Annotated in this window: 64 protein-coding genes (1 of these 64 cut by a window edge); 23 read left to right on the top strand and 41 right to left on the bottom strand. The window is 44.1% G+C overall.

The genetic code is table 11. The annotated features are described in order from the left end of the window. Nucleotides 1-233 precede the first annotated feature (233 nt). Nucleotides 234-944 carry a YidX family protein gene (locus FQV37_RS02560; RefSeq protein ID WP_160021147.1) on the top strand — a complete coding sequence of 237 codons (711 nt, stop codon included), beginning with the start codon at nt 234-236 and terminating at the stop codon, nt 942-944. Between the two features lie 154 nt (nt 945-1,098). On the opposite strand, the gene FQV37_RS02555 is transcribed toward FQV37_RS02560, so the two are convergent. Together FQV37_RS02555 and FQV37_RS02550 are read right to left on the bottom strand one after the other, a co-directional pair. Next, a complete protein-coding gene (locus tag FQV37_RS02555; RefSeq protein ID WP_160021146.1) occupies nt 1,099-1,740 on the bottom strand; it encodes a hypothetical protein in 642 nt (213 codons plus the stop codon). A gap of 10 nt (nt 1,741-1,750) precedes the next feature. Continuing rightward, complete coding sequence (locus tag FQV37_RS02550; RefSeq protein WP_160021158.1) at nt 1,751-3,034, bottom strand: ammonium transporter; 1,284 nt, start codon at nt 3,032-3,034, stop codon at nt 1,751-1,753. 615 nt (nt 3,035-3,649) lie between these two features. On the opposite strand from FQV37_RS02550, the gene FQV37_RS02545 reads away from it, so the two are divergent. From FQV37_RS02545 to FQV37_RS02535, 3 genes are all read left to right on the top strand, one after another. Further along, complete coding sequence (locus FQV37_RS02545) at nt 3,650-6,112, top strand: YgiQ family radical SAM protein (protein ID WP_160021145.1); 2,463 nt, start codon at nt 3,650-3,652, stop codon at nt 6,110-6,112. 330 nt (nt 6,113-6,442) lie between these two features. Beyond that, nucleotides 6,443-6,853: a hypothetical protein gene (locus tag FQV37_RS02540; RefSeq protein WP_101204281.1), complete on the top strand. Its 411-nt coding sequence runs from the start codon at nt 6,443-6,445 to the stop codon at nt 6,851-6,853. A 331-nt stretch (nt 6,854-7,184) separates the two neighbouring features. Beyond that, the gene (locus FQV37_RS02535; protein ID WP_240990916.1) at nt 7,185-7,754 is read left to right on the top strand and encodes a hypothetical protein; all 570 of its coding nucleotides are present in this window, start codon (nt 7,185-7,187) and stop codon (nt 7,752-7,754) included. Between the two features lie 190 nt (nt 7,755-7,944). On the opposite strand, the gene FQV37_RS02530 is transcribed toward FQV37_RS02535, so the two are convergent. The 6 genes from FQV37_RS02530 to FQV37_RS02505 form a co-directional block, all read right to left on the bottom strand. Beyond that, nucleotides 7,945-8,700, bottom strand: a complete 756-nt coding sequence (locus tag FQV37_RS02530) for a hypothetical protein (RefSeq protein ID WP_160021144.1) — start codon at nt 8,698-8,700, stop codon at nt 7,945-7,947. A gap of 201 nt (nt 8,701-8,901) precedes the next feature. Beyond that, on the bottom strand, nt 8,902-10,893 hold the full coding sequence (ligA, locus tag FQV37_RS02525) for an NAD-dependent DNA ligase LigA (protein ID WP_420876966.1): 1,992 nt from the start codon (nt 10,891-10,893) through the stop codon (nt 8,902-8,904). Between the two features lie 384 nt (nt 10,894-11,277). Beyond that, nucleotides 11,278-12,294, bottom strand: coding sequence for a cell division protein ZipA (locus FQV37_RS02520; RefSeq protein WP_160021142.1), 1,017 nt, complete (start codon nt 12,292-12,294; stop codon nt 11,278-11,280). A gap of 215 nt (nt 12,295-12,509) precedes the next feature. Further along, a complete protein-coding gene (locus FQV37_RS02515; RefSeq protein ID WP_160021141.1) occupies nt 12,510-16,457 on the bottom strand; it encodes an AAA family ATPase in 3,948 nt (1,315 codons plus the stop codon). A 66-nt stretch (nt 16,458-16,523) separates the two neighbouring features. Beyond that, entirely contained in the window at nt 16,524-17,465 is a 942-nt protein-coding gene (locus tag FQV37_RS02510; RefSeq protein WP_160021140.1) for a hypothetical protein, read from the bottom strand. Nucleotides 17,466-17,516: 51 nt separating this feature from the next. Beyond that, nucleotides 17,517-18,320, bottom strand: coding sequence for a sulfite exporter TauE/SafE family protein (locus tag FQV37_RS02505; RefSeq protein ID WP_205962045.1), 804 nt, complete (start codon nt 18,318-18,320; stop codon nt 17,517-17,519). Nucleotides 18,321-18,495: 175 nt separating this feature from the next. Between FQV37_RS02505 and FQV37_RS02500 the strand changes: the two genes are divergently transcribed. After that, nucleotides 18,496-19,473, top strand: a complete 978-nt coding sequence (locus FQV37_RS02500; RefSeq protein WP_160021138.1) for a biotin--[acetyl-CoA-carboxylase] ligase — start codon at nt 18,496-18,498, stop codon at nt 19,471-19,473. 59 nt (nt 19,474-19,532) lie between these two features. After that, complete coding sequence (locus FQV37_RS02495; protein WP_101205592.1) at nt 19,533-20,261, top strand: pantothenate kinase; 729 nt, start codon at nt 19,533-19,535, stop codon at nt 20,259-20,261. A 126-nt stretch (nt 20,262-20,387) separates the two neighbouring features. Here FQV37_RS02495 and FQV37_RS02490 read toward each other — a convergent pair whose 3' ends face one another. The 12 genes from FQV37_RS02490 to FQV37_RS02435 all read right to left on the bottom strand — a co-directional run bounded on the left by FQV37_RS02490 (nt 20,388) and on the right by FQV37_RS02435 (nt 35,687). Beyond that, the gene (locus tag FQV37_RS02490) at nt 20,388-21,575 is read right to left on the bottom strand and encodes an isovaleryl-CoA dehydrogenase (RefSeq protein ID WP_102091661.1); all 1,188 of its coding nucleotides are present in this window, start codon (nt 21,573-21,575) and stop codon (nt 20,388-20,390) included. A 201-nt stretch (nt 21,576-21,776) separates the two neighbouring features. Further along, nucleotides 21,777-22,697: a hydroxymethylglutaryl-CoA lyase gene (locus tag FQV37_RS02485; protein ID WP_160021137.1), complete on the bottom strand. Its 921-nt coding sequence runs from the start codon at nt 22,695-22,697 to the stop codon at nt 21,777-21,779. A 59-nt stretch (nt 22,698-22,756) separates the two neighbouring features. Next, nucleotides 22,757-24,856, bottom strand: a complete 2,100-nt coding sequence (locus FQV37_RS02480; RefSeq protein WP_160021136.1) for an acetyl/propionyl/methylcrotonyl-CoA carboxylase subunit alpha — start codon at nt 24,854-24,856, stop codon at nt 22,757-22,759. Between the two features lie 77 nt (nt 24,857-24,933). Beyond that, nucleotides 24,934-25,743 carry an enoyl-CoA hydratase/isomerase family protein gene (locus FQV37_RS02475; protein ID WP_160021135.1) on the bottom strand — a complete coding sequence of 270 codons (810 nt, stop codon included), beginning with the start codon at nt 25,741-25,743 and terminating at the stop codon, nt 24,934-24,936. A gap of 165 nt (nt 25,744-25,908) precedes the next feature. Further along, nucleotides 25,909-27,519: a carboxyl transferase domain-containing protein gene (locus FQV37_RS02470; protein ID WP_160021134.1), complete on the bottom strand. Its 1,611-nt coding sequence runs from the start codon at nt 27,517-27,519 to the stop codon at nt 25,909-25,911. A gap of 240 nt (nt 27,520-27,759) precedes the next feature. After that, nucleotides 27,760-29,535 (bottom strand): AMP-binding protein, encoded by a 1,776-nt coding sequence (locus FQV37_RS02465; protein ID WP_160021133.1) that lies wholly within the window; start codon nt 29,533-29,535, stop codon nt 27,760-27,762. Nucleotides 29,536-29,905: 370 nt separating this feature from the next. Beyond that, nucleotides 29,906-31,162, bottom strand: coding sequence for an FAD-dependent oxidoreductase (locus tag FQV37_RS02460; RefSeq protein ID WP_160021132.1), 1,257 nt, complete (start codon nt 31,160-31,162; stop codon nt 29,906-29,908). A gap of 99 nt (nt 31,163-31,261) precedes the next feature. Next, nucleotides 31,262-31,870 (bottom strand): DJ-1/PfpI family protein, encoded by a 609-nt coding sequence (locus FQV37_RS02455; protein ID WP_160021131.1) that lies wholly within the window; start codon nt 31,868-31,870, stop codon nt 31,262-31,264. Nucleotides 31,871-32,273: 403 nt separating this feature from the next. Then, nucleotides 32,274-33,005 (bottom strand): amino acid ABC transporter ATP-binding protein, encoded by a 732-nt coding sequence (locus FQV37_RS02450; protein ID WP_160021156.1) that lies wholly within the window; start codon nt 33,003-33,005, stop codon nt 32,274-32,276. Between the two features lie 186 nt (nt 33,006-33,191). Beyond that, complete coding sequence (locus FQV37_RS02445) at nt 33,192-33,860, bottom strand: ABC transporter permease subunit (RefSeq protein ID WP_101205580.1); 669 nt, start codon at nt 33,858-33,860, stop codon at nt 33,192-33,194. Next, a complete protein-coding gene (locus tag FQV37_RS02440; protein ID WP_057758328.1) occupies nt 33,857-34,603 on the bottom strand; it encodes an amino acid ABC transporter permease in 747 nt (248 codons plus the stop codon). The genes FQV37_RS02445 and FQV37_RS02440 overlap by 4 nt, the downstream gene beginning before the upstream one ends. A 97-nt stretch (nt 34,604-34,700) precedes the next feature. Further along, complete coding sequence (locus tag FQV37_RS02435) at nt 34,701-35,687, bottom strand: glutamate/aspartate ABC transporter substrate-binding protein (protein WP_205962042.1); 987 nt, start codon at nt 35,685-35,687, stop codon at nt 34,701-34,703. A 376-nt stretch (nt 35,688-36,063) separates the two neighbouring features. Here FQV37_RS02435 and hslO point away from each other — a divergent pair, with 376 nt between their 5' ends. After that, nucleotides 36,064-37,044 (top strand): Hsp33 family molecular chaperone HslO, encoded by a 981-nt coding sequence (hslO, locus tag FQV37_RS02430; RefSeq protein WP_160021129.1) that lies wholly within the window; start codon nt 36,064-36,066, stop codon nt 37,042-37,044. 86 nt (nt 37,045-37,130) lie between these two features. On the opposite strand, the gene FQV37_RS02425 is transcribed toward hslO, so the two are convergent. The 10 genes from FQV37_RS02425 to FQV37_RS02380 form a co-directional block, all read right to left on the bottom strand. Continuing rightward, nucleotides 37,131-38,624 carry a PGAP1-like alpha/beta domain-containing protein gene (locus tag FQV37_RS02425; protein WP_160021128.1) on the bottom strand — a complete coding sequence of 498 codons (1,494 nt, stop codon included), beginning with the start codon at nt 38,622-38,624 and terminating at the stop codon, nt 37,131-37,133. 236 nt (nt 38,625-38,860) lie between these two features. Further along, nucleotides 38,861-41,077 (bottom strand): PhoX family protein, encoded by a 2,217-nt coding sequence (locus tag FQV37_RS02420; RefSeq protein WP_160021127.1) that lies wholly within the window; start codon nt 41,075-41,077, stop codon nt 38,861-38,863. A gap of 296 nt (nt 41,078-41,373) precedes the next feature. Continuing rightward, entirely contained in the window at nt 41,374-42,003 is a 630-nt protein-coding gene (locus tag FQV37_RS02415) for a fumarylacetoacetate hydrolase family protein (RefSeq protein WP_420876965.1), read from the bottom strand. Between the two features lie 216 nt (nt 42,004-42,219). Then, nucleotides 42,220-42,945: an ABC transporter permease gene (locus FQV37_RS02410; RefSeq protein WP_101205569.1), complete on the bottom strand. Its 726-nt coding sequence runs from the start codon at nt 42,943-42,945 to the stop codon at nt 42,220-42,222. Nucleotides 42,946-42,957: 12 nt separating this feature from the next. Then, nucleotides 42,958-43,692: an ABC transporter permease gene (locus tag FQV37_RS02405; protein ID WP_057758316.1), complete on the bottom strand. Its 735-nt coding sequence runs from the start codon at nt 43,690-43,692 to the stop codon at nt 42,958-42,960. Nucleotides 43,693-44,300: 608 nt separating this feature from the next. Beyond that, a complete protein-coding gene (locus FQV37_RS02400; RefSeq protein WP_420876964.1) occupies nt 44,301-45,182 on the bottom strand; it encodes an ABC transporter substrate-binding protein in 882 nt (293 codons plus the stop codon). A gap of 144 nt (nt 45,183-45,326) precedes the next feature. Then, the gene (locus FQV37_RS02395; RefSeq protein ID WP_160021124.1) at nt 45,327-46,223 is read right to left on the bottom strand and encodes a transporter substrate-binding domain-containing protein; all 897 of its coding nucleotides are present in this window, start codon (nt 46,221-46,223) and stop codon (nt 45,327-45,329) included. A 151-nt stretch (nt 46,224-46,374) separates the two neighbouring features. After that, the gene (locus FQV37_RS02390) at nt 46,375-47,175 is read right to left on the bottom strand and encodes a transporter substrate-binding domain-containing protein (protein WP_179799075.1); all 801 of its coding nucleotides are present in this window, start codon (nt 47,173-47,175) and stop codon (nt 46,375-46,377) included. A 337-nt stretch (nt 47,176-47,512) separates the two neighbouring features. Then, nucleotides 47,513-48,310, bottom strand: coding sequence for an ABC transporter ATP-binding protein (locus FQV37_RS02385; RefSeq protein WP_160021123.1), 798 nt, complete (start codon nt 48,308-48,310; stop codon nt 47,513-47,515). 350 nt (nt 48,311-48,660) lie between these two features. After that, nucleotides 48,661-48,966 (bottom strand): hypothetical protein, encoded by a 306-nt coding sequence (locus tag FQV37_RS02380; RefSeq protein ID WP_160021122.1) that lies wholly within the window; start codon nt 48,964-48,966, stop codon nt 48,661-48,663. Nucleotides 48,967-49,396: 430 nt separating this feature from the next. Between FQV37_RS02380 and FQV37_RS02375 the strand changes: the two genes are divergently transcribed. The 5 genes from FQV37_RS02375 (at nt 49,397) to FQV37_RS02355 (ending at nt 54,456) form a co-directional block, all read left to right on the top strand. Then, nucleotides 49,397-50,698: a glutamate-5-semialdehyde dehydrogenase gene (locus FQV37_RS02375; RefSeq protein WP_160021121.1), complete on the top strand. Its 1,302-nt coding sequence runs from the start codon at nt 49,397-49,399 to the stop codon at nt 50,696-50,698. A 121-nt stretch (nt 50,699-50,819) separates the two neighbouring features. Next, nucleotides 50,820-51,572, top strand: a complete 753-nt coding sequence (locus FQV37_RS02370) for a ribonuclease domain-containing protein (RefSeq protein ID WP_102094547.1) — start codon at nt 50,820-50,822, stop codon at nt 51,570-51,572. Between the two features lies 1 nt (nt 51,573). Further along, nucleotides 51,574-52,023 (top strand): barstar family protein, encoded by a 450-nt coding sequence (locus FQV37_RS02365; protein WP_240990915.1) that lies wholly within the window; start codon nt 51,574-51,576, stop codon nt 52,021-52,023. Between the two features lie 138 nt (nt 52,024-52,161). Continuing rightward, nucleotides 52,162-53,436 carry a sodium/glutamate symporter gene (gene gltS / locus FQV37_RS02360; RefSeq protein ID WP_102093316.1) on the top strand — a complete coding sequence of 425 codons (1,275 nt, stop codon included), beginning with the start codon at nt 52,162-52,164 and terminating at the stop codon, nt 53,434-53,436. Nucleotides 53,437-53,592: 156 nt separating this feature from the next. Beyond that, a complete protein-coding gene (locus tag FQV37_RS02355; protein ID WP_102093286.1) occupies nt 53,593-54,456 on the top strand; it encodes a TIR domain-containing protein in 864 nt (287 codons plus the stop codon). 286 nt (nt 54,457-54,742) lie between these two features. Here FQV37_RS02355 and FQV37_RS02350 read toward each other — a convergent pair whose 3' ends face one another. The 4 genes from FQV37_RS02350 to FQV37_RS02335 form a co-directional block, all read right to left on the bottom strand. Continuing rightward, nucleotides 54,743-56,251 carry an alanine/glycine:cation symporter family protein gene (locus FQV37_RS02350; protein WP_102093288.1) on the bottom strand — a complete coding sequence of 503 codons (1,509 nt, stop codon included), beginning with the start codon at nt 56,249-56,251 and terminating at the stop codon, nt 54,743-54,745. 436 nt (nt 56,252-56,687) lie between these two features. Continuing rightward, nucleotides 56,688-57,944 carry a serine hydroxymethyltransferase gene (gene glyA, locus FQV37_RS02345; protein WP_057758295.1) on the bottom strand — a complete coding sequence of 419 codons (1,257 nt, stop codon included), beginning with the start codon at nt 57,942-57,944 and terminating at the stop codon, nt 56,688-56,690. A 551-nt stretch (nt 57,945-58,495) separates the two neighbouring features. Further along, complete coding sequence (locus FQV37_RS02340; protein WP_160021120.1) at nt 58,496-58,996, bottom strand: chorismate--pyruvate lyase family protein; 501 nt, start codon at nt 58,994-58,996, stop codon at nt 58,496-58,498. 99 nt (nt 58,997-59,095) lie between these two features. Beyond that, nucleotides 59,096-60,478 (bottom strand): GNAT family N-acetyltransferase, encoded by a 1,383-nt coding sequence (locus FQV37_RS02335; protein ID WP_160021119.1) that lies wholly within the window; start codon nt 60,476-60,478, stop codon nt 59,096-59,098. A 607-nt stretch (nt 60,479-61,085) separates the two neighbouring features. Here FQV37_RS02335 and FQV37_RS02330 point away from each other — a divergent pair. Then, nucleotides 61,086-63,305 (top strand): NADP-dependent isocitrate dehydrogenase, encoded by a 2,220-nt coding sequence (locus FQV37_RS02330; RefSeq protein ID WP_160021118.1) that lies wholly within the window; start codon nt 61,086-61,088, stop codon nt 63,303-63,305. Nucleotides 63,306-63,538: 233 nt separating this feature from the next. Here FQV37_RS02330 and icd read toward each other — a convergent pair whose 3' ends face one another. Further along, entirely contained in the window at nt 63,539-64,798 is a 1,260-nt protein-coding gene (gene icd / locus FQV37_RS02325; protein ID WP_160021117.1) for an NADP-dependent isocitrate dehydrogenase, read from the bottom strand. Between the two features lie 437 nt (nt 64,799-65,235). On the opposite strand from icd, the gene FQV37_RS02320 reads away from it, so the two are divergent. After that, nucleotides 65,236-65,850 carry a pseudouridine synthase gene (locus FQV37_RS02320; RefSeq protein ID WP_160021116.1) on the top strand — a complete coding sequence of 205 codons (615 nt, stop codon included), beginning with the start codon at nt 65,236-65,238 and terminating at the stop codon, nt 65,848-65,850. A gap of 236 nt (nt 65,851-66,086) precedes the next feature. Next, entirely contained in the window at nt 66,087-66,938 is an 852-nt protein-coding gene (gene copM, locus FQV37_RS02315) for a CopM family metallochaperone (RefSeq protein ID WP_160021115.1), read from the top strand. A 167-nt stretch (nt 66,939-67,105) separates the two neighbouring features. Here the strand turns inward: copM and FQV37_RS02310 are convergent, their stop codons facing one another. Then, complete coding sequence (locus FQV37_RS02310) at nt 67,106-69,136, bottom strand: M61 family metallopeptidase (RefSeq protein WP_160021114.1); 2,031 nt, start codon at nt 69,134-69,136, stop codon at nt 67,106-67,108. Nucleotides 69,137-69,449: 313 nt separating this feature from the next. On the opposite strand from FQV37_RS02310, the gene FQV37_RS02305 reads away from it, so the two are divergent. Further along, nucleotides 69,450-69,935: an FKBP-type peptidyl-prolyl cis-trans isomerase gene (locus FQV37_RS02305; protein ID WP_057758283.1), complete on the top strand. Its 486-nt coding sequence runs from the start codon at nt 69,450-69,452 to the stop codon at nt 69,933-69,935. 505 nt (nt 69,936-70,440) lie between these two features. Here FQV37_RS02305 and FQV37_RS02300 read toward each other — a convergent pair. Further along, on the bottom strand, nt 70,441-72,651 hold the full coding sequence (locus FQV37_RS02300; RefSeq protein WP_160021113.1) for a carboxy terminal-processing peptidase: 2,211 nt from the start codon (nt 72,649-72,651) through the stop codon (nt 70,441-70,443). 461 nt (nt 72,652-73,112) lie between these two features. On the opposite strand from FQV37_RS02300, the gene nagZ reads away from it, so the two are divergent. After that, complete coding sequence (gene nagZ, locus FQV37_RS02295) at nt 73,113-74,189, top strand: beta-N-acetylhexosaminidase (RefSeq protein WP_160021112.1); 1,077 nt, start codon at nt 73,113-73,115, stop codon at nt 74,187-74,189. 112 nt (nt 74,190-74,301) lie between these two features. Here the strand turns inward: nagZ and FQV37_RS02290 are convergent, their stop codons facing one another. Together FQV37_RS02290 and FQV37_RS02285 are read right to left on the bottom strand one after the other, a co-directional pair. Next, nucleotides 74,302-75,900: an OmpA family protein gene (locus tag FQV37_RS02290; RefSeq protein WP_160021111.1), complete on the bottom strand. Its 1,599-nt coding sequence runs from the start codon at nt 75,898-75,900 to the stop codon at nt 74,302-74,304. Between the two features lie 298 nt (nt 75,901-76,198). Next, the gene (locus FQV37_RS02285; RefSeq protein WP_160021110.1) at nt 76,199-77,845 is read right to left on the bottom strand and encodes a hypothetical protein; all 1,647 of its coding nucleotides are present in this window, start codon (nt 77,843-77,845) and stop codon (nt 76,199-76,201) included. 413 nt (nt 77,846-78,258) lie between these two features. On the opposite strand from FQV37_RS02285, the gene FQV37_RS02280 reads away from it, so the two are divergent. The 6 genes from FQV37_RS02280 to FQV37_RS02255 all read left to right on the top strand — a co-directional run bounded on the left by FQV37_RS02280 (nt 78,259) and on the right by FQV37_RS02255 (nt 83,486). Further along, nucleotides 78,259-78,867 (top strand): rhomboid family intramembrane serine protease, encoded by a 609-nt coding sequence (locus tag FQV37_RS02280; RefSeq protein WP_160021109.1) that lies wholly within the window; start codon nt 78,259-78,261, stop codon nt 78,865-78,867. A 103-nt stretch (nt 78,868-78,970) separates the two neighbouring features. Then, complete coding sequence (locus tag FQV37_RS02275; protein ID WP_160021108.1) at nt 78,971-79,927, top strand: metallophosphoesterase; 957 nt, start codon at nt 78,971-78,973, stop codon at nt 79,925-79,927. A gap of 107 nt (nt 79,928-80,034) precedes the next feature. Continuing rightward, nucleotides 80,035-80,586: a 5-(carboxyamino)imidazole ribonucleotide mutase gene (purE, locus tag FQV37_RS02270; protein ID WP_082624535.1), complete on the top strand. Its 552-nt coding sequence runs from the start codon at nt 80,035-80,037 to the stop codon at nt 80,584-80,586. A gap of 197 nt (nt 80,587-80,783) precedes the next feature. Then, nucleotides 80,784-82,160 (top strand): 5-(carboxyamino)imidazole ribonucleotide synthase, encoded by a 1,377-nt coding sequence (locus FQV37_RS02265; protein WP_160021107.1) that lies wholly within the window; start codon nt 80,784-80,786, stop codon nt 82,158-82,160. Next, nucleotides 82,160-82,609, top strand: coding sequence for a YaiI/YqxD family protein (locus FQV37_RS02260; RefSeq protein WP_102090782.1), 450 nt, complete (start codon nt 82,160-82,162; stop codon nt 82,607-82,609). The genes FQV37_RS02265 and FQV37_RS02260 overlap by 1 nt, the downstream gene beginning before the upstream one ends. A 235-nt stretch (nt 82,610-82,844) precedes the next feature. Further along, on the top strand, nt 82,845-83,486 hold the full coding sequence (locus FQV37_RS02255) for an NAD(P)H-binding protein (protein WP_160021106.1): 642 nt from the start codon (nt 82,845-82,847) through the stop codon (nt 83,484-83,486). A 158-nt stretch (nt 83,487-83,644) separates the two neighbouring features. On the opposite strand, the gene epmA is transcribed toward FQV37_RS02255, so the two are convergent. Together epmA and FQV37_RS02245 are read right to left on the bottom strand one after the other, a co-directional pair. Beyond that, complete coding sequence (epmA, locus tag FQV37_RS02250) at nt 83,645-84,673, bottom strand: EF-P lysine aminoacylase EpmA (RefSeq protein WP_160021105.1); 1,029 nt, start codon at nt 84,671-84,673, stop codon at nt 83,645-83,647. A 50-nt stretch (nt 84,674-84,723) separates the two neighbouring features. Beyond that, nucleotides 84,724-84,842, bottom strand: partial view of a 4-phosphoerythronate dehydrogenase gene (locus FQV37_RS02245; protein ID WP_160021155.1) — the 3' end only. 991 nt of this gene lie beyond the right edge of the window; only the last 119 of its 1,110 coding nucleotides appear in the window; the start codon falls outside the window, past its right edge; its stop codon occupies nt 84,724-84,726.

Genomic DNA, 84,842 nt, shown 5'->3' with positions numbered 1-84,842 from the left:
GCTAATATCTATTTAGCAGCGACGATTATCCATTTACGGTAATTGTCAACACACCCTAGTGTATATTTTTCGAAGTATCGACACGCACACGAATAGCTTTCAAAAAAATTTATTTAAATATAACGACACAGCTTTATATATCGATTTTATTCTATCTTAAATTATTAAAGACCAAATGAGCATACGTTAGATGTTTACGAATAATTAATCATAGTAGAAAAGGGAACCTAATTATGGCTAAGAAAAATTTTATCTCTCACCCAAGGACGCTTATAACAGGAACCATACTAGCCTCAATGCTTGCAATGTCAGGCTGTGCGACCAGCTCATTGCTAGAAAGTAATAATCATATCATCACGACCAAGCAGACATTGTCAGAAGATCAAGTGATCGCTTTTGGCCGTCCAGCGCAGGCATTACCAAAAACGCCAAATGCGACAATGGTTATCGTTGGTGAAAAAAACAGCTACGTACTCACCCAAGGCGGGATTGAGATGATAAACCTACTCAGCAATCTCACGCAAAAAGACATCCACGTTGACAATGACATGAGTTTTTATGTCCCCAATAACGATGGATATTTCCAAGGAGAAATGAGGCTATCTTACGCCAAACTAAAAGATGAGTTTGGGCGCTCAGACTATCAGTTCTTTTTGCAAAACAACGGTAAAGAGTGCACCTCCGCGAGCGATCAACGTATCAATGCTCAGCGCTTTTGTTTTAGCGTTCCTGTCAAAGGCGCTATCTATCCGCAAGTTAGTAACTTGGGGTTAATTCAGTCAAACTATCGCGCATTGACCAAACCATATACGGTGAGTTTTTATACACAAACTCAGCAAGATGTCGTCACTCGTAGCGGTCCAAATGGCGCACAAAAGCTAGTATTGCTACCCTTTGCCCTCGCCTTTGACGTGGTTACTTTCCCGCTTCAGTTATTAGATTAAATAGCTAACTATTAGACTACTCATCGTCTAGCATCAAGTTTCAAGGTGCGTTATGAAAGCTACATAATGAAAGCTAAGTTATAAAAGCCCCTTTATATAAGGCACGTTATCGAAAGGTATTCCGCAATCAATCGTAACGTGCCTGCTTAATACTTTAGAATAACTTTTCGACCAGTGTTTTCGGGTAATTTTGTTTTGCCTTCTCTGCCGCTCGAAACATCATCTCATCTGCTTCGACAGGGCCTGCAACATCACATAAGCATACATAAGCCAACTGCATCAAATTATTCAACAGGTGCTCATTATCAGGTACAGACGGACGATTACCTTCTAGAAACTGACTGATGTTAAGACTATGCCCTTTGAAGGTGCGTTCTTGCGAAACAGTTTGGTGCATGGTCAGAAATAGGTTGCGACTTTCTGTTTCTGATAGCTGACTGCGCAGTGCTTCTATGGCAGTATAAAATGCCAAAACCAACTCAGAGACAGGGACTGGCGCTTTGATTGCTTTATTATGACCATTATGGCTATTGTGACTATCAGACTCGACTGTTTGCTGACTGTCCGTTTGCAACGTAGCCCAAAAGCCTTTCCTAATGTCAGACTTATAAGCTTGCAGCTCAGGATAGCGCCGTGTCGCATCCAAGACGCACTGTTGCATCATTTTTACTGAGACAGTCGAGTATCGCTGCCACTGTGATTTAAGCAGCCGCACCTCTTCAGGGTGTAGATAATCGGCAAGCACTTCTGCCATTGCAGTCACAGCTTGGTCTACGGATTGAGTATCAATATTCATCAGCTCGCTCCTATAAATGCCGCTCGGTTAAACTCTTGGAATCAAACATTTGCTTCTGAAACTCAGGGTAACCAAGCTCTGCATGCTCGGTATAATCAAGGCCGCGCTGCTCATGTAAGCGGCTTGCTTTTAACCCAAAGCTTAGATCGATAAGCTTATACATCACTAGACCCAATCCCAGTCCCCAGCCTAACGCTACGCCGACGCCCAGCGCTTGTACACCAAGCCGTGATAAGTTAAACAAATCTCCTGTATAAAACAAACCTGCGGCGAGCGTACCCCATGCCCCGCCAAAGCCATGTACTGCCACTGCCGAGACCACATCGTCTACTTTGAATTTCAATAATGCTTGCGATGATAAGATATATACTACGGAAGCGACCGCCCCAATAATAATGGCAAAGACAGGCGTTGTGGTCGCGCAGCCTGCAGTAATCGATACCAGACCAATCAAACTGGCATTGACACTATCGCTCAGCAAAATGGCTTTGTTGAGCGATCGGGAGATAAGCATATAGCTCACCACCGCACTGACTGCTGCGACAAAAGTATTGACTGCGATTAAGCCAATATTGCCTGTGATAGATAACGTCGACCCAGCATTGAACCCGAACCAACCAAACCATAAGATAAATCCGCCAAGCGCCAGTAACGTCATGTTATGCCCTGCGATGAGTCTTGGTGTGCCATCAGGTGCAAAGCGGCCTAATCTTGGGCCAATGACCAAGATGCCTGCTAATGCCAACCAACCACCGATAGAATGCACAACAGTAGACCCAGCAAAATCAATAAAACCAAGCTCAGCTAGCCAGCCCGTCCCGCCAAAGTAACCACCCCATACCCAGCTGGCAAACACAGGATAGATAAACAAACAAATCAAACAGGCGGCAACCGCATAGCCAATAAAGGAGACACGCTCTGCCATTGCACCACTCGCAATCGTCACCGCTGTCGCTGCAAACATCATCTGAAAGAACATCAGTGCCCAGTCCATATTGGACAACGCGACTGGCATAAAATGATCCGTACCGACGAATCCGGAGTGATTGGTACCCATCATTAGCCCAAAACCAACTAAGTAGAACGCCAGACCACCGATACACATATCGGTGTAGTTTTTCATCATCACGTTTACCGCATTTTTCGCTCGTACTGAACCGCTCTCAAGTAGAGCAAAACCTGCCTGCATAAAGAACACCAATACCCCGCCCCAGATAATCCAAGCGATGTTTTGATATTCGAGCAGCTGCGCCACGGTCAATGTGTCAGTCTCAGCAGCTTGGGCGCTACCCATTGCTGCAAACAATACTGTACTTAGCACCAGCCTATTACTTAGCGATAGTTTTAATAGTTGTAATAGTTTTAATAATGTCTTTATCGTGTCCAGTCCAACAGAGGATGTTCTCATTTTATCTCCAAACACTTATCTAGCCGTTCAAATTTTATCGGTGCACTATTTTTACTCATTAATGCACACAAATAAGCCCTAATAAGGGTGGAGCAAAACCTGTGCCAAAATCTACTATTAGGAATTAAAGAAAATCATAAATATAAGAAAACAAATGACTAGTATCAGCCAAGTCGGTATTTTGATAGTTATGCTTGTGACGATGTAAGCATAAATTGAACTAGGGTAGAGAATGATTGTTGGAAGTAAGTTTGATTGAACTGATAATGTGACTGTTCTGTCTAGACTGTTTTTGCCATTATTTTGCTGTGCGGATAGCTTACTTTGCATGAGCAGTTTATCTCGCGCTATCAATAACTTATCTGCAATCGTCACTCATAGAATAGGTCGCATAGTGAAGGCGATTCATGTTAAAATGAGCGCTTTTAAATTCGCCTTTATTATCATTGGGTAATAAGGGCTGTATTTTTAGTGCCATTTTTCTAATTAACAGGTCCGCCCATGTCTGCCGATACCATCGCCCGCACTGCCTTTAAACAAGGCACCAAGCCACTTTATGATTATGACAAACACTGGGCGAGCTGCTACGAGCCGGCGCCTTATCTACCGATGAGCCGCAAAGAAATGGACGATTTGGGCTGGGATGCTTGTGATGTCATCATCATCTCAGGTGATGCCTATGTCGATCATCCAAGCTTTGGTATGGCCATCATCGGTCGCCTATTAGAGTCACAAGGCTTCCGTGTTGGTATCATCGCTCAGCCAGATTGGAAGAGCAAAGACGCCTTTATGGAACTGGGCAAACCTGTCTATGCGTACGGCGTAACCGCGGGCAACATGGACAGCATGATCAACCGCTATACCGCCGATCGTAAAATCCGTAGCGATGATGCCTACTCGCCTGGTAACGTGGCAAACAAACGCCCTGATCGCGCGGCTATCGTCTATAGCCAGCGCTGCCGTGAAGCCTATCCTGATGTGCCTATTATCTTAGGCGGTATTGAAGGCAGTCTACGCCGTATCGCTCATTATGATTATTGGTCAGACAAAGTGCGCCGTAGTATCTTGCTGGATGCGCGTGCTGATGTCTTACTATATGGTAATGCTGAACGTGCGATCGTCGATGTGGTACATGGTCTGTCTAAAGGCTATAGCTTTGAGCAGATGAGCAAATTGCGCGGTACGGCCTACTTATTGACCCCGACTCGTCGCCACTGGCAAGAAGATATGACTGAGGTCGCGAGTAACGATGTCGATACCGTTGGCCGTGTCGATCCAATCATCAACCCTTATGTGATGACCGAAGACGTTGATAGCTGTTCAATTGAGCAGAGCAAACCATCGGACTCGCCTGTTGGCCAAGCCATGCCTTCATCTATGTCATCACAATATCAGGGCTTTGTTGCTGAGCCAGTTGCCAATAAAGTCATCAACGCTGAACAAGTCGATGAAGAGACGCAAGTGGTGCAAATGCGCGGCTTTGATAAGCCAATGACCGCACGTAAGCATAAGCTAAAAATGCCACCACGTGAAAAGACAGTGATTCGTCTGCCTGACTACGAGCATGTCAAATCTGACCCTGTGCTTTATGCTCATGCAAGTCGTATCCTGCATCTAGAAACCAATCCAGGTAACGCCCGTGCGCTTGTACAGCGTCATAGTAGCGGTGCTGGTAACTCACATACCTCTATCGATGTTTGGCTCAATCCACCACCAGTGCCACTCTCAACTGAAGAGATGGATTATGTGTTTGACCTGCCGTATGCACGCCTGCCGCATCCAAGCTACGGCGATGCGCGCATCCCTGCTTATGACATGATTAAATTTTCGGTCAATATCATGCGCGGCTGTTTTGGTGGTTGTACTTTCTGCTCGATTACTGAACATGAAGGCCGCATTATCCAGAGCCGTTCAGAAGACTCCATCTTGCGCGAAGTAGAAGCGATTCGTGATACCGCACCGAACTTTACTGGTGTGATATCTGACCTTGGTGGCCCAACAGCCAACATGTACCGCCTCAGCTGTAAAGACGAAACGATTGAAAAGAACTGCCGTAAGCCATCTTGTGTCTATCCGGACGTCTGTGAAAATTTGATTACTGATCATAGTAATTTGACCAAGCTATATCGTAAAGCCCGTGATATCAAAGGCGTGAAAAAAATCCTGATTGCTTCAGGCTTGCGTTATGATTTGGCAGTAAAAGATCCTGAATATGTCAAAGAATTAGTCAGTCATCACGTCGGTGGTTACCTCAAGATTGCGCCTGAGCATTCTGAAGAAGGCGTGCTATCGAAGATGATGAAGCCGGGCATGGGCAGTTATGATCAGTTCAAAGCCATGTTTGAGCAATTCAGCCAAGAAGCAGGTAAAGAGCAATATCTGATTCCTTACTTCATCGCCGCCCATCCGGGTACCAAAGATGAAGATATGATGAACCTTGCGCTTTGGCTCAAAAGTAATGGCTACCGCGCTGACCAAGTACAGGCGTTTTATCCAAGCCCAATGGCGACCGCGACTACCATGTATCATACGCACAAAGATCCGCTACATAAGGTCAGCCGTGATGAAGGTGACATGGATATCGTCAAGTCTGGCAAGCAGCGCAAACTGCATAAAGCGTTCTTGCGCTATCATGATCCAAAAAACTGGGTACTACTACGTAAAGCCCTACAAGACATGGGTCGTAGTGACTTGATTGGTAAAAACCGTGGTTGCTTGATTCCACCATTTAACGCCAGTTTAGAAGGGCGTGATGCCGCGCAAGATACTTACCAATCAGCGCGCAAAAAGAATAGCCGTGTTGGCAATGACTCAGTGAAGCGCAGTAATGGCTCGTCAAACAGCAATGCGTCAGCTAAAGGTGCAGCAGTTAAAAATGCTGTCGGTAAAAATAGTAAGAAGAAAGTCAGCAAAGGCAATTTCCAGACTCAGCATACTGGTCTGCCACCGCGCAAAACCAAGTAGTATTCATAGCAAATAGTGTTCATAGTATAAAAATACATGCTCAATCTAGCGCGTGTTAAGTAAAACAAAAAAAACGCCTATCAGCCACTCGTTGATAGGCGCTTTTTTATGCGCTAATTTTATAGTTGCAGATTTCATAATCAACACTGTTTACTTTTCACCATGTCTCAGATTACAAGTTACATTAGACAGCGGTTGGGTAACGAAGCTAACAGGTAACGAACAATTTCTAACACTGAAATGGTTCGTTTTCGCTACTATAACCCTCATATGCTAAACGCATCATTAAGAACAAGTAAATGACATCAGCGAAAAGCTTTGGAGAGCACTATGAAAATGATAACTAAAATTGCGACTACCCTACCAGTCCTTGCCCTATTGAGCGCTTGTGCGACTACCGCACCAACTACCCCAGATGCAACTGATACGCCAGTTCCAGAAAAAGTAACCGCTGCCTATGATCGTATGGCACCAGCACCATACACCTGTACCGATGACAGCAAAATCATGGCAAAGCAATCTATCAACAAAGAACAAGTGATGCTCAACGTCACCTTGCCGAAAGTAAAATGGGCCGAGCAGCCAATCATCCTAAACGGTAAAGTGAAAGGCGAAGTCGCAAGCTATGTAAACGACTCAAACCCAGAAGTCGTCTATGCATGGCACATGAAAGGCGACAAAGGTATTTTTGCGATGAAGTGGGCTGACGGTAAAGAATACCAAGTAAACTGCCAGATCTAACCAGTTAGAGATACGATCATATTGTAATAGACAAATAGTCGTAATAGACAAAAAGCAGTCATTATATGGTGGCTGCTTTTTTATGCGTGTTCGTTTGATATTTTTATAGAAATGGCTATAAAAATCAGTCTCAGGTAGATAGTTGTATAGTCAGTTCAATATAATTTCGATACAAGGAAACTGAGTGCAAGTTATACATTAGTATGCTTAGCGAGGTTAACGCTGTCATTCTTTTATAGAGGATTAGACTATATCAAAACTTGCCATCTGATGTATTTCGCTAGAGAAGCATAAAGAAAGCTGTCAAAATAGCAGGTAGAGCAAATCAATCATGACCAACAATCAAAAGGGTAACTCGATGGCAAAGCGTCTGATAAGTATGATGGTAATTGCAACGGCAAGCATGTGGGCGCTGACAGGCTGCGATAACGCTACCGATTCTGTCGATGCCACTGAGCAAACTGCGGAGACAGCATCAGATCCATCCACACCAGCAGCCGACACCATCGACTGGTCACTGGTAGATAGTGGTGAAAAGCCTGCTGACCCTACCAATTATAAGTATCCGTTTGCCATCGATAGTCAAAACGTCCGAGACTATGCAGATTACTTCAAAGTGGACGCTGCTACCGCTCAGCATAATCTGACGGTCAGCATGGCAAGTAACGAAGCGCTATCGAAAGCATTAGATCAACTCAGCGAAACCTATGTCTCACACGAGCTAACCGATGGCAATGAGATGACGCTTATCATTCATACCACGCCCGATGTCGCTGCCAGTCGCTACGATTATGTGCTGTCTGATGACTTTGCGAAAGGGTTGGTGTTACCTATCGTGATTCAGCCAGATGGTAAGAAAGGTGAGTCTAAAGTTAATCCGCATGAGGAATTGGTGGAGTAGGTTTTTAAGTATATGAGATTATGGGTGTGGAAAATTAGTAATTTGTAGGGTGCGCCTCGCGCACCAAAGCATAAATAGGAAACAATAGATTAAAAACCTTTATCTATGCAAATGATTTAACGTTCCGCTATTTATTGAATAATACTTTTAATTCCTAAATAAAGTTCTTAAATGGTACGCGGAGTGCACCCTACTCGACTGTTTTGATCTCTTTACCTATGGCTTTTGCCCAGTAAATAATAGCAAGCTGTTCAATATCTGCTGCACTATAGCAAACATCATAAATATCAAATGAATACTCTCCATAGTTTGATTTAATTCCACTACTCTCTTCGTTCACTACTATCTTCAATAGAGCATGTGAAAGTGTCCGTTTTTCATGAATATCTTCAATCGACTGCCATGGTATATCTAACGTTTGATTGGATTTAATAATTTGTAGTTTTTCTGGTAAAAACCTAAGAGTAGATATTGATACTAATGGTATTTTGTTTTTTTCTTCATCTTTGCCTACTAGATAGCTGAGTATTGCTATGCCAATCGGTATCACTGTCCATATAATGTCAGAAGGAGCAAATGGTTGATTTGTGAACAAGGGCATTAGCCATGCGATAATTAGTTTTGTGCTCAACCATATCATCGATGCAAAGATAGCTATCGTCAATAAAAGTCCAGAGTTATACTTTTTCGCTACAAATTCGAAACTTGGTAATCTCGATTCAGCCTGAGTATTAGCACTTTTTAAGTGTTGCATGCTAGCACTGATGTCTATTTTTTGAGAGTTGACTGATTTAAATACACCTAACCATTTCAAATAACTCATGACTAAGATAAGTAGTAGTAAAAACGATAAGCTAATACTTCCGGTTAAATATTCGACGCCCACACTTATGCAGGCGATGACAGCTATGTGACGCATTAATTGAGTATAAGTGTAGTATGTCATGGCCTTCCGAAATTTTGATAAAGGTGTTAGTAATTTAAGTCGTAGGGTACGCCTTTCGCACCAACGCATAAATAGGAAACAATATATTGAAAAACACTTATCTATGAAAATGATTCAACGTTCAGCTATTTATTGAATAATACTTTTAATTCCTAAATCAAATTTTTAAATGGTGCGCTGGGCGCACCCTACCGCTAACACTCAGCCCTCAACCAACGCCAAAAACTCTTCCTCACCCACTATCTTAATGCCTAGTTTCTCTGCCTTGGTTAGCTTAGAGCCTGCCTTATCACCTGCCAGCAGTGCGGTGGTTTTTGCCGAAATACTACCCGAGACTTTTGCACCAAGCGCTTGCAGCTTAGCTTTGGCTTCGTCGCGTGCCATGCTATCGAGTGCGCCGGTGATGACCCACGTTTGCCCATCGAGTGGTTGATCAGCCGATGCGGTTTGCTCAACCTTATCCCAATGCACACCAGCCGCGCGTAATGCCGTGATGACTTCGATATTATGCGGTGCGCGGAAAAATTCATGCGCCAGCTCAGCGGTGATAGCGCCCACATCAGGCGTTTGTAGGAGCTTGTCGATATCTGCTGCCATCAGACTATCTAAATCACCAAATTGCTGAGCAAAGTTCTGTGCTGTGCCTTCACCGACACCGCGAATACCAAGTGCATAGATAAAGCGAGCCAATGTCGTATGTTTGCTGGCTTCGATAGCGTTGATGATATTTTGTACCGATTTCTCACCCAGTTTTTCAAAGGTGACCATCTCATCTGCATGATTGTGCAACTGATAGATATCAGCGACGGTTTTGACCAGACCATGCTCAAAGAAGCTAATCAGCCAACTCGCACCAAGCCCATCGATATCCATGGCACGGCGTGAGACAAAATGAATAAGCGCTTCTTGCTGCTGCGCTGGGCAAAACAATCCGCCCGTACAGCGTGCCAATGCTTCATCTTCAGGCAGCACGACAGGAGAGTCGCAGACAGGGCAAGTCGAAGGTAGCGTGACTGGCTCGCTATTGGCTGGGCGCTGATCGTGCCAGACACGAGTGACTTTGGGGATGACATCGCCCGCCCGATGGACGCTGACCGTGTCGCCTGCGCGCACATCTAAACGCTGAATCTCGCCAAAGTTATGCAAAGTGACATTGCTGACGGTGACACCGCCGACTTTGACAGGCTCAAGCTTACCGACTGGTGTGATTTGACCCGTACGGCCGACTTGCCACTCGATATCGTTGAGACGTGTCATTACCGTTTCGGCAGGGAATTTATAGGCAGTTGCCCAGCGTGGCTCGCGTGATAGGTAGCCAAGTTGCTGCTGTAACGCAAGGCTGTTTACCTTAATCACCATGCCATCGATTTCAAATGGCAGATCGCTACGCCCTTCTATCACTGACTCATAATAGGTCTGCGCGGCGCGTGGGTTTGCGACTACTTCTACAGCACTGACCGTAAATCCAAGCTCGGTAAGCCATGCCAACGCCCCTGACTGAGTGTCGATATTCTCAGGCAGTCCTTGATTGACCGAGTAGGCATAGAATGCGAGTGGACGACTGGCTGCTATCGCTGGATCTAGCTGACGTAAGCTACCAGCGGCGGCATTGCGCGGATTGGCAAAAGTTTTGCCCTCGTTCTCTTCTGCCAATCGATTAAGACGTTCAAACCCTGCCTTTGGCATCAACACTTCACCGCGCACTTCTAATAGCTCGATATCAGCAGCATCGGCTATCCATAGGGGCAAGTTACGAATGGTTTTGGCATTTTGGGTAATATCTTCACCTGTCTGCCCATCACCGCGCGTGACCGATTGGACAAATTTACCATGCTCATACTTCAATGAAACCGCCAGTCCGTCAAGCTTTAGCTCCATCTCGTATTCAGGGTTTTGCTGCGAGTCGCTGAGACGATCATTGACGCGGCGCATAAAATCGCGCAAATCATCATATTCAAAGACATTGCCCAGCGACAGCATCGGAATGTCATGAGTGACTTGGGTAAAGGCAGATAGCGGCATATCGCCGACTTGATTGATTGGGCTATCTGGCTGCACCAAATCTGGATATTCTTCTTCAGCCTCAAGCAACGAGCGACGCAATTGGTCATACTCGCTGTCTTCTAATATCGGATTGTCGAGCACATAATAAGCATAGTTATGCGTCTTAATCGCTTCAATAAGCGCACGCATTTTTGAGACAATCTCTACACTATTATCCGTACTGCCATCGGTTGGACTGGGTATATTAGATGTCGCAGGTGCTTGGTTTCCTACTTGAGCAGATAGGTTTTTAGAATTATTTGATGAGGTAGAGTCAGTCATAGTCGGCGTCTTTTTTGCAATTCAAGATGTCGATATGATAACAAGTTTGTAGGAAGCTCGGTATAGTCAATCCTATATAAATCAAATACCATGTCAGGCTCGGTCAGTCTACTATGATTAGCATTTTGCAGAAACTATAGCTCATTAAAAAAGGCAAATAACGTTAATCGCTATTTGCCTTTTTATGATTTCTGATACTAATCAGCTTTTATCTTTCAGCGCTTATCCTTCGAGCTTCTAATCCTCAAGCACCTAGCCCTCATAATCACGAACTTGGTTACGTAGTTGCTGCTTGTATTCAGGCGTGATTGGTTCATTCTCTTCATCAAGCATAATCGCGTCAAGGTCGCTTGCCATCATATAAGCAATGCTCATCATACTATCAAAACTGCGCACGGCCTGTGGATGTGGCAATGACAAGAATACGACGACACCGTTATAAGTGTTGGTCGCGACACTATGCGGATCAAATGGCGCGATACCGCTATCGGTGATACCCATCATGCTAAACCACAGCATACCAGTGCCGTCTTTCTGCTCATAGCGATGGAACATATTCATCGCGCCATAGCGTAGGCCGTATTTATCAATCAACGCTAACAGATCACGACCACGGATAATCGCCGCTGGACGGTCACGATATTGGTGCGGCAAGATGGTGATATTGATATTGTCTTTAGCATTAATTAAAGGACCATTTTGGGCGTCATCACCTGACTCTGATAGATGCTGATCCAGTATCGGACTGTTGTCATCGAAGCTTGGCTCTTCTGCCGTATCAATGGTTGGCATCAGGCTATCAGTAGCTGACATTAGGCTAGAGAACGCATCAGGCTCTTGCTCGATATGCATCTGATCGGCGACTTCTACAAACTCCGCACTGTCGGCACGGCGCTGCTCTTCTTGCCAGCGCGCGTAGTCCGCTTCATCGATTACGTCATGTTCATCAGTTGCTACGTGGTCACGCTCAGCCGTTAGTTGAGCGTCAACGTTGGTATGCGCTTGCGTCAATGGCTCTTCTTCAACCACAGCATCTAAGTAACTACGATCTGGACCGATGCTCGTCTCGCCTGCGACTGTATCATCGAGATCTGGCTGATCGACGATGTTGCGCTCGTGACGCGGTATGATCGGAATACCATTTTTATCATAATTGACCGCAGCAGCTTCGGTAGCACCGCGGCGCTTGAAGCTACGAATGACCATAAACAGCCCTGCGAGCACGATAAACGCGGCAATGGCAATCAATATAAACTGAATAACGGTCATGATAAATACATCCTAGTATATATAACAAAAGGGAATACACAAACGAGCATAAATGGCAATATTCTAGCATGGCTAACCTATATCGTCACCACATTGTGTACTTTATAACCAGTATGCTGGACTGAGGTCAATCTTATTTGCATTTATGCCAATTGATTGATTATATTTGCATCGCGCTGATTCTCATAGCACTTTTAATGTCGACTATTTCACGCTTAGCTCTCTACGTAACGCGCGGCTTCATCGAGCGACACACTGACTAGTGTAGAAATGCCTGCACTTGGCATGGTAATACCTTTTAGCTCATCAGCAATTTGCATCGTCAATTTATTATGACTGATAAATATAAACTGTAAATCATCTGCTAGCTCATGGATGAGGCTGGTAAAGCGCGCAACGTTTGCATCATCAAGCGGTGCATCGACCTCATCAAGCACACAGAACGGTGCAGGATGCTGCTTAAATATCGCAAAAATCAAACTCAATGCAGTAAGGGTTTTTTCACCACCCGATAATACCGCTAAGCGACTGTTGCGTTTGCCCTTTGGCTGCGCCATTAAGGTAAGCCCTGCGCGCCACTGTTCTGACTTTGGCGTATTGGCTGGCATCTCGTCGGTGTTCAACGTCAGGCTGGCTTGTCCACCGCCAAAGACTTTGGCAAATAAATTGGCCAGCTCCTTATTGACCGCATCAAGCGTCTGCATAAACAGCGTTTTAGTCGTCTCATCAATAGAGGCTATCGCTTCAGTCAATGTCTGCATACTGGCCGCAATATCTGCCGTCTGCTGTGCGAGTGGATCTAGGCGTTCGTTCACCTCGGCCAACTCTGCGACCGCTGCTAAATTAACTGGCCCAATCTTGCTCAACTGCTGGGTCAACTTGGCGCGCTCAGATTCAAGCTCAGCGATTTTGTCTGGACGGACGCGCCGATCATGAGCGATAAAATCTGCTAGCAAGTTTGAGACGCTCATGCTTTGTCGAGGTTGCTCAGCTTGCGCTTTATATTTATGACTCACACGATAATAAGCATCTAAAGCGCTCTGCGTGTGTGCGCTAGCATCCTCTAACCGTGCAGCACTCAGTGCCAGCTCAGTAGCATGACGGGCAAGCTCGCTTTGCTGCGTTTGCAATGTATTTTGCAATGTATCAAATGCTGTCTGCTGCTCAGCGTACGTTTGTTTTAGTGCTGTTAGCGCAGTATCACGCTCGTTCAATAGCACTTGCTGCTCATCGCGCGCTGTCTGGGCAGACTGTAGCGTTGCTTGTAGCTCTGGCAACTTGGCCTGCTGCTGATCGTGATGCATCTGTAGACTTTGCTCATTCTCTAACGACTTGTCGTGTTGCTCAGTCGCACGATCCAGACTGCTAACACTATGTTCTAAACGCATCTCGTATTGCTGAATACGCAGCTGCAGTGCTTGCCACGCGTCATCATCGACTTGACGCGCGCGGTTTAGATCGCTGCGCTCAGCTTGCAGTTGCTGAGTTGTCGCTCGTGCCTCTGCTATTTGCGGAGTGAGTGTGGCGATCTCACTTTCAATGTGCTGTTGTTCTTGCTCAAGGGTTTGTTGCTCTTGTACCAGTTCTTGCTTTTCTTGCTCAAGCGTTGCTTTATCAGCGTTCAAACGCTGGCTATCCGCTTGCAACCGCTCAGCATTGGCTCGCTCGGTCGTCAGTTGCTGCTGGTATTGATGCTTATCACGGGTTAACTGCTCAGCTTGCGCGCGCGTTTCTTCCAAGCTAACCATCAACGCATCATAATCGCGCTGGTCTTTTGCAATAGATTTTTGCTGCTCTTGTATTTTGCTTTCAAACTCATCAAGCAAGTCTTCTAACGCTTGCAAACGAGTGCGCTGCTGCAAACGCTGCGTGAGAAATTGACTGCTGCTATCACTTTGATTATCTTGCGCACCAGCGAATTTGCTTAAATTAATCGTTCCATGACGACTGATGAGCCAACCATCTGCGGTAAGTAGGATAGCGGACGATGGTAATAATTTTAGTACATCAGTAAGTGTGTCAATCTCATTCTGTTGACTGGTCTCAAACTGCGCCGTATATATATAGCACTGCTGCCATAGCGAGAGTAGCGGCTGAGTAATCAACTGCGATAATGGCAACACTTTATCAATCAAATTGTCTGGCAATTCGCTGACAAATTCTTGGTCACTAATATCACTTTTCGCAGTTGGCAACCATAAGCTATGACCTGTCTCTATTAGAGTTTTATCTTTTGCACTGGCAGGCGTATTTTGTGCCGTCTGATAAGTCCGTAAATCTGCAATGTCATGCTCAAGCACTTGCCAGAGGCTATCAGTTTTCTGAGAAATGCTATTAGCGTTGTTAACGTCTGATTGCTTGATTTGATTAGCTTGTTGATTAGCAACCAGCACATGGCTATCTAGCCACAATGCTAGGATACTATCGAGTAGCGGCGCATACTCCTGCCCCTTCGCACTTAGCTCAATTTGCTCACGTAGCGTTGCAATGGCTAACGGCTGATGATGTATGCCATCGCTATCTGCATTATCCGTCGCAGTAGTTTGGGTCTTTGCTGATCTTTGCTGCTGCTGTTGTGTAGGTTTCGGATGCAGTATTTGATGCAGGGTATCGTATTCGCCTGCCAGTAGCGCATGACGCTTTTCATTATCGCTCAGCTCACTCTGTTGTGCGTTTAGTCTCTGCTGCAAGCTATGTGCTTGCGGTTGTATCTCGGATAATCGTTCATCGACGGCTTCGTATTGACGCTTAACCTGCTGCAACTGCATACTTAGCTCAGTGATTTGCTGTTCTAGCACCTGACTTAGATCTTGCGCATCATCCGTCTTACTCACATTAGTACGACTAGATGGCGCTATAGACTGCTGTAATTGCTGCCACAGGTTTTGCCAGTTTTGCTCGCGGCGTTGCCATTTATCATAGCTTTGCTGATGGCGTTTTTGTGCTTGAGTGTTGATAGCTTGCTGCTGCTCAAGCGAACGGGCCTTATCTTGTAAGCGTGACAGATTGTTTTGCGCTTCATGCCACGCGCGTTGTAGTGGCTGCTCATTGCGCTTATAGTTATCACGTTTATCTGTTAGCTCAGTCAGCTGCGGACGCAAGGCTTCTAGCGCTTGATTCTGCTCAGCTTGTTCAGCGTTGAGGCGTTCGATATCAGCGAGTGATTGTGCACGTTGCTGAGCCAAGTCAGACAGTTGCTGCTCAATAGTAGCCAGCTGTGATTTAGCATCACTTAGCTTATGTTCCGCTTGTTGATAGCCGAGCTGCTGCTGATAGTGAGCGCTTTGGGCATCGTCTTTGAGCCATTGCTCTTGATTGATACGCGCAGTGAGCTTATCTTGCTGAGCTTTGAGCGTGTCGTAGTCAACTTGTAGTGTCGACACCTCCGTAGCACTACGTTCATGCGCTACTTTCTGCTGTTGATGCGTTTGCTTAGCTTGATAGAGCTGCTGAATAGCAAGCTGCTGCTCGATATCAGCTAGTGTTAAAGCCAACTCTTCGTAACGCTGCGCGCTCGCTGCCTGTTTAGACAGTGTTTTCTGCTGGCGTAGTAATTCGCTTTGCATATCGTGCAGGCGAGCTAGATTATCCTTTGTTTTCTCTAACTTCTTTTGCGTTTCTTCACGGCGAACCTGATAGCGTGAGACACCTGCCGCCTCTTCGATAAACTCACGCAGCTGCACGGGGCTAGACTCAACGATGCGCCCAATCATGCCTTGCTCAATCACCGCATAGCTACGTGCACCCAGTCCCGTACCTAAAAACACATCAACCACATCACGACGACGGCAACGCGTACCATTGATAAAATAATCTGAGCGGCCATCTTTATTTACCTGACGGCGAACCGATAGCTCTTGGTACAAGTTAAACTCGTGGCGAATGCCAGTCTGCTCATCTTGGGTATGCTCAAAAGTCAGCTCAACACTGGCGACACTTTTTGCTGTCTTATCCTGCGTACCAGCAAAGATAACATCACTCATCGCCCCGCCGCGTAACTGCTTGGCTGAGGTTTCGCCCAGCACCCAGCGGATAGCATCAATCACATTGGATTTGCCACAGCCGTTCGGCCCGACGATGGCAGTGATACCATGACGAAAAGTAAAAGTGGTTGGATTGGCAAAGGATTTGAAGCCTGCCAGCTTTAGAGATTTTAAACGCATGAAGAGTCAATAAACTTAGCAAAAACAGGCGGCTATTCTACCTGAAATTGTGCTGGGTTTTTAGGGTTAAACTGCTAAGTGCATAAACGATTTTGATTCAAGGCTTTGATGGAACCCTCGTAACAGTTTTTGCTCCACTTGGCAGACGCTATTTTCTGCTAAGTAGTGATTATTAAACTCGATAAAGGCTGCCCAAGAGATACTTGCTACTTCTAAATGATCGACTATTTTTAACAGCTCTGGTCTTAGCAAATGCTGATACTTTCTTGGCCGTTTATGACACAGAGCCAGCTCCCTATTTACGAGCGTTTGCTTGTTTTGCTTTAGCGCGTCACCACCGATAAATAACAGCAAAAACTTTGCCCCTTTCTCGATAAAGCCTTTTTCTAATAAGTGCTCATACATCAAGCAGTACTTTAGGATTGGGTCTGGGTTTTTTCGGCCAGCGAGTTTTAACTCATTGGCTATCAATACATTCGCCTGATGGTTATAGGCTAGATTGTCCATATACATTGCTTTTAGCTCTGTACTGTTTTCGAACATGCCGCTATTACCATGTGTCGACCATGGCCCACTTGGCTCAAAGCTAATAAATTGCTGATAAAATAAGTTTAGATAAACATCACTGCACAAACTCAAAAAGATATCGAACTCTTTATTGAGATAGTCTTCAGAAAAAAACGTTACGCGGCGCACGGCTTCTCTCGCATTACAGATACCCATCGTTTGCGTTGAATACGTCTCTAGCTGCTCAGTCTCATTTATTTTTGTATTGAGCTTTTTGATGACTGATTGCTCAATCTCCTCTATATTTTTGTCCTTTAACTCTGGGTGAGCTGCCCATTCAATGATTTGGCGTACGTATTGCTTTTTAGTAATACCTAAAATACGCTGCGGCTCCCATGCCAAAAACTCTACCATATTAGAGAGACCTGTCGTCCATGATAACTGGTCTTTTAGATGATTCATTGAGCCGAAAACACGGCGGTATTTTTCTGCAGCTTTCATACTAATAATGTCTCACGGTTTGCTTACTAATTTTATAAAAACTCATTATTGCTATAAAACACCCAACCCACTCAATAACAACTGCCCTCCAGCAAATATCAATAATATGCCAAATGCGCGCTTAAGCATCAGTGCAGGTAAGACATGGGCAAGCTTGGCGCCAACTTTTGCCATCGCAAAGCTGGCAACTGAAATAAACAAGAACCCAGTAACATGGACAAATCCTATCGTGCCCTCGGGCAGGTTAACCACGTCTTGACCGAACCAAGCAAAGCCCGCTGCTCCTGCCAAGGCAATTGGTAGACCGCATGCTGCTGAAGTACCGACCGATTGTTTCATCGGAAGCCCTGCCCAGTTCAAAAACGGTACGGTCAAGCTGCCGCCGCCAATGCCAAAAATAGAGGACGCCATCCCAATGCCAGTACCTGCACCAAACTGGACACCGGCCGATGGTAGCGGTTTACCCACTTGTTCTTTATTTGAAAAGAACAGCATTTTTAAGGCGACCAATAGCGCACCGAAACCAATGATAGCCTGTAGCGCTTGCCCATCAATCATATCCGCGATACCAGCACCGACTAAACTACCGATGACCAATCCAAGCGCCATCTTGCGCCATACTTCCCAGCGCACGCCGCCGCGCTTATTATGAGCAGTCAGTGAGCTAATTGAGGTCACAACGATGGTCGCCAGTGACGTCCCGATGGCCAAATGGGTGATTACTTCTGGCGAAAAGTCATAAGCGGTAAAAATCCAGACCAATGCAGGCACGATAATCATGCCACCGCCGACGCCAAACAAGCCCGCGCTGACACCCGCAAACGCGCCTGCAATCACAAACCACACATATAACATCATAGAACGAACCTTTTATAATACTGACTGGCGCTATAGTACTCACTAACGCTTAGGCGTGCTTAATTGTATTTGCCAAATCTCAACGCGACCTTTATGCTGTTTACTCGGTACTGTCTGACCGCAACAATCGCTCAGTATATCAAAGTTTCCTTTAACCACATCGACTAAACTTATGCCGCCACTCACTAGTTTTTCTACCTATTTATCCGAGCTCAATCATCGTCATGTGGCTAGTAGCGCCTCGACCAATAGCGAGCTGATAGAAGCCTTGCAAAACGGGTCGTTAGATGTCGCCACCGTACACATTTTTACCGCGGAAACCCAAAGCGCAGGTCGTGGACAGCACGGACGCTCGTGGCAATCACCGCGTGGTAATGTCTATCTGTCGCTATATCATCCTGTGCATATGCCAATCAGTGGCTTATTATCGCTCATCATTGGTCTTGAACTGGCGAAGATGCCTATCATTCAAACACTGAACGAACAACTTCAAGCACAAGGACTGACGCCAATTGGTGTGAAATGGGCAAATGATTTGGGCTTTTATCAGCCAGCTCAGAGCCAATCTGAAGAGCTATCTATAACGGACAGCTCAGTATTAGACTCAGTATTGGATAGTGATGTAGCAGATCAGCGTACCCTACCCTTTAATAAACTGGCTGGAATTTTGATAGAGCCAGTGACGAAGGCTGGCAGGCTGGTCGGTGTGGTGCTAGGCATTGGCTTAAACGTACAAGCAGCACCAAAGCTCACCACACAAACGTCTGAGGGCATGAGTTACCAAGCGATTAGCTTACAAGACATTAATGAAAGGCTGCCTTTAGAGACACGATCTGCGAGCCTACCAGACCTACCAATGCTCTATCAACAGATGTGCAAAGCATTGATGGCGGCGATGACACGCTTTGAGCATTTGGGCATAGAGCAGCCAACGGGTCATACTTATTATTTGGATAGTTTTTTGGAGCAGTTTGCGACGATGGATGCGCTATCGGGTCTGCGCTTACGCGTCACCCAAGACTATAATAACGAAGAAAAAGTCATGACGGGAATCGCTTGCGGTGTCGACACACATGGCTGTTTGCAATTGCGCCAAGATAGCGGTAAGATTTCTACGCTTTTTACTGGACGCATCGACGTTATTTATTAGGCTTAGACAACTATATTGATGAACCTCATCATTAACGAGCACTATATAAAGGGACTTTTATGCTCTGGCTTGATCTTGGAAATACCCGCCTAAAATACTGGCTAACCGATGATATCGGACAAATAGTCGCGCATGACGCTAAGCAGCACCTGCAAGCACCTGCCGAACTACTTATGGGTCTGACGGATCGCTTTGAGCGTTATGCGCCTGACTTTATTGGTATCTCATCAGTATTGGGTGATAACCTCAATGCCAAAGTATCAGAGACACTCAGTCGTTTGAATATTCCGTTCGAGTTTGTCCATGTCGATGCAGCACATGCGCTGATGAAAAGTGCTTACAATGATCAGCAGCTCGGCTGTGATCGTTGGCTACAGATGCTCGGTGCGGTCGATAAGAAAAAACGCCAGTGTGTGATTGGCTGTGGTACAGCGGTAACCATTGATCTGATTGATCATGCTGAGCATTTGGGCGGTTATATTTTCCCTAGCATATATCTACAGCGTGAGTCCCTGTTCTCTGGTACTAAGCAAATCACTATCTCGAACGGTACTTTTGATAGCGTCAGCCAAGGCTTAACCACTCAAGACGCGGTCCATCGCGGTATTTTGCTTTCTATTGTTGGTGCGATTAATGAGATTAGCCACCGTCACCCCAACTTTGAATTGATTATGACAGGTGGTGATGCAGCCATTATTTCGCAACACGTTAATCGCCCAGTGCGCTTACGTGATGATTTATTATTAAATGGTTTGGCAAGATACTTTGATTATCGTAATAAATCGTAGTCGTTAATAGGTAACTTAGTAGCACGTTGGCACATTGTTATGTTGGCGCAAAAAAGGCAGCACATTTTACATGTGCTGCTTTTTTATTTTATATTAGAAAATAGCTAAGGCGTCATTAGCTAATTCTTATTTGGTCTCGTTAAACAGCTCACGACCGACTAGCATACGGCGGATTTCACTGGTGCCTGCGCCAATTTCATATAGCTTGGCATCACGCCAGTAACGACCAAGTGGATACTCGTTGGTATAGCCATTACCGCCAAATATTTGAATACCTTCGCCTGCCATCCATGTGGCTTTTTCAGCACACCATAGAATCACACTGGCGCAATCTTTACGTACTTCTCGACTATGGCCAGCACCGCGCGCGTCCAACATATCGAGGTTTTTCCCGACGGTATATAAGAAGCTACGACCGGCTTGCAGTATCGTATACATGTCCGCAACTTTACCTTGGATAAGCTGAAACTCACCGATCGCTTGACCAAACTGTTTACGGTCATGGATATAAGGCACGACATTGTCCATCACCGCTTGCATGATACCGATAGGACCTGCGGCCAATACGGCACGCTCGTAATCTAGGCCACTCATCAATACCTTAACGCCTTCATTAAGACCACCCAAGATATTTTCGCTTGGTACTTTTACATTATTAAAAGTCATCTCACCAGTATGGCTACCGCGCATGCCGAGCTTATCTAGCTTTTGCGCGGTACCAAAACCTTCCATACCTTTTTCAACGATAAAGGCCGTCATGCCTTTTGCACCCAATTCAGGATTGGTCTTGGCATAGACCACCATCACGTCAGCATCAGGACCATTGGTAATCCACATTTTGCTACCGTTCAACACATAGCTGCCGTCTTTTTCTTCAGCTTTTAGCTTCATACTAACGACGTCTGAGCCAGCGCCTGTCTCACTCATTGCCAATGCACCGATGAACTCGCCACTGATTAGTTTTGGCAGATATTTCTGCTTTTGTTCTTCAGAACCATTACGTTTGATTTGGTTAATACATAGGTTAGAATGCGCCCCATAGCTAAGCGCTACCGATGCCGAAGCTCGGCTAATCTCTTCCATCGCGACCATGTGGGCGACGTAGCCCATATTAGAGCCGCCGTATTCTTCAGGAACGGTAATACCATGTAGACCGAGGTCACCCATCTTTTGCCACAGATCCATTGGAAACTCATCACTGCTATCAATCTCGGCAGCACGTGGAGCGATCTCGTTTGCCGCAAACTGCTGTACGACATCACGTAGCGCGTCAATATCTTCGCCAAGTTGAAAATTTAATCCAGGTAAACTCATAACCATTCCTTGTATTTTAATATTTAATTTTCGAATTTTAATCCGTTTTTTAAAGCCAATGTAACTGTATTTTTGCTACCTTTTTTAATGTCATAGTCAACTCAATGTGAAACTGTGACAAGGCAACCGAGTGTAGATGTATATCGAATACTTCAAACGAGGTTAACGCTGTCATACCTTCACAGTGGATTGACTATCTACTTAAGACCGACGTTTATTGATGATGGCACGTGCCACATTTGAACCATTCGGACGCTTTAAGAACTCGCTGATACGTTCGCCCGCCACGACTAATTTATCCAAATCGATACCCGTGCTGATACCCATACCATGCAGCATATATACCACATCTTCGGTCGCGACATTGCCCGTTGCGCCTTTGGCATAAGGACAACCGCCCAAACCAGCGACAGAGGTATCAAACTCACTAACACCCATTTGTAATGCAGCCAGAGTATTGCTCAGTGCTTGACCATAAGTATCATGAAAATGACCCGATAGCATAGAGATATCAGCATACTCAAGTGCAGCTTGCAACGCTCGTTGTACTTTGAGCGGCGTACCCACACCGATCGTATCGGCAATGCCAATCTGCTCTGAACCGATCTCAATTAAACGCTTGGTCACATACGCTACTTGGCTTGGGTCAATCTCGCCTTCATAAGGACAACCAACCGTACAAGAGATCACGCCACGTACCTTGATACCTTGCGCTTTTGCTACCGCAGCCACTGGTGCAAAACGCTCAATACTCTCATCGATACTACAGTTGATGTTTTTTTGGCTAAAGGTTTCGCTGGCTGAGCCGAAAATAACGATCTCATCGGGACGATGCAAGATAGCATTTTCAAAGCCACGCATATTGGGTACGAGTACCGAGTAACAGACGTCCGTCTGCCGCGTCGGCGCTAGTGCGTCGAGCAACGCGCTGTTATCACCCATTTGTGGTACCCACTTTGGCGAAACAAAACTGGTCGCTTCCAATTTTTTGACACCCGCCGCAATTAAATCATTAATGAGCGTTTGCTTAACCTCAGTCGGCACCGTCATGGATTCGTTTTGTAGTCCATCACGCGGACTGACATCAACGATGGTGACATGGCTTGGATACGAATGGCTCATACTTGTCGTCCTTTTTGTTATTTGCGCTTTGATGAGGCTTTTTTATTAGGCTTCGTCAGCTATGCGCTCTCACTATCGATGCGCAGTAGCTCATCGCCATCAGCGACCAAGTCACCTGCTGCAAATAATAGCTCTGCTACTACCCCATCTGTCGGTGCAGTAATGGTATGTTCAATTTTCATAGCTTCGATGACTGCAAGTGGCTCGCCTTTTTTGACCGTGTCACCTACCGCAACTTTAAAGGCAACTACTTGTCCTGGCATTGGTGACTTTAAACTGCCAACCGCTGCTGTGTCTTCGCCCACATGTGCCATGATATCAATAAGCGTAATTTCATCACGTCCGCTATCTGTGAATACGTAGACTGTCTCGTTATTTACCCAGCTTTGGGCATTGATACGTGCACCCTCTAACCATAAGGTATGATTGTGCGCGTCACTGCTATCATAGCTGATCTGACCTTCATAAACCGTTTCGGTCTGAGCCGCTACATTGATATTGCTATCATCCTGCGTATTCGCGATTTCTTTACCAATGACAAGCGTAAAACTACTGAGATTACCGCTGCCTTTTTTGCTATCAGCACAACTCGCATTGTACCAATTACTGATGCGAGCACTGTAGGCTTGCTCATCATAAACCAAGCTAAATGAACGAGTATAATTGCTATAAGCACGGAAACCCGTCGGCTTGCTAAACGGATCTGAGCCCTGCGTGGTCGCTTCACTCGCAAGCTGCTGGGCAATAGCTGTCACCACAAGCGTCGATAACTCAAGAGGATGCTGGTCAAAAAGTTTATCCTGCTCACGCTCTATCAAGGCCGTATCAAGATTGGCTTTGCTAAATGAATCGGTATTTAAAATATAACGCAAAAATGCCACGTTGTTTGGCAGACCAACGATACGAGTCTGTGCCAATGCATGGTCTAGTCTCGCCAACGCTTGCTCGCGCGTAGGAGCATGCACGATAAGCTTGGCAATCATAGAGTCGTAAAAAGGACTGATCACATCACCCTCACGTACGCCATCGTCGATACGCACATCGGTAATGTTAAAGGTACTATGCTCAGGCTTTTGATAAGTGAATAAAGTTCCTGTCGCTGGCAAGAAATTATTGTCAGGGTTTTCAGCACAGATACGCGCCTCAATTGCATGACCGTTGATAGCCAGATCGTTTTGTGTTTTTGGCAATGGCTGACCTGCAGCAACCAACAGCTGCCACTCGACCAAATCGACACCCGTAATCGCTTCACTAACAGGATGCTCAACTTGCAAACGCGTATTCATTTCCATGAAATAAAAATTCATAGAGTCTTCACGCTGCTCCACAATAAACTCAACCGTACCTGCACCCACGTAATCGACCGCACGTGCTGCTTCGATTGCCGCTGTGCCCATCGCTTCACGCATCGCAGTATCGACACCCGGTGCTGGCGCTTCTTCTAATACTTTTTGGTGGCGACGCTGTACTGAGCAATCACGCTCAAATAGATGCACATAATTACCATGCGTATCACCGAATACTTGGATTTCTATATGACGTGGTTTTAGCGCATATTTTTCGACCAACACTTGATCATTGCCAAAACTGGTAATCGCTTCGCGACGGCACGAGTCTAATAAATCAATAAAGTCGCTGCTTTGCTCAACGATACGCATGCCTTTACCGCCGCCCCCTGCACTGGCTTTAATCAAGACAGGATAGCCAATATTATCTGCCTGCTGCTGCAAAAACTGAGCTTCTTGATTGTCACCATGATAACCCGGTATCAGCGGCACGCCAGCCGACTCCATCAAGCGCTTAGACTCAGACTTGCCGCCCATAGCACGGATAGCATCCGCCGATGGGCCGATAAATACTAGACCAGCATCTTGGCAAGCCTGTGCAAAGTCTGCATTTTCGCTCAAAAACCCATATCCTGGATGGATTGCTTGGGCGCCAGTCTCAAGCGCTATCGCAATAATAGCATCGCCTTTTAGATAACTGTCTTTCGGTGCCGAACCGCCTAAATAGATAGCTTCATCACAGACAGCCACATGCTTGGCCTCACGATCCGCATCGGAGTAAACAGCAACGGTACTGACGCCAAGACGCTTAGCAGTCGCAGCCACTCGGCAAGCAATTTCACCACGATTGGCGATTAGAATTTTAGAAAACATAACTATCCCTGTGTCTTGTCGTTATTATTTGACGTCTTGTCTATTTGCTCATTTGCCTATCATTGTTCTGCTACTAGTTAGTCTGCCATTAGCCAATCAGGTTTACGCTTTTGCAAAAATGCTTGCACACCCTCGCGGCCTTGCTCTGATGAGCGAATATCAGCGATACCTTTGACCGTATCAGCAATCAGCTCATCTGTAATAGGCGCACCAGCGACATCATGTAATAGCTGCTTGCAGGTTTTGACTGCATCAGGGCTATTTTTGACGACCTTATTACAGAACGCAGCCACTTCATCGCCTAGCCACTCTTCGCTAACACGCTCATGGATAAAACCAAGCTGACGCGCCTTTTTGGCATCAAATACTTCAGCACTTAAGAAATAACGCTGCGATGCTCTAGCGCCTAGCGCTCGGATAACATAAGGACTGATAGTGGCAGGTGCCAACCCTAACCGCACTTCACTGAGGCAGAAATTAGCAATTTTGACCGCAATGGCTACGTCGCAAGCAGCGACTAGACCCATGCCACCTGCGTATACATCGCCTTGAATAGCCGCGACTGTTGGCTTAGGACATTCATAAATAGTCTTAAGCATTTGCGCCAACTTATCAGCATCCGCTAGATTCTCTTCATAGCTATAATCCGCCATGGCACGCATCCAATTGAGGTCAGCGCCTGCACAAAATGCCTTGCCAGCAGCCGCTAGCACAATGACACGTACCTCATCATCAGCACCAAGCGTACTAAAAGCATCGGTTAGCTCAGCAATCATTTCATCGTTAAAAGCATTACGTATCTCGGGACGATTTAACGTCACTGTCGCCACGTGCTGCTCAACGTTAACCAATAGGCTTTTATAATTTTTATTACTGTCTTTTTGCATAACTTTCTCTATATTTTTTGTGTAAATACTCAAACAAACTCTTGGTCAATCCATAATAATGTTAATACAAGATAACCAAGTGCAAAGACTAAGCGTAAATGTACAAATCGTACTTCAAATGAGGTTAATGCAGTAGTCGCTTATTATGGGGAGACCTTAGAACGCTTACATTCTAAAGACACCAAATGTCGTTTCTTCAATCGGCGCATTATATGCCGCGCTTAGTCCTAACGCCAATACATTACGGGTATCAGCAGGATCAATCACGCCGTCATCCCACATACGTGCGGTAGCATAATACGGATGACCTTGCTCTTCATACATTTCACGAATTGGCGCTTTAAATGCGGCTTCGTCCTCATCGCTCCACGCTTCACCTTTGCGATCAAAGTTATCACGTTTGACCGTTGCCAATACTGATGCAGCTTGCTCGCCGCCCATGACAGAGATACGCGCATTTGGCCACATCCATAAGAAACGCGGGCTGTAAGCACGGCCACACATACCGTAGTTACCAGCACCAAACGAACCACCGACGATGACCGTGAATTTTGGCACTTTTGCATTGGCCACGGCCATTACCATCTTGGCACCATGACGAGCGATCCCTTCGTTCTCGTATTTGCGGCCAACCATAAAGCCAGTAATGTTCTGCAGGAACACTAATGGAATTTTGCGCTTACAGCACAGCTCGATGAAGTGAGTACCTTTTTGCGCTGACTCACTGAACAAGATACCGTTATTGGCAATAATACCAACAGGCATCCCTTCGATATGAGCAAATCCACAAACCAACGTCGTACCAAAGCGTGATTTGAATTCATCAAAAGCACTGTCATCGACGATACGCGCGATGATTTCTCTGATATCAAATGGCTTGCGCTTGTCCGTTGGAATCACACCATAGAGTTCTTTGGCATCGTAACGTGGCGGACGCGGTGTGATTTGATTAGGAATATTTTTTGCAGGGCGATTTAGGTGACTGACGATATTACGGGCAATCGATAACGCGTGCGTATCATTCTGCGCTAGATGATCAACCACGCCTGATAGACGTGTATGTACATCACCGCCACCCAAGTCTTCTGCGGTAACCTCTTCACCTGTCGCTGCTTTGACTAGTGGCGGACCACCCAAAAAGATAGTACCTTGCTCTTTGACGATAATAGATTCATCGCTCATAGCAGGCACATAGGCTCCGCCAGCCGTACAGCTACCCATGACTACAGCGATTTGCGGAATACCTGCCGCACTGAGATTGGCTTGATTAAAAAAGATACGGCCGAAATGCTCTTTATCAGGGAACACATCATCTTGGTTCGGTAAATTAGCACCACCTGAATCAACCAGATAAACGCACGGCAGATGGTTTTCTCGCGCAATCTCTTGCGCACGTAGATGCTTTTTGACCGTCATTGGGTAGTACGTGCCGCCTTTTACCGTGGCATCATTACAGACAATCATACACTCAATGCCATTGATACGGCCAATACCAGCAATCACACCAGCTGCCGGAATCTCTTCGCCATACATATCATGTGCAGCCATCGGTGCCACTTCTAGGAACGGCGTGCCTACATCCAATAAACGCTCGACGCGCTCACGTGGTAACAGCTTACCACGCGCTAGATGCTTGGCTCGTGCGCGCTCTGAGCCACCTTGGGCAACTTTACGCAAGTGTACATACAGGTCATCGACTATCTCTTGCATCGCGGCACTGTTTTTCTGAAAATCGCTTGAGTTTGGACTCAGTTTACTGGTTATGATAGCGCTCATGATATCCCTTTTTTTCTTATACATAGATAGATACGTAGATGTGAGTAGCTTTTTATATAAATCATACTAAGTACTATTTTTAAGCGTTGCTCACATATAGTCGATTCAATTTAAAAGTAGTACAAGGCAACCGAGTGCAGATGTATGTGTGATACTTCAAGCGAGGTTAACGCTGTAATACTTTTATAGTGAAATGAATATAGTTAGTCTTTTGTTTTTTAGAGCAGATAAGTAAGCTTACTACAAACCCAGCTCTTCTTTCATTTGCTCAATGATTTTATATTTTTGAATTTTACCAGTGATGGTCATTGGATATTCAGTCACAAAGCGATAGTAAGTCGGCACTTTATAATGAGCGATATGCTCGCTACAGAACTCGCGTACTTCCTGTTCAGTCAAGCAGCCAGGCTCTTTCGGAATAATCCACGCTGCCAGCACTTCACCATAACGCTCGTCGGGTATACCCACGATTTGCACATCACGAATCTTTGGATGACGATAGAGATAATTTTCAATTTCTACTGGATAGATATTCTCGCCGCCGCGAATCACCATGTCTTTACTACGCCCGACAATTTTGACATAGCCGTCTTCATCCATTGTGGCCAAGTCACCCGTATGCATCCAACCATCTTGGATCGCTTCACGCGTTTTGAAGCGGCTGCCCCAATAGCCCTTCATCACTGAATAACCTCGTGTAAGCAATTCACCTGTCTCACCCAGCGGGACAATTTCACCTGTTTCTGTATCAACGACTTTCACCTCAAGCGCAGGCTGTACCAGTCCTACCGTCGAGACTTGTTTATCAAGTGGCGTGTGCTCATTGGTCTGGCAAGATACAGGACTGGTCTCTGTCATGCCATAGGCAATGGTGACTTCGCTCATATGCATCTTATCGATGACGCGGCGCATAACCTCAATCGGACAGCTAGAGCCAGCCATGATACCCGTGCGCAGGGTAGACAAATCAAAGTTTTCAAACTCAGGATGGTCAAGCTCTGCGATAAACATCGTTGGCACGCCGTGCAGACCTGTACACTCTTCTTCTTCGACTGCCTGTAAGACGGTTAATGGCTCAAAGCCGTCGTTTGGATATACGATACAACCGCCATGCGTGAGAATCGCTAGATTACCAAGCACCATGCCAAAGCAATGATACAAAGGTACTGGAATACACAGCCTATCCTCTTCAGTAAGGTTCATGGCCTCACCGATGAAGTAGCCATTATTTAAGATATTACGATGGCTTAAGGTAGCACCTTTTGGTGTACCAGTCGTACCACTGGTGAACTGTACATTGATGGCATCGGTGTTCTTAAGCTGCGCCTGACGCTCGGCAACACGCGGATCGTTGGCATCGCCCTCGCTCATCCACGTAGAGAACTTTTGCATAAAGCCGAATGTCTCGTCCGACTCTGGCTCATCAATCCAAATGATGCGTTCAATCGTTGGAATCTCGACCAAATCAAGCTGAGTGTAATCTTTGTGGTAAATCTCAGGACATAGCTCACGGATTAAACTAGCATAGTCACTGGTTTTGAAATGACGCATCAGTACGAGCGCTGAGCAGCCCAATTTATTTAAGGCATATTGCAATTCAAAAGTACGGTAGGCAGGATTGATATTAACGAGGATAACGCCGACTTTTGCTGTGGCCAATTGCATGAGCAACCACTCGGCATTATTGTGTGACCAAATACCAATACGATCGCCAATCTCTAGTCCCATCTCAATCATACTACTGGCTAGCTGATTCACTTGCTGCTGTAGCTCACGATATGTCCAGCGGATATTTTGATGGCGGACGACCAGTGCTTCGCGCTCAGGATATTTAGAAACAATAGCATCAAAAAAGTCACCGATTGTCGCTTCAATCAGCGGTACATCAGGACCTTTGTCATAGCTTTGAGTAAGTGGTGCATTGGCTGAGCGTGCGCCCATATTGATACTAGGAATGTTGTTTAAAATAGTGTCGAAGTCAACGCGAGTCGAATCGAGATCAGGAGTTTGAGTCATAACGAGTCCTTTCGTTTTACTTTTTATATTATTTATAAATAGCACTTATTAATAGCCTGCGTGCAAACCTTCTTCCTTGGGCAGGTCTTACATAACATTCAGCTACTATAACGTCATCAATGAAAGCCTGTCAACAATATCAATACAGTATGTATCATTTAATTAGACAGCCTGCCTTTCTATTTATTAAAAGGTAACATAGAATCATGGCAAGTTTTTGACACAAAAAAGCCAGCCACATTATAAGTAATGGGCTGGCTCGATCATCAACACTGTCGTTTAACTGAATTTTCTGGAAAGCATCTAATAAAGGAAATCACTTATAAATGATGTGCTTTTATTAGTTTTTCAAAAAACGGTATTGCAATCGTTATGCTTTAGGAACTGCAGGCGCTTTAATCGTTACCGTTGCGCTAACGACTTCATTATCATCGATCAAATCCATGATTAGCTCATCATCGCTCTCAGTCTTCACTTGCCAATTACCCGCTGCTTGCGGTACACCCGTCACCATCACAGAGATGGCTTTATTTTTTAGGCGAATCATCGGCGGCTTATGATCATAGCCACTATGCTCATGACCTAAGATATCATCAGCGATAGTCGCAGCCTGCGCGCGCAAAGGCGCAACATAACGACAAGCAACCCCGTTGATAGACATACAGTCGCCGATGGCATAGATATTCGCTGCATTGGTACGTAACGTCGCTGCATCCACCACAATACCCGTGCGGCGATCGAACTCCACACCAGCTGCCGCAGGTAATTTCTTATCGACTGTCAGACCTGTACTGGCAATCACATGATCTACAATCAGTGGTTCAAGCGGCTGAGTATCAGTATTATCTGCATCCGATGATAATGGGGCATAGTCTACCTGTAGCTTCTTGGCAGCTTCGCTGTCATTGTTATTGCCATCGTCATTAACACGAGTGACAGCTGATACTTGATAACCACCTAAGAATTGAATGCCCTGCGACTCGATCGCTTTGGCGATACGTGCGGTTGCTTTTGCTGGTAGCATCTGCGAAAGCGGTGCATCGTTTAAATCAATGAGCGTTACTTTATGACCAGCTTTAAGTAGGTCTTCTGCGATTTCTGTACCCACCATACCAGCACCGACGATCGCAACGTGCTGGCTACCTGTTGCTAGCTTTTCTTGTAGCTGACTAAAACGCTCGATGTGATTGACATGCCAGACCAAATCTTGCGGCAGACTTTTAGGGAAGATAGGATGCGCGCCCATCGCCAGTACCATTTTCTCATAGCCAATAGTCGTCAGCGCATCATCTGATTGCGCAGTAGATCGTACCTGTACGGTTTGGCTCACTGGATCGATATCTGTCACTTGTGTATTGACTAGCAGCATCACTTCTGCTGTGTTCGCCGCTTCGCTACCAGATGCCCGTACCAAATCTGATGCTCGTTTGTTTTGGCTGATTGCCATTGTCAGCATTGGCTTATGATAACGGTCGGCACTATCAGCCGTGATTAGGGTAATTGGAATCTCTGTGTCTTTGGCACGAATGGCATCAATGACATGCCAGCCTGCCAGTCCTGCACCAATAATGACCACACCTTTTTTTGATGCTGTGCTCGTTGCTACAGATGGATTTTCTACGCTCATATAAACTCCAAGATGGTTTATGAATTATTTTAATTATCAAAAATATTGACCGCTATTGTATCAGTAAACAGCCATTCACTCACCTATCTAGCAATTCACTTAGTCAATATCGAACTCCATGCGATGTGCTGTTGCACGCATGGTTTCACTATCTATTAATTTTTCTATACAGTATAGACTTGCATGGATGCCTGCACTTATCCCCGCTGATGTGACAATATTACCAGTATCATCACTAGCATCTACAAAACGAGTATGCGAGATCACATCGATATCAGGATAAGATGCTAAATTATCCAAATCCATCCAGTGCGTGGTTGCTGACTTACCAGCTAGCAAACCTGCCTTAGCCAACAGCAACGCTCCTGTACACACTGAAAGCGTCAGCTCTGCCAAACTTGCTTGAGTGATAATCCAATCAATTACTACCTTATTATATATTTCTGTTTTTTCGGCACCGTAACCACCAGGGACGATTAAGACATCAATGTCTGGGTGATTGGCAAAACTATAGTCAGGAATGACTTGCAGACCATTCCTAGCGGATATCGTTGCTTGGTTCTCAGCAATAGTGATAACCTTGAAGTGCTTATCATCACTAGCAGAGGTAGCATTTTCAGCCAACAAAAACACCTCAAAAGGTCCTGCAAAATCCAATACTTCTACTTCATTGAATAGTAGTATGCCGACGGTTCGTTTTAGCGTCATATTCAATCCTAATTAAGTTAATAACGTTAAATTAAATTAAACTCATCTATATTATGACTACTATCTTTTCAAACTTGCTTGATTAATAAGATGAGCCATTTCGTCTGCCTTTGCCGTTTGCAACCTCTCTAATCCTGCGACTATTCCCGCTTTATTTTCAGCGGCTTTATAGTCTCAAAGATCTCTTCTTTAAATTCCTTATGTGTAAACATCATAGGCTCCAAGTCGTTTTTCAAATAGCTATACAAAAAAAGCTCAATACAAAGCGCCCTATTAAAGATAGCGTTTAACTGTCTTTAATAAGGCGCTTTGTATGATTATTAGCAGTGGAAAGAAAAGTAAGCTTTAGAACATGTCTTTATTTTAGAAATACTGCTATAAACAATCGTAAATCAAAATGTATTTAATGGTTTAAAATCTTCGACAAGAACATCTGCGCACGGTCACTTTTCGCGCCTTCAAAAAACTCATCCTTACTACAGTTTTCTACGATATGCCCTTCATCCATAAAGATAATACGATTGGCCACCTGACTGGCAAAGCCCATTTCATGCGTCACACACATCATGGTCATACCATCGCGAGTCAGCTCGACCATTACATCTAGCACTTCTTGAATCATCTCAGGATCAAGCGCAGAGGTGGGTTCATCAAATAGCATTGCGACTGGATCCATGGCCAACGCTCGTGCAATCGCAACACGCTGCTGCTGACCACCAGAGAGTTCGGCTGGGTATTTCGCCGCTTGTAACGTCAGACCAACACGATCTAGATAGGCCATCGCTTTTTGTTTGGCCTCAGACTCTTTACGACCCAACACTTTGATTTGTGCCACGGTCAAATTATCAATAATAGTCAAATGTGGAAACAACTCAAAATGCTGAAACACCATGCCAACACGGCTACGTAACTTGGGCAAGTTGGTCTTTGGATCACCGACAGAGATACCATTGACCATGATGTCACCTTTTTGAAAAGGCTCAAGTCCATTCACTGTCTTAATCAATGTCGACTTACCACTACCCGATGGACCACAAACAACAACGACATCACCTTTATGTACATGCGCCGTACAGTCAGTCAGTACTTGAAAGTCTCCATACCATTTACTGACATTAGATATCTCAATGACCATCTCATCACTAGCATGACCACTATTGGTAACCAGCCCGCCAAAGGCATTTAAGTACGTATCAGCATTGCTCATCACTGGCTCCTAACCACATTATTTTCGATAATCATTATTTAAAAAAGGTAAATCAAATACTCAAGCTCTCAACACTCAAAAGAGCAAGCGATAGGTCTATTAAAATACGCTATATTAAAACCGCAAACGCTTTTGTAATTGTTGCACGCCGATAGAAGCACTTAAGCTAATCACAAAATAGACAGCACCAGCACCTAGGATATACGGCGTGAGTAAACCCATTAGCTCACCTCGAACGTAGGCTGCGCGGAAAAAGTCTGTCAAACCAATCGCAAATACCAATGTCGTATCTTGGAATAAGATAATACATTGCTGCAAAATCAATGGCAGCATCTTACGAAAGGCTTGTGGCAAAATGACCAGACGCATGGTCTGCCCATAAGTCATACCGAGCGCTTTGGCTGCATTGACCTGCCCGCTACCAATCGATTGAATACCAGCACGTACCACTTCTGAGAAATAAGCGGCCTCAAACATCATAAATGCGACTACACAAGAGGCAAATGCAGCATCGAGTTGCAGGTACTTGCCCGCTACCCAAAGATAAATCATCGGTACGGCAAAATAAAACCATAGTAGTACCAATAACAGCGGCACGGAGCGAAAGTAATTAACGTATAGTTTGGCTGGAATTTCAAGCGCTTTGATACCTGACAAGCGCATCAATGCCAGTACAGTTCCTAAGCTGATACCGCCTAAAATAGCCAAAAACAGCACTTTTAAGGTGGTAAGCATGCCACCCATCAAACCAGGATAGGCTGTTGCCAATTCGGTCATATTCATTTCTGACCTCCCGCAATAAGCCCAGGCACACGCAATTTACGTTCAATCAATCCCATAATAGCGATCAAGGATAAATTGAAAACCAAATAAATAATCGTCGCGTAAGTATATATCTCGATACTATTTTGAGTGTATTCGCTGATGGTTTTGGTTTGGCTAATCAGCTCCATTACCCCCACAAGCGAGGCCACAGAGGCGTTTTTGAAGCAGTTAGTCAGCTCAGAGCTGAGCGGCGGCAAGATAATACGGAATGCTTGCGGTAGCAGCACTTCTTTATAGACTTGTGGAATGCTAAACCCTAATGCATAGGCCGCATTAATCTGTCCATCTGGTAATGACTCAATACCCGTTCGTACCTGTTCAACAATACGAGCAGCGGTAAATAAGCCAAGACCGATACTGGCTGATAGCATGGCTGAAGTATTCGGAGATAAATCCTTATACCACCATTCTTGTATCGTCGGCGTGAGCCAGCCAGGGGCGATATAAAACCAAAAGAACAGTTGCACAAGCAGTGGAATATTGCGAAAAAATGTTACATAAGCCGTACCGATTGCACGAGCGGTCTTGTTGGGCAAAGTACGCATGATACCGAAGATAGTACCGACGACCATCGCAATGGCCCATGCGATACTGCCAATCAATAGCAGCCAGCCAAGACCAGTGATCATCCAATGGATGTAGAGCTCGTTGCCAATACCAGTCTGCTCAAAGAGCACACCCCAGTTCCAGCTATAATTCATGGTTGTCTCTCCGAGCAACGATTGATAAGCCTATACGTCAAATAAAATTACTGGTTATCTGAACGTATAGGCAAGCTATGTTGAGGGACAATGAGCGTTACTGCGCTGCTGCTTCTTTAGGCTGAGCGCTGTCATGCGGATTGGCAATCAAGGCCTTTAAGTTGTCTGACATCTCAAAGTTTAGATTGACGTTCTTTGGCGGGATTGGGTTCAAGAACCACTTGTCATAAATGCTATTGATTTCGCCTGAACTAAAGACATTAGCAAGTGCTTCATCGACCACAGCTTTGAATTCAGGATCATCTTTACGCATCATACAACCATAGATTTCAAACGATTGCGGCGTACCGACGATGACCCACTCATCAGGATTTTTTGCTTTGGCTTTTTCGCCTGCGAGCAATACATCATCCATCATAAAGGCATCAGCGCGACCATTTTCTAGCATTAGGAAGCCTTCGCCATGATCTTTTGCTGAGATGATATTGGTATCCATTTTATTATCATCATTGTACTGACGGATATAACGCTCCGAAGTCGTGCCTGCTGTCGTTACCAGAGTTTTGCCTTTTAGGTCTTCAAAATCTTGAATACCAGAGTCTTTTTTGGTCAACAGACGCGTACCAATTTCAAAGAAGCCATTAGAGAATGCGACTTGCTTTTGACGTTCTTCGTTATTGGTGGTTGAGCCACACTCAAAATCTACCGTGCCGTTTTGTACCAATGGGATACGAGTTTGCGAAGTGATTAGGTTATAGCGAACGTTAAGGTCTGGCATGTTTAGCTTTTGCTTAACTGCTTCAACCACTTTCATTTCCAAGTCGTGTGCATAGCCAATCGGTTGGTTAGGATCATCAGCGATATAAGAAAAAGGAATAGAGGAATCACGGTGACCGACGACAATAGTGCCAGAGTCTTTGATTTTCTGTAGCGTACCGTTGGTCGTGGTTTCTGTCGTGGTTTCTGTCGTCGTTGCATCATCTGCTGGCGCATCAGTGCTGGTCTGACTGCTGTTATTACATCCCGCTAAGCCTAATGCCATAACAGCAGCTAAAGTCAACGGTTTGGAAAATGAGTATGTCATGAAATACATCCTTTTATCGCAAGATTGAGTGAGTGCTTGGACGACATAGGTCTGATTGACCCGACTGCCCCGCATCCGTACGGTTGTTGCTGTTGTTTATCACAATGCAACTTAATGTTACTGTACAACAAATTTGCAGTAGAGGGTGATTTTTTTTTGAGAGAGTACATATTTATGAATATATTTATATCCTAACTATAAAATGTCGGCTTATAGCGGCTATCTACTCAGAACTTTGTACAAACAGCTGCTTGGTTGTTTAAGCTAATTATTGACAATTACTACTCATAATCATCAAAACAGTCTGCTAAGTGAGATTGATAAATCGGCAGTAATCCCCATAAAGCAAACAACTTCTCTATACTACAAATGACTTATGACTCAAGATATCCAAGTCCCAAATACGGACAGCCAAACTACTGGCAACCATGGCAGCAACGACATTCGCCAACGTTTCTTTGTTGAAGACTCACCCGTGCGCGGTGATGTGGTACGCCTATCACGCAGCTATGCGAGCACAATTGCACAAAAGCCCTACCCTGAAGCCATCAAACGCTTATTGGGTGAGATGCTGACCGCAGCGAGTTTGCTAATCAGTACGGTCAAAATTAATGGTCGCCTATCTATTCAGTTGCAGTCGTCAGACAGTGACAGCTTACTAAACTGGGCGATGGCGGAATGCGATCAAGACGGTATCATTCGTGCGCTTGCTAGCTGGAAAGGCGAGACGGTTGAGCAAGTACAAGCGTGGGACAAAATGACCCATGCCAAAGAAGCGTTTGCTGAACTTGGTGCGATGGGACAAGGCGTATTGTTTATCAATATTCAGCCTGATGGCGGTGAGCCATATCAAGGTATCGTTGAGCGTAGCCACGACAATCTAGCGGACTGCTTAGCACATTATCAAAAGCAATCAGCACAGATTCCAACGTTAATTAACTTGGCATCTGATGGCCTGCAAGCCGGTGGTATCTTGGTACAAATGCTACCGCGTACTGCTGAAGAAACGTCTGAAGTTGAGCAAAACCAAGATGCAGGTATCGACGATGATTTATGGACGCGCTTGTCTGTATTGACGCGCACGGTAAAAGCAGAAGAACTAACGACACTGGATGCTAACGAAATACTTTATCGCTTGTATCACGAAGAAAACATCGTGGCACCTGAGCCTGCGCCTCTATCATTTGGCTGCACTTGCTCACGCGAGAAGTGTGAAATGGCAATCGAGCAAATCGGTGAAGCAGAAGCCTTAGAGATCGTCGAAGAGCAAGGCGGTACGTTTGAGATGGATTGCGGCTTTTGCGGTGAAGTTTATAAATTTAATAAAGACGATGTCGCAGCAGTATTTTCTGAGTAAGTTTTCTTACTTACTAGTAAGTCAATGTTTATAAAAAAAACCCTCAAGCGTCATGCTTGAGGGTTTTTTTTATAAACATTAAATCACTACACCGCTACATCTAAACTTCTAGGATAAGAATGTATGCGCGGACGTCCAGCATAGTCACTGCGACCATTATCAAGTAGCCATTCAACCACTTGTTCGCGCACTCGTCTACTATGGATTAAGTTCATATGATTGATGCCATAAAACACTGCTTTATGACCATCTGGCACAAACAAAGCATGCTCGGCGTCATCTTCACCTAACGCTGAAGCCACCGATACCAAGCTATCTCCTAGCAGATCCGTCACCTTAGAATCATAATGCGTTTCAAGCAAAGCGCTGGCGACAAAGTAAGTTTTAATACCACTTGGCAAGCGTGCAGGATGACGGAAATCTTGTGGTAGTACGCTACGTCCTTCTAATGCTTTCCAATCTGCATCCCGAATACTGCCATGACGTAGATCGATAATACCGGCACTGCGCATATCACCGAGCTTGGCCAGTGAGCCTGCAAACGGCAGCTTGGCGATGATGTCTTGCACATAATTACCGATACGCTCAAGCACTGCCCCATGATGCGGCGAACCTAGCGTGATGAGATTGCCAACGCGCTTGATCCAGTCTAGACGATCTTGCTCACCATAAAACAGTGCACTGCGAGAGACCAAACCGCCCATACTATGTCCAACCAGATCTATCTGACTGATATTTGGGTTGTCATCGACCAGCGCTTGTAGCAATTGAGAGAACTTACGGCCGCTACGAGAGATACGGCGACCTGTGTTGTAATCCAAATACAGCACCGTGGTATCAGGTTGGCTGATATGAATGGCCTCGCCCAAATCATTATCTGCTTGGGCTTGCCAGCTCAAATGACTCATACATAGACCATGGCACAAAATAACGATACGGCCTGATAGCACTTCACTTTGCGGCTTGCCGTCTTGAGTGTATAGCATCATCGGAATGGCGAGCGCATTTTGATTGTTGACAAGATGGTCACCCATGACACCATTGAGTACATTCACCAGTTTTTTTAGTGAGTCTGGTAGTGGCTGCACTGACTTTTGGAGAATCAGGTTTTTGTATATGCGTAGTACAGACGCCAGATTATCACCGACCATCTGCATGACATGACGTATCGTGCCATAGATACGTCCAGTAAATCCGCGCGACCATTTATTTAAATGTTTGTCATTGAAGCGGCCTAGCGGACGCAAGATAACTTCACGGTGGATGGCTTCTACGATTTCTGTAATCTCAACCACACCCACGGTAGCAAGCTGCGCCAATCCTTCAAAAAAATCAGCCAAAGATACAGGTGTTTTGTTGATTTCATCACTGTCATCCGCATCTGCTAGTAGCTTGACCAGCTCATCCATATCGATGGCTTCGAGTTGGTCGATTTGCTCATATAGATGACTATGTAGCGGCACACTCGCATCTGGGACAAAATGCGCGTCGAGCTCATGATGAGTACGAGTATAGCTGCTATCATTTTGAGCGTCGCTGTCACTAACACCGTCGTTATAAAACACCTTTGGACTGCTCATAATATTTGCACATTCAGCGAAAAAAGTAATGGTCTATATTATCCTGTAACTGCAGCAAAGAGAAGTAAATGGTTTGACTTTAGAGCGGGATGACGACTAGCAGAGCCAAATGAGTGATAGACGGTCTCTTTAACCATCAGATCAATATGATAATAAAAAATCCCAAGCCTTAACTTGGGATTTTTATGGTTGTGAGCATTTTATTTGTTTCTATTATCCGCCTATAGCTTATCTATCTATGTCGTGCTATCAGCTGTATCAAATGATTCTGCCAGTATGACATCACCATCCTCGCGAGTAATCATCACAGTCGCTGAGCGAGGAATACTACCGCCAGCGACAGCGCCCCATGTATTACCGGGATGCTGAATGTTGATAAACAGCGTTTTAAAATCTGGTGCCATAGTGATGCCTGTTACTTCACATCCTTCAGGACCAACAAAGAATCGTTTAATATTGTCATTGCTAGCAGATGTGCCAACACGGGTCGACTGCCCTGCCGATGTGGTCGTCATCGATCCATCACTGACCTTGCCTGGCAGAGCTGCGAGCAACATACAGCTACTGGTATCGGTGTAAGCGCCGTCATCTGTCTGAATCCATAAGACACCGCGCGGGTCAAAATACAGTCCATCAGGTGAAGAGAAGTCATTATTGTCATTTAATTGAGATAAGTTTTCTGCTGATAAGTCACTTGGCGCACCAAACAAATAAATATCCCACTCAAAGCTCGTTGCAGCATGGTCACCGCCCGCTTCTGCCCAGCGAATAATGTGACCATTATCATTACCAAGTGCTTTTCCGCTTGATTGATAGCTACGCGGATTGGAAGCTGAGACAGGCTGGTCGTCACGTACGCCACGATATTTATTATTGGTCAATGTCACATAGACATCGCCTGTCATAGGACTGACCGATACCCATTCAGGTCGATCCATCTTAGTAGCACCAGCTGCATCGGCAGCGGCACGGGCGAAGACCAATACTTCATCTTGTCCATTGAATGGCAGTACACTATTAAAAGCATCCAGTCCGTTTTGACCGTGGACGAGAGCTTTCCACTCACCGCTACCATCTTCGTTAAATACCGCCACATATAGCGTGCCGTCATTCAGATATTTGTCACCTGCTTTTAGTCCGCCGCCAATATCCGAGTTTGACCACATCGCTTTGGAGACAAACTTATAAATGTACTCACCTCGGGCGTCATCACCCATATAGAATACCACTGGCTTACCTTGCTCAACCGGAGCATACGCACAGTTTTCATGAGCGAATCGGCCCAGTGCGGTACGTTTTTGCGGTATAGAGTTTTGGTCAAATGGGTCAATCTCAGTAATATAACCGAAGGTGTTAAAGCCGTAGCGATAATCTTCAGCAGCACTCGCACCGACAGCTGTCATATCCCAGCGTGAGAACTCGTCTGCTATTTTGGCATCCTTTGCCTCTGGGGTATGCCAGAGATACTCCCAACCTGGGAAGTCCTCCACAGCACCGTAGCGCTCGCGTGCATAGTTATCACCAGCGCTCAATTGGCTGGCATCTTGTCCACGGGCAAACACACCCAAGAAGTTCTCTTCGGTCGTCAAATAAGTACCCCACGGTGAAAGACCTGCGCCGCAATTGTTATTGATACCGCGAGTTTGATAGCCTGTCGGGTCAAACTTGGTCTTGACCAGAGCAGAGCCTGCCACAGGGCCAGCCAATTGCGCTGTTGTACTACTGGTAATACGGCGATTGTATTTAGAGTCAGGTACCATCTCATAACCCATATCATCTGCGCGGCGAGTTAACTCAACCACCGAGACGCCATGACAATTGACTTCACGGCGGACGTCGCTTGCGAGACGACGGTTTTGAAAGATAGGCGCAGCATCGTTATCTTGAGTGACGTAATAGCCAAATGGGCTAAGCTCACTGCTATTAACGTATTCATGGTTCATGACTAGCAAGCTGTTTTCTGACGCTTTGGCATCGTAAGCGTTACCGTTTTTGCCAAAGAACCACATCCCATCATGGTTGTCACCCATACGCCATTCAAACGACTCTGCTGATTGCTCGCGATTGTCTTTCCAGTCCTCGATACCAGAGTTCAGCGGTGTACCAAGTGGTAATATCATCTCTGCCTTGTAGCCCGCTGCTACGGTCATCGTATCCGCTGTTGAATGCGCGACTGCCTCAAACTTTAGGGTATCAGGACGCTTCAAATCACCTTGTGCAGGGATAGCGGCATTATCGTCATTACCAACAATACTGCTATCGTCGTCCTCACTACAACCGACCAAAGGTAATGCGCCAAAAAACGCGGCAGCCGTCAACCCTGTGCCACCTTTTAGGATACTACGGCGGTTCAATCGACGATTGATAATCGTCTGAAAGTCAGTATTATTAGTAGGATTTGAGTCTTCAACCACTTCGTGGGCAAGCGTTCGCTCATTGTTCAATAATGTCATTATCAGTCACCTTGCTATTAGGCTAGATTGGCAGAGAGTTGATCGCGGCTTTATCATTACGACCACAAAAATACGAATTCCGCTTAAGTCTACTTAACCTTTATGACAGCACGCTGAACAATAGGTGACAAACTGATGACAATCGACTGTACTGATGATTGTTTAAAAATAGAATAATTTGAAGATAGAATTGTTTGGCAGCTAGCAAATTTAAAAAATAAATATAAAATCTTAAACGCAAAAGCCCCAAGCAATTGCTCGGGGCTTTTAATATGTATCTGTTATCGCAATCAGGCTTACTGTACTTGTGATACCCACTCATGAGCACCCAATTTTAGCTTAAGCTGATCGCCTGCTTGCAACACACCAACACCGCTTGGCGTACCAGTCATAATCACATCACCTGCTTGCAAGCTAAAGGCGTGACTGATATCGACCAGCAATTCATAGACAGGAAATAGCATTAAGGCACTATCGCCATCTTGCGTTAATTTATCATTGATAGACAGCTGATACTGTACACTCTGCAGATTGCCAAACGCTTGCGGGTCAAGCCAATCAGCAAGGACGCAAGCTCCATCAAAACACTTAGCACGCTCCCACGGATGGCCTTTTTCCTTTAGCTTGCTTTGCAGATCACGCAAGGTCAAATCCAGTCCTAGTGTCACGCCACCAATCGCTTGCTGAGCTTGCTCAATCGTCGCCATAGATAAGTCAGCTGATAGCTGAATACATAGCTCGGCCTCGTAGTGAGTCTCACCAAATAACTCTGGACTTGGGCGAACCACATCACCACGGATAGAGACCACTGAAGACGCAGGCTTCATAAATAGTATCGGCGTGGTTGGTACTTCATTGCCCAACTCTGCAGCATGTGCCGCATAGTTGCGACCAACACAGACGACTTTACCAATAGAGGTACGCAATCTTTCATTATGATTGATAGCGCCCTGCTCGGCACTGACACCGGCTGCAATGGCGTTCGCTAATGACTCGTGTGGCGATTGGCTCATACTAAACTCTCCCTGTAAATGATGGCTATTTTATCAGCAGTCCATACTATATTGTCTACAGTGACTTTGACGGTTTTTAGTTGCTAACTGCTAACTGCTAACTGCTAACTGCTAACTGCTAACTGCTAACTATGGAATTGTATTGGTTACCACATCTGGCGGTACATAACTGGCATGACGGTTCATACGCTTTTCAAACATTCTAAAGCTAAACAAGATGACCCACGACAGTAATAAATAGACGATACCAGCGGCAAAAAATAGCTCCATCAAGGTATAGGTACGCGCACTAATCGTACGAGCAACACCTGTGATATCCATCAATGCAATAGTTGAAGCGAGCGCACTACCTTTTAGCATAAAGATAACTTCGTTACTGTATGCTGGAATCACAATACCAAATGCGCGCGGCAGCGTAACCCGTGTTAGCTTTTGCCATTTTGACATACCAAGTGCATCAGCAGCTTCAAGCTCTCCAATCGGAATCGTCTGAATCGCCCCGCGTATAATCTCCGCTAAATAAGCACTGGTATTCAGGGTAAAGGCAATAATGGCACACCAATACGCTTGGCTAAGTACCGGCTCCCATAAGAACGACTCGCGTACGGCCTCGAACTGACCCAAACCATAATAAATCAGGAATATCTGTACCAGCAGCGGCGTACCACGGAAAAAGAAGATATACAGAAACGGTAGTATCTGTACCACCCAATTCTTAGACAGTCGTAACAACGCCAAAACCAAACCAAACAGCAATCCAATCACACCTGAAAATAAGACCAGCTGTACGGTCAATACCGCGCCGCCTAGTAAATCAGGGATATGGTCAAAAATGACCTGCCAATTCCAATCCATAGTATCTCTCCTCTACCCTATGGTCGATTGACTGTGAGTGGATTGACGGCTTATCTTTTTGGCATAGCGTGCCGCAGGATTGGCGCGCCACTCAAGCCACATCATAAAGCCAGTAATCAACATGGTCAGACCCAAATAAATAATCGCTGCTGCCATATAAAAGGTAAATGGCTGCTGTGTTGACTGCGCCGCACGCGATGACTGATACATAATGTCTTTAAGACCCACGACCGATACCAATGCGGTATCTTTGAGCAATACCAAAAACAAATTACCCAGACCAGGCAATGCAATCTGCCACACTTGCGGCAGAGTGATGCGATAAAACGTCTGAAAAGGACGCATACCAATCGCTTGCGCCGCTTCGCGCTGACCTACCGGAATCTCTTGGATGGACATGCGAAAAATCTCAGTCGCATAGGCACCAAAAGCAATAGACAGCGCCATGACACCGCCCCAAAAAGCACTAATCTCGACATAGTCGTTATAGCCGAACTTTTTGAGGATGCTCATCAACAATATAGAGCCGCCATAATAGATAAAGAGCACCAATAACAGCTCAGGAATACCGCGCATCGTCGCAGTATAGACAGTCGCAAGCTTACGCAGCAACCAGATATTGGACATCTTTGCGGTTGCGCCAAGCAAGCCTAAAGCCAGACCAATAATTAAACTGGTCACAGCAAGCTGTATGGTGACGGTAGCGCCGCTTAATAAAAGCGCGCCAAATCCTTGTAAGTCAAACACGATTATCCACTCAGTCTCTTTATATTAGCAATTAGGGCATGTCTTCAATTCAATCGATAGACATCTAAATGGTTTAAAAACGGCTAAATCTTGCCAAACGGCGTTAAATAGCTGACTAATATCTCGATATTATTTGCGCTATTTTCCTTGTTTGACTGCAATTTATCTCATTTTTATTACCATTTTTAAAATGAAGACACGCCCTAGCAAAATATGAGTTAAAAGAATCAGCATCAATAGCTGAACGCGGCGCAACACCGTATTTTATACCAAATCAATAGGGATGGTCAGCGTCAAAAAATGACGTCAGAAGAATACGATTAACGCTGCGATAATTGACACAGTAGAAATGAGCGCTGATTTTATCATATTCACTCGCCGTGATGTTAATACTGACGCGTAAAAGCTGCGCCTAAACCGTACTTAAACAGACACTTGCCTCTAGAGACATACAATCAGCCGACTAAATTTGAGCAAAATTAATAGGCGGCTATTATGTATATTCGTTGATATAACGACAAATAAAAAAGGACATCACCATCATGGCAATATCCTTTTATTAATCAAAACAATATTTTTTGACTGCTACCTTTGACTACTGTTAGCTATTAACTAACGCTTTCTGTCGTTGGTTGCTCGCTAATGTCTGTATCTGCATCTGTACCCGTATCTGCGTCTTCATCAACTGTGCTCGTTGCATACGCTGGCACCGCAAAGTACTTTTGGTTGATTTTATCGTAAGTACCGTTTGCTTTTATATTAGCAAGAGACTGATTGATCTTTGCTTGTAGCGGATCGCCTGGACGTACTGCTATCGCAAAGTTATCATTAATATCGATCTCATCACCTTTGAGCGCATATTTGCTACCAGCATTTGAGCTCAGCCATTCTATAGCAGGCAACTTATCAGAAATCATCGCATCGACACGGTTTGAACCGAGATCCAAAAACGCATTGCTCAACGTATCATAAAGCTTCATATCGGCTTTTGGATACGTGTCTTCTAGCCACTGCGACGAAATGGTTGAACGCTGTGCAGCAATAGAATGCGAGTCGATATCACTGTTGTTACTAGGGTCAAAGCTGCTGTCTTTTTTGGCCAAAAAAACCAAGGCATTGCTAAAGTACGGATCGGTAAAGCTTACCTGCTGCGAACGCTCTGGAGTAACGGACATCGCGGCCACGATTGCATCGTACTTACCTGCTTTTAGACCAGGGATAATACCGTCCCAGTCCTGCGCTATAATCTCACAGGTAACCTGCATATCCGCACAGAGTGCATTTGCTATCTCAACATCAAAACCACCCAGTGTCCCATCGGCATTGGTATAGTTAAAAGGAGCATAGGCCCCTTCTGTACCGATGCGTAATACATCACCTGTAGAAGCTGACGTTGCTTCGGTAGCCTCTGGATTGGTATCAGCGGCACTCTCTTGGCTATTGCTACAGCCAGCAATGGTGAAGGCCGTCGCTAATGCAAGCAATGACATAGACAGACGACTGACTACATTAATGTTAGATTTGCCAGTCGTGGCACAGATTGGGGCACAATGGTTGCTCATGATCATCCTTGGTTTTTTCTTGAGTAAACAACACGTTTTCAAACAACAGCAGTCAAACTGCTAGATATCGTATTAGTTAGCTGGCGCTTCTTCTTCAGCGACCATTACTTCTTCGACACTATCAGTTGTTGCCACAGCTTTTTGAGCAGCAGCCGTTGAGCTAGTACCAAAATAGCTACCCGTGATTTGATCATAGGTGCCGTTGTCTTTTAGCTCAGCCAATGCCGCATTGAACTTAGCAATTAACGGATCGCCTTTACGGAAAGCAATACCCATTGCGTCATCATTGGTGCTGATTTCTTCACCTTTAACTTCGTAACCTTTGCCTGCGTCTGTTTTTAACCAGTCGATACCCGTTACTTTGTCAGACATCATACCGCGCACACGGCCTGAGGTTAGATCTAGATAAGCATTGTCTTGCGTATCGTATAGTTTGATATCAGCATCTGCATGCTCGTCTTGTAGGTATTGCGAGGCAACAGTTGAGCGCTGTGAGGCAATTGGTAGACCTGTTAGCGACTCAACGCTTAAGTCATCACCCTTTTTGCCGATCAAGATGATACCGCTATGGAAGTAAGGGTCGCTAAAATCAACCACTTCTTTACGCTCAGGCGTGATAGACATACCTGCGATAGCTGCATCAAATTTCTGTGCGTTAAGCCCTGGAATCAAACCGTCCCAATCTTGAGAGATGACTTCACACTCAGCTTTCATTTGCGCACATAATGCGTCAACCAGCTCAATCTCGTAACCAATCAGTTTGCCATCTGCATCGGTATAACTGAAAGGCTTATAGCTTGATTCTGTCGCAATTTTGATATTTAAAGGCGCTTCAGTAGCGGTATCAGCTTCAGCATTTTCTGCTGGTGCTGAGCTATTGTTACAACCTGCCAGCATTAGCACTGCTGCGCTAAGCGGTGCTAGCCACAATGCTTTTTTGCTCATTGATGATGTCATTGAAATTGTCATAAGTTTTATTCCTTAATATATTTACCAGCTATATCGTCAATCACTGCTTGCTGATTTATGCTTATAAACACCGTTTATTTGAAAAATGCCCAGTTTTAGCATTACTCGCATCAAACGTTACTTGTTTTAAGCATAAATCTTCAGTGAGTCATTATTGACCAAAGTTCATCTGCTCAAGACGTGCAAGCTCACCGTTACTACGGATTTCGCTCAATGCTTTGTCAAAGTCAGCTTTGAGTGAGTCACCTTTACGTACAGCAATGGCAATATTGTCATCGTTATCAATTTCATCACCAACGATACCGAAGCCCGCTGCATTTTCTGCTAACCATGATTTGGCAGAAACTTTTTCGGCCAATACGGCATCGCTACGACCAGATTTTAGATCTAGATAGGCATTGTCATAGTTGTCATACAATTGAACTGTGTTGCCTTCTTTGCCTTCGTAGTTATCCTGTAGATAAGCACCTGGCGTAGTAGAACGTTGACCACCAAGCGTTGCGTCTTTAATCGCCATAGGATCAAAACCACCATCCGTATTGGTCAACCATACCATCGTATTGGCAAAGTATGGCTCGCTGAAATCAACTTTTTCTTGACGCTCAGCGGTAATAGACATACCTGCAATCACCGCATCATATTTCTGTGCCAATAGACCTGGGATAATACCGTCCCAGTCCTGTGCAACGATTTCACACTTGGCTTGCATTTGATCACACAAGGCATTGGCAACATCGATATCAAAACCTGCCAAGCTGCCGTCGGCGTTGGTATAGTTGAATGGAGGGTAAGCGCCTTCGGTAGCGATACGAATGGTTTTACCAGTGGTTTCTGCTGCAGGGGCGTCAGCGTTGGTATCGGTAGTTTCATCGGCAGGTTGGCTACAAGCGCTCAACATCAATGCAGCAGTAACGGTCATCGATGACCACAATAGGCGAGAATTCGACATCATACGTTCCTTAAATTCTGATGGGTTTTACATAAGTTTTTGACAGGATTTTCTGACTTAGGGTGCTGATATTTTGTTCTCTGACGTCCCTGCCAGACAAGCAATATAGATAGCAGAATAACAGACAGCCACGAGACGTGACGACCTATAAACCTTTTGATAATACCTGAGTAAAATATCAAAAACAAACGTTTTGCATACTCATAGTTATCATTGGGCAATAAACAGTCAACAATGGTTACGTTACAGTGATTTTACATTTGGTAGGGTAAATGGTGGCAAGCGTGTTGCCACCATCTGTATTGGACATGATATTAAGCGAAAAACTAATGATTAATAACTAAGTAGGACGGTGTGATGCCATAAAGTCTTTGACGCGCTCGGAGGTAGGGTTATCAAAAACTTGCTCAGGTGTGCCAATTTCTTCAACCACACCTTGATGTAAAAAGACGACTTTGCTTGATACTTCACGGGCAAAGCGCATTTCGTGAGTAACGATAAGCATCGTACGTCCTTCTTCTGCTAGCTCGCGCATTACTGCAAGCACTTCGTTGACCAGTTCAGGATCTAGCGCAGAGGTTGGTTCATCAAATAATAGAACTTGTGGCTGCATAGCAAGTGCACGGGCAATTGCGACACGCTGACGCTGACCACCAGATAAGTTGGCAGGATAAGCGTCTTTTTTGTCGAGCAGGCCGACTTTATCGAGCAGCTTTTCTGCATCGCTAATTGCTTGGTCTTTTTTAATCTTTAAGACCTGCGTTGGCCCTTCGATGATGTTTTGTAGAATTGTCTTATGCGGCCACAGGTTGAAGTTCTGAAAGACAAACCCGACGCGTGCGCGCAAGCTTTCTAGCTGCTTCACGTCTGCTGCTTGTAGCTCACCTGATTTGACAGGTTTTAGCATTAGCTCTTCGTTACCGATCAAGATACGACCATGATTGGGATTTTCTAGAAGATTAATACAACGCAGCAACGTCGACTTACCTGAGCCAGATGAGCCCAAAATAGAGATAACATCGCCATCATAGGCAGTTAGGGATACCCCTTTTAATACCTCTAATGAGCCGTAGCTTTTATGGATGTCTTGTAAGTCTAGGGCGATAGGCCGAGTCGGGTTTTTTGCAGTATCAAGCATGGTTCAGCAGACTTCCAATAAATATGAGTGAAAACACGAATAAAATAAGAGCTATATCTATATATATAGTACAAGCATCTAGATGCATTATCGTAATATGCCTGATGAGGCAAAGAGAAAAATGCCATATTGTCTCTTATTACACAGCAAAAAGGCAAATATTGTATTTAACCAACGGGTTAATCAGTTTTTAGCAAAACACAAATACAAAAAAGCCCAGACTGCATTTATCGCTCTGGGCTTTATTTTATCACTTTAGAATACGAGACGTTGTGTTATCTGATAACTGCCTATTTATAGTATGTGCTTAGTACATTTAATATGGCGCTAGTACATTCTATAGCATGCGATTAGTACGTCGATACATGCTCTGAATCTTCAGTACCATCTATCATATCCGCATCTTCTGCTGTCGCCACTGCCACATCATCGTTATTGGTAACGTCCATACCCTCATCATCGGCACTAGCCACGGCCACATCATCATTGTCGCTCGCTGTCGCACTTTCTTCTACAGAGGTTTGAGCATCTACAGTAGTATCAGCTTCAGTCTCCATCGGTGTCTCGTCTTTTTTGCTACAAGCGCCTAATGCCAAAGCACTTGCTACCAAGCCAACCGTTAACCAATTTTTATAAGTCGTATTTTTCGTAGCCATGTTCGTTCTCCATCACTCATCATAATAAGATTAAGTACTATCTACTGATAGCCTTGCTGTTTTAATGCTTACTATACTGAGGATATCTCGCGGCTACCTTAGTATTTACAGCGCAATTCTGTTAAAAACACGTAAAGATATAGTGTAGTACTGATAACGCGCTTATCTTAAATAAACACCACTTAGCATGAACAATATTACTTTGAATAAGCCCCTACAAGAGCGCTGCAAAGCGGATTCTGTTCACAAAATCATCTTTACTATCGTCTCAATCTGCTCTATGTTAAATAGCATAATGACCTACCGCTATCTAAGTAGGCATTCAAAACTTCTTTTTTTGCGACATTTTTCGCCTTTTTAGGTACTTTTACCTATATAAATTGGGCGCTTTTAGTTATAAAAAACCTGTATCACATAAGGAAAATAATTTATGAGTCAATCGAATACTACGGATATTACGACCTATATGCAGTCTGTCGGCAAGCAAGCAAGAGCTGCTTCTCGCGCGCTGGCTGCCGCCAACACTGGCGATAAAAATTCAGCACTCTTGGCCATTCATGATGAGCTGGTCAATGCCAAACAAGACATCTTGGCAGCCAATAAAATCGATATGGACAACGGCCAAAAAAACAATCTTGATAGCGCACTCCTCGATCGCTTAGAGCTAAACGAAGCACGATTTAACGGTATGCTACAAGGTCTTAAAGATGTCGCTGGCCTTCCTGATCCAATCGGTGAAGTCACTGACATGACCTACCAGCCATCAGGTATTCATTTGGGCAAAATGCGGGTGCCACTTGGTGTGGTCGGTATGATTTATGAGTCGCGCCCCAATGTGACATTAGAGGCTGCCTCACTGGCACTCAAGTCAGGCAATGCAATTATTTTACGCGGTGGTTCTGAAGCATTTGAGTCTAATCAAGCCATTGCCAAATGTATCATTAAAGGTCTTAGCCATACTGATCTATCAGAACATAGCGTACAAGTGCTACAGACGACCGATCGTGCAGCCGTTGGTGAGCTGATTACCATGACTGAATATGTCGATGTCATCGTACCACGTGGTGGTAAAGGTCTGATTGCGCGTATCAGCAACGATGCAAAAGTACCTGTAATTAAGCATTTAGACGGTAATTGTCATACCTTTATCGATAGCGATGCGGATCCTGAGATTGCGATTAAGGTCAGCGTCAATGCCAAAACACATCGCTACGGCACTTGTAATACGATGGAGACGCTACTGGTCGATGAAGCAGTCGCTAATGAGCTATTACCTAAAATAGCAGAAGCCATCGTCGCTGCTGATGACGCAATGCAACTACGCCTTGATGACAAGTCACAAGCTATCCTAAATGACAATGCTAAGCTTAAAGGTCATCTATCAGCTGCCACTTCTGAGGATTGGGATACTGAATACCTAGCCCCTATCCTAGCGGTAAAAGTGGTCTCAGGTATTGATGAGGCGATTGAGCATATCAATACGCACGGCAGCCATCATACTGATGTCATCATCACTGATAACTATACCAAATCGCAGCGCTTCATCCGTGAAGTGGACTCGGCCAGCGTTATGATTAACGCCTCTAGCCGTTTTGCTGATGGTTTTGAATACGGTCTCGGTGCTGAGATTGGTATCTCAACGGACAAAATCCATGCGCGCGGCCCTGTCGGTCTCGAAGGTCTGACTTCACAGAAATGGATCGTTTATGGTCATGGCGAAACCCGTGCTTAATCATACTAGCATCGACTATCGAAACGAGTAATCAGAAACGTCAGCAATTATGCTGGCGTTTCTTCGTTTGCATCATAAGTATTTTAGTTAAGGCATTTAAATTATAGGGAGCGGTACGAGCATGCAAAGTGGCAAGATTAAGCACTGGAACGAAGATAAAGGCTATGGCTTTATCGATGTAGATAATCAAAGTGAAGATGTGTTCTTTCATATTAGCAAAGCACAGTTGGCGAAGCCTATAACGGTTGGTCAAAACGTCTATTTTAACAGTGCCCGTAACGACAAAAATCAATTAAGAGCCACTGAAGTGACCTCGTCTTCATTGAGCCTTGACCAAGATACTGCATCAGATATTCCAAACTATACACCTACTAATGCTAATAGAAATAGCAATCAACGCACTCGTAACTCAAATCGTAGCAGTCACAATAGCAGACCCAATAAAAGAAGCTTAGGCTCTACGCTATTTAGCCTTATCGCTATCATCGCCGTCGCTTTCTATTTCTTTGGCGATTTAAATTCGACATTGCTTGCTGATAGCATCGAGTCGACAACGGTATCGCAGGACGTCGCTAATAATACGAGTCAGGCCGCAGTATCAGGAATAACAGGTGACGCACAGGTCGATAATACGATTGCGCTTATTCAGCAAGGCGGCCCGTTTCCGTATCCAAATAAAGATGGCACGACATTTTATAACCGTGAAGGCAGACTACCCACCCAGTCACAAGGTTACTACCGCGAATATACCGTACCCACCCCTGGTGTCTCTCATCGCGGCGCACGGCGTATCGTCACAGGTGGTAATCCGCCTACTGTCTATTACTTGACTGTCGACCATTATGATAGTTTCCAAAGACTACAGGTGCCTTAATATGAAACGAGCTGATATGAAACAAGCGAATACGGACAAAGCCGATATGAATCGAGAAAGTATGAACCAAGCCATCCACTATGTTAGTCAAAGCCATGTTAATCAGGACCACATTAACCAAAACGGTACAGCACTGGGTACTAGCATTCCTGCGCAGGCTGTTACTATAGCCGTCGGTGACACGCTCGAAAAAACTGAGCTATTGACGAGTTTGGCTAAGGCTTGTGATTTTCCTAGTCATTTTTCGCACAACTGGGACAGTGCATGGGATTGTCTAACAGACAGTGAGGTAATTCATTTAAGGCTGGATTTGACAGACGTCAAAAGAATAAACACTGAGGACTTCAATGTCTTTAAAAGCATCATTGAGGATGCCTTTAGAGAATTTGGCAAACCACAATTGTGGATCATCGTGCCATCTGAGGATGAAGCTTATAAGTTAGAAAGTTAGTCGCTAAAAGCCTGTATATTGCAAGCCCGACCGCCGATAGTCACCGATAATTATTCGTCATCATAGAAACCTGAATTCGAGATAAAGCCATATTTATCCCGAATTCAGGTTAATTTATTTTACAGAAAGGATTAACCTATGGAGATTACTTTAAACGGTTATTACACCCTGATATTGGCCACCTTAGTGCTGCTGCTTGGGCGGTTTTTGGTGCGAAGAGTCAAGTTTTTAGAAGACTTTAATATTCCAGAACCTGTCGCAGGTGGCTTAGTCGCAGCGGTTGTGGTCTATATTCTCAATATGGTTTGGGGATATAGCTTCAACTTTCATCAAGGCTTACAGACCGCCACTATGCTAATGTTCTTTGCTTCTATCGGTCTGAGTGCTGATTTTAGTCGCCTAAAGGCAGGCGGCACACCATTATTGATTTTTACTATCGTTGTTTCAGTGTTTATTGTATTGCAGGACGTCGTTGGTGTGGCCATGGCAAGTGCATTGGGACTTGATCCTTTGCTCGGTCTAGTGACAGGTTCTATCGCTCTAACGGGTGGTCATGGTACAGCAGGCGCTTGGGGAATCACGTTAGAACAAGACTATGGTGTGGTCGGTGCGACTACATTGGGTATCGCGGTTGCTACTTATGGTTTGGTCGCGGGTGGTATTGTTGGCGGTCCTGTTGCCCGTCGCTTGATTAATCGACTTGGACTAAAACCAACGCCAGCTAACCCTGATCCTAGCGATATCGAAAAAGTTGCTGGTGCACAGTCGTTATATAGCACCAAACACGATGAGGAGTCTGCAGGTAGTAATAAAGATATCTTTGAAAGACCTGATAGCATGCGCTTTATCACCGCTTCTTCTACTATCGAAACCTTGGCACTATTCGCAGGTGCTTTGGCTTTTGCTGATGTAATGGCCATCGTTGCTGAAGGTACATGGTTTGAGCTGCCCACTTTCGTATGGGCGCTGGCAGGCGGCGTCATCATTCGCAATGTACTAACGATGGTCTTCAATTTTGAGATGTTTGATCGCTCGATTGATGTGCTTGGTAATGCGTCTTTAAGCCTATTTTTAGCGATGGCATTGCTGTCCCTGAAACTCTGGCAATTAACGGACTTGGCAGGTCCTGTACTGATCATATTGGTCGTACAGACCATCATTATGATTATCTATGTCTACCTCATTACCTTTAAAGTGATGGGCAAAGACTATGACGCGGCAGTATTATCAGCGGGTCATTGTGGTTTTGGTATGGGTGCAACACCGACAGCAATTGCAAATATGCAGGCAGTCACGGATCGCTACCTACCTTCACCTAAAGCATTTCTAATTGTACCAATGGTTGGTGCGTTCTTTGTTGATATCGTCAATGCCACGATCTTGCAGATTTTTACGAAGTTGCCGTTTATGTAGAATAGAAAGAAAAAATTATCTATCATAGATTGTCATGTGATTTGGCTTTACTATTGTAAGGTAAAGGCTACTAATACGGAACGTATAATATATTTTTACCTTAATTTGTAATCATAACTTACCTTCAAATCAAACATCAAAAACGGGTATTCATCTATGTATTATCATGTAATTTTGGAACTTGATGGTAAACATCATAAAAACGCATGGGATAAAATTGAAATAAAATCAGATATAGAGGACTTAGATAATTTAAAAGCTAAATTTTCTGAACCTTATCAAGTAGGACGCCCAATATTGATAAATGGTAGAACTATACCGATAGATCATATTGAGCGTTTAAGATTCTTTTCGAGTAATGATCCTAGTAATATTTTAGAAGCGCGACAGGCGACACAAAGAAAGGCTGAGGAAAGAGCATCTGATGTGGCATTTATAGGTTTTTATGAAAATTATTTAGAGTCAGCACTTTTGAAAGAAAAAGATATTACCGATGAATTGATTACGTATGCGAAAGGAACGAAAACCTCAACCTTGGCTGCAGAAGACCAAAAAAATGTGAGCTTACCAACTAAGGTTTTTATTGTTCATGGACACGATGACGCGCTTATAAACGAAGTCAAATCGTTTTTGCTAGCTCAATCCATCAAGCCAGTTGTACTTAGAGAGCAACATGATGCTGGTATCACGATCATAGAAAAGCTAGAACGCTATACCAAAGATCCATCGATTGGGTTCGGTATAGTTTTATACACACCTGATGACGAGGGAAAAGCAGTTGGCGCAGAAAGCTATCAATCCAGAGCCAGACAAAACGTTGTTTTTGAACATGGTTTGCTAATAGGATTATACGGTCGGGAAAAAGTTGTAAGCTTGGTAAAGAAGCAATCTAATATTGAAATGCCAGGTGATGTAAACGGTGTAATATACGCTGATCATGGTTCTGGAGATTGGCGTCTGAGTGTCGCTCATATGTTGAAAAAAGCTAATTACAGTATTGACTATAACGAAATAACTTAAATATTTTTAGTTGGGGACTCCTGACAACCTAAACTATGAACAATTAACAGATCACAAAAAACCGCCCTATCACAGGCGGTTTTTTGCATTATATAACTTGCAGCAAAATCTGATTACTACTGACTGCTTTTTTTCGTAAGTAGGCAATGCTTTACAGATCGCTTCTATTTAAAGTTTAACAGCTATCTAGCAAATAACAAGTACCAGCCATCGAAAAGCCCGCCAAGACTCATCTTGGCAGGCTTTTTTAATTATCAAGTTATAATAGATTGTTCAATCAAACCTATTATTTATACTTTTTAATTTCACCACTTTTCACACGCGCTATGAAAGAATTAACCTCTCTTTTCACAATTGGCATTAAGAAGTACAGGCCGATGATGTTAAAGATAGCCATAGCGAACAGAGCCGCATCTGAGAAGTCGATAACGAAGCTAAACTGTACGATGGTACCGATAACAACGAAGATTAAGAAGATAAGTTTGTATATCATCTCACCGCCTTTCCCTTCACCGAAGAGGTAAGTCCAAGCTTTTAGACCATAATATGACCATGAAATCATCGTTGAGAAAGCAAACAACAATACCGCGACAGCTAGGAAATACTGGAAGATAGGTGCCGTTTCCATGAATGCTGTACGGGTTAGATCCACACCAGTAAGCGCTTGGGTTTGTAAGTTTGCGGCAGTATTTACCCCAGAGATAGTAATAACAAGTGCCGTCATCGTACAGATAACAACTGTATCAATGAAAGGCTCTAATAGCGCTACTAGGCCTTCAGTAGCAGGCTCTTTGGTTTTTACTGCTGAGTGAGCAATAGCGGCTGAACCAACACCCGCTTCGTTAGAGAAAGTTGCACGTTTCAAACCTTGAATCAACGCGCCAATAAAGCCACCAGCCACGCCAGCACCAGTAAAGGCACCCGAGAAAATCTCGCCAAATGCAGTGCCGATATGATTAAAGTTAGCAATCAGTACGATTACCGCCATAGTAATGTACAACAAGGCCATAAAAGGTACGACTTTTTCGGTAACGGTTGCGATGCGCGGCATACCGCCAATGATAACCATACCGACTAAAAACGCTAAGCCAATACCAAAGAAAACACTGTAATCCGTTGGAATGCTAAAAGTAGAGCTCATGACTGCAAAGGCTTGGTTACCCTGAAACATGTTACCAGCACCAAAGGTCGCCAATATACACATGAGTGCAAAACCAACAGCCAGGAACTTACCTAATCCGCCCATACCACGTTCAGCCATACCGCGGCTTAGGTAGTACATAGGGCCACCTGATACGACGCCAGATGGTAGTACCGTACGGTATTTGACACCTAGCGCACATTCTACAAACTTAGTCGCCATACCGAATAGGCCGACCATAATCATCCAAAAGGTAGCGCCAGGTCCACCAATAGCGAGTGCTGCACCGACACCAGCAATATTACCAAGACCAACCGTACCTGACAAAGCAGTGGCTAGTGCTTGAAAATGGCTAACCTCGCCTTCTTCTTTGACAGCAGGGTTTGGATCAGTATATTTACCTCTGACAATATCTAGAGACAGGCCTATTTGACGAAACTGAATAAATCCAAAGTAAAAAGTGAATACGAGTGCGGCAACTAATAACCAACCCACAATGAGGGGGAAGCTGACGTCTCCAAGAGGTACTGAAAAGAAAATAAGGTCGACGAACCAGCCAAATATATTGGCCATAAAGCCATCGAGACCTGCTCCAAATGCTGCTAAACCTGATTGTTCTGCTGCTTGCGCAAGAGTCGTGCTGAGTAATAGCATCGTTGCGACTAAAGATTATTTTTTCATGTAAATCCCTTTAGTGAAAATAACATTTATATAATTATTCAATCAATTACAGCGATACTAATACAAAGTGTAACTATTTATTATAATTTGTATTAGTATTATTACTAAATGTTCAATACTGACTATATACTAATATTTTTGTATAAACAAAGGGATTTACACATTTTTCTTAATTAAACATCAACTTAGCTCTTTAAAACTAATAGCGGAACTCAATCAAGCTCACTACACTTATCGAAAAATGTCGGTAGTAATTTTCAGGTTAAATAACGGACTTAAATATAATTAAAAGAGCTCAATGGCAATATCAACATAGGTTTGCGTTACATGACATAATATTTATAGAGATCAATAACAAAAAAACCGCTAAGCAAAAGCTTAGCGGTTTTTTTTATTACCTTTCTAAAGTTTACTGATTTTTAGCATAGACTGGTAATTCTGCACAAATCGCTTCTACTTTAGCGCGTACTTCAGTAGCAACCGCTTCATCACCGCGACTGTCTAGTACGTCACAGATCCAACCTGCCAACTCACCCGCTTGTGCTTCGTTGAAACCGCGAGTAGTAATCGCTGGCGTACCGATACGGATACCAGAAGTCACGAATGGTGATTTTGGATCGTTTGGTACAGCATTTTTGTTGACAGTAATGTGTGCTTCACCAAGCCATTTGTCCGCTTCTTTACCCGTCATTTCTTGCTTAACGAGGCTGATCAGCATTAGATGGTTTTCAGTACCACCAGAGATGACTTCATAGCCGCGCTCTTGAACCACTTTTGCCATTGCTTGGGCATTTTTCACTACTTGCTGCTGATACGTTTTGAAGTTATCTTCTAACGCTTCTTTAAAGCAAACCGCTTTTGCAGCGATAACATGCATCAATGGGCCACCTTGGTTGCCTGGGAATACAGCTGAGTTTAGCTTTTTAGCCAATACTTCATCACGCGCCAAAATCATACCTGAGCGTGGGCCACGTAGAGTTTTGTGCGTCGTCGTCGTAACCACGTCAGCGAAAGGTACTGGGTTTGGATAAACACCGCCAGCAACCAAGCCTGCAACGTGTGCCATATCGACCAATAGATACGCGCCTACTTCGTCCGCGATGTCACGGAAACGCTGCCAATCAACTACTTGTGAGTATGCTGAGAAACCCGCGATGATCATTTTTGGCTTATGCTCACGCGCCAAGCTCTCTACTTGATCATAATCAATAAGGCCAGTACCGTCTACCAATCCGTACTGTACGGCATTGTAGTTCAAACCTGAGAAGTTGATATGTGCGCCATGGGTCAAGTGACCACCAGCGTCTAAGCTCATGCCTAGTACAGTGTCATTTGCCTCTAACAATGCTAAAAATACGGCTGAGTTTGCTTGGCTACCAGAATGAGGCTGAACGTTCACATACTCTGCACCGAACAACTCTTTAGCACGGTCAATAGCCAATTGCTCAACTACGTCCACATGCTCACAACCACCATAGTAACGCTTGCCAGGATAGCCTTCTGCGTATTTGTTGGTAAGGTCAGTACCTTGTGCTTCCATCACTGCTTGTGAGCAGTAATTTTCAGAGGCGATAAGCTCGATGTGGTTTTCTTGACGAACGCTTTCTGCGGCCATCGCTTCAGCAAGTACTGGATCAAAATCTTTGATAGAAATATCTTTAAACATAGTGATGTCCTAAGTAGTGACTGTCATTAAAAAACGTCATTGAAAAGAAGCTTATAGCCTGCCCACAATAAAACAACTACTGCGTCAACGTCGCTGAAGTACTATTAATACCCCTGCACGCTGTTTTTCTGCAGTCTGTTTTATGGTACGACCATTATTGTGAATGGAGTCTATTAGCAAAGATTGAAATAAGAATAAATACAGGCGACTAACCTGTTATTAACTTGACTGATTCGTCAATAAAATCGATATACATTTGCATCAATATCATCGCGAAAGATTAAGTGTAACATGAAAATTTGTGCTGTGAGCGCAAAAAAACCTCACCTTAAGATGAGCGAATTAAATGACTATATAACACAGATAAATAGCCAATAAAATAAAGGATTTACCCGCTGAATTTTTTCTCTTGCCTGCACTTTTATGCTGTTTTAGGCATAAAATATTTTCAAACGTGGCTAGATATAGTCGATTCACTTTAAAAGTAGTACAAGGCAGCCGAGTGTAGATGTATATTAAATAACTCAAGCAAGGTTAAACTAGTAATATTTTTATAGGTCGCTAGTTAAAAACGCAGGTAAGAAGGTTTCACTAATCATAAGCGTGCGACCATACCAATCATAACGCGTTTGTCGTTGCCAACCGTCACTCGTATGACTGATAAAACGCTCATTTGGCAAGGTACGGCGACGCTTAAATAACACGTAGCCGATAGGTGTGTTTTTCAGATGCTGAAGACGACGAGACTGACCTTTTAAACTGTTTAAAGGAAAGATGCTCTGTGCTTGGACCCATGGTATTTCATCATTACCATACAGCTGCACTTCCCGTACCCATGCCAGCATTGGACGATTTAGCATCATACCTCGTACACCCAGCTGCTTTTTTTGACCTAAAGTTAGCGAACGATAGCCTTCAAAGCTGCGTTTTACGCGCAGCGGCTGCCCTGCCTTCTCTTCTAATATCGCAGTGAGAGAGCCTTCAGCATTTAGCCAAGGTATGAGTTCAGTAGGAGGTAGGCCACTGGTAGAACTAAAAGAATTGCTGGTCATAGTTTATGGCTAGTATTTTTTATAGGATGTTTAACAATTAAAAGGTACATACGAATAAAAGCAGAGTGAGTCAAAGCTGATTACCGTTACGAATTATTGCTATGAGTCACTACCATCAACCTCAGGCATATTGTCTGCATTAAAAGGCAAGGCTTCAAATGCCTGCTGACGATACTGCGCCATATGCATCCGATCTCTGGCACAAAAATCGCCAATCGCTGGTACAAAACGCGGATCATAGATACGGTGGATAGAATGTGTCGTCGTTGGAATAAAGCCACGTACCAGCTTATGCTCGCCTTGCGTACCAGGATCAAAAGATATCAATCCTTGCTCAATAGCAAACTCGATACCTTGGTAATAGCATAGCTCAAAATGTAAGCTGTCATATTCACCGAGCGCACCCCAGTAACGACCATATAAGGTGGCATTATTATCACCATCAGCCTTGTCACCATCAACATTGTCACTATCAGGTCTGTCATACAAGAACAAACTACTCGCGACAATCTCACCACTGGCGTCGAGTGCTTGCGCAAGCATTATATGCTCAGGCATGCTCGCTGCCAATGCCATAAAAAAATCTATCGTCAAATAAGGCTGCTGTCCGCGTACTGCATAGGTCATCACATAACAGTGATAAAAAGCTTTCCAGTCAGCATCGCTAATAGCATCTCCGCACTTGCGCTGGCAACTAATGCCTTGCTCGGCAACTTTACGGCGCTCAGCCCGAATGGTTTTGCGCTTTTTGGCTTTTAAGGTCATCAAAAAAGCATCAAAATCTGCAAATGGCTTACTGTCATTAAGCAAGTCTTTATTTTGCCATAAGAACTGGCAGCCTTGACGCTCAAATATCGGTAGCTCAATAGCAGCTGACTCTACGCCGCTTTCTTGAGCCGCTATCGCATGCTCCACATCAATTTCAGTTGGCATAGATGTAGTGGCAATAGAGGCCAGCTCAGGTGTCACAAACAGTCCATGCCAGCTTGAGGCGCCCACTTGTTGAGCGATATCATCGATACCTGCGATGGCCGTTCTGAGGATATCTTCATTCAAGGTTTCACCTTTTGCCAACCAAATCCTTTGGCCAGTAATCGGTGTATATGGTGCGCTAGTGACCAATCGCGGATAATAATCAACGCCATAGCGTGCATAAGCTTCAGCCCATGCATGATCAAATACAAACTCACCGCGATGATGACCTTTTATAAATACTGGCATGACAGCCACAGGCTGCAATGCATTTTCTGCCGCGTTATCTACTAAGGTATCGGTGTTATCTTCACTATCGGCACTACTCGTAGCGCCTGTGACACGATGTACCAAAATAAATATCGGTAGCCACCCTGCCTGCTCACCAATGGCTCCGGTGTCAGTCAGCGCTTGCCAAAAAGCAAATGACATAAAAGGGGTATCTGGCGTCTGCCACTCTGTTTGGCTCTGCCAGCTGGTATCATTAATCAGCGCATACTCTAAACTCATATTCACCGTCACTATTATAATCGCGATATATTTATCGATAACCAATCTATTGATGACCTAGACTAGCAAATTTTTACGTCATTGCTGTCACAATTTGCAAAAACTTATCTGCATCCAATAAAAAACCACCAACGATAACGCGGGTGGTTTGTACGACTGCGCTCATAGGCAGTGAGATCAGTATAAAACGTCATGAAAAAACAGTAGTTGTATGGAAAAGATGATATCGAAGCCGATGACTGGTAGAATAAGGTTGTTATTAGCTTAGTATAATTCGAAACCATAGGATACGAGCTAAAACAGTATACTTAGTTCATGGTATACGATTGACATCCTATCGGATTTATAGTGGATTGATTATAATATAGCGTCAGTGATTCACTTTTAGGCAATTTTGCACCGACCGTTAACGTGTTGCCTTTAAATGCTTTTTTCATGAATATTATTAAAAGAAAATGTCTGACCTGTCTTAAAAATTTCTAAGAAGCTACATATGAAGTACTTGTTCTAACCATATCAGGGATTATTGCATAGTATCATTGACGCATATTCAACACTATATTTGAGCTTTATTATTAACTACAGCCTAAAGGAAGATCTAACTAAAATGTCAAAAATTATTTATACAAAAACTGACGAAGCCCCAGCGCTGGCGACTCTGTCGTTCTTACCTATTGTCGAAGCATTCACTAAAACAGCAGGCGTTGAAGTTGAAACCAGCGACATCTCTGTTGCAGCGCGTATATTGGCCGAATTCCCTGAATACTTGACCGAAGAGCAACGTGTTCCGGACAACTTAGCTGAGCTAGGTCGTCTGACTCAAGATCCAAATACTAACATCATCAAACTGCCAAACATCAGTGCTTCTGTACAGCAGCTAAAAGCGGCTATCAAAGAGCTACAGAGCAAAGGCTATGCTATTCCTAACTTCCCTGAAGATCCACAAACTGACGAAGAAAAAGAGCTACGCAAGCGCTATGGCAAAAGCTTAGGCAGTTCAGTGAACCCAGTACTGCGTGAAGGTAACTCAGATCGCCGCGCGCCTAAAGCCGTCAAGAACTATGCACGCAAGCATCCACACTCTATGGGTGAGTGGAAGCAATGGTCAAGCACGCACGTATCACACATGCATGGCGGCGACTTCTACGATGGCGAGCAATCTATGACATTAGATAAAGCTCGTACAGTACGTATGGAGTTGTTACTTGATGACGGTACTCAGAAAGTATTAAAGCCTAAAATTGCTTTGCTTGATAAAGAAGTCATCGATCTGATGGTCATGAGCAAAAAAGCACTATTAGAGTTTTATGAGCGTGAAATGGAAGATTGCCGCGAAGCTGGTATCTTGTTCTCACTACACGTAAAAGCAACCATGATGAAGGTCTCGCATCCTATCGTCTTTGGTCATGCAGTTAGAATCTACTATAAAGAAGCCTTTGAGAAACATGGCGCTTTCTTTGATGAGCTAGGTATCAACGTCAACAACGGTATGGCAGATTTATACGACAAGATCTCAACGCTACCAGCTTCAAAACGTGAAGAGATTGAGCGTGATTTACATGCGTGTCAAGAGCATCGCCCACGTCTGGCCATGGTTGACTCTTCAAAAGGTATCACTAACTTCCACTCACCAAGTGATGTAATCGTTGATGCTTCTATGCCAGCGATGATTCGTTCAGGCGGTAAAATGTGGGGCGCTGATGGCAAAATGTATGACTGTAAAGCCGTCATGCCAGAGTCTACCTTTGCGCGTATTTACCAAGAAATGATCAACTTCTGCAAATGGCACGGTAACTTCGATCCAAAAACAATGGGTACCGTTCCTAACGTTGGTCTAATGGCTCAAAAAGCTGAAGAATATGGCTCGCATGACAAGACTTTTGAGTCTAGCGATGCTGGTATTGCACGTATCGTCGATATTGATACTGATGAAGTATTACTCGAAAAACGCGTTGAGAAAGGTGATATCTGGCGCATGTGTCAGGTTAAAGATGAGCCTATCCAAGACTGGGTAAAACTTGCTGTACGCCGTGCTCGTGAATCAGATACGCCTGTTATCTTCTGGTTAGACCCATACCGCCCACATGAGAACGAGCTAATCAAAAAAGTTAGAACGTATCTAAAAGATCATGATACTACTGGCTTACATATCGAGATTATGTCTCAGGTTCGTGCGATGCGTTATACCCTAGAGCGTGTTGCTCGTGGTCTAGATACTATCTCTGCGACCGGTAACATCCTACGTGATTACCTAACTGACTTGTTCCCTATCCTAGAGCTAGGCACCAGTGCCAAGATGCTATCAGTTGTACCACTAATGAAGGGTGGCGGTTTGTTTGAAACTGGTGCTGGTGGTTCTGCACCGAAGCACGTTGAGCAGCTGACAGAAGAGAACCATCTACGTTGGGATTCACTCGGTGAGTTCTTGGCATTGACGGTATCTTTGGAGCATCTAGCAAACAACGACAACAATGCTAAAGCTCAAATCTTGGCAGACACACTAGATACAGCAACAGAAAAACTGCTACTAAACGATAAGTCGCCATCACGTAAAACTGGCGAGCTTGACAACCGTGGTAGCCATTTCTATCTAGCAATGTACTGGGCAGAAGAGCTTGCAGCGCAAGATCAAGATAGCGAGCTAAAAGCGCAATTTACACCATTCGCGCAAAAGCTAAAAGAGAACGAAGAAGCCATTGTTAAAGAACTTAACCAAGCTCAAGGCAAGCCAGTAGATATCAAAGGCTACTACTATGCTGATGAAGAATTGGCTAAGAAAGCAATGCGTCCAAGCGCTTTGTTTAACGAGACTTTGGCATCGCTATAATTTAAGCGATTGCTCTTAGACCATTAAACCTAATCGCTTTTGGTTTTTATACCCAGAAGCGATTATGCGAGTTTAAGTTTTAGTAAAAAACACCTCAACCGTTTTCGAACGTTGAGGTGTTTTTTTGTGTTTTCTAAAAGTTTTATAAAGAGTGAAATAAAAAAAGCCACCTATATAATCAGGCGGCTTTTGATACATAGTAATAAAATAGAATGCTGAGAGCTTAAATAGTCTTAGGCTTCCATATGCTTAATAATCGCCTTACCAAACTCAGAAGTACTCAGTAAGGTAGCATCTGGCATCAGACGCTCAAAATCATACGTGACTGTTTTATTGGCAATCGCACCTTGGATACCGCTAATGACAAGATCAGCTGCTTCCGTCCAGCCCATATCACGAAGCATCATCTCAGCAGACAATATCAGTGAGCCTGGGTTTACTTTATTCTGACCAGCGTACTTGGGCGCAGTACCGTGCGTCGCTTCATAAACCGCAATCGCGCCGCCTTTGTTTGCACCAGGCGCGATACCAATACCGCCTACTTCAGCCGCCAATGCATCAGAGATATAGTCACCGTTTAGGTTAAGCGTTGCTACTACAGAATAATCTGCTGGACGCATCAAAATCTGCTGCAAGAACGCATCAGCGATGACGTCTTTAATAATAATATCGTTACCCGTTTTTGGATTTTTCATGGTCATCCATGGACCGCCATCTAATAACTCTGCACCAAAACGCCCTGCTGCCAGCTCATAACCCCAATCCTTAAATGCGCCTTCAGTGAACTTCATGATATTGCCTTTGTGCACTAGGGTCACATTTGGCAGATCATTATCAATGGCATGCTGAATCGCTTTACGTACTAAGCGCTGTGAGCCTTCTTTCGAAACTGGCTTGATACCGATGCCGCAGTCTTCAGGGAAGCGAATACTGGTTACCCCCATCTCATCTCTTAAAAAATTGATAACTTTTTTGGCATCATCACTGCCCGCTTTCCACTCGATACCCGTGTAGATATCTTCTGTATTTTCACGGAAGATAACCATATCCGTCAGCTCTGGATGCTGTACTGGGCTTGGTACGCCCTCAAACCAGCGCACGGGGCGCTGACATACGTATAGGTCAAGGTTTTGGCGTACCGCGACGTTTAATGAGCTAAAGCCACCACCCACTGGCGTGGTCAATGGACCCTTGATACTAATGACGTAGTCTTTTAGAATCTCTAACGTCTCGCTTGGTAAATAATCGCCATCATATACTTTCGCTGCTTTTTCACCAAGATAAGTCTCCATCCAAATGATAGACTTCTTGCCGTGATACGCTTTATCAACCGCAGCATTGACTACTTTTATCATGACAGGCGTGATATCTACACCGATTCCATCACCTTCCACAAACGGAATAATCGGATGATTGGGAACATTTAATGTTAGATCCGCGTTTACGGTCACTTTTTCGCCGTCTCTTGGCACGATAACCTTATCATATGACATCGATGATACTCCTTGGTTGTATGTTGGACGTCGCAAGCGAACTTAACACTTTATTACGCTAACCGTTTTATTATAGTTATAACGCTCTGAGCGCTTATCGGCTAAGCAAAACTTTGATGAGTACGACACTTGCGACATTGATTTGAACAATATGAAAGATAGCTCGAAGCTAAAAAAATTAAATAGAGATATAAGCAATGATTGTCGCTTGCAGATAGTAGATATTTCTCTATTGAAAATATAAACACCACTATCAGAGTGCGGATTTAGGATAACAGCAAATCTATACAAGCGCTGTCCTACTTTTGTAGCAGGTCACGTAGCATACAGCACGTTAAATATATCGCCCGTAGTCTTGTCGCTTAATACTAGCTCTGCATCACAAAACATACGCTACAATGATTCATTGTCCCTCAAAAACTAGGAAACACCGTTTTATGTCTACTTCTAGTCTCATCTTATTCAATAAGCCTTACGGCGTGCAAAGTCAGTTTAGAGATGACAGTAATAACGATCACACCACCCTATCGCAATACTTTACTGACAAGGCTTTGCGAGTTGCTGGTCGGTTAGATGCTACTTCAGAGGGCTTGCTGATTTTGACCGATGATGGTCGAGTTAATAAAGCAATTACTCATCCGCCAAAAGCCAATGCAGGGCGCAAACAAGGTAAAACTTATTTAGTGCAAGTAGAAGGAACCCCTACTGCTGAGCAACTCAATAAGCTCAAACGTGGCGTGGTTTTAAAAGATGGTAAAACGCTACCTGCTGAGGTCAAACACGTCAGTGAAAATGAGCTACCGATGGTACTCTGGCAGCGCAATCCGCCAATACGTGAGCGTAAAAGCGTGCCGGACTCATGGCTAATGCTGACAATATATGAAGGTAAAAATCGCCAAGTCAGACGTATGACAGCGCACGTCGGTCTGCCTTGTCTGCGTTTGATACGTTGGTCAGTGGCAGGGTTTGAGCTAGGTGAGTTAGCTATTGGAGAGTCTGTACGTGTTCATCTAACTAGCGAACACTGTCGTCAGCTAGGTATTTCTAACTAGTTTAGATGGTTTTAAGTTTAGATACTGTTGATTAATTCACACTGATTGGCTATTTAGCCCCTAACTGATTGGCTATTTAGCCCCTAATAGAAAGCTTCAATATTAATATATTACGACCTGTTAAACATAGTGTCTCGAATGGGTAAGGTTTATCTGCTAACATTCAGCACGTAATTGATTATGTATAATAGGTATTATCCATTTATCGCTTGGTTTTTTCACAATAGGGATATGTCATGATTGCTTCTCGTCGTTTTCTTTCGTTGGTCACTAGCATTTCTGCGGCGCTTGTATTGAGTGCCTGTCAGCCAACGACAGAGGACAGCCAATCAAATCCTGCAGAAGAAACCTCACCGCCAGTAACTGATATACCACATGCTGAGCATGACGATATGGCAGACGATACTCTAACAAATGACAGCGATAACAGTGTCAGCGATGAGTCTCAAATGAGCGATATGCTCAGAGACTATACGAGATCGATGACTAGAATGCATGACGAGATGATGATTGGTATGGGGTATAACGATCCTGATACCGCTTTTGCTAAAGGCATGTTGGGACATCATCGCGGCGCGGTAGATATGGCAAAAATAGAGCTCAAGTATGGCACTGACGAAGCGATGCGCCAACTTGCTCAAGACGTCATCACGGCACAGCAAGCTGAAATCGATGTCTTAAACAAGTGGCTGGCTAGCCATCCTGATGCTGCCAAACCTAAGCCAAATACTGTGGCGATGCAGCAAGCATATGCTAAAAACATGGAAAATATGCATGGCGAAATGACTTTGGGTGTGGCTGATCCCGTGCCTGATATGGCATTTGCACGCGGTATGCTACCGCATCATATTGCCGCTGTTGATATGGCAAAGGTTCAGCTCACATATGGGACAGATGAAGAGATGCGTCAGTTGGCGCAAGATGTCATTGATACCCAGCAAACTGAAATTGATGTGATGAGAAACTGGATTGCTGCGCTTGAGGCTGCAAGTAGCAACGAATACGATAGCTCTGTAAATGAAAATATTGAGCCTAAAGCTACCGTTAATAAGAACCTAGATAGCCCAGATAGTAAAGCTAAAGAGTAGTAATCTTATATGTCACCAATCACTGATTGATTAATCACTTAGGTTGCTTAGACATATCAACAATATTATAGATTATAAAAAACCCTCTTCTAAGCAGTATTGCTCGGAAGAGGGTTTTTTATATGGAAGGTTTTTCGTATGGAAAGGTATTTTATATAGCATCAAGGCTATCGTTTCATAACATTAAGCCATGTCTCCCAACCTGCCTCACCTTTTAATTGCTCATTATCATTCTCTAGCGTCTTATCTCCTTTTGCTAAGCATAGGCTTACTTTATGAGGAGGTACTGCTCCAGTCATGCCAGTTGTCTCATCTCGCGGCTTCACTTTAGTTATCGTTTCGGGTTGAACCTGAACACATATCAGCTCATCACGGCGGAACAAATAACATTCAACAGGATGCGCTGTATTAACCAAGGTGGTAAGTTGTTTCGTATCTGCTTTGATGCCGTCAATCGCGATAATAACGTCATGTGCTGAAATACCAGCCCTAGCGGCAATACTACCTCGCATCACACGATTTACCTTGATCCCAGTTGGCGTTTCGTTACATCGCATACCCCAAGGCACATGCTTGTCAGCAGTTTCTTTAGTATTCGCCTGTATTTTGACGCCGTTTGCCACTAGCAACGCTTCAATGGGCAGCTCTTCTACCCCATTGACGTAACGGCGTTCAAAATCTTCCCATTCTGCTAGCGGCATAAACTGCTTAATGACTGAGCCCATGTCAGCACTACTGATACCAATCCGCTTACTGTCGTTCTGCTTGGCTTGAGTATAAAAAGCTTTGACCACGTCGAACAAACGATAACGACCATCACTATTTTTGAGTAAGATTAGATCCAGACATAAGGCCACCAGCGACCCTTTATTATAGTAACTGATACCCGCATTGCCTGTATTTTCATCGGTGCGATACAGTTTTATCCAAGCATCAAAACTCGACTCTGCCACGCTTTGATTGCCGCGCCCTGGAGTCTGGTAGTAGCGATTGATTTGCTCGGCTAGCAGTCGCAGATAATTGGCTTTATCAATCACACCTGACGCTTGCAACATAAAATCATCGATATAAGACGTAAACCCTTCGAATACCCAAAGTAATGGCGTAAATGCCTCACGGCGTAAATCGACATCGATCATGACATCAGGACGTACCGTCTTAACCCACCATGAGTGAAAATACTCGTGACTACATAATCCTAAAAACCGCTGATAATCTGTATTTGGTAACTTTGGCTCATTTGTGCTTGGCAAGTCATTACGCGGGGTGATAAGGCTAGTAGAGTTGATATGCTCAAGCCCACCATAGTCTTGACCGCTGGCAAAGGTCATAAACGTATAATCGTCAAATGGCGCATCGCCTAACCAATCTACGTAGGTCTGACAAATCTGAGTAATATCTTGCTGCAATCGACCTAGATTGGCATTCTGCTTACCTGACAGGTAAAAACTATGATGTAGCGTCTGGTGCTCATTATCATGAATAATAAAATCAAACTTTTCTTGTTCCGCGATTTCGAATGGATAATCAATCAGCTCGTGATAATTCGCTGCCTGTAACTTATAAATGTGCTGACAGTTCGCTTGCTGACGGCCTTTTTGCTGTTGATCAATCTGCAGGTGCGTAGCGTCCAAACCACAAGCCAACAGTACTTTGCTACTTTCTTTGTCTGCAAAAAATTTATCAGGCACAATCAAGCTAACTTGGACAGGTGATTGCTCTTGCCCTTCGACGGCGAGCGCAAGTGAGGTGAAATTACCGTAAAGTCGTTGCTGATCGACGTAGGCCGTACGCACAGACAAGTCATAGCAATAGACTTCGTACTCGACGATGACCGTCTGCCCTGCTTGCACCGCTGGCAGCTGCCATGTGTTTTTATCGATTTTCTGCGCGCGATAAGTCTTTGGCTGCTTGTCACTATCTGCTGTTGGAGCTTCTATTATTTGATAATGTACCGCAGTGATGTTTCGGGCAAACTCACGCATTAGATAACTGCCTGGTATCCACGCTGGTAACCAAAGCTGCGGAGCGTCGGATACTGCTGTAAAACTCAGTGAGACATCGACCAAATGCTCGTAGAAACGGGCAAAATCAAATTGATAGCTTATATCAGCTATCGTTTTAGCCTTAGTATCATCATGATTGGTTGAAACATTGCTCGCTAGTTGTTTAGTAGTGGTATTGGCAAATGCAGTCATCGTATCTCTCATCCTTATTTTTATAATTATGCTAGAAGTCTTGCTCTAAAAAAGCAACTCCCAAACCATGAATAGCCAATAGCTATAGAAAATAGCAGTTATTATTGTAAATTGTGGCATTAATTGGCATTTTTTATGTTTTTTGCCTTGAAAGTTATGTGGGCCATCTCAATTAAAGATGCTAACTGCTAAAGTTACTTTAATAAACTGATGATAATTGACTAATGACGTGGCCTTTTGGCTTGCAGATTGGCTTTTTTAGGTTTATTGCAACCGTATTTAATTTTTTACATAGATATATTTAGGATATTTTATGACTACTATCGCAAAAGACACTGCCGTCAAATTCAATTACACACTAAAAGACGACGAAGGCAATATCCTTGACCAGTCACCAGAAGGTCAGCCACTTGCTTATCTACATGGTCACAGCAACATTATCCCAGGCCTAGAAGCACAATTAGAAGGTAAGTCTGCTGGCGAAAAAGTTAATGCAGTCGTTGAACCTGCTGATGGCTACGGCGAATACCAAGAGCAAGCAGTACAACACGTACCACGTGACAACTTCCAAGGCGTTGATGACATTCAGCCTGGTATGCAGTTCCAGTCAGAAGCTGGCGGCCAAGTAATGTTGGTTACCGTGACTGCTGTAAACGATCAAGAAGTTACTGTTGATGCAAACCATCCATTGGCTGGCAAGCGTTTGACATTTGATGTTGAAATCCAAGAAGTACGTGCAGCAACTGAAGACGAACTAAACCATGGCCATGTACATGGTGCAGGTGGCGTTGAGCACTAATCTCTTCTAGAGTGTAGTGACAATAGTTAGATGGTAAGTTATTAGATTTATCATCTAATTTAAAAGGCCAGTAGCCGATCAGGTTACTGGCCTTTTTTATGCTTATTTCATGGTAAGTTTCGAATTAATATAAATATGATCAACTTGAGTACTATCTATTCAAAGAATCCGCTATAAACATTATTAATATCCAGACGTAACAAAGCCGCATAACGACAAGCGTCATGCGGCTTTTATTACCAACCATCCATGTTAGCGTTACGTGATACCTAATCCCGGGGCATCTCATAACTGACAGGCATCCAGCCTTATCATCCTTAATCAGCAAACTACTTATCCCTAGTGCGACCTTTAAGATACCAATCCCTAGTATCAATGAACTGTTTCGTTCAATCGTGCCGTACAGTTATAGTCGCAGATTGACCCTTCGTTAGTAAGAGGTCTAAACGTCAATCTATGTAAGCATATGCTTACATAGATTACGTAACGCTATAATAACTTCACATTATAGCTTCTCTTCAGGGCTAAGCATTGTCTTAGGTTCCGCACTGAGCATCAGGTAAGCTGCCTCATTAATGAACGCTTCATCCTCTGGTAACTCTGGACGCTCAGCGGCTTTCATACGGCTACGTTCTTCAAACTTTGCATCCATCGCTGCTTGATAAGTATTCCAGTTAGAGTACGGACGCTCACCAGTTGCGATAAGGCGCTTGTTTTCTGCTTCTAATGAGCGTTTTTCAATTAATTGCATTTTAGCTCTGCGGCTATTGATATCTAATCGAACAGGTTTCTTTTCATCATCCATGTTACGAATATCATTTAGTGTCGACAGATAAGTAAATTGTGGGTTTTTTTGTTGGCGAATCTTAGACTGCTGATTGAGTGTCGCCAATGTATCACTGGTAAACGTCCCTTCAGGCTTATACGGCGCCGTTCTGATAGTGTCCCAAGGCAATGCTTTTTTCTGAGCGCGCTCGCCAAAGGTCGCATCGTCATAGATATTGACTAGCTCAACATCTGGTACGACACCTTTATTTTGCGTACTACCGCCAGTGACACGATAAAATTTACGCTGAGTTAAGGTGGCAGAGCCTAAAGCTAAGCTATCGAGCTGAATTTGCGCAGAGCCTTTACCAGTTGTCGTACTACCAACCACTAATCCGCGACCATAGTCTTGAATAGCAGCGGCAAAGATTTCACTGGCTGATGCCGATGCTAAGTTGGTAATAACCGACATTTTGCCATCATACAGCTGCTCGCCGCCATCGTTGTCGCGATATACTTGAATATTGCCGCGATTATCACGAATCTGTACTAGTGGTCCACTCTTGATAAAGAAACCTAGCATCTTGGCAACTTCATCTAATGAGCCACCAGGGTTATTGCGCAAATCAACCACTAGGCCATCGATATTTTGTTTGTTCAACTCTTTTAGCGCTTTTTCAGTATCGATACTGACGCTACGATAGTCTTCACCATTGCGACGCGCACGATAGTTTAAGTAAAAGCTTGGTATCTCAAGTACGCCAATACGCTTTGGTGTCTTATCAATATTAGGACGCTGCACTTCTACTACTCGCTGAGTGACGCCTGACTCTTCTTGCTGGATGATATCACGTACTACCGTGACTGTACGGGCGCTAGCATCTGGCGTATTAGGTTGACGTAATTTCAGTGTGACCGATGTACCGCGTTTACCACGAATCAAGCTGACAATTTCACGCGTTGACCAGCCAACTACGTCCGTCATGGTTTCGCCATCTTTTGCGATACCAACGATCAAATCATTGGGCTTGATTTGACCTGACTTAGCGGCTGGACCACCATCGACCAAAGTCACAATACGGGTATAGTCCGGATTTTTGCGATCTGGACGAATAGAGACACCAATACCCTCTAACTGAAGACTAGACTGGATTTGGAGTTCGGTCGCTTGAATCGGTGCATAGTAATTACTGTGCGGGTCATAAGTGAGCATCGCCGTATTTAAGATGGTTTCCATGATTTCATCATCTTTAAGACGCTTAAACTGCTCTTGTTGACGTGACAAACGATTTTGTAAAATTTCATTTGGTGTACGCTCATCGTTACGTACCAAGTCTTGCCCACGTGTGATATCTGGATTGCTTAAAAATACTTTCTCTTTGGCTTTTTCGTCTTCTTGACCGAGGGTAATGCTCATCAACTGGAACTTTAGCTGACGTTCCCAGTAATCGCGCTGCTCTTTTTTGGTTTTAAAATGGCCGAGTTTTTCGCGATCAAGAATGATTGTGTCGTTACCTGTCAAATCAATGTCTGTTTTGAGCATCTTGGTGGCCATCGCAAAGTACTCATTTGAGCGTTTGCGGTAACGATCAAACACCTCTACCCCTGCAGATAGATCACCTTGTTTTAGGCGAGCACCAAAGTCTTCAGCATGTTTTTTCTTCAGCTCATCGACATCAGATTGCAAAAACAACGTATGGTTTGGGTCAAGGCTATCGATATACATTGATAGGATTTCGCTACCAGTCTTGCTATCTAAAGGCTGATTGAGATAATGACTGCGATCCAGCAAGGCGGCTACTTGACGGGTGGTAACCTTTTGCTCAGGGGTCTGAACGAAACTGCCCGTATTGGTCTCGGCGACTGCAGTACCGTAGCTTTGGGTTAAGATAATACCGGCGATGCCCACTGACGCTGCACTGAGTAACCACTGTGCTGGTTGTTTTTTCATCATATGTACCTAGTTATTTGAAGTTAATAGTATTGGGTAATTCATCAGAATTAGATTAGAAATGCTCGAATCTGTTATAACCTATAAATGCTGCGCTTTTTATTCTTATGCTTTATGCATCATTAAATACTGATATATAGTCAAAAATCAATCAATATTATCACGCGCATAAATACTGAACTGTCTCAAACTGTATAAGCAATCTTACACGCTACACCTGTACATACCAAACTTTCTATCACTTTTATCACACATAGTAATTGAGGGCTATCAACATCGATTTGATGACTGAATCTAATGGCTATTAGCAAATTGATTTGACCCTAATAATCTGCCACATTATGCTCAATTAATAATAACTGTCATAATAAGATATTTGAACAATGACTGATAAGTGATAAGACAGGCATAGTCAGTCACATTCATAATATAACCATATATAAAATAATAAGGAACACACGATGTACGGCGTTTTAATGATAGATATCGATAGTACCGCTTTGACCGCTGAAGATGTCAGTTTGATTAAACAAGCACAGGTCGGTGGAGTAATATTGTTTGGTCGTAACGTCACAGATGCGGCCCAAGTCAGAGCACTATGCGACGATATACGTTATCACAATCAAGACATACTTATCGGTGTGGACCAAGAAGGTGGACGAGTCGCGAGGCTACGTGAAGGATTCACGCCCCTACCTGCTATGGGTCGATTGGGTGAGCTATTCAATCAAGACCCAAGCCAGGCACTTAGCTGCGCCTACGATTGCGGTTATCTAATGGCAGCTGAAGTATTAGCTGTAGGAATTGATTTGAGCTTTGCGCCTGTGTTGGATAGAGATGGCATTAGCCAAGTCATCGGTGATCGCAGCTTTCATCATGATACGCAAGCCATCACTGCGCTTGCAACACAGTTTATGCGCGGTATGAAAGCAGCTGGTATGGCAACTACTGGTAAGCACTTCCCCGGTCATGGTGCCATCGCTCCTGACTCGCACGTATCAGAAGCCATCGATACGCGTAGCTTAGATGAGATTATCAGTAGCGACATGCAACCTTTTGCTCAAACGCTACATAGTCTGGACGCTCTTATGCCAGCACATGTGATATTTTCGCAAGTAGACGACAAGCCAGCAGGATTCTCTAAAATTTGGCTACAAGATATCATTCGAGATGAGCTTAAATTTGATGGGGTATTATTCTCTGATGATTTATCGATGGCAGGTGCAAAGGCGGCTGGTGATGTCAGTGCTCGCGTAAAAGCGGCCATTGATGCCGGTTGTGATATTGCCCTCGTATGCAACGACCGTGTGGCTGCTCATGAAGCTGCTAAAGCTGCGCAAGATTTGCCTTACCCTAACCAGCAACGTATCAAAACCATGCGCGGCAATATCCCAACATGGCAAGGCGATCTTGAGTCTACCTGCCAGCAATTTGAATACTGGCAGCAAGCCAAGCAAAATGTTACTCAGACTTTTTTTGATGCCCAAGCTGATGTTCAGACTGCTAAAGAATCGACAGACCCTACGCTGTATAAATAATAGCTTGTTTAATTGTCATTGAGTAGCATACAAAAAACCGCTCCTTTATAAGATGCGGTTTTTATCATTTAGCTACTATAGTCTAACTATAATCAAAATAAGAACCTGTAGATTAATTGGTTGGGTCTACCGCAGTACCTTGGGTAGCGTCATCACCATCTGGTAACAAATCATCGTTATTACTATCTAATGGGTTCATATCTGGATCTAGCGAATCACTGTTCATCATCATGCCATCGTTTGCGCTGACCACTTCGTCATTGACCATAAATTCGATACGGCGATTGCGGAAGCGACCTTGTTCGGTTGAATTATCTGCGATTGGTTCTGATTCGCCCATACCTTTGGTCGTTAGTTTACTAGCATCAACCCCTTTAGACACTAGATACGCTTTCACTGACTCAGCACGCTCCTGAGACAGCTCCATATTATAGGTATCAGAGGCTTGACTGTCCGTATGACCGACGATCATCAGCTTCATATCAGGTACGTTATTGATGATTTCTGCAGCACGGTCTAGCAGCGCCTTATTGACTTCAGGTATAACCGCTTCATCTACTTGGAAGTTAATCACCTGAATACTCAAAGCACGAGCAACATCACGTGGATCTGGGTTTTCACCTAGATTGGTCATGGCAACGTCTGCAGCAGCCAGACTATCATCAATCTTGCCTTGCAAGTCTAATGGACCTTCAGCTTGCACGGTCATGGCAGGAGCAGCTGCTTGTAAGTCAGCAACCAATTTGTCCAACGCAGCTTTATCAGGAGCATTCACAGTAATGTTATCGCCTTTAATAATCATGCTCGCGTTCGGTACATTTTTGATAATTGGTAATATCGTTGCTAATTGAGCAGATGCTGGCATATCTACTGCAAAATTATCATCAACGTCAGCACGGCACTTATTAGCTTCGTCACCAAATGCACCAGTCAAAGCATTCATAACATTGGTTTGTAGTGTCTCATCACCCACGCTCATACGACAAGCATACAGCTCGCTATTTTCACCAGTTGCGACACTCAGTGATGCCGGCTCAATTGCGCCTGCAACCGCTAGTGCCTCATTACCTTGCGCCCCTTGCTGTACCGTGGCTGCTGGCGTTGCTACAGGCTCAGGGTTTTCTTGACAGCCTCTGAGTAGTGCCCAAGCCAATGCACCTAAGATAATCAAACCAATAATAGGTAGCAGCGCTTTCATAAAGCTCTCTTTTGGCTCTTCTTCTTTTTGTAGTGGCGCTGTACTAGTGGTATCAGAAATTGGTGTGCCAGCCGTAGTAGAAGTGGCAGCGACTGCACTAGCAGGCAAAACAGTACCCGCCCATGCAGGGATATGATGCTGGTAACTATTTAGGTTATCATTCAAGAATTGTGGAACGGGCGTGGTACCAGCTAAGCTTTTTATCTCATGAAAAGCCAGTGGCGCTGCCATCGCAATCAGACCACGTGAAGCGGTTGCATCGACATTATGCTTGCCTGCTAATTCGCGAGAAATTTGGTCGCGGTGTGCTCCTTCTGTCCATACACGATCATAAAAAGCATTGTCGTCACGGGCGATGTTTTCATTGGCAAAGCGGCTAAAAGTATCATTGTCTGCAAGACGAGCAGCAAAAATGGCATAAAACTGTTCTAATAGATTTTTCTTAGCTGGGCTACGGTCATCTTCTAATACGGCTGGGCTGACGGTGCGTGTCAAATGGCTAATAATATCCATAATATGGCTCTCCCCTTAATTTTTTATTTATATCATTCGTTTGCTCAAAAAGCAGCTGTATCATTCTTTTATATTAAATCATCATAGTAGTAGTCATGGTGGTGATGAATTCATCAAACTACTTTGTTTGGTTTTGATTATTATAAAATTCTTAAGCTGCTATTCACAGTCTGTACGTTGTTGTGCAAATGATACAGTAAGTAATGTTTCGGTTGGCACACGTAACTGTAGCTAAATTACATGAAAAGATAGGCCATATAAAAAGACACGCCCTATGAAACAGCGTGCCTTATAAAAACTATCTAACTTGAGCTGGTTCAGCAACGATAACCGTGTTTGCCATCTCATCTACTTCTGAAGGTGAAAAAGGGCCTGGCGGTCTGGTCGTTTGATTATTTGAAGGAAAGTTGTTGGGAATATTGCTCGCGCCATTGGTAGGCAGATTGTTGGGCGCATTATTAAAACTATTATTATTGTTAGGCAAAGGAGTTGGTATCACACGATCTCCAGTATTATCATCTGATGCTTGGTATTCGCCAGAGTTACTACTTACCCCATTATTATTGAATTGATTATTAATCCCCGCCCCATCATCTACAAACTGGTTATTTGAATTTGCTACGTTGTTCGTAGCATCACCAATATTACTATTATTAGGTAACGGTAATGGTGCTGTACTCTCGACTACCATCGCTGGTACTAAGCTTCGTATTTCTGTGACCAGTTTTTGCAGTAGCATATTGTCTGGAGCCTCCAGTATGAGACGATCGTTTTGCACATGCAAACGTGCAAATGGTGTTGATCTAAGCATCGTCAAGACATTGGGCAGTATCTCCGCAGGCATATTAGCGATTGTGGTTGCTACCCCATCCTGTATGTTCAATTCACAAATACTTGCCTGCTCACCAAAGCTTGTATTAAGCGCCTGTTGCAACGTGCTTTGCAATGCAGTATCGCCAACGGTCGCACTACAAGTGTACAAGTTACTGCCGTTGTCTACACCGACAATAAGCTCAACAGGAGTCGTTGTTGGTACAGGAGATACGGGTGCTGGCTGTGGTTCAACAGGTACTGTGGCCACAGGTTCTACTGGTATTTCATTATTGGGTTTCACTAATAATGCCCATGCTGCTAGTGCAAGCGCAGCAAGGGCTACTATTAATAAAAACACACGTATTAGTAGATCGTTTCGTTGATTGCGAGTGCGTACTTGTGCATGCTTCAAGTTACTGTTTTCTGCCAGATGATAGGCTGCTGGATTGGCATGAATAGCATCACTACTGGCAATTGTATCGTCATCTAATACTTCAGTGCTTACGCGCTCAGCAATTGACATTTGCTCTATACTTTCTGCATCATTATTCGTTATTGGTGCGACTATGCCAGCTATGCCAGTATCTAAAGTAGAGTCGTCAAGTCTATTCGATATGTCGTCACTTACTGGCACATGTACTGGTATATGGCCATCATCTGAATTGAAGCTTGTTTGTATTTGCTGACTAACGCCTTGAGTAGCAGTAATCACAGCTGCTGCCCAGATAGGTAAATATGGTCGTAAAGCAGCCTGTTTGTCTTGTAAAAATGCTGGCAAAAACTGCCCATTGGCCAATACTTTTAACTCACGATATGCCAACGGCGCGGCACTAATTAGTAGTTGCTCAGTTGTCTGCTCATCAATGTGATGGGTGGCTGACAACTCTTGGACGATAGTCTCTTGCAGACTTTTATCTTGCCATATTTGTTCAAATAAAGGGCTTTCATTATTAGTGCTAGTAATTACTTGATCAGTACGCAGCAACTGTGAGTAAACCTGTGGCACAGCTAGGCGCGCAGCCAAAACAGCATAAAACTGCTCAAGTAGACTGACATAGGCAACATTATTGCTGTCATCATTACCCATTACAGCTGGGGTTACCGTCTGTTCTAGCTGGTCAATAATGTTCATATTTCACTGCCTCTATCAGCCTTATTGAAATGTGCAAAATTAAGCACTTATTTTATTTTCGTCAATGTCATTTGTGTATTTTGCTTCTTTGTCTAAAAGACTCATTGCAGCGCGGATGACTGAGCACTACTCTCGTCTTTAACCTTGCTTTAAAAGTTTCACTTATGTTGATGGTACACTGCTACATTATTCACTATAACCGCATAAAAAAGCATCGTTTTGTCACACAATAGGTATTCGCGTTATCGCAACTGCTGTTAGTATTAGTCTATTGCTAATGGTTAGTACTTAATACGGATCAGACGTCAAACTTATTTTTTACTCAGCCGTAACGCTTAGGCTTTGAATATTGTCATTTGTAGCTTGTCATTTGTAACATTGTCACATATCAGGCACGGCCTAAGGATTCTCCTTTGTTAAACCATACGACGCTTATTATCATTATCACTGTTATTGTCAGTTTATTGGCATGGCAAAACAAAAAACTACTCAATCGGCTTATATTTTATCCGCCTGCAGTCAACAATGGGCAATGGGATCGTTTTGTAACACACGGCTTCATTCATGCTGACAGTATGCATTTGTTGTTTAATATGTTTACATTGTATTTCTTCGGTCGTGCTATTGAAGGGCTATACCAACCGTTTTTGTTTGGCTACGGTTTTGTGGTTTTCTATGTACTGGCTATTATTGTTGCCATGATTCCAAGTTACGTGAAAAATAAGAACAACGCCAGTTATTTGAGTTTAGGCGCATCAGGCGGTGTATCGGCTGTGCTATTTGCTTTTATCCTGCTAGCACCATGGGAGAGAATTTACCTCTTTGCCGTGATCCCTATTCCGGCGATACTATTTGCCGTGGCTTATATATTTTATAGTATCTATGCTGATCGACGCGGTGGCTCAAATATCAATCATATGGCTCATATGTGGGGCGGTGCATTTGGCGTTATCGCTACGATTGTTTTGGAACCAAAAGTACTACCGCACTTTATCAATGCCTTGCTATCACCGGGATTTTAGACATTTTTACGTATAGTAAAGCTATCACTTTAAACACAGCTATACTTTATAAACTCTATTTTGCACACGTTATATTTCTACATTTGAGATTTAGTAATACATTATGATTATAGATATTATCGGTGATATACATGGTTATGCAGACAAACTGATCGGTCTGCTGCATCAGTTGGGCTATAAGCATAACGGTCAGCACTTTGTACCACCGACAGGTCATAGGGCTTTGTTTATCGGTGATTTGATCGACCGTGGTTCGCAGCAATTAGCCACGTTAGAGATTGTCTTTGCAATGCTAGATGCCGATGTAGCCGATGCAGTAATGGGCAACCATGAATATAATGCGTTGGCATATGCCACGCGCGATCCTGATAATACTAGCCAGTATTTACGCTCGCACAATGATATCCATAGACGCCAACATGAGGCGTTTTTGGCAGAGATACCATTCGGCTCAGAGCAACATGAGTACTGGTTGCAGCGTTTATACGAAATTCCATTATGGATTGAGACCGACTATGCGTGTTTTGTGCATGCTTGCTGGGATACAGATAGCATGGCGATACTAAAGCCCCTTCTGACTGATGATAACTGTCTGACTCCAGCAGGTTTAATCGCAACGGCTAAAGAAGATACCATCGCCTTTGACGCTTTGGAGCGAGTGTTAAAAGGGGTTGAAACGGGCTTACCTGATGGTATTGTGATGGTAGACAAAGAAGGTACCAAACGTACGCGAGTGCGAGTACGTTGGTGGCTAGATGAGCTTAATACACGCACACTTCGTGAAGTGTCTCGTGCTCCATCGTCCGCATTGGCACAAATTCCGCCTGATGCGTTGGCTGAAAATATTGACTTTGAATTAAAAACTCATAAACCTGTGTTTGTCGGGCACTATTGGCTCACTGGCACACCTGAGCCACTCAGTCCACAAGTTGCCTGTACTGACTACTCTGCTGCAGTAGATAGCGGCTATCTAACATGCTATCAACTGGATACCGAACAACCATTACCATTGACAGCCAGTCACTTTGTTCAGCATTATCACGATGAAAAACATATATAAAATCGTGATATCACTGCAATTAGCCCCATACCAGTATTAAAAGTCAAACTTGGCTTTACGAGTGTAGCAAAATTTTTGTATGATGGTCTTTTTGAGGATATCCAATCATGAGCACCACGAATACTGCTGCTAACCAGAACGGTCCAATCACTTCCCCTGCTGGTCAGCCAAAAGTCGGCATTATCATGGGTTCGCAGTCTGACTGGGCAACTATGAGTGCTGCTGCGCAATTGCTTGCAGACTTTGACATTGCTTTTGATTGTGAAGTTGTCTCTGCACACCGTACGCCTGATAGATTATTTGATTATGCCAAAAGCGCAAAAGACAATGGTCTACAAGTGATCATTGCTGGTGCAGGCGGTGCCGCTCATCTGCCGGGTATGTGTGCCAGCCAAACGCCGCTACCTGTCTTTGGTGTCCCCGTAAAGTCATCTATGCTGAGCGGTTGGGATAGTCTGCTGTCTATCGTACAAATGCCAAAAGGCGTCGCTGTTGGTACTTTGGCAATTGGTGCTGCTGGTGCTTATAACGCTGCCCTACTTGCAATTCAAGTATTGGCATTGCATGATGATACGATTGCTACTAAGCTCGATCAGATGCGCCAGTCTCAGACTGAGACTATTCTTGCTAGCCCAACACCAGGTATTATCAATCCTTAGGTAAATATAAATCGATCAGCTTTTATAGCAGAGTCTTTTATATTTATAGCTTAACGATTGAAGCTATCACTGTATATTTTTAAGCAATTTCGAGTAGAGATAAGGTGCATACAGTGCACCTTTTCCTATTTTCACCCATTGAATTTTAGATTTTAATAGACCAAACATCTTATTCACCTTTATTCAAAGAGCCTGCCATGACTACAGCAAACGCTTATCCTGTTACCCAAACCATTCGTACCATCGGTATTTTAGGCGGTGGTCAGCTTGGTATGATGCTTGCCGAAGCCGCTATGCCATTGGGTTACCAATGTGTATTCTTAGAAGACAATCCAGAATGCCCTGCCAGCTTATACGGTCGTGTCTTTCATAGCGATCAATTAGAAGACTTTATCGCAGCAGCGGATGTCTTTACACTAGAGTTTGAGAACACGCCAACGTCTATTGTTGAGCAACTGGTTAGCTTGTCAAAGTCTGGCAGCAAGCAAGGCATGTTCCCACCGCTGATTGCGCTTGATATCGCTCAAGATCGTCTAAAAGAAAAGCAGATGTTCAACACGCTTGATATTGCAACCGTGCCATTTATGGAAGTCAATTCTGAAGCTGAGCTCAAGCACGCTTGTAAAGAATTGGGACTGCCTATCGTTCTAAAAACCAGCCGAGGTGGCTACGATGGTAAAGGTCAGTTTGTTATCAAACAAGACAATGATATTAAAACTGCTTGGCTTGAGCTAAAAGACGCCGTTAGTGGTAAAGGTTCACTCACGCCAACGCCTGCGCCACTGATTGCTGAAGGTTTCATTAACTTTAATCGTGAAGTCTCTATCATTGCAGCAAGAGCGCAAAATGGTCAGGTACGCTGTTATGATTTGGTCGAAAACCATCATCATCACGGTATTTTGGCAAAAACTCAAGCTCCTGCGGTCGGTACCAGCCACCTGCTCCAGCAGGCAACAGACGCCATCACAAAGATCATGAACCATCTAGACTATGTGGGCGTCATGGCACTTGAGCTGTTTGTCACCAAAGATGCTCGCGGTCATACCACGATACTGGCCAATGAAATCGCACCACGTGTACACAACTCTGGCCACTGGAGCATCGAAGGCGCGGTTACTAGCCAGTTTGAAAACCATATCCGTGCTGTGGTCAACTTGCCATTAGGCGATACAGATAACGTCCATCCTGCGATTATGGTAAATGTGCTGGGTCAATACCCTGATATCAGTGCGGTGCTAAATATTGATGGCGCTCATTATCATAGCTATCATAAGGCTGAGCGTGACGATCGTAAGATTGCTCATATTACCTTGATGCCTAATGACGTGACTGATTTAGAGCCTGCTATGGCAAAACTGGTTGCTGTCTTGCCAAACAAGGTTGGTCTAGATAAAGAGTATGCAAGCGTAGATACTCAGCCTAGTAAAGTAGATGTCGATGCTAAGAGTAATGATAAAAATAGCGCTCAGAACAGTATTCAAAATGATGCCAAAGCTGATGACCTAGACCATAAAGACAGCCAAGCAGGCAGCCTAACTACTAATCCATCAAAATCTGAGAAGGCCAAAAAATAATGCAGATTTGGGTGGACGCAGACTCGGTGCCATTGATTGCCAAAGATTTGATTATTAAAACGGCTGAACGTACCAAGACCATGGCCATATTTGTGGCCAATCAGCCGATTAAGCTACGCAAGTCGCCCCTACTTGTTATGACTGTCGTGCCATCAGGGTTCGACAAAGCTGATGATTATATCGTCGAGCAGATACAAGTCGGTGACTTGGCTATCACTAGCGATATCCCCTTAGCCAATGACATTTTGGACAAAGGTGGTATGGTATTGACGACGCGCGGCGTGGTCTACGATAAGAACAACATCAAGCAAAAGCTCAATATGCGCGACTTTATGGATACTATGCGCGGTACTGGTGTCCTAGAGTTGCAGGAAATGAGCGGGCAAAAGCCCTACGGTGATCGAGATAAAAAAGCCTTTGCCGATGGGCTTAATCGCTTGGTTCGTTAGTGCTTTTTATCGTTTTATCTGACACCTACCCATTCTGTCATCTATTACATGATGCTATCTAAGCAACGTTTGCTTCCTTGCAAACGGTATACACTCTATAACCAAACACTATTCAATCAGCACGCTTTATAACGAAGCGTGCTACCTATCTTTGTTACTCTGTATTCGGTTTTTAAGATAAATAAACTTACTGAATAATTCAAACAATAGCATTTAAATAAAAATAGGAATGGTTATGAAAGTTTTAGTCGTTGGTGCAAGTGGTCGAGTGGGCGGTGATTTGGTTAAGCAGTTATTGGCTGATGATCATCAAGTTATTGGCACGACTCGTCAGAAAGAAAAGTTATTTGATAATGACAATTATACTCAGCTAGATTTAGACATTACAGCCAGTAAAGACTCTATTGAAAGACAACTAGACCAGGACATTGAGGCTGTTTACTTTGTTGCAGGGTCTGGTGGCAAAAACGTCTTAGAAGTTGATTTGCATGGTGCTGTAAAAACGATGCAGGCTGCACAAGATAAAGGCATTAAACGTTATATTATGCTGAGCTCAGTCTTTTCATTAGAAACTGAAAAATGGGATGAAAACCCTGGTATTGCAGATTTAAAAGAATACTATATCTCTAAACACTACGCCGATCACTGGTTAGTGAACAACAGCTCACTTGATTACACTATCGTACAGCCAGGCGCACTAAAAGAACGCGCTGGTACAGGCAAAATTACTATTAATGATACAAGTTCTGGTGAGAATGCAATCGAAGATGTAGCGATAACGCTAGCCGCGGTGCTAACCGCAGATAACACGATAGGCAAAGTCTTCAATCTACACAATGGTGATATTGATATCAATGAAGCAGTTGCTACGGTATAAATAAATTTAGCAGTAGCAAAATTGATTGTATCTGCTAGATTTTAAAAGCAGCCAATACAAAAGGTCGTTATTGATTCGCCAATATCTAATTGGTAAATCGACAACGACCTTTTTATTATGTATTTAGATTACAGCTAATCTAAAAGAAGCTCATTCAATTATGCTTGCCCACTGGGAAAGGGAATGACTTCTTCCAAGCTGCTTGCACCTGTTACAACCATTAGCAATCTATCCATACCGACTGCGATACCGCTACATGGCATCAAATCATTGGATGCGGCTAATAGATGTTCATCAATTGGCATTTGAGGTAGATCATGACGCGCGCGTAATTGATTGTCTTGTTCAAAACGGTCTCGTAATGCTTGACCATCTGCTAGCTCATCATAAGCATTGGCGATCTCAATGCCGTTAATGTATAGCTCGAAACGTTTTGCAATTTTATTACCGTCTTTATCCCTAGCTGTCTTCGCTAATGCAGCGGTCGCAGGTGGGTACTCTATAATTAATGTCGGCAAATCATGACCTAGGTTTGGCTCTACGGCATGACTGAATAATAAATCCAGCCAGCTCTGGCGACGATTTTCTTCGCTATCATCAGCATCATTAAAATCAAATCCTGTCAAACCCATATCTTCTGCCACGGCTTGCAATGCAGTTAAACTCGCTGTCAACGGATGGATACCTACAAAATCCATAAAGGCATCGACATAGCGATAATGACTCATCACAACTGAATGACCATAAAGCGCTTCTAACAACTCATTAAGTTCAGTTGCCATCTCGTCCAGACTATAATTAGGTTGATACCATTCGAGCATCGTAAATTCAATATTATGACGCGTGCCTATTTCGTTATCACGAAAGACAGGACAAATCTGATAAATAGGCACTTGCCAGCTGGCTAATAAACGCTTCATCGCAAATTCAGGCGAGGTATGCAAATAATAAGTGCGTGGACGGTCTTGATAGGTTACATGAGCTGCTACAGACTGCAAAAAAGTGTCTGTATTGCCTGCTTGGGATAATAGCGGTGTCTGCACTTCTAGCACTTGTCGACTGGTAAAAAACTGACGAATATTGCTGACGAATTGCGCGCGCTGTTGTGCCATCGCAAGTGTCATGGTTGGCGCGTAGCTAGGATTAGAAGTAATAAGCTGCGAAGAAATGTTGTTTGCTTGAGTCATTGGGCTCTACTGCGACTAATGAATAATTGGTTACTAAGTATCTTGTTTAATTAAAACTGCCACTCACGGCGCAAGTGGTAATCACGTCTCAGACCGTCGAAGTCAGCACCGTTTACCTGCCCATCAACTGCTTTATTTCGCAATGAGGTATCATCTTGCATGACGTCAT

The sequence above is a fragment of the Psychrobacter nivimaris genome (assembly GCF_009812035.1).
Lineage (GTDB): Bacteria > Pseudomonadota > Gammaproteobacteria > Pseudomonadales > Moraxellaceae > Psychrobacter > Psychrobacter nivimaris.
Note: the sequence above shows the minus strand (reverse complement) of the source record. Positions and strands in the feature narration are given on the sequence as shown.

Bases quoted from the DNA above. Each gene is read 5' to 3' on its own strand.
- FQV37_RS02560 (WP_160021147.1), top strand. From the start codon at position 234: ATGGCTAAGAAAAATTTTATCTCTCACCCAAGGACGCTTATAACAGGA.
- FQV37_RS02555 (WP_160021146.1), bottom strand. From the start codon at position 1,740: ATGAATATTGATACTCAATCCGTAGACCAAGCTGTGACTGCAATGGCA.
- FQV37_RS02550 (WP_160021158.1), bottom strand. From the start codon at position 3,034: ATGGGTAGCGCCCAAGCTGCTGAGACTGACACATTGACCGTGGCGCAG.
- FQV37_RS02545 (WP_160021145.1), top strand. From the start codon at position 3,650: ATGTCTGCCGATACCATCGCCCGCACTGCCTTTAAACAAGGCACCAAG.
- FQV37_RS02540 (WP_101204281.1), top strand. From the start codon at position 6,443: ATGAAAATGATAACTAAAATTGCGACTACCCTACCAGTCCTTGCCCTA.
- FQV37_RS02535 (WP_240990916.1), top strand. From the start codon at position 7,185: ATGACCAACAATCAAAAGGGTAACTCGATGGCAAAGCGTCTGATAAGT.
- FQV37_RS02530 (WP_160021144.1), bottom strand. From the start codon at position 8,700: ATGACATACTACACTTATACTCAATTAATGCGTCACATAGCTGTCATC.
- ligA (WP_420876966.1), bottom strand. From the start codon at position 10,893: ATGCGTGCGCTTATTGAAGCGATTAAGACGCATAACTATGCTTATTAT.
- FQV37_RS02520 (WP_160021142.1), bottom strand. From the start codon at position 12,294: ATGACCGTTATTCAGTTTATATTGATTGCCATTGCCGCGTTTATCGTG.
- FQV37_RS02515 (WP_160021141.1), bottom strand. From the start codon at position 16,457: ATGCGTTTAAAATCTCTAAAGCTGGCAGGCTTCAAATCCTTTGCCAAT.
- FQV37_RS02510 (WP_160021140.1), bottom strand. From the start codon at position 17,465: ATGAAAGCTGCAGAAAAATACCGCCGTGTTTTCGGCTCAATGAATCAT.
- FQV37_RS02505 (WP_205962045.1), bottom strand. From the start codon at position 18,320: ATGTTATATGTGTGGTTTGTGATTGCAGGCGCGTTTGCGGGTGTCAGC.
- FQV37_RS02500 (WP_160021138.1), top strand. From the start codon at position 18,496: ATGCCGCCACTCACTAGTTTTTCTACCTATTTATCCGAGCTCAATCAT.
- FQV37_RS02495 (WP_101205592.1), top strand. From the start codon at position 19,533: ATGCTCTGGCTTGATCTTGGAAATACCCGCCTAAAATACTGGCTAACC.
- FQV37_RS02490 (WP_102091661.1), bottom strand. From the start codon at position 21,575: ATGAGTTTACCTGGATTAAATTTTCAACTTGGCGAAGATATTGACGCG.
- FQV37_RS02485 (WP_160021137.1), bottom strand. From the start codon at position 22,697: ATGAGCCATTCGTATCCAAGCCATGTCACCATCGTTGATGTCAGTCCG.
- FQV37_RS02480 (WP_160021136.1), bottom strand. From the start codon at position 24,856: ATGTTTTCTAAAATTCTAATCGCCAATCGTGGTGAAATTGCTTGCCGA.
- FQV37_RS02475 (WP_160021135.1), bottom strand. From the start codon at position 25,743: ATGCAAAAAGACAGTAATAAAAATTATAAAAGCCTATTGGTTAACGTT.
- FQV37_RS02470 (WP_160021134.1), bottom strand. From the start codon at position 27,519: ATGAGCGCTATCATAACCAGTAAACTGAGTCCAAACTCAAGCGATTTT.
- FQV37_RS02465 (WP_160021133.1), bottom strand. From the start codon at position 29,535: ATGACTCAAACTCCTGATCTCGATTCGACTCGCGTTGACTTCGACACT.
- FQV37_RS02460 (WP_160021132.1), bottom strand. From the start codon at position 31,162: ATGAGCGTAGAAAATCCATCTGTAGCAACGAGCACAGCATCAAAAAAA.
- FQV37_RS02455 (WP_160021131.1), bottom strand. From the start codon at position 31,870: ATGACGCTAAAACGAACCGTCGGCATACTACTATTCAATGAAGTAGAA.
- FQV37_RS02450 (WP_160021156.1), bottom strand. From the start codon at position 33,005: ATGGTCATTGAGATATCTAATGTCAGTAAATGGTATGGAGACTTTCAA.
- FQV37_RS02445 (WP_101205580.1), bottom strand. From the start codon at position 33,860: ATGAATATGACCGAATTGGCAACAGCCTATCCTGGTTTGATGGGTGGC.
- FQV37_RS02440 (WP_057758328.1), bottom strand. From the start codon at position 34,603: ATGAATTATAGCTGGAACTGGGGTGTGCTCTTTGAGCAGACTGGTATT.
- FQV37_RS02435 (WP_205962042.1), bottom strand. From the start codon at position 35,687: ATGACATACTCATTTTCCAAACCGTTGACTTTAGCTGCTGTTATGGCA.
- hslO (WP_160021129.1), top strand. From the start codon at position 36,064: ATGACTCAAGATATCCAAGTCCCAAATACGGACAGCCAAACTACTGGC.
- FQV37_RS02425 (WP_160021128.1), bottom strand. From the start codon at position 38,624: ATGAGCAGTCCAAAGGTGTTTTATAACGACGGTGTTAGTGACAGCGAC.
- FQV37_RS02420 (WP_160021127.1), bottom strand. From the start codon at position 41,077: ATGACATTATTGAACAATGAGCGAACGCTTGCCCACGAAGTGGTTGAA.
- FQV37_RS02410 (WP_101205569.1), bottom strand. From the start codon at position 42,945: ATGGATTGGAATTGGCAGGTCATTTTTGACCATATCCCTGATTTACTA.
- FQV37_RS02400 (WP_420876964.1), bottom strand. From the start codon at position 45,182: ATGTCATTGCTTGCATTAGCGACGGCCTTCACCATTGCTGGCTGTAGC.
- FQV37_RS02395 (WP_160021124.1), bottom strand. From the start codon at position 46,223: ATGACAATTTCAATGACATCATCAATGAGCAAAAAAGCATTGTGGCTA.
- FQV37_RS02390 (WP_179799075.1), bottom strand. From the start codon at position 47,175: ATGATGTCGAATTCTCGCCTATTGTGGTCATCGATGACCGTTACTGCT.
- FQV37_RS02385 (WP_160021123.1), bottom strand. From the start codon at position 48,310: ATGCTTGATACTGCAAAAAACCCGACTCGGCCTATCGCCCTAGACTTA.
- FQV37_RS02380 (WP_160021122.1), bottom strand. From the start codon at position 48,966: ATGGCTACGAAAAATACGACTTATAAAAATTGGTTAACGGTTGGCTTG.
- FQV37_RS02375 (WP_160021121.1), top strand. From the start codon at position 49,397: ATGAGTCAATCGAATACTACGGATATTACGACCTATATGCAGTCTGTC.
- FQV37_RS02370 (WP_102094547.1), top strand. From the start codon at position 50,820: ATGCAAAGTGGCAAGATTAAGCACTGGAACGAAGATAAAGGCTATGGC.
- FQV37_RS02365 (WP_240990915.1), top strand. From the start codon at position 51,574: ATGAAACGAGCTGATATGAAACAAGCGAATACGGACAAAGCCGATATG.
- gltS (WP_102093316.1), top strand. From the start codon at position 52,162: ATGGAGATTACTTTAAACGGTTATTACACCCTGATATTGGCCACCTTA.
- FQV37_RS02355 (WP_102093286.1), top strand. From the start codon at position 53,593: ATGTATTATCATGTAATTTTGGAACTTGATGGTAAACATCATAAAAAC.
- FQV37_RS02350 (WP_102093288.1), bottom strand. From the start codon at position 56,251: ATGCTATTACTCAGCACGACTCTTGCGCAAGCAGCAGAACAATCAGGT.
- glyA (WP_057758295.1), bottom strand. From the start codon at position 57,944: ATGTTTAAAGATATTTCTATCAAAGATTTTGATCCAGTACTTGCTGAA.
- FQV37_RS02340 (WP_160021120.1), bottom strand. From the start codon at position 58,996: ATGACCAGCAATTCTTTTAGTTCTACCAGTGGCCTACCTCCTACTGAA.
- FQV37_RS02335 (WP_160021119.1), bottom strand. From the start codon at position 60,478: ATGAGTTTAGAGTATGCGCTGATTAATGATACCAGCTGGCAGAGCCAA.
- FQV37_RS02330 (WP_160021118.1), top strand. From the start codon at position 61,086: ATGTCAAAAATTATTTATACAAAAACTGACGAAGCCCCAGCGCTGGCG.
- icd (WP_160021117.1), bottom strand. From the start codon at position 64,798: ATGTCATATGATAAGGTTATCGTGCCAAGAGACGGCGAAAAAGTGACC.
- FQV37_RS02320 (WP_160021116.1), top strand. From the start codon at position 65,236: ATGTCTACTTCTAGTCTCATCTTATTCAATAAGCCTTACGGCGTGCAA.
- copM (WP_160021115.1), top strand. From the start codon at position 66,087: ATGATTGCTTCTCGTCGTTTTCTTTCGTTGGTCACTAGCATTTCTGCG.
- FQV37_RS02310 (WP_160021114.1), bottom strand. From the start codon at position 69,136: ATGACTGCATTTGCCAATACCACTACTAAACAACTAGCGAGCAATGTT.
- FQV37_RS02305 (WP_057758283.1), top strand. From the start codon at position 69,450: ATGACTACTATCGCAAAAGACACTGCCGTCAAATTCAATTACACACTA.
- FQV37_RS02300 (WP_160021113.1), bottom strand. From the start codon at position 72,651: ATGAAAAAACAACCAGCACAGTGGTTACTCAGTGCAGCGTCAGTGGGC.
- nagZ (WP_160021112.1), top strand. From the start codon at position 73,113: ATGTACGGCGTTTTAATGATAGATATCGATAGTACCGCTTTGACCGCT.
- FQV37_RS02290 (WP_160021111.1), bottom strand. From the start codon at position 75,900: ATGGATATTATTAGCCATTTGACACGCACCGTCAGCCCAGCCGTATTA.
- FQV37_RS02285 (WP_160021110.1), bottom strand. From the start codon at position 77,845: ATGAACATTATTGACCAGCTAGAACAGACGGTAACCCCAGCTGTAATG.
- FQV37_RS02275 (WP_160021108.1), top strand. From the start codon at position 78,971: ATGATTATAGATATTATCGGTGATATACATGGTTATGCAGACAAACTG.
- purE (WP_082624535.1), top strand. From the start codon at position 80,035: ATGAGCACCACGAATACTGCTGCTAACCAGAACGGTCCAATCACTTCC.
- FQV37_RS02265 (WP_160021107.1), top strand. From the start codon at position 80,784: ATGACTACAGCAAACGCTTATCCTGTTACCCAAACCATTCGTACCATC.
- FQV37_RS02260 (WP_102090782.1), top strand. From the start codon at position 82,160: ATGCAGATTTGGGTGGACGCAGACTCGGTGCCATTGATTGCCAAAGAT.
- FQV37_RS02255 (WP_160021106.1), top strand. From the start codon at position 82,845: ATGAAAGTTTTAGTCGTTGGTGCAAGTGGTCGAGTGGGCGGTGATTTG.
- epmA (WP_160021105.1), bottom strand. From the start codon at position 84,673: ATGACTCAAGCAAACAACATTTCTTCGCAGCTTATTACTTCTAATCCT.